Here is an 82,532-nt window from a genome sequence, read left to right as displayed (position 1 = left end):
TGGCGCTACCGTAATTCCGCTCGCAATCTCCCGCGCGTCGAGCACCGGGAGCACCAGCATTCGCAGTTCCAAACGCGCGCGCCGCGCGCGACGCGTCCAAACCGGATCCGACTCCCTGCGATCCGCGATTCGCGGCAGCGTGCCCTTCGTCAGCCGGCGAGATGGAAGTGCGCGATGATCAACGAGCCGATCACGATCACGTTGCTGATCATCACCCCGCCGCGACCCCAGGTCAGGCGGTAGGCCAGCAGGCGCTGGCGCGCGCCGACGGGATCGCGGCGCGCATCGCGCGCAAGCATCGGGTTCATGTGCCGCGGCAGCATCACCAGCAGCTGCCAGTTCATCGCCAGCAGCGCCACCGCGATCGCGACGAAGGTGTGGCGCTCGTCGCCGAACACCAGGTGAGTGGCGATGATCGCCGCGATCAGCACCAGCGACAGCACGATGTAGCGGCGCGAGAAGCGCAGCAGCGTGTCGCGCTCGTCGGCGGTGTCGGCGTAGTCGAGGATGACGCCACGTGCGAACCAGGCCGCGACCAGGCCACCGAGCAACCCGCCCGAGGCCGCGCCCGCGAAGCCCAGCGCGAAGCGCGCGAACAGGCCGCCGGCAATCGACTTGGTGGCGATGCCCAGGCCCGCGGCCGCGGCCGGCTTGCTGAAGCCCAGCGCCGCGGTCACGCCGACCGCGAACGCGGCCGAGGGCGCGCTGCTGCGCGCGAACTCGCCGAAGCGCGAGAGCAGGTCGTCGCGCACGCTCTGGCGGGCGCGCGACAGGCGCTTGCGCACGGCGGCGTCGGACAGGCCCAGCAGCATCGCCACCTGCTTCGAACTCTGGCCCTCGCGGTAGTACAGCAGCAGCGCCTCACGGCTCTCCGCGGGCAACTCGGAGATCAGGTCGGCGGCGACGGCGTCGCGCTCGGCATCCAGCGCCTGCTCCAGGGGGCAGCCGTCGGGATCGGCGGCGTGCTGGATCGCGAGCTCCGCCGCCTCGCCGTCGAGCATCCGGTTGCGGCGCCCGCGCAGGTGGTCGTGGGCGAGGTTGCGGGTGATCTGGCGCAGCCAGGGCAGGAAGCTGGAGGCATTCTTGAGCCGCGGCAGGTGGTGCCAGGCCGAGAGGAAGGCCTCCTGCGCGATGTCCTCGCTGGTGGGCACGTCGCGGGTGATCGCCAGCGCGACCGCGGTGACCACGTTCTGGCTGGCGACCACGATGCGGCCGTAGGCGTCGCGGTCGCCGCGCACGGCGGCGGGCAGTTCGCGCTTGATCAGCAGGTCGATGGCGTCGTTGGACATGCGGTGGCCTGCGTGGGAAGTCGGGACGTGACGCGCGCGGCGGGGCGGATGTGACCGGTCAGGGCGCCGGCAGCACCCGCCAGGTGTCCTCGTCGCGCTGCACCTCGAGTTCGCGCACCTGCGGTGCGCCGTCGCCGCGGATGGCGGACACGGAGACCGTGCCGGTGCCCGAGCCGTCGGTCCGGTAGTCGGAGACGGCCACGCGCAGCGCATCGCCGTCCGCCGGGCACGCGGATGCCGGCAACGGTTCGACGCCCGTATCGCGCGCGGCGGCGAGCACCGCCTCGCCGGGATCCTCGCCATCCACCGACAGGCACAGGGCGGCGCCTGGCGCGGCATCGCGCTCGCGCGCGGCCAGGGTCGCGGCCAGCGCGGGCGGAACGGGGATGCGGTGCGCGGTGCCGGTATCGGTGACCACCGGCAGCAGCGAGGGATCCAGCACCACCGGTGCGGCAGGCGCCGCCGCCGGAGCCGGCAGGTCCCAGCCCGGGTTGCGGAACTGGTTGAGCCACAACGCAAGCGCGATCACCGCCGCCACCAGCAGGATCAGGCGCAGCCGGGCGCGGCGCGTCGGGGAGTCGGCGCTCAGGCGCGCGGCGTGGCCGACGTTGGGCAGGAAGTTGCCCGGATTGGCGGCGGTGGCCTCCAGCAGGCCTGCCTCGCGCAGCAGCTGTCGCGCGCGGGGCTGGTCGTCCGAGCGCACCACCCAGACCGCCGCACGCGGACCGGCGTCGGGCTGCTCGCGATAGCTGAAGCTGCCGCGGATGCTGCTGCGGAAGGTGCGTCCGTTCTCGATCCGCACCTCGATGCCTTCGGCCTCCAGCAGCCGGGCGACGGCTTCGGCGTTCTCGGGGCGGGCGCTGCTGAAGACCTGGCGCATCGCGGCTCAGTCCTTCGCCGGCACGGTGCCGGCCGCGCGTGCATCGGCGACCACGCGGATCATGCCTTCCTGCACGGTGCTGGCGACCAGGCGCCCGTCGCGGCTGAACACCTGGCCGCGGGCGAGCCCACGCGCGCCCTGCGCGCTGGGGCTGTCGATCGCGTACAGCAGCCACTCGTCGGCGCGGAACGGGCGGTGGAACCACAGGCCGTGGTCCAGCGAAGCCATCTGCACGTCGGGCTGGTAGTAGCTGATCCCGTGCGGGTAGGTGGCGGTGCCGAGCAGGTGGAAGTCCGAGGCGTAGGCCAGCAGCGCGCGGTGCAGCTCGGGGGCATCGCCCACGCGCTCGCCGAGCCGGAACCAGACGTGGTTGAACGGCGGCTGCTTGGCCGGCCGCAGGTCGTTGCGCGGATGCACGTGGCGGAATTCGAACGGCCCGGCGCGATCGAGCCAGCGCTGCACCTTGGTCGGCAGCGTGGCCAGCACCTCGGGCGGGATCGGATCGGCGGGCGCGATATCGTCGGGGTCGGGCACCTGCGGCATCGGCGGCTGGTGCTCGACGCCGCGTTCGGCCTCCTGGAACGAGGCCGCGCAGAAGAAGATCACCTTGCCGTGCTGGATCGCCGTGACCCGGCGTACCGAGAAGCTGCCGCCGTCGCGGGTGCGGTCGACGTCGTAGACGATCGGGTGCTCGATATCGCCGGCGCGCAGGAAGTAGGCGTGCAGCGAATGCGCCGCGCGCGGTTCGGGCATCGTCGCCTGCGCCGCGGACAGCGCCTGGCCCAGCACCTGGCCACCGAACACGTACTTGGTGCCGATGTCGCGGCTCTGGCCGCGGAACAGGTTGTCCTCGAGCCGTTCCAGCGACAGCAGTTCGATCAGTTCGGAGACGGGCGGGGACATGGCGCGGGCTGCGGGAACGTGCGGGGAATTATACGGGCGCGCGCGAGGCAGCCGGGCGCCGCGCGGTTGGCGGTCGTGGCGGTCGCGAGGCGGCTCAGGGCAGGCGCGCGAGCGAGGCGGCGGCGAGCACGCGTGGCCACGGGAACCGCGGGCCCGGATCGCGCTTGCGCGGCACCTGTTGCGCCGGATCGTCCGCGGCCGCGACCCGTTCGGTGTCCAGGTCCTCGTGGCCGGCGATGTGGCGCAACGCGGGCAGCGCGTCCTGCAGGTGCGCCAGCAGCGCGAGCAGCGCGTCGACCTGGGCCTCGGGATAGGGCTCGTCCATCGCCTGGTGGGCCGCGTCCAGCCAACGCGGGTAGCGTCCGCGGTTGACCAGTTCGATCCCGACCGAGCGCGGGTTCCAGCCGCGCACATGGTGGGCGATGCGCGTGGCCGGGACGTACTCGACGATGCGGCCGTCGCGGTCGATGTACCAGTGTCCGCTGTTGCCGGTGCCGCTGGCGGGATAGCGCACCTGCTCACCGTAGGCGCGCGCGGTGGCGAGGTCCGGCAGTTCGGTGCAGTGGATGACGACCAGGTCCACCGCATCGATCGGGCGTGCATCGAGCCGCGCGACATAGGGCAGGTGGTCGACGTGAATCGGTGCGTCACCGGGCGGTCGCGGCATGCGGCGATGCTAGCATTGCGCGATGAAACTGCCGCCGCCCGGAAGCGACCTGCACCGGCTCATGACCCGCTTCCCGCGCGCCGGACAGGTCCGCTGGATCGGCCTGCGCCCGGCGCGCGACGTGCCGATGCGTGAGGTGGAAACCGCGCAGGCGTCGGCCGGTGGCGGTCTGGCGGGCGACCGCTATGGCGGCGGCAGCGGCAAGCGCGGCATCACCCTGATCCAGGCCGAGCACCTGCCGGCGATCGCCGCGCTGGCCGGGCATGCGCAGGTCGCGCCGGCCACGTTGCGCCGCAACCTGGTGGTGTCCGGCATCCCGGTCATCGCGCTCAAGGGCGTGCGCTTCCGCGTCGGCGAGGCGCTGCTCGAGGGCACCGACAGCTGCGACCCCTGTTCGCGCATGGAGACCGCGCTCGGCCCGGGCGGCTACAACGCGCTGCGGGGCATGGGTGGACTGTGCGCGCGCGTACTCGAAGGCGGCGTCGTGCGCGTGGGCGACGCGGTGCAGTGGGTGGACGCGTGAGCGCGCGCGGGCACTGCATCCTCTCGCACGGGTTCGAGAGCGGACCGGCGGCGACCAAGGTGGCCGCGCTCGCCGAGATCGCGCAGCAGGTGGGCTGGAGCGAAGAGCGTCCCGACTACACCGACCTGGATGCGCGCACCGACATCAGTTCACTGGGTGACGTGCACGCGCGCGTGGAACGGCTGCATGCGCTGGCCTTGCGGGCGGCCGACCGCGGCCCGCTGGTGCTCGCGGGCTCGAGCCTGGGGGCGTGGATCTCCGGGCAGGTGTCGCTGCGGGTGCCGGTGCGCGGGCTGTTCCTGATGGCGCCGCCCACGCGCATGGGCGATGCGCCGCCACTGCAGGCGGCGGACGTGCCGGTGTCGATCGTGCACGGCTGGCACGACGAGCTGATCCAGGCGATGGCGGTGGTGGAGTGGGCCCGCGCGCGCAGCGCCACCCTGCTGCTGGTCGACGACGAACACCGTCTGGCGGACCACGTCGACGCCTCGGCGCAGGCGTTCGGGCGTCTGCTCGACAGCCTCGGCCGATGAGGTTCTTCGCCTCCTGCGCGAAGGGGCTGGAATACCTGCTGGCCGACGAGCTGGCCGCACTGGGTTGCGCGCGGGCCACCGCGGCCGTGGCGGGGGTCAACGTCGAGGGCGAACCGCTGGATGCGCAGCGTGCGGTGCTGTGGTCGCGCCTGGCGAGCCGTGTGCTGTGGCCGCTGGCAGAATTCGACTGTCCGGACGCGCAGGCCCTCTACGACGGTGCCCGTACCGTGCCCTGGCCCGAACACCTGGATGCGGGCATGACCTTGGCGGTCGACGCGCACGTGTCCGGCGAGGCCATCACCCATGCGCGCTATGCCGCGCTGCGGGTCAAGGACGCGGTGGTCGACGCCCTGCGTGAACACGGCGGCGCGCGACCGGATGTCGACGTGGAGGCCCCCGACCTGCGCCTGAATCTGGTGGTCCGCAAGGGACGCGCGATCGTGTCGGTCGATCTCGGCGGTGGTCCGCTGCATCGCCGCGGCTGGCGTCGTACCCAGGGCGAGGCGCCGCTCAAGGAGACCCTGGCGGCCGCGGTGCTGGCGCGGGGCGGTTGGCCGGCGCGGTATGCGCAGGGTGGTGCGCTGTTCGACCCCATGTGCGGCAGCGGCACCCTGCTGATCGAGGGCGCGCTGATGGCGGCGGATGTCGCCCCGGGCCTGCTGCGCCATGGCGACGTGCTGCCCAGCCGCTGGCATGGCTTCGATCGCGCAGGCTGGCAATCGCTGGTCGACGACGCGATGGCGCGCGAGCGTACCGGTCGCGCGGGGCTGCGTGCGGTATTCGCCGGCAGCGACGCCGATCCGCGTGCGATCGCCGCCGCGCGCGAGAACGCCACCGCCGCCGGCCTGCGCGACGCGATCGCCTGGGACGTGTGCCCCGTCGAGCGCCTGCAGCAGCTGCCGGCGCGGCTCGCCCCGGTGGGCCGGGCGGACGCGGAGACGCAGGCGGCCGGCGAGGGCGCCCAAGCGGAGGTCGCCGCGGCGCACGAGCCTGCGCCCGCGCCGGGCCTGGTGGTCTGCAATCCGCCCTACGACGCCCGGCTCGCGGCGGACGCCGCGCTGTACCGGGCGCTCGGCGATGCGCTCAGGCGCACCGTGCCGGACTGGCGCGCGAGCCTGCTGTGTGGCGACCGCGAACTCGGTTTCGCCACCGGCCTGCGCGCGCGCAGGCACTACCAGGTCTTCAACGGCGCGCTGGAATGCACGCTGCTGGTGTGCGACCCGATCCAGCCGGCGGCCCGCGAACCGGCCGCGCCACGCGAACTGTCGGACGGTGCGCGCATGGTCGCCAACCGCCTGCGCAAGACGCTGCGTGCGTCGAAGGCGTGGCGCGCACGCGAGGGCGTGGACTGCTTCCGTGCCTACGATGCCGACCTGCCCGAATACGCCGCCGCGATCGACGTCTACACCGCTGCGGTGACCGGCGAGCGCTGGCTGCACGTGCAGGAATACGCCGCGCCCGCCGAGATTCCCGAAGCGGTGACGCGTCGCCGCTTCGGCGAACTGCTGGCCGGCGCCGCGGACGCGCTGGAGGTGCCGCGCGAGCGGACCGCGATCAAGACCCGCGCCCGCGGCAAGGGCGGCAGCAAGTACGGACACCTGGCCCACCGCGGCGAGTTTCTCACCGTGCGCGAAGGCGAGGCACGCCTGCGCGTGAACCTGTTCGACTATCTCGACACCGGCCTGTTCCTCGACCATCGCCCGCTGCGTCTGCGGATCGCGCGCGAGGCGCAGGGCGGGCGCTTCCTCAACCTGTTCTGCTACACCGGCGCCGCGACCGTGCATGCGGCCGTCGGCGGCGCGGCGCAGACCACCAGCGTCGACCTGTCGGCGACCTACCTCGAATGGCTGGCCGACAACCTGCGCGAGAACGCGATCGGCGGCACCCGCCATCGCATCGCGCAGGCCGATGCCCTGGCCTGGCTGCGCGCGGACCGCGGCGAGTACGACCTGGTGTTCTGCGACCCGCCCACGTTCTCCAACTCCGCCCGCGCCGACGACTTCGACGTGCAGCGCGCGCACGTGGAACTGCTGTCGCTCGCGGTGGCCCGGCTGGCGCCCGACGGTGTGCTGTACTTCTCCAACAACTACCGCCGGTTCCGGCTCGATGCCGCCGCGGTGGCCACCTTCGCCGAGGTCGAGGACATCAGCCCGGCCACGCTGCCGCCCGACTTCGCGCGCAACCCGCGTATCCATCGCACCTGGCGCCTGCGGCGCAGGATGGCCTGAGCGCCGCACAGGCGTACCTGGCTGGCAAGTAGCGTTCCGCCAATGCCACTGTGGCCGCGTCTGCCCGGGCGCATATTGAGGGTCTGTCCAACGAAGGGGTGCCCCATGAACGCCACCACGCCGGTCCGCTACGCCCGCATCGCCCGCAAGGTCCGCGGTACGCCCGCCTCCGATGGCGCGGGCGTGCGCCTGACCCGGGTGATCGGCGGCGGCGAACTGCCCGACCTCGATCCGTTCCTGCTGCTCGACGAGTTCGGCACCGACCGGCCCGAGGATTACCTGGCCGGCTTTCCCAGCCATCCGCACCGCGGCTTCGAGACCGTGACCTACATGCTCGACGGCCGCATGCGGCACAAGGACAACCACGGCAATGAAGGGCTGCTGGTGCCCGGCAGCGTGCAGTGGATGACTGCCGGCCGCGGCCTGGTGCACTCGGAAATGCCCGAGCAGGAAGCCGGCCGCATGCGCGGTTTCCAGCTGTGGGTGAACCTGCCGGCCAGGGACAAGATGGTCGAGCCGCGCTACCAGGAGTTCGCGCCCGACCGGCTGCCCGTGGTGGAACCGGCGCAAGGCGTGTCGGTGAAGATCGTCGCGGGCGAGGTCGACGGCGTGCGCGGCCCGATCGCGCAGCCGGCCACCGATCCGGTCTACCTCGACGTCACCCTGGCGCCGGGTGCGGTCTGGTCGTACGCGCTGCCCGAAGGCCACAACGCGTTCGCGTACGCGTTCGAGGGTGCAGCCTCGCTCGGCGACGGCGAGGATGCGCGCGATCTCGCGTCGCAGGAGATGGCGGTGCTCGGCGGTGGCGAGTGGCTGGCGCTGCGCGCGGGCGACGCCGGCGCGCGGTTGCTGGTGGTGGCGGGACGTCCGCTGCGCGAACCGGTCGCACGCCACGGGCCGTTCGTGATGAACACGCGCCAGGAACTGATGCAGGCCTTCGTCGATTTCCAGGAAGGCCGCTTCTGATCCACGTTCCGGTGGCACGCACCGGCCGGGCAACCCGGCCGGTGGGGCGCCGTGCTGCGATCGTCAGCCGTTGCCGACGAGGTCCGGGCGGTCGTGGCCCAGCCACTTGTAGAAGACGCCACCGATCAGGCCGCCCAGGATCGGGGCCAGCCAGAACAGCCACAGTTGCGCCACATGGGCTCCGCCGGCCAGCATCGCGACGCCGGTGGAACGCGCCGGGTTCACCGACGTGTTGGTCACCGGGATGCTGATCAGGTGGATCAGCGTCAGGGCGAGCCCGATGGCGATCGGCGCGAATCCCACCGGCGCACGTGCATGCGTGGCGCCCATGATCACCACCAGGAAGAACGCGGTCAGTACCACTTCGCACAGGAACGCCGAAGCCATCGAGTAGCCGCCCGGTGACAGCTCGCCGTAGCCGTTGGTCGCGAATGCACCGGCGCTGCCGCCGTCGATCGCGAAACCTGCGGCGCCGCTGGCGATCTGGAACAGGACCAGGGCCGCCGCGGCACCCCCCAGCGTCTGCGCGACGAGATAGGGCAGCAGTCCGCTCGCCGGAAAGCGCCCGCCGGCCCACAGGCCGACGCTCACCGCCGGGTTGAAATGGCCGCCGGAAATGTGGCCCAGCGCGTAGGCGCCAGTCAGCACGGTGAGGCCGAACGCCAGCGCGACGCCGACGAATCCGATGCCCAGCGGATTGCCATCGCCGCCGAAGTTGGCCGCGAGCACTGCGCTGCCGCAACCTCCCAGGACGAGCCAGAACGTGCCGACGAATTCGGCGCAGAGTTTCCGCATCATGAGGTGGCCCCAAGGGCGGGTGACAGGTCCCGCCACGAAGCCGACCGTAGGACGCTCCCCGGTCCCGCCGCACCACGGATCGTGCAATCAAGGGCGCGCTGGCGCAGGCGACCGACAAACGGCAGGGGAAGTGCTGCGGCGCAGCAAGCATTGCGGGTTGGACAAACGCGTCGTTTCGGTATAGTGGCCGCGAAACGGAATTCATCCCCCTTGCAGGATCGATGAATTACCCACGAAGTTGTTGCGGTGCAGCACTTCCCCCATGCAGGGCTGTGACCTCGTGGTCCCTTCGCTACATGGAGAGACTTCAATGAAGCCGATGTACCTGCTGCTGGCCGGCCTGCTGTGGTCGGGCCACGCGACCGCGCAATCGTCCGCCGCCGAGAACTGCCCGGAACTGCCGCCCGGCGCCGACCTGGCCTGGGACGTGGTGAACGGTCCCGACTTCGTGTTCTGCAAGGCCATCCGCGCCGCCGACGGCACCCAGGCGTTCTCGGTGATGCTGGGCAGCGACTCGCCGTTCCGGGCCGACCGCAACCTGCGCGAGGAAGACGCCGAGATCGATGGCCACGACGTGCGCTGGTACCGCGCCGACGTCGCCACGCGCCAGAACGTCCTGGTGCGCGAGACGCTGGTGGAACTGGGGCGGCGCAGCCAGGCGCACATCGTCGTGCGGGCCGATTCGGAGGACCTGCTGGCGCAGAACCGGCAGCTCGCCGAGCGGCTGCGGTTCCGCGACAACGCGGTCGGCGGCGACTGAGGGCGTCCGCGCGTCGCGGACGCGCGGACGCTGAAAGCGTCCGATGCTGCGAACCCGGCGCGGCCGGGTCAGTTGCTGCCCATGCGTGTATCGGAGAAGCGCAGGCCCCCGGCCTGGCGCAGGCTTTCGGCCAGCTGCTGCTCGTCGTCCACGCGCACCATGATGTGCGCGGTCAGGTCGTCGTCGAGTTCGACCAGGGTCTCGCGCACGAGCGCGTTCTGGACCGCCAGGTCACCGCGGTACCAGCGCACCTCGTGGCCGTCGATCACCGCCTCGTGCTCGCGCAGCTTGAAGCGCTCGCGGAACGGCGACTCCGCCCGCAGCATCACCGAGAAGGCCTGGTGGCCGTCGGCGCGCATCGCCTTGCAGAACAGGAAATCGTCGCCTGCGGCCGTCTCCCAGACCAATCCGCTGCCTGCCGGCAGTTCCGGACAGCGGCCGGACGACTGCGCGAAGGCAGATGTCGACAGGCACAGGGTGGCGGCAGCGAGCCAATGCTTCATGGTCATGACGGATCCCCCGGATTCGCCCCGACAGTGCCACGTCACGCCTCATGATGCAATGCACAAAACTTGAAGCGCGTCATCTTTCCGGCAGGGGGATGAACTCCGTTTCGTCCGCAATCGTGCCGAACCGCCCCGCTTCCCAGTCCCGCTTGGCCTGTTCGATGCGCTCCTTCGACGAGGACACGAAGTTCCACCACAGGTGCCGTGGACCGTCGAGCGGCTCGCCGCCGAACAGCAGTGCCCGCACCGGGGTCTTCGCCCGCAGCACCGCGGGCGCACCAGGCACCGGGAGCACCAGGTGGCGCGCAGGCAGGTCGTGGCCGTCGAGCTGCGCCTCGCCTTCGAGGATGTAGAGCGCGCGCTCGGGATGGCTGGCCTCGACCCGCATTTCCGCGTCGGGATCGAGGTCGATCGCGACGTTGAGCGTGTCGCTGAACACGCCCACCGGGGACTGCTCTCCGTACGCCCGTCCGGCGATCACGCGCAGGTTCGCGCCGCGATGGCGCAGGTGCGGCAGGGTGGCCGCGGGATGGTGGTGGAACGCGGGCGCCGCTTCCTCGTGCGCCTTCGGCAGCGCCACCCAGGTCTGCATGCCGTGCAGCGGCTGGCCGCCGCCGCGCAGTTCGCCGGGCGTGCGTTCGGAGTGGGAAATGCCGCGGCCGGCGGTCATCCAGTTCACGTCGCCCGGGTTGATGTCCTGCAGCGACCCCAGCGAATCGCGATGGCGGATGCTGCCCGACCACAGGAAGGTGACGGTCGCCAGGCCGATGTGGGGGTGCGGGCGCACGTCGATGCCGGCGCCGGGGTCGAAGACCGCCGGACCCATGTGGTCGACGAAGACGAAGGGGCCGACGCTGCGCGCCTGCAGCGTCGGCACGGCGCGACGGACGATCATCTTGCCGATGTCGTGCTCGCGCGGGGCGATGATCGTGGTCATGCGCAGATCCTGGCGGGGCCTGGCGGGCAGCATCGCATGCGCCTGCGCGCAGCGGCCGCGGCAGCCGGCAACGCACCGTTCCGCCGCCGGTCCCGGTCCAGCGCAACGGAGCCGTCGGGTCGCCACACTCCGCATCTGCGGGACGCGGGCCCTTGTACCGGGCGGGCAGGGCGCCGCCGATCTCTGCAGCGCATCGACCAGGGTCACCGGACGTCGGACGCGGCCCCGCCATCCCAGGCGTCCGCCGGCCGGCGCGGCCTACGGTGCCGAGGCGGTTGCCCGGTAGCGCGACACTTCGAGCACCGCGCCCTCCGGACCGATGCGGACCACACTGACGCGGTCGTACTCGGTGTCCGGCATCGGTCCGGCCTCGCATTCGCACAGCGCGGCGACGATGTCCGGCACGGTGTTGCTGTGGCCGGCCACCAGGATGGTCCCGGCCGGATGCGCAGCGCGGAGCTGCGCGGCGAAGGCAGAGGCGGGCAGGCGGGCGTCGTAGGTGCGCGGCGTCAGGCCCTGTCGAGCCGCTACCGACGCCACGGTGGCGCGGGTGCGCCGGAAGTCGGTGGTGTACACCGCCGTGAGCGGCGTGTCCGCCAGCAGTGCCGCGAGGGCTTCGGCACGTGCCTGGCCGCGTGCGTCGAGGCCGGGGTCATCGGGCGGCTGGGCCAGCTTCTCGGCATGGCGGACGACGATGAAGGTCGGACCCTGGCTGGCGGCGACGTCGCCGCGCGCACCCGCGCACGCAGCGAGGACCAGGGCGAGCAGGACAGGCAATCCCGAGCGGAGGCGCGGCGTCATTCCGTCATTGTGCGCGAACACGGGACGCGACGGGCAGCGCCTGACCATCGGGGCGGGTCGCTGATTACGTGCGGCCCGGGCACGCGCCAAAGATGTCCAGCGCGAAAGATGTCCAGCGCAGCCGGCGGCGCGGTCGTGGCGATGCGGCGCGCGCACGGACGATCGGGGTGGCGGCGCGCGGGCGGGTTCGGGCTGCGTTCGCCGTCTCTGGGCGTCAGTCCTTCTTCGCGTGCCACCTGTCGTCGTCGCCCTTCTCGTATTTCTCCTTCACCGCCGCCCAGGCCACGCGGTGCGCGGTTTCCTCCCGGCCCGCATCGCCGCGGCGGTCGTCGGGATCCTTGTACTGGTCCCAGGCGCTGTTGAAGGCTTCCTTGTAGATCTCCTGCGCGTGCGTTGGCACGTTGTCGCGGACGGAGTCGGGCAGGTCGCTGATGCGGTCGTAGGGCATCTGAGTGCTCCGGTCGGGCCTGCGACCCTAGCGCCGGACGCGTCACCACGCGGTGACACGGGCGTGAACGCGTTGAATACGCGGGTGTGGGTGTCACTCGCGACTTCGCACTTGGCGGGCACGGCAGCCGCTAGATGGCGACGGAACGGCGCGGCGGCGCACCCGACACCGCGCGCTCGAGAACCCGAGCGCGCGGCCCGTTCTGTCGCGTCAGGCGCTGCGCACTGCGGCCGGCGCGCTCAGCGTTTCCGATCGTCACCACGCTGTGCGCCGGAAGGCGCCAGCGCGATCAGCAGGCCGCGCGCGGCCTTCTGGCGGGTCTCGAAATCGGGCAGGTCCAGGGTGATGCGCAGCTTGTCCGGGCCGTCCATGCGGTAGTGCGCGGGCTGGCCCTGGATGAGCCGGATCACGGCCATGGGGTCGACCGCCGGCTGCTCCACGAACTGCAGCCGGCCGCCGCTCGCGCCCAGGTCGAGCTTGCGGATGCCCAGCGCGGTGGCATCCAGCCGCAGCTCGGCGATCGCGAACAGGTGCTTGGCCGCCGGCGGCAGCAGGCCGAAGCGGTCGATCATCTCCACCTGCAGCTCGCGCAGTTCCCCCGCGTCGCGCGCCGAGCTGACGCGCTTGTACAGCGTCAGCCGGGTGTGCACGTCGGGCAGGTAGTCCTCCGGGATCAGCGCGGGTACGTGCAGTTCCACATCCGCCCCGCGGTGCAGCGGCTCGTCCGCGTCGGGCAGCTTGCCCTGGCGGATCGAGCGCACCGCGCGCTCGAGCAGTTCGGTGTACAGGCTGAAGCCGACCTCGGCCATCTGCCCGCTCTGGTCCTCGCCGAGCAGTTCGCCGGCGCCGCGGATCTCCAGGTCGTGCGTCGCCAAGGTGAAGCCGGCGCCGAGCTCGTCCATCGAGGCGATCGCGTCCAGCCGCTTCTGCGCATCGCCGGTGATCGAGCGCGCGTCCGGCACCACGAGGTAGGCGTAGGCGCGGTGGTGCGAACGGCCGACGCGCCCGCGCAACTGGTGCAGCTGGGCCAGGCCGAAGCGGTCGGCGCGATTGATGATGATGGTGTTGGCGTTGGGGATGTCGATGCCCGACTCGATGATCGTCGAGCACAGCAGCACGTTGAAGCGCTGCTTGTGGAAGTCGAGCATCACCTTTTCCAGCTCGCGCTCGGGCATCTGGCCGTGGGCGATGCCGATGCGCGCGTCCGGCACCAGTTCCTGCAGCTGGCGCTGCATGCGGCCGATGCTCTCGACGTCGTTGTGCAGGAAGTACACCTGGCCGCCGCGCGCGAGTTCGCGCTGGAAGGCCTCGCGCAGCATGGCGTCGTCCCAGGCGTGGACGAAGGTCTGCACCGCCAGCCGGTGCGCGGGCGGGGTGGCGATGATCGACAGGTCGCGCAGGCCGGCCATGGCCATGTTGAGCGTGCGCGGAATCGGCGTGGCGGTGAGGGTAAGCAGGTGCACGTTGGCGCGCAGCGCCTTGAGCGCCTCCTTCTGGCGCACGCCGAAGCGCTGCTCCTCGTCGACGATCACCAGGCCCAGGTCCTTGAACTTCACGTCCTGCTGCAGCAGCCGGTGGGTACCGACGATCACGTCCAGCGAGCCGTCGGCGATCCTGCCGATCTCGGCCTTGATCTCCTTGGTCGACTTGAAGCGCGACAGCACCTCGACCCGGATCGGCCAGTCGGCGAAGCGGTCGCGGAAGTTGCGGTAGTGCTGCTCGGCCAGCAGCGTGGTCGGCACGAGCACGGCGACCTGGCGTCCCGCCGCGGCGGCGACGAACGCCGCGCGTACCGCCACTTCGGTCTTGCCGAAGCCGACGTCGCCGCAGACCACGCGGTCCATCGGCTGGCTGGAGCCGAGGTCGCGGATCACCGCCTCGATCGCGGCATGCTGGTCGGGCGTTTCCTCGAACGGGAATGCGGCCGCGAACGGTTCGTACATCGCGCGGTCGAGCGGCAGGGCCAGGCCGGCGCGGGCCTGGCGCTTGGCCTGGATCTCGAGCAGTTCCGCGGCCACGTCGCGCACCTTCTCCTGCGCCTTGCGCTTGGCCTTGGTCCACTGCTCGCCGCCCAGCGAATGCAGTGGCGCGGTCTCGGGCGAGGCGCCGGAGTAGCGGCTGACCAGGTGCAGCTGCGCCACCGGCACGTACAGGCGGTCGCCCTTGGCGTATTCGATGTCCAGGTACTCGCCGGCCTGGCCGCCGGCCTCCAGCGTGACCAGGCCGCGGTAGCGCCCGACGCCGTGGTCCTCGTGCACGATCGGCGCGCCTTCGCTGAGCTCGCCCAGGTCGCGGATGATGGCTTCGGGCTCGCGCCCTGCGCGCTTGCGCCGCCGCGGCTGCGCGGCGCGTTCGGGGAACAGCTGGCGCTCGGTGAGCACCGTGATCCGCGGCGCATCCAGCGCGAACCCGTCGTCGAGCGGGGCCACCGCGATGGCGAAGGTGGCCGCGTGACCGGGGGCCGCCGCTGCGGCGCCGTCATCGCCCAGGAAGGTGGCGAAATCCGGCAGCACCACCGGCGTCAGCGCGGCGGCATCGAGCATCTCCAGCAGCGCCTCGCGGCGGCCGGCCGAATCGGCGGCGACCAGTACGCGGCCGCCGTAGCCGCCGAGGAAGGTCTTCAGCGCCTGGCCGGGTTCGCTGTCGCGCAATGCGAGCGGCAGCGTCGGCGCGGGCTGTTCGCCCAGCGCGCGCGCCTGCTCGTGGCGTGCATGGGCAGCGCCGCAGACCTCGATGCGCGCGCCGGCGTTCAGCCGTTCACGCAGCGCCTCGGGTGACAGCCACAGTTCGCCCGGCGGGAGGATCGGCCGTTCGATGTCGTGGCGCAGCTGCTCGTAGCGCTCGCCGGCCTGGCGGAAAAAATGGTCGGCCGCCTCCAGCGCGCCGTCGTCGACCAGGGGCAGGGTGTCGGAGGCGAGGTAGTCGAACAGGGTCGCGGTGGTGGCGAAGAACAGCGGCAGGTAGTACTCGATGCCGGCCGGTACGATCCCGGACTTGAGGTCCTGCATCAGCGCGCTGCGGCGGGTGTCGACGTCGAAGCGGTCGCGCAGCGCGTCCAGCGCCCCGGCCAGCGCGTCGTCGTGGGTGGGCACTTCGCGGCCGGGCAGCATCTGCACCGCGTCGACCCGGTCGAGCGAGCGCTGGGTCTCGGGATCGAAGGCGCGGATCGATTCGATGCTGTCGTCGAACAGCTCCACGCGGTAGGGCTGGCTGGCGCCCATCGGATACACGTCGAGCAGGCCGCCGCGCACCGCGAAATCGCCCGGGTCGAACACCTGAGGCACGTTGCGGTAGCCGGCGCCCTCCAGACGGCGTTTCTCGGCATCGAGGTCGAGCACCTGGCCCACGCGCACGTCGAACGCGCTGCCGACCACGTGGCGCAGCGGGGCCAGCCGCTGCAGCAGGGTCTGCACCGGCACGATCACCACGGCCGGTCCGGTCAGCGCGGGCAGCCGCAGCAGGGTGGCCAGGCGCTGGGAGACGATGTCCGGATGCGGGCTGAAGCGGTCCCAGGGCAGGGTTTCCCAGTCCGGGAACGCGACCACGGGCAGCCGCGCGTCCCCGCCTGTCAGCGTGTGCAGGTCCGCTTCGAGCTGGTGCGCGGCGTGGTTGTCGCGCGCGACCAGCAGCAGCGGGGCGCCATGCGCGCGCGCCGCCTGCGCGGCGTGCCAGGCCAGTGCACTGCGGCTGGCGGGGGCGCGCCACCAGGCGCGGGGCTGGCCGGGCCGCGGCAGCGGCGGGGCGGAAGGAGCTTGGGGCATGGGGGAGTCGCGTTCCGGAAAAAGCACGACGGCGCCGGCAACCTGCGTCGCCCGCGTGCGGATCGCCGATTTTACCGTGCGCCTGCGGGTGCTGCCGTCACGCCGACCGCCGCCGGATCACGCGTCGGGCGCACGCAGCCACTGCACGCGGTGGCCACCGCCGCGGGTGGCGAGCGTCGACTGCAGCGCCGGCAGCAGGCCTTCGAGCAGGCGCTCGAACCGCCAGGGCGCATTGCACAGCAGCAGGCCGCTGCCGTTCATGCGCAGCGCCGACTCCTCGGGCCGCACCATCAGTTCCGCGCACAGCACGGATTTCGCCGGCAGGTGCGCGGCGCGGCGCAGGAACGGCTGCACGGTGGCGCGCTGCTTGATCGGGTACCACAGCACGAACATGCCCTGCGGCCAGCGGCCCAGCCCTTCGCGCAGCGCGGCCAGCGCGGGATCGAATTCCGCGCGCTGCGCTTCGTAGGGCGGATCGACCAGCACCAGGCCCCGCCCGATCCGGACGCCTTCGGACCTCGGCGGCAGCAGTGCGCCGATCGCGGCATAGCCGTCGCGCTGGTGCACGCCGACGCGCGGATCGGCGCCGAGCTGGCGCCGCAGCGCGTCGGCTTCGTCCACCTGCAGCTCGCAGCAGGCGATCCGGTCCTGCGTACGCAGCGCATGCGCCAGCAGCCACGGCGAGCCGGGGTAGGCGGCATCGCCGTGGGCGGCGCGACAGACGCCGATCGCCTCGCGATAGCGCGCCAGCGCCGCCGGCACGCTGGCGCGGCGCATCAGGGCCTCGACTCCCTCGGCGGCCTCGCCGGTGCGCCGCGCTTCGCCCTCGTCCAGCCGGTACAGGCCACGGCCGGCGTGGGTGTCGAGCGCGAAGCACGGCGACGGCTTGGCCACCAGTGTATCGCACAGCGCCAGCAGCACGGCGTGCTTGAACACGTCGGCGTGGTTGCCGGCGTGGAAGGCGTGGCGGTAGTTCATCGGTCGGGCACGCGGTGGGGCGCGGAGGAGGCGGGCAGGATGGGGGGCGGGCGTGCAAATGTCATCCCCGCATCACCGGCCACCGGCGCGCGCTGCGTCCGCAGCGCCGAACCAGTACGCTTGCCGCGCCCGCTCCGTGCGGGTCCCGCCGCTTCCGTATCCCGCCATGTCCCGCATCCTCCTGGTCGAAGACGAACGTGCCATCGCCGACACCGTGGTGTACGCGCTGCGCGAGGAAGGTCACTCGGCTGTCCACTGCCTGACCGCCGGCGATGCACTGCGAGCGGCAGGGGACGAGGCGTTCGATCTGGCGATCCTCGACGTCGGCCTGCCGGACCTGGGCGGCTTCGCGCTGTGCCAGCGGCTGCGCGAGGGACGCGACCTGCCGGTGATCTTCCTCACCGCGCGCCAGGAGGAGGCCGACCGCATCCGCGGGTTCGAGCTGGGCGCCGACGACTACGTGCCCAAGCCGTTCTCGCCGCGCGAACTGGTGGCGCGGGTGCGTGCGGTGCTGCGTCGCGCCGGCGCAGGCGCAGACGCGCGAGCCGGCCACGCCGCCGGCTTCGAGCACGATCCCGGGGGCATGCGCATCCGCTTCCGCGGCCGGCTGCTGGAGCTGACCCGCTACGAATACGGCCTGCTGGCCGCGCTGCTGGCGCGGCCCGGCGCGGTGCTGTCGCGCGCGCAGCTGATGGACCGGGTCTGGGGCGATGCGCTGGACACGGGCGACCGCACCATCGACACCCACGTCAAGACCGTGCGCGCGAAGCTGCATGCACTCGCGCCCGACGCCGACCCGATCCGCACCCATCGCGGGCTCGGGTACTCGATCGACGCGGACTGACCCGATGCGGATCGGACTGCGCATCCTGCTCGGCTACTTCGTGATCGTCGCGCTGGCCGGCTTCCTGCTCCTGCGCGTGTTCGTGCAGGAGGTCAAGCCCGGTGTGCGCCAGGCGATGGAGGACACCCTGGCCGACACCGCCAACGTGCTGGCCGAACTGGCGGCCGACGACCTGCTCGCCGGCCGCATCGCCGACGGACGCTTCGCCGCGCGCATCGCCAACCTGCGCCAGCGTGACCTGGACGCGCGGATCTGGGACTTCGACAAGGATGCGGTGAGCTACCGCATCACCGTTACCGATGCCGCGGGCATCGTGGTCTTCGATTCGGCGGGCCGGGACGTGGGCCGCGACCATTCGCGCTGGAACGACGTGTACCTGACCCTGGGCGGCCGTTACGGCGCACGCTCGACCCGCAGCGATCCGGACGACGACAGCTCGTCGGTGATGTACGTGGCCGCCCCGGTGCGCGACGGCGAGCGCATCGTCGGCGTGCTCACGGTGTCCAAGCCCAACCGCACGATCGAACCGTTCATCCAGCGCAGCGAGCGCATCGTGCGCAACTGGGGCCTGGTGCTGCTGGGGACGGCGCTGGCGATCGGGCTGCTGGCGTCCTGGTGGCTGTCGCGCCAGCTCGGCGGGCTGCAGCGCTACGCGCGCGCCGTCACCGAGGGCGAACGCGCCGTGCCGCCGCGCTCGGCCGGCGAGTTCCGCGAGCTCGGCCAGGCGCTGGAGACGATGCGTGACCGGCTCGAGGGCAAGCAGTACGTCGAGCAGTACGTGCACGGGTTGACCCATGAACTCAAATCGCCGCTGACGGCGATCCGGGGCGCGGCCGAACTGCTCGAACGCCCGCTGCCGGAAGCCGACCGGATGCGCTTCGCCGCCACCGTGCGCGAACAGGCCGAACGCCTGGCCCGCACCACCGACAAGCTGCTGGCGCTGGCGGCGGTGGAACATCGCCAGCGGATCGAGCAGCCCGAGGCGATCGATGTGCCGGCGCTGCTCGACGAGGTGGCCGCCGACGCTGCGATACGCGCGGCCGAGGCCGGCGTGCGGATCGAGCAGCGCGTCGAGGGCGCGCCGCCGCTGCTGCGCGGCGACCCCTTCCTGCTGCGGCAGATGCTCGGCAACCTGCTCGACAACGCGGTCGACTTCTCGCCGGAGGGCGGGGCGGTCGGCCTCGCGGTGGTGGTCGAGGAGGAGCGGCTCCGGTTCGAAGTGATCGACCAGGGCCCCGGCATCCCGGACTACGCCACCGGGCGTGTGTTCGAGCGCTTCTACTCGCTGTCGCGACCGCGCACCGGGGCGCGCAGCAGCGGGCTTGGACTGGGCTTCGTGCGCGAGGTGGCGGCGCTGCATGGGGGCGAGGCCACCTTGCGCAACCGGCCGGAAGGCGGCGCCGTCGCCGTGGTGACGTTGCCGGTCCCGTAGGCCCGACGCGAGCACTTCACGTTCGCCTCACCGTCGCGCCATCGTCGCCTCGCAGGCGCGCGCCACGCTGCGCACCGACAACCCACGAGGAGCGGTGCGATGCGGCTTTGGCTGAAGATCCTGATGGTGCTGGGCATGACCCTGGCGATCCTGGTGCCGCTGGTGCTGGTGCGCGGCGTGATCCACGACCGCCAGCTCCATCGCGCGCAGGCGGTGCAGAGCATCGCGCGCAGCGAGGCGGCGGCGCAGGGGATCGCCGGGCCGGTGCTGGTGGTGCCCTGGACCGAGGTGGTCGAGGTGGAGGAGAAGGGCGCGCGCGGCGAGGTGGTGCGACGGGTGCGGCGCGACGGCGAGAGCGGGCAGTGGCTGTTCTTCCCCGGCTCGCAGGCGCTCGACGGCACCCTGCGCCCGTACACGCGTCGACTGGGACTGCACGAGGTGCGCATGTATGCGCTGGAGGGACGGCTGTCGGCCACGTTCGACGCGCGTATCCCGCGCGACGCGGACCCGGCGCTGCCGCGCCGCATCGGCCAGCCATGGCTGGCCTGGGGCCTGGCCGACGTGCGCGGCCTGCGCGGCGCGCCGCGGCTGCAGGTCGACGGCGCCGGCACGCCGCTGCTGCAGGGACTCGGGCACCGCGACGCGCCCGGTGTGCACGTGCGCCTGGCCGTGCCCGCGGCCGGCGCGCGCCTGGCGCTGACGACGCAGCTGGAGTTCGAACTGGCCGGCGCGGAATCGCTGGCGATCGCGCCGCTCGCCCAGCAGACGCGGGTCACGCTGGCATCGGCCTGGCCGCACCCGCGCTTCAATGGCGCCTTCCTGCCCACCCGGCACGAGATCGATGCCGACGGCTTTCGCGCGACCTGGCAGGTGTCGTCGCTGGCGACCAATGCCCAGGCGCAGTACCGCGGCGGCGCGTCGCTGTCGTCCGCGTCGGTCGCGCAGCTGGGCGATGGCCTCGACGGCGGCCTGGACGCGATCGCGGTCTCGCTGGTGGATCCGGTGGACGGCTACGCCCAGGCCGACCGCGCCACCAAGTACGGGCTGCTGTTCGTGCTGCTGACCTTCGTCGGCTTCTTCATGCTGGAGCTGGTGAAGCAGCTGCGCATCCATCCGATCCAGTACGGCCTGGCGGGGCTGGCACTGGCGATCTTCTTCCTGCTGCTGGTCAGCCTGTCCGAACACATCCCCTTCGGCTGGGCCTACCTGGCGGCCGCGACCGCGTGCATCGGCCTGCTCGGGTTCTATCTTTCGCACGTGTTGCGCAGCCGCGCGCGCGGCGCCGGCTTCGCGCTGATGCTGGCGACGCTCTACGGCGCCCTGTACGGCCTGCTGGTGTCGGAAGACAACGCGCTGGTGCTCGGCTCGGGTCTGCTGTTCCTGATCCTGGCCGCGATCATGGTGGTGACCCGCCGGGTGGACTGGTACCAGCTGTCGACGGGCGGCCCGCCACGCCTGCCCTGACCCGGATGCGGCCGGGCACGCATGGTACCCGGCCGCCCGGGTCACGGGGAGCGCGGCGGCCCCTCCAGTCGCCGCGCGACGGTTCGCCATGCCGGGCACTGCCGTGGAGCGCCGTTCCGCTGCACGGCATCGCTCGACCCCGGTGCGACTCGAGCGTTGCGTCAGGAGCGTGGCGTTGACCCCTCATCGCGTGCACCCGTGCGCTGCCGGCGGCATCATGGAACCTTCCCGCACAGCGCCCCCAAGATGCCGCATTCACCCCCGTTGCCCGCGCACGCCTGGCGGATCGAGACCGCGAGCGGACCGGAGGCGTCCCGGCATCTCGAGCACATCGCCGCGTTGCGCATGGCGGTGTTCCGCGAGTGGCCCTACCTCTACCAGGGCGACGCGGCCTACGAACGCGACTACCTCGCGGCGTACGCCGCGTCGCCGCGCAGCGTGTTCGTGCTGGCGCTGGCGGGAGACGAGATGGTCGGGGCGGCCACCGGGATCCCGCTCGCGGACGAGGCGGCGGCGTTCCGCGTGCCGTTCGAGGCGCAGGGGACAGATCCGGCGCAGGTGTTCTACTTCGGCGAGTCCGTCCTGCTGCCGCAGTGGCGCGGCCACGGCATCGGCCACGCCTTCTTCGACGGCCGGGAGGCGCATGCGCGCACGCTCGGCGGCTTCGCCTGGACCGCGTTCGCGGCGGTGGAGCGCGACCCCGATGATCCGCGCCGTCCGGCCCACCCGCGCAGCCACGCCTCGTTCTGGCGCGGTCGCGGCTACGCGCCCCGTCCCGGTCTGGCGATGGAGCTGGAGTGGACGGAACCCGGCCGCGGTCCGTGCATGCACGCGCTGCAGGTGTGGATGCGCGCGCTGGAGCCGGCATGAGGATCGCAGTCGCGCACTACGCGGTGGGCCAGCCTGCGGAGTTCGGGGCGTTCGCCGCACGTCAGCGGCGGATCCTGATCGAGGCCGCGTCGAATGGCGCGCGCATCGCGGTGCTGCCCGAATACCTGTCGCTGGAGCTGGCGGCGACGTTCGAACCCTCCGTCGCAGCCGACCTGCACGCCTCCCTCGCCGCGGTCCAGCAGCACAGGGCGGCATGGATCGACCTGTTTTCCGGCCTCGCGCGCGAGACCGGCCTGCTGGTGGCGGCGGGCAGCTTCCTGCTCGACGTCGGCGGCGCCCGCGCCCGCTACCGCAACCGCTGCGACCTCTTCCTGCCCGGCGGCGGGCAGGCCTGGCAGGACAAGCTGCAGCTGACCGGGTTCGAGCGCGGCGCCGGCGTGATCGAACCCGGCGGCGCACTGAAGGTGTTCGAGTTCGAAGGCCTGCGCCTGGGAGTCGCGGTCTGCTACGACATCGAGTTCCCGCTGCCGGTGCGCGCGCAGTGCGAGGCTGGTGCACGCCTGCTGCTGGTCCCCAGCTGCACCGATACCGCGGCCGGCGCCACCCGGGTGCGGGTGGGCTGCCTGGCACGCGCGCTGGAGAACCGCTGTTTCGTGGCGCAGGCGGTGACCGCCGGCGAGGCGCCGTGGAGCGCGGCGCTGGACGTCAATACCGGGGAGGCGGCCGTGTTCGCGCCGATGGACACGGGGTTTCCGGCCGATGGCGTGCTGGCCTGCGAGCACAGCGGCGCGCAGGCCGGCGCGGGCTGGGTGTTCGCGGATATCGATGTCGCGGCGCTGGAGGTGAGCCGCGCCACGGCCCAGGTCGCCAACGACCGCGACTGGCCCGGACAGTGCGTGCCCGCGCTGTCGACGGCACGGGTGGAACGGCTCGGGTAAGCGACGCAGCCACCCCCCGTGTCGTGGTGATGCCTGGAGACACCGCGGCCGGGGCATCGCACCCGGGATGTCAGGATGCGAGCAGCGGCAGCCCGATCCAGAGGGACAGGCCCGCGAGTCCACCACCGATCGCGGTCGCCGCGAGCACGTCGCTGGGGTAGTGCAGGCCGAGTACCACGCGCGAGATGCCGACGCTCGCGGTGAACGGCAGCAGCAGCCAGGCCAGCGCCGGATAGTGCGCCGACGCGACCACGGTGAACGCGACCGCATGCAGCGTGTGCCCGGACGGAAAGCTGAACTCGTCCAGCGGCGCGATCCAGGCGCGGATGCGTCCGTCGGCCGCGAACGGCCGCGGCCGGCGCGTCCAGCGCTTGAGCCCCTTGTACAGGCTCAGGGCGACCACGCCGGTGACCGCCAGGTGCAGGCTGGCGAGCAGTCCCTCGCGGCCGTCGACCAGCACCATGGCGGCCATCAGGGTGTACCAGAACACGCCATCGCCGAGCCGGCTGATCGCGGCGAAATAGCGCCGGATCGACAGCCGGGAGCCTGCGCGGTTGGCGCGCAGGCACCAGCCCGAATCGCTCTGGGACCACCAGCTAGGCTGCGGCGCGGTGGACATGTGCGGACTCCGGTTCGTGCAGGTTCGACAGCAGATCGTCGAAGTCGGCGGCCACGCGTGTCGGCGAGAGCCCCAGCACCGCCTGGCGCGCGGCTGCGCCCATGGCGCGCATCGCGTCGGCATCGCTGCCGATGCGCGCGACCGCGTCCACGAACGCGTCGCCGTCGCCGGGCACGATGGCCGCTCCATGCTCGCCATCGCGCAGGTGTTCGCGCGCCGCGCCGTAGTCGTAGGCCACCACCGGGACGCCGCTGGCCATCGCTTCCAGGGTGACGTTGCCGAAGGTTTCGCTCAGGCTCGGGAAGGCGAACAGGTCGGCGCACGCGAACAGCCGCGCCAGCGCCTCGCCACGACGCACGCCGGTGAACACGAAGTCGGGATTCTCACGCTGCAGCGACGCGCGCATCGGCCCTTCGCCGACCCACACGTAGCGTGCATCCGGCCGCTGCGCCTGCAGGGCGCGGAAGGCGCGTACCGCCAGTGCCAGGTTCTTCTCCGCCGCGATCCGGCCGACGTGGATCACCAGCGGCGCGTCCGTGGCGACCCCGATCGATGCCCGCAGCGCGGCGTCGCGGCGCACCGGGTCGAACAGACCGGTGTCCACTGCACGCCGCAGCAGACGCACGTGCGCGAAGCCGCGCGCGCGCAGGAAGATGTCGAGTTCCCGGGTCGGCACCAGGGTGGCGTGGGCCCGATTGTGGAAATGACGCATCCAGCGCAGCGCCACCGGCTCAAGCCAGGGCATGCGGTAGTCGCGCATGTAGGTGTCGAAGCGGGTATGGAAGCCCGTGGCCACCGGAATGCCGGCGCGGCGCGCGGCGCGCAGGGCGGACCAGCCCAGCGGACCCTCGGTGGCGACGTAGACCGCATCCGGACGCGCGTCGCGCCAGGTCCGTGCCAGCGTTGCGGTGGCAGGCAACCCGGCACGCAGTCCCGGGTAGCGTGGTAGCGCGATCCCGCGCACGAGCAGTTCATCGGCCTCGGGCGGTGTCGCCCCGTCCTGCCGCGGCCGCACGATCGACACTGCATGGCCGCGTTCGCGCAGCCCGGTCTCGAGCGACCTGACGGTCAGCGCGACGCCGTTGACCTCGGGGGGGTAGGTCTCGGTGACGATGGCGTAATGCATGCGGCCTCCGCGTTCGGGCCATGCTGCAACGCGGGCATGAAGGGCCGGTGGCAGGCGCGTGACCGCGCGATGACGGCGGGGCCGCGCCGCGGCGGCGTGGGGCCGACGGACAGCGGTCTCAGTCGGCGCTGATGGCCAGCTGTACGCCGAGCGTGGCGATGTCGGCCGGTTCGCCCTCGAGGTCGGCGCGCAGCAGGGGCCGGTTCTCCAGCCAGCGCCGGGCCAGGCGCAACGTCATCCGGTTGTCCTCGACCTCCAGGTCCAGGCGCGGGATCGGATCGGCATCGCGCGCGCGGTGCAGCAGCGCCGAGACGCGCAGCAGCGCCGCGGTGCGCCGGGCCGCGCCGAGCAGGCGGTCGGGCAGGGCGTCGAAGGCGGACTTCGGGATCCGCCGCCGGTGGGTACGCACCAGTGCCGCCAGGAACTGCTGCTCCTGGCGCGAGAAGCCGGCGATGTCGGAATGCTCGATCACGTAGGCCCCGTGCACCTGGTACTGGCTGTGCGCAATCGCCAGGCCGAGTTCATGCAGCCGCGCGGCCCAGGCCAGCATCAGCAGGTCGTCCGGTTCGAGCTTCCACGCCGGCGCGGCCTGCTCGTAAAGGCGGATGGCGGTCGCCTCCACGCGCGAGGCCTGGTCCACGTCGATGCCGTAGCGCAGGGTGAGCGCGTCGATCGACGCCTCGCGTGGATCGTGTTCGCTGCCCCGTCCGAGCATGTCGTACAGCACGCCCTCGCGCATCGCCGCCTTGCTCACTGCCATGCGCGCGAGCCCGAGCGCATCGAATGCGGCTTCCAGGACCAGCACGCCGCCGGCGATGATCGGGCGGCGGTCGTCGGACAGGCCGGGCAGGTCGATGGCCTCGATGCTGCCGGCCTGCAGCAGCCGGTCGCGGACCTGGGGCAGCGCCTCGGCAGTGACCGCTCCCTTGGTGAGCTTCATCGCCGCGCAGATCTCGCCGATCGCCTTGCAGGTGCCGGAGGCGCCGATCGCCTCGTTCCAGCCCAGGGTGCGATAGGCGTTGGCGAACTGCTGGAACTCCGCACCGACCTCGATCACCGCCTCGCGCCACTTCCTGCGCGACAGCTTGCCGTTGCCGAAGAACCGTCGCGTGGTGGCGATGCAGCCCACCTGCAGGCTTTCGCGCTCGATGGCCTGGAAGCCGCGGCCGATGATGCATTCGGTGGAACCACCGCCGATGTCGACCACCAGCCGCAGGCTGTCGGGCTTGGGCGGTTGGGCGTGGGCGACGCCGAGGTAGATCAGGCGCGCTTCCTCGCGGCCCGAGATCACCTCGATGCCGTGTCCGAGCGCGGTCTCGGCCGGCACCAGGAACGACTGCGGCGCGGCCAGCAGGCGCACGGTGTTGGTGGCGAGCGCGCGCACGCGCTGCGGCGGGATGTCGCGGATGCGCTGGCCGAACCGCGCCAGGCAGGTCAGCGCGCGCTGGCGCACGTCCAGCGACAGGCCGCCCTTGACGTCCAGTCCCTCGGCCAGGCGCACCGTCTCGCGCAGCCGGTCGACGATGCGCAGCTGGCCCAGCGTGTAGCTGGCGACCACCATGTGGAAGCTGTTGGAACCCAGGTCGATCGCGGCCAGCATGTCCCCGTCGCGCAGCGGCGAGGTCAGGGATCCCGCACGGGCGAGCGCATCCATCATCCGCAGAGTTTCGCCAGCAGGGAGGCTTGCGCCGAGTGCGGCATGGTGTCGCCGTCGGGCGCCAGCTTGCGGTAAACCCCGTCCTCGTGCAATTCCCAGGCGTTGAGGTTGTCGGCGAGGTAGTTGTCCAGCGCCTCCTCGCGTACGCGGGCGGCGATCTCGGGGTCCAGCACCGGGAAGCAGGTCTCCACCCGGCGCAGCAGGTTGCGCTCCAGCCAGTCGGCGCTGGAGCAGAACAGCTCGGGCTGGCCGTCGTTGCCGAACCAGTACACGCGGTGATGCTCGAGGAAGCGGCCGATGATCGACCGCACCCGGATGTTCTCCGATACGCCGGGCACGCCGGGACGCAACGAACACGCGCCGCGCACGATCAGGTCGATCGACACGCCGGCCTGCGAGGCCGCGTACAGCGCGCGCATCACCTGCGGTTCGTTGAGCGCGTTCATCTTGGCGATGATCCGCGCGGGTCGGCCTGCGAGCGCGTGCCGGGTCTCGCGTTCGATCCGCGCCAGGATCCCGGTGTGCAGCGTGAACGGCGACTGCAGCAGGCGCGTGAGCGAGATCGCCGGCGCCAGCCCGGAGAGCTGCTGGAAGATCAGGTGCACGTCGTTGCCGATGTCCGGATCGGCGCTGATCAGGCCGAAGTCGGTGTACACGCGTGCGGTGCCGGAATGGTAGTTGCCGGTGCCCAGGTGCACGTAGCGCCGCAGCTTGCGGCCCTCGCGCCGCACCACCAGCAGCATCTTGGCGTGGGTCTTGTAGCCGACCACCCCGTAGACGACCTGCACGCCGGCCTCCTGCAGCCGGTCGGCCAGTCCGAGGTTGGCTTCCTCGTCGAAGCGCGCACGCAGCTCCACCACCACGGTCACGTCCTTGCCGTTGCGCGCCGCCTGCACCAGGTGCTCGACGATCGGCGAGTCCTTGCCGGTGCGGTACAGCGTCTGCTTGATCGCGAGCACGTTCGGGTCTTCGGCCGCCTGCTTGATCAGTTCCAGCACCGGCGCGAACGCGTCGAACGGGTGGTGCAGCAGCACGTCGCCCTCGGCCACCAGCTCGAAGATCGCGTCGACGTTCTTGGGCACCCGCGGCTGGAACGCGGCGAACTTCAGGTCCGGCCGCTGCACCAGGTCGTAGACCTGGATCACGCGGTTGAGATTGACCGGCCCGTCGATGCGGTAGACCGCGTTTTCAGGCAGCTCGAAGTTCTGCAGCAGGGTGCGCACGATCGGCTTGGGGCAGCTGGCCGCGATCTCCAGCCGCATCGCGCGCAGGTAGCCGCGTCCCTGCAGTTCGTCGCGCAGCGCCAGGGCGAGGTTCTCGACCTCGTCCTCGTCCACGATCAGTTCGGAGTTGCGCGTGACCCGGAACTGGTAGGCGCCCTTGACCTCCATGCCCGGGAACAGTTCGTGCACGAACTCCGACAGCACCGAGGACAGGAACACGAAGTCGTACTCGCCGCCCGAGATCCGTTCGGGCAGCTGGATGATGCGCGGCAGCGAACGCGGCGCGCGCACGATCGCCAGGTTGCCGACCCGCCCGAACGCATCGCGCCCTTTCAGCACGACCACGATGTTGAGCGACTTGTTGAGGATCTTCGGGAACGGATGCGCGGGATCCAGGCCCAGCGGCGAGAGCACCGGCATGATCTCGTCGCGGAAATAGGCGCGCAGCCAGCGGGTCTGGCGCGCGGTCCACTGCGCGCGGCCCAGCACGCGCACGCCGTTGGTGGTCAGCGCCGGCCGCAGCACCTCGTTCCAGCACCGGTACTGCGCATCCACCAGTTCCGCCGCGCGGTCGTGGATGCGGCGCAGCACCGTGGCCGGCGCCAGCCCGTCGGGCGGCGCGGGCACGGTGCCGAAGTCCTGCGCATGGCGCACGGTGGCGGCGCGGATCTCGAAGAACTCGTCGAGATTGGTGCAGGAGATGCACAGGTAGCGCAGCCGCTCCAGCAGCGGGACCGAGTCGTCCTGCGCCTGCGCCAGGACGCGGAAGTTGAAGTCGAGCTGCGAGAGTTCGCGATTGAAGTAGAGCGCAGGGTCACGCAACGGATCCGCATCGTCGGCTTCGGCCGCGGCCGCGAGCGGACGCGCCGGGCGCGCGCCCCGGCCGCGGGTCGTGGCGGGGGTGTCCGCACCATCGGCGGGTCGGTTCACGGCATTGCTCCGGACGTGGTTGGGTCGCGCGCTTCGATCCGCTCGGCGCCGAAATGGCAGGAAAACAGGCTGCCGCGCCCCACTTCGCTGGCGATCTCCAGCCGCGCGTGGTGCAGGTTCAGCACGTGCTTGACGATGGCGAGCCCCAGGCCGGTACCGCCGGACTCGCGCGAACGGCTGGTGGACACGCGGTAGAAGCGCTCGGTGAGCCGTGGCAGGTGGGCGGCCGGGATCCCGAAGCCGCTGTCGCGCACCGACAGGACGAGTCCGTCGTCGTCGCGCGCCAGGCGGATGGCGATGGTGCCGCCGGCGGGGGTGTAGCGCACCGCGTTGCTGACCAGGTTGGAGAAGGCGCTGTGAAGTTCCTTGGTGGAACCACGCAGGTCGACGCCCGCCGCGTCCTCGACCGTGACCACGTGCCGGCCCTGGCTCAGGGCCTCGGCCTCGCGTCGCAGGGTCGAGAGCATCGATCCCATCGCCACCGTCTCGCTGTCGATGCCTTCCTGGGCCTCGAGCCGCGACAGGGTCAGCAGGTCCTCCACCAGTTGGGTCATGCGCTGTGACTGCAGCTGCATCTCCGAGAGCATCGGCGCCCACTCGGGGTGTTCCTGCGGATCGAGCATGTCCAGGTAGCCGTGCACCACGGTCAGCGGCGTACGCAGTTCGTGCGAGACGTTGGCCACGAAGTCGCGGCGCACCTGCTCGAGCCGCATCATCTTGGTGACGTCGCGCGCGACCACCAGCCACAGGTCTTCGGAATACGGGATCAGCCGCAGGTTCAGACGGATATCGGACGAAGTCGGCGACGGCGCATCGAGCAGAGGCTCGGCATTGCGCCCGGCCGCGAGCCAGTGCGAGATCTGCAGCGTGCGCAGGCGCTCGCCCAGTGGTTGTCCGATATCGCCCGGGTAGCGCAGGCCGAGCAGGCCGGTGGCGGCGGCGTTGAACCACTGCACGCGCTGGGTGTTGCGTTCGACCACGATCACCGCGTCGGGCAGGGCGGCGGCGACCGCGCGATACGCGCGCAGCATCGCCACCAGGCGCCGCTTGCGCGCGCGCATGTTCTCCTGGTTCGCCCGCAACTGGCGTTCGAGCTCGTTCCAGACGCCTTCGCCGCTGGCGATCGGCTGCCGCTGGCGCGACGTCAGGCGCGCGAGCACCCGGCGCAGTCGCCAGTAGTGCCAGGCCACCACGCCCAGCGCCGCAAGCGCCAGCGCCAGCCAGACCTGGCCCAGCACCAGTCCCGTGAACAGCGCCGCCGCCAGCACCAGCACGAGCTGGCCCAGGGTGCGGGTCCACGCGGATCGGGATCGGGGGGGCATGGCGTGAAGTCGGGCGATCGGGATGGCCGGTTGCGAAAACGAAGGCGGGGCGATTCGATGATATCCGCTCGCGGCGCGGGGCCGCTGCGGACCCCGCGGGCGGCAACGCGTGGCGCGATGCGTCAGACCGACGCGGAGAAGCGGTATCCCGATCCGCGCACGGTCTGCACCATGCCGTCGAGACCGGCGGGCTCGAGCGTCTTGCGCAGGCGCCGGATGTGGACGTCGACGGTGCGCTCCTCCACGTACACGCTGCCGCCCCAGACGTGGTCGAGCAGCTGGGTGCGGCTGTAGACGCGCTCGGGGTGGGTCATGAAGAAGTGCAGCAGGCGGTATTCGGTCGGCCCGATGCTGACCGGCTCGTCGCCGGCGAAGACCCGGTGCGCGGCGCCGTCGATGCGCAGCCTGCCGACGCTGACGCTGCCGTCCTCGTCGTCCTCGCGCGAGCGCCGCATCACGGCGCGGATCCGTGCCAGCAGTTCGCGCGCGGAGAACGGCTTGACCACGTAATCGTCGACCCCGGCTTCCAGCCCGCCGACGCGGTCGTTCTCCTCGCCGCGGGCGGTGAGCATGATGATCGGCACCTCGCGCGTCAGCGTTTCCTTGCGCCAGCGCCGCGCCAGCTCCAGCCCGCTGGTGCCGGGCAGCATCCAGTCGAGCAGGATCAGGTCGGGGACCCGGTCGGCGATCGAGGACTGCGCCTCGCGCGCGTCCCCCGCGTGGGCCGGCTCGAAGTCGCCCTTGCGCAGGGCGAAGGCCACCATTTCGCGGATCGCGGGTTCGTCGTCGACGATCAGGATGCGCTTCTGCACGTTTCGTCCTGCGGTGCCGGCCACATCGGCCGCTTCCGGCATTAGACGACAGTTTTATGACCGGTTTGTGACTCCGGTCCGGGCGGACTCCGTGGCCCCTGATTCGCCGGTCAGCGCCGGCGGTGCAGGTCCGGGTCGCGGATGCCCTGGCGCCGCAGTTCCAGCACCACGGGCGTGATCTGCGCGATGCGCGCGTCGATCCGCGCCCGCGCGTAGTAGTCCAGGTCCTCGCGCTTCTTCAGCGTGTTGAGCTGGACCAGCGCCTGTTCCTCGCGCCCGCTCAGGTAGGCGGCCTCGGCCCAGGCCTCGCCCGCGCGCGCCGGGTCGCCGGCGATCTCGCTGGCGCGGGCGAAGGTGCGCTGGAAGGCGGGATCACCGCTGCTGGAGGCGAGCAGGGGTCGCAGCACTTCCTGCGCGCGGCGGCCTGCCTCGGGCGTGTTGCGCGCCACCAGGACATCGGCATAGGACAGGGCAACGGCCGGATGGCGCGGCATGCGGACCAGCAAGGCTTCGAAGCGGCGGTCGGCGTCCGCGGGACGGCCGGCATGGGCCTGCGCCTCGGCCAGTCCGATTTCTAGCCAGACATCGCCCGGGTTGCGGGACAGCAATTCCGCCAGCGCGGTGGCCGCCGGCTCGCCGCGGCCGGCCCGCACCTGCGCGACCGCCAGTCCGTAGCGCTGGGCGTCGTCGAGCGGTGCCGCGGTGGCCATGCGCTCGTATTCGCGGATCGCGGCGTCGGCCGTGTTGGCGCTGAGCACGCGCAGGCGCTCGCGCGCCCAGCCGAATTCACGCCGCTCGCCCGCGTCGAGCCCGCCGCCCAGGCTCAGCCCGGCGGGCAGAAGGGGGTTGTCGCCCGCGCCCAAGCCGTCGGGCACCACCACGCCGTCGATGGAGATGCGCTCGGTGCGCCGCGCCCCGGGCGTGGACACCGTGCCGGTGACCGACGCGCCAGCCAGTCGCTCGGCGCGATCCTTGGCCTCGCTGATGCGGGTGGTGGTGACGGGGTGGGTCCGCAGATAGTCGGGCAGGCGTTCGCGTTCGCCGCCCTGGTTGGTGCGAGAGGCCGATTGCATGCGCTCGAACATGCTGGCCATGGCCACCGGTTCGTAGCCGCTGCGCGCCAGGGTGCGGATGCCGATGCGATCGGCCTCCGACTCGTTGGAGCGGGTGTAGTTGATCTGGCGCTGGGCCATCAGCCCCTGGGCGCTGGCGACGGCGGCCATCGCCGCATCGTCTGAGGAATTGCCGCCGGCGCTCTGCGCGACCGCGATCGCGCCCAGCATCGCCAGCAGGATCGGGATGCTGTCGCGCTGCGCGCGCTCCACGCTGCGCAGCACATGGGCCTGGGTCACGTGCGCCACCTCGTGCCCCAGCACCGCCGCCACTTCGTCCTCGGTCTCGGCGGCGAGCACCAGGCCGGCGTTCATGCCGATGTATCCGCCCAGGGTGGCGAAGGCGTTGATGTTGCGGTCCTTCATCATGAAGAACGTGAAGCGCTGCTCGGGATCGTCGCTGGCGGCGCCGAGGCGGTTGCCGGTGGCCTGCAGCCAGCCGTCGACCAGCGGGTCCTCGAGCACGTAGCCGTAATGGCGCAGCTGCGCCAGCATCATGCGGCCGTACTCGGACTGCTGTGCCGGGCCGAGCACGCTGCCCGCGGACGAACCGATGTCCGGCAGGCGCGTGTCCTGCGCCGGGGCACGCACGCTGGCGACGAGCAGCACCAGCAGGGCCGTGACCAGCAACGGGGCGTGACGGGCGATGCGCAGGGGCATGGGCGGCTCGGGCAGGCAGTCGGTCAAGCATGCAGGGAGGTCCGGGCATGCGAGTGAATCCGATGTTAATCGGCCGCAGCGTATCGTCCATGGAGGTGGAAAAGCGTAACGGCGGCAGCCACCATTCGACCCACGTTCGCATTCGAGGTTCCCGACATGGACCAGCAACCCGCGCCGGGCGCCGCGCAGCCGCCCATCACCGTGTACACCAGCGCGATCTGCGGCTATTGCGTGGCCGCCAAGACCTTCCTGCGCAGCCGCGGGCTGACGTGGGACGAGGTGCGGATCGACCTCGACCCCGCCGAACGCGAGCGCATGGTCGCACGCACGCGGCGCAGCACCGTGCCGCAGATCTTCGTCGGCGACGTGCATGTGGGCGGATACGACGACATGATGGCCCTGCACCGCGCGGGCGGCTTCGAGGCCCTGCTGCAGCCGGCCCCGACCGGGACGGACGGCTAGGCCGCGTCATGGAATCCGATGCCATGGAACACGACGAAGCCGATCGCGTGCGCGCGTTCACAGAGTTCCGCCAGCGCATGAACACGCGCATCCTGGCCGAGCCCAACCAGGTCGTGCGGCGCTTCTTCGCGCTCGATACCCAAACCTACCAGGCCGGTGCGCTGGACGTGAAGACCAAGGAGCTGCTCGGCCTGGTCGCCTCCCTGGTGCTGCGCTGCGACGACTGCATCAGCTACCACGTGGCCCAGTGCCGCGAGGCAGGTGTGAGCCGCGAGCAGTTCTTCGAGACGTTCTCGGTCGGTCTGGTGGTCGGCGGCAGCATCGTGATTCCGCACCTGCGGCGTGCGGTGGACTTCCTCGACCGGCTCGAGCAGGGCGAAGGCGACGCGCCGCCGCCGCACGATCACGCCGGCGGCTGACGATCCGCGCCTGGCCGCCGGGCCGTGCCGGGACTGGGGCGCGGGGTCCGTTTCGGGCATAATTTCAGATTGAACTATTTCAACGCCGCGCGCTTTGCGCGGCGTCTTTCCGCACGGAATCCCCTACATGACGCAGACAATCACGGTCATCCGCGGCGACGGTATCGGCCCGGAGATCATGGACGCCACCCTGTACGTGCTCGACGCGATGGGCCTCGGCCTGGCCTACGAAGAAGCCGATGCCGGTCTGGTGGCGCTGGAGAAGCATGGCGAACTGCTGCCGCAGGCGACCATGGACTCCATCCGCCGCACCCGCATCGCGCTCAAGAGCCCGCTGACCACGCCGGTGGGCGAGGGCTTTTCGTCGATCAACGTCGAGCTGCGCAAGCGCTTCGACCTGTACGCCAACGTGCGCCCGGCGAAGTCGTTCCCGAACACGAAATCCCGTTTCCCGAGCGGGGTCGACCTGATCACGGTGCGCGAGAACACCGAGGGCGCCTACATCGGCGAGGGCCAGACGATCACCGAGGACGGCGAGACCGCGACCCTGCTGCAGAAGGTCACCCGCAAGGGCTCCGAGCGCATCGTCCGCTACGCCTTCGACCTGGCGCGCAACACCGGCCGGAAGAAGGTCACGGTGGTGCACAAGGCCAACATCCTCAAGACCACTTCGGGCCTGTTCCTGAAGGTGGCGCGCGAGGTGGCGGCGCAGTACCCCGAGATCGAGTGCAACGAGATGATCGTCGACAACACCTGCATGCAGCTGGTAATGCGGCCGGAGCAGTTCGACATCATCGTCACCACCAACCTGTTCGGCGACATCATCTCCGACCTGTGCGCGGGCCTGGTCGGCGGCCTGGGCCTCGCGCCCGGCGCGAACATCGGCAAGGACGCGGCGATCTTCGAGGCCGTGCACGGCACCGCGCCGGACATCGCAGGGCAGGGCAAGGCCAACCCGTGCGCGCTGCTCCTCGGCGCGGCGCAGATGCTCGACCACATCGGCAAGCCGGACGATGCCGCGCGCCTGCGCAAGGCGATCATCGCCACGCTCGAGGCGCAGGACTCCCTGACCCCCGACCTGGGCGGCAGCGGCAACACGATGTCGTTCGCGAAGGCGATCGCCGGCAGGACCTGATCCCCGGCGGCGGCCGGATGGACGGATGGGGCGCTTCGGCGCCCCATCTGCGTTGCAGGAAGCGCGCAGCCGTCCGAGGCGCCGCGCAAGCGACGCCCGGCATGGCCACCGCCCTTGCCGCGTCGCCCGCATCCGCAGTAGCCAGGGCGGACCGTCGGCGCATCATTCCCGTCCGGACTGGCGTCATGCCGCCGATGCGCATGACGCGCGGGGTGCGACATCGCACAATCGCCGCCTTCCTTCCGCGGGCATCCCGATGGACGAACGCTCCGGCGCCCTGGCGCTGACGCCCCTGCTGCTGTTCCTGGTGCTGTTCTTCGGCGCGGGCCTGTACTTCACCGGCCAGGGCGACGCCATGGGCTTCTACCAGCTGCGCGCGCCGGTCGCGATCCTGCCGGCCCTGGCGCTGGCCGCGCTCATCGCCTGGCGGCGCAGGCTCGGCGCGCTCGACACCCTGCTGCGCGGCATGGGCGACCCGGGCATCGTGCTGATGTGCCTGATCTTCCTGCTGGCAGGCGCGTTCGCACAGGTGTCGCGTGCGATCGGCGCGGTCGACGCCGTGGTCGCCCTGGGCGTGAACACGCTGCCTCCAGCGCTGCTGCTGCCGGGCCTGTTCGCGGTGGCTGGTGCGGTGTCGCTCGCCATCGGTACCTCGATGGGTACGATCGCGGCCGTGGTGCCGATCGCGGCGGGCGTGGCCGACGCCGCCGGGCTCGACCGCGTCCTGGTGGTGGGCGCGGTGGTGGGCGGCGCGATGTTCGGCGACAACCTGTCGGTCATCTCCGACACCACCATCGCCGCCACCCGCACCCAGGGCGCGCAGATGCGCGACAAGTTCCGCGAGAATTTCCGCATCGCGCTGCCCGCGGCACTGGCGACGATGGTGCTGCTGGGCGTGGCCGGCGAGCCGGCGCCGGTCGAGTCGACTGAATCGACGCCGGCCTGGCTCGCGCTGCCCTACCTGCTGGTGCTGGGCCTGGCGCTGGCAGGACTGGACGTGCTGCTGGTGCTGTCGGTCGGCATCGTCGTGGCCGGGGCGTTCGGCTTCGTCCTGGCGCCAGCATATGGTCCCGCGGGTCTGGTCGCCGACATCTGGGCCGGGTTCGAGGGCATGACCGAGATCCTGCTGCTGTCGCTGCTGGTCGGCGGGCTCGGTGCGCTGATGAAGGTCGCGGGCGGGCTCGACTGGCTGTCGCGGATGATCGCGCGTTTCGCACGCGGCCACCGCGGGCGGCGCACGGGCGAATTCAGCATCGCCGCGCTGGCGGGCACGGCCGATGTGTTCACCGCCAACAACACGGTCGCGATCCTAGTCGGCGGCAGCGTGGCGCGCGACATCGCGCAGCGCCACGGCATCAGCCCGCGCCGCGCGGCGAGCGTGCTCGACATCTTCGCCTGCGTGCCGCAGGGCCTGCTGCCCTACGGCGCGCAGCTGCTGCTGGCGGCGTCGCTGGCGAGCGTCTCGCCGTTCGCCCTGGCGGGCAGCGTCTGGTACTGCTGGCTGCTGGCGCTGGCCGCGATCGTGTTCATCGCCTGGCCACGCGCGCCGCGCGCCACGGCGGCGCCGGCGACCGACCCGCCCTGAAACACGGAAGGGCGCCAGCGGCGCCCTTCCCGAACCACGCGAATGACCCGACCCCGCTCAGTTGCGCGACTGCAGCTTCGCCAGCAGGCGCAGGAACTCGATATACAGCCACACCAGGGTCACCATCAGGCCGAAAGCGCCGTACCACTCCATGTACTTCGGCGCGCCCTGCTCGACGCCGCTCTCGATGAAGTCGAAATCGAGCACCAGATTCAGCGCCGCGATCACGATCACGAACAGGCTGAAGCCGATGCCGACGATGCCGCTTTCATGGATCAGCGGGATCTGGATGTTGAAGAAGCCCAGCACGATGGTCGCCAGGTAGACCAGCGCGATGCCGCCGGTGGCCGCGACCACGCCGAGCTTGAAGTTCTCGGTGGCCTTGACCAGGCCCGTGCGGTAGGCGAACAGCAGCGCGAACAGGGTGCCGAAGGTCAGCATCACCGCCTGCATGACGATGCCTTCATAGAAATGGTTGTACAGCGCGGAGATGGCGCCGAGGAAGAAACCCTCCACCAGCGCATACAGCGGCGCGGTGACCGGCGACCACTCCTTCTTGAACGCCGTGACCAGGGCCAGCACCAGGCCGCCGATCGCGCCGCCCCACACGTACACCGAGAAGCCGGGCGCCGGCGTGCCGTCCGGGCCCAGGGCCTGGGTCCAGGCGAACGCGGAGGTCATCACGGTCAACAGCAGCAGGAACCCGGTCTTGTTGACCGTGCCGTTGAGCGTCATCGCCTGGCCGTCGCGCGAGACGACGGCGCCGCTGCCGAGGTCGAGGAAGGTGGATTCTTTGAGGACCGGGTTGCCGCTGCGCATGGGTGCCTGCACCTGGAAGTTGGAGCCGGACTGAAGGATACACCGCGTGAATGCTCCGGCGCGCCGGACGGCGGGCGGTGGCGCGCGTTGACACCGATCGACCCCCTCCGGACAATGGCCCACCCCGCCGGACCCCAGGGCCGGCGCGGGTTCGGATCGACCGCTCGTCACCGGCCGGGGTATAGCGCAGTCTGGTAGCGCGCCTGCTTTGGGAGCAGGATGTCGGGGGTTCGAATCCCTCTACCCCGACCATCGTGTCCCGTCCGGGACGGCTATCATGCGCGCAGGCGCCCGTAGCTCAACCGGATAGAGCACCGGCCTTCTAAGCCGGTGGTTGCAGGTTCGAGTCCTGCCGGGCGCGCCAGCCGTTTCGCGCGGTCGGCATGCGGGGCAGGGGTCCGGACTCGGGTATCCTGTGCAGTTCCTGTGGTGGCTGTAGCTCAGTTGGTTAGAGTCCTGGATTGTGATTCCAGATGTCGGGGGTTCGAGTCCCCTCAGCCACCCCATTCCATCCCTCCGGCCGGTTCCCTCGGGTGCTTGCCGGAACGCGTACGTTTGTTACAATGTGCGCCCGTTTTGCGGGCCGTTAGCTCAGTTGGTAGAGCAGTTGACTCTTAATCAATAGGTCCAAGGTTCGAATCCTTGACGGCCCACCAGTTCGACGAGACGCCCGGCTTCGGCCGGGCGTTCTCGTTTCGGGCCAGCCGTCACCGGATTCGAACCTCCGGTTCGCCTGCTGCGCAGGTCCGGCCACGCGCAGCGCGCGTGGCGTTCGCCCGGGTGCGAACCGCTGGTTCGCAGGCGGCCCGGGCTCACCCTTGACGGCCCACCAGTTCGACGGGACGCCCGGCTTCGGCCGGGCGGTCTCGTTTCGGGGCCAGCCGTCGCCGGATTCGAACCTCTGGTTCGCCTGCTGCGCAGCTCCGGCCACGCGCAGCGCGCGTGGCGTTCGCCCGGGCGCGAACCGCTGGTTCGCAGGCGGCCCGGGCTCACCCTTGACGGTCCACCAGTTCGACGGGACGCCCGGCTTCGGCCGGGCGTTCTCGTTTCGGGGCCAGCCGTCGCCGGATTCGAACCTCTGGTTCGCCTGCTGCGCAGCTCCGGCCACGCGCAGCGCGCGTGGCGTTCGCCCGGGCGCGAACCGCTGGTTCGCAGGCGGCCCGGGCTCACCCTTGACGGCCACCAGTTCGACGAGACGCCCGGCTTCGGCCGGGCGTTTTCGATTGCGCGTGCCCGCAGGCACGGCCGCGTTGCCGCGTCCCGGCGCTAAGATTGCGGCGCGCGAAAGTGGCGGAATTGGTAGACGCCCTGGATTTAGGTTCCAGTGCCGCAAGGCGTGGGGGTTCGAGTCCCCCCTTTCGCACCAACCCTCCCAATCAGTTCAGGGGCGTGACCAACTCGCGAGCGTTGGCGAGTGCAGGACGTCCGGCCCCTCCCGTACCGGGAGCCTGCCGGCCCGAGCGAGCCGCCCGCGCGCTGGCCAATGCACCACCTTTTGCTTGGCGTTCGCCAGCCGCGGCCCTGCCTCGCTGCCCCGCCTGTCGGTGTTCAGGCGCGCGGCCCCGGGGGCAGCGCACAGGCGAGGCCGCGCGCAGGCGGAGGCCGGGGCGGCGCGGCGGGCATCGGCGACCGGCGGCGCGTGAACGGACGACACAAGCTGGCTTGCAGCCCACCCTGACATCGGCCGGTCGATGACGGCAGCGAGGCGGCTGGTCGCGATGACGCTCGTTGCCGTTCCCCGGCCCACCTTCGCCTCAGGCCCGGCGGCGCGCCTTGGGCAGCAACCGGGTGCAGCAGCCTCAACGACTGCCCATCGGAAGGCTCTGCGTGGTTCCGGACGCCGCCTTGGCGCCGGCCAGAGTCCGGATGACGGTCCCCCGGGCGACGCCGCAGACCCCTTCCGGCTCCGCGCTCTGGTGCCGCGCCCGCGATTCGGCCAAAATATCCCGTTCCGCCGGCCGCGCCCGGCCTGCGGTCGCAGGCCATGGGACGCGCCCGGCCCACCATCCGGAATCACAAGCCGCGGCCCGCGCCGGGCGGCAGGAGTCGAAGTCAAATGCAAGTGTCGGTCGAATCCCTTGGCAGCCTCGAGCGCCGCCTGACGTTCCGCCTGCCCTCGGAACGGCTCGAAACCCAGGTCGGCGGACGCCTGCGCGAGATCGCGCGCACGGCCCGCATCAAGGGGTTCCGCCCCGGCAAGGTACCGACGAAGGTGATCGAGCAACGCTACGGCCAGCAGGTGCGCGCCGAGGTGCTCGACGGCCTGCTGCGCGAGGGTTTCGACGAGGCCGTGCGCAGCAACGAGCTGCGCCTGGCCGGACAGCCCAGGATCGAGCCGAGCGAGCAGAAGGACGAGGGCGAACTGGCCTATGTGGCCACCTTCGAGGTGGTGCCGGACTTCGGCGAGATCGACGTCTCCAGCCTCAGCGTGGTGCGCCATGCCTCCGAGGTGACCGAGGAGGACATCGACCGCATGATCGAGAACCTGCGCCAGCAGCGGCGCAGCTGGAGCGCGGTCACGCGGCCTGCGCAGGCCGGCGATGCGGTGGACGTGGAGACCTGGTCGCAGATCGGGGACCAGCGCCTGCCTGCCGAGGGCGTCGAGCGCGGCGCGACCGTGATCGGCTCGGGTGGGATGTTCAAGGACATCGAGGATGCGCTGGTCGGCATCGAGGCAGGTGGCGAGACTACGGTCGAGGTCACGTTCCCCGCGGACTGGCGGGTGGCGGCCCTGGCGGGCAAGACGGCGCAGGTGCACCTGAAGGCCGAGCAGGTCTCGGAGCAGCAGCTGCCGGAGGTCGATGCCGCGTTCATCCGCAGCTTCGGCGTCAAGAGCGGGGAGATGGACCAGTTCCGCGCCGATATCCGCACCAACCTCGAGCGCGAGCTCAAGGGCGCGTTGATGAACCGCCTGCGGCGCGAGGTCGGCGAGCAGCTGGTGGCCGTCTATTCGCACGTCGAGCTTCCGCCGAAGCTGGTCGAGGCCGAGGCGCGCGGGATGCTGTCGCAGCAGGTCGAGCAGGCCCGTCGCGCCGGCCGCAACCCGGGCGAGGTCCCGGCCGACGCGCACCTGAATTTCATGGACGCGGCGCGCAAGCGCGTGCTGGTCGGGCTGCTCGTGGGCGAGGTCGCCCGGCGCAACGAGCTGCGCCTGGACCCCAAGCGCCTGAACGAGCACCTGCGGCTGATCGCCTCGACGTACGAGGAACCGCAGCAGGTCATTGACTTGTACCGCAACGACCCCCAGCTGATGTCTGGCCTGCAGAACCGGGTGATGGAGGAGCAGGTGATCGACTGGATCGCCGAACGCGCCCAGCATACCGAGCAGCAGCTCAGCTTCCAGGAAGCCATCGCCCCGTAGGCGGGTCCCGGCCCGCGCCGGGAACCACCCGCCCGGCAAGGCGTCCAACCCGCGTCACGAGAGCAGGAACCACGACCCCATGAGCAGCTACGACACCAAGGCCCTCAATCTCGTCCCGATGGTGGTCGAACAGACCAGCCGCGGCGAGCGCGCCTACGACATCTACTCGCGGCTGCTGAAGGAGCGGGTGATCTTCCTGGTCGGGCCGATCGACGACTACATGGCCAACGTCATCGTCGCGCAGCTGCTGTTCCTCGAGGCCGAGAACCCCGAGAAGGACATCAACCTTTACGTCAACTCGCCCGGCGGCATCGTCACCGCCGGCATGGCGATCTACGACACGATGCAGTTCATCAAGCCCGACGTGAGCACGATCTGCGTCGGCCAGGCCGCCAGCATGGGCGCGCTGTTGCTCGCCTCCGGCGCGGCCGGCAAGCGCTATGCGCTGCCGAATTCGCGGGTGATGATCCACCAGCCCTTGGGTGGCTTCCAGGGTCAGGCGACCGACATCGACATCCACGCCCGCGAGATCCTGTCGATGAAGCAGCGGCTCAACGAGATCCTGGCCCGCCACACCGGCCAGTCGATCGAGACCATCGCCACCGACACCGAACGCGACAACTTCAAGAGCGCCGAGGCCGCCCGCGAATACGGGTTGGTCGACCAGGTGCTGGAGCGGCGTCCGGAAGAGTCCATCCAGCCGGCCTAAGCAGTTGATTAAAAAAGGAAATGGCGTTCCGGTGGGGCAGGGTTTGCGCCGCCGGGCGCTGTGCTATTCTCGAACCGTGACCGCAGCAGCAAGACAGATCCAGGCATGAGCGAAGACCGTCAAGGCCGTTCCGGCGACAGCAGCAAGATCCTCTATTGCTCGTTCTGCGGGAAGAGCCAGCACGAGGTCCGCAAGCTGATTGCGGGCCCGAGCGTGTACATCTGCGACGAGTGCGTCGAGCTGTGCAACGACATCATCCGCGAGGAGCTCGAGGAGAAGGCGCAGTCCGCGCGCAGCTCGCTGCCCAAGCCGCGCGAAATCCTCGAGGTGCTGGACCAGTACGTCATCGGCCAGAACCGCGCCAAGCGCACGCTCGCCGTGGCGGTCTACAACCACTACAAGCGCATCGAGAGCCGCAGCAAGAACGATGACGTCGAGCTGGCGAAGTCGAACATCCTGCTGGTCGGCCCGACCGGTTCGGGCAAGACACTGCTGGCCGAGACGCTGGCGCGCCTGCTCAACGTGCCGTTCACGATCGCCGACGCCACCACGCTGACCGAAGCCGGCTACGTGGGCGAGGACGTCGAGAACATCATCCAGAAGCTCCTGCAGAAGTGCGACTACGACGTCGAGAAGGCGCAGCAGGGCATCGTCTACATCGACGAGATCGACAAGATCTCGCGCAAGAGCGAGAACCCTTCGATCACCCGCGACGTGTCCGGCGAAGGCGTGCAGCAGGCGCTGCTCAAGCTGATCGAGGGCACCACCGCGAGCGTGCCGCCGCAGGGCGGGCGCAAGCATCCGCAGCAGGAATTCCTGCAGGTGGAGACGCGCAACATCCTGTTCATCGTCGGCGGCGCCTTCGCCGGGCTGGACAAGATCATCCAGCAGCGCAGCACCGACTCCAGCGGCATCGGTTTCGGCGCCAAGCTCAAGAGTTCCGAGCGCAAGACCGAAACCGGCAAGGTGCTGGCCCAGGTCGAGCCCGAGGACCTGATCAAGTTCGGACTGATTCCCGAGTTCGTCGGCCGCCTGCCGGTGGTCGCCACGCTCGAGGAACTGGACGAAGCGGCGTTGATCAAGATCCTGACCGAACCGAAGAACGCGATCAGCAAGCAGTTCCGCAAGCTGTTCGAGATGGAAGGCGTCGAACTCGAGTTCCGCCCGGACGCGCTGAGCGCGATCGCCAAGAAGGCGATCAAGCGCAAGACCGGCGCGCGCGGTTTGCGCACGATCGTGGAATCGGTCCTGCTCGATACGATGTACGAGCTGCCCTCGCTCGAGAACGTGAGCAAGGTGGTGGTGGACGAGTCGGTGATCGAGCACAAGTCCGATCCGTACCTCATCTACCAGACCCCGGCGCCCGCGCCCAAGGTCGCCTCCGCCGAGTGATCACGGCGCCCGTCCGGGCGCCGGTGGCACCTCCGTCTGAACCTCGTCCCGCTGCCGTCCGGCGGCGGAAAGCTGCGTTCGTGGCCCGGCGCTTGCATCGTCCGGCGCGGGGCCCCATAACGGACCCATCCGGCACGCACCCTGTGGTGCGGCGCCCACCCGCTGCCCTGGACCCCTGCAATGACCCGACCCCGTAGCGAATCGCTCGAACTGCCCGTCCTGCCGCTGCGCGACGTGGTGGTGTTCCCGCACATGGTGATCCCGCTGTTCGTCGGCCGGGACAAGTCGATCCGCGCGCTCGACATCGCGATGGAAGCGGACAAGCGCATCCTGCTGGTGGCGCAGAAGTCCGCCGAGACCGACGACCCCGAGGGCGACGACCTGTACACGATCGGGACGCTGGCGCATGTCCTGCAACTGCTGAAGCTGCCGGACGGCACGATCAAGGTGCTGGTGGAAGGCGTTTCCCGCGTGACCGTGTCCCAGGTGCGCGAGGTCGATGGCACGCTCGCCGGCGTCGGCCACGTGGTCGAGCCGGTCGAGAGCCGCGAGCCGCGCGAGACCGAGGCGATCGCGCGCTCGCTGGTGTCGTTGTTCGAGCAGTACGTCAAGACCAACCGCAAGCTGCCGCCGGAGCTGATGCAGACGCTGTCGGGCATCGACGAGCCCGGCCGGCTGGCGGACATCGTGTCCGCGCACCTCGCGGTGCGCCTGGGCGAGAAGCAGCGCCTGCTCGAGACCGTGGACACGGCGGATCGACTGGAGTTGCTGGTCGGCCTGGTCGACGGCGAGATCGACGTGCAACAGATGGAGAAGCGCATCCGCGGCCGGGTCAAGTCGCAGATGGAGAAGTCGCAGCGTGAGTACTACCTCAACGAGCAGATGAAGGCGATCCAGAAGGAGCTGGGCGAGATCGACGACGCGCCCAACGACCTCGAGGAGCTCGCGCGCCGCATCGCCGAAGCCGGAATGCCGAAAGCGGTCGAGACCAAGGCGAAGAACGAGTTCAACAAGCTCAAGCAGATGTCGCCGATGTCGGCCGAGGCCGCCGTGGTGCGCAACTACCTCGACTGGCTGCTGGGCGTGCCGTGGAAGAAGCGCAGCAAGGTGCGCAAGGACCTCAAGGCCGCGCAGGACACGCTCGACGCCGACCATTACGGCCTGGAGAAGGTCAAGGAGCGCATCCTTGAATATCTGGCGGTGCAGACGCGGGTCAAGCAGATGAAGGGCCCGATCCTGTGCCTGGTCGGCCCGCCGGGTGTGGGCAAGACGTCGCTCGGGCAGTCGATCGCCAAGGCCACCAACCGCAAGTTCGTGCGCATGAGCCTGGGCGGCGTGCGCGACGAGGCCGAGATCCGCGGCCACCGCCGCACGTACGTCGGTTCGATGCCGGGCCGCATCGTGCAGAACCTCAACAAGACCGGCACGAAGAACCCGCTGTTCGTGCTCGACGAAATCGACAAGATGTCGATGGACTTCCGCGGCGATCCGTCCTCGGCGCTGCTCGAGGTGCTGGACCCGGAGCAGAACAATGCATTCAACGACCATTACCTCGAGGTCGACCTCGACCTGTCCGAGGTGATGTTCGTCGCCACCTCCAACTCGCTCAACATTCCCGGCCCGCTGCTCGACCGCATGGAGGTGATCCGCATCCCCGGCTACACCGAGGAGGAGAAGATCAGCATCGCCACGCGCTACCTGGTGCCCAAGCAGATCAAGGCCAACGGGCTGCGCGACGCGGAACTGGCGATCGCGTCCGACGCGATCCAGGACATCGTGCGCTACTACACGCGCGAGTCGGGCGTGCGCAACCTCGAGCGCGAGATCGCGAAGATCTGCCGCAAGGTGGTCAAGCAGATCGCGCTGGCCGGCCCGCCCAAGGGCAAGGCCAAGCCGAAGACGGTCAAGGTCGGCTCCGACAACCTCGACGCCTACCTGGGCGTGCGCCGTTTCGATTTCGGCCGCGCCGAGCAGGACAACGAGATCGGCATGGTCACCGGCCTGGCATGGACCGAGGTAGGCGGCGACCTGCTGCAGATCGAATCCACCCTGGTGCCGGGCAAGGGCAACCTGATCCTGACCGGCCAGCTCGGCGACGTGATGAAGGAATCCGCGTCGGCCGCGCTGTCGGTGGTGCGCGCGCGCACCGAGCGCCTCGGCATCGACGTGGACTTCCTGCAGAAGCAGGACGTGCACGTGCACGTGCCCGATGGCGCCACGCCCAAGGACGGACCGAGCGCCGGCATCGCGATGACCACCGCGCTCGTGTCGACGCTGACCAAGGTCCCGGTGCGCGCCGAGGTGGCGATGACCGGCGAGATCACCCTGCGCGGCAAGGTGACGGCGATCGGCGGTCTGAAGGAGAAGCTGCTTGCCGCGCTGCGCGGCGGCATCACCACCGTCATCATTCCGGAAGAGAACCGCAAGGACCTGGCCGACATTCCTGCCAACGTCACCGACCACATCGAAATCGTGCCGGTGAAGTGGATCGACGAGGTGCTCGACCTCGCGCTCGAGCGTCCGCTGACGGGAACCGGCACGCGTCCCGCCGCGGCACCGCGCGCGACACGCGGCGCCGTGGTGAGGCGCCGGAAGGACAAGGCGCCGGCCGGTTCCGACGTCAAGCACTGATCCGGCTTCACGGAAATATCACGAAACGCAATCCCGATCGGCCGGACGCGTCCGGTTACCGCGTGTTTCAGCGTTTCGAGGTCGTATTCGGCGTCCGCTCCGCGTAAAATGCCGCGGATTCGTGCATTCATCCTCAGGCCGGACGGCGTCGCGGGATTCCCCGTGAACAGGTCCGGTCTCCCAGCAAGCGGGCCGCGCGTCCGCACACGGAGTGTCCAAATGCCAGTGAACAAGAGTGAATTGATCGACCAGGTCGCCGACAAGGCGGGGCTGTCCAAGGCCGACGCAGGCCGCGCGCTCGACGCGATGATCGACGCCGTGACCGCCGCCCTCAAGCGCGGCGATGCCGTCAACCTGGTCGGCTTCGGTTCCTTCTCGGTCAAGGCGCGCGCTGCGCGGACCGGCCTGAATCCGCGCACCAAGGAGCCCCTGCAGATCCCGGCGTCCAACAACCCGGTGTTCAAGGCTGGCAAGGCGCTGAAGGATGCTGTAAACTGACCGGCTCCTGAGTTCCCTTACGGGTGCTTAGCTCAGCGGTAGAGCGTCTCCTTTACACGGAGAGGGTCGGGGGTTCGAAACCCTCAGCACCCACCATCAGGGGGGCGCTGGAACCGCACACAGGTTTCAAGGCGCGGAGCGGTAGTTCAGCTGGTTAGAATGCTGGCCTGTCACGCCGGAGGTCGCGGGTTCGAGTCCCGTCCGCTCCGCCATTGGATAACGGAAGGCCCTGCAGCGATGCGGGGCCTTTTCGTGTGTGTCGTCGTTGTCCCTGCCGATCGATGCGGGTGCAGGATCCGGGTGTCGCGCGTCGGGCCTGGGGACGCGCGGTATACGCGCAGCGGGCGCGCGGGCATTGCGCCCGCGCCGGTCCGGCGCCATGCGGTTAAACTGTACGGCTACGTCCCACAGCCGCCTCGCCCATGCTGCAGACCCTGCGAGAAAAGATGTCCGGCTGGATCGCGATCGTCATCGTCGCGCTCCTCGCCATTCCGTTCGCCTTCTTCGGCATGGAGCAGTATCTGTTCCAGAGCGGATCCAACTACGCGGCCAAGGTCGAGGTACAGCCGTCCTGGTGGCGTTCCGCACCGGACTGGTGGCTGGTGCGCAAGTTCGCCTGGGAGTCCGTGGAGGTCACGCCGGAGGAATTCCGCGAGGCGTTCGAGAACGAGCGCCAGCGGCGCCGCCAGGTGGAAGGCGAGCAGTTCGACGCGCGCGCGTTCGAATCGCCCGAAGCCAAGCGCGAGGTGCTCGAGGCACTGGTGGACCGCCGGGTCATGCAGCTGGCGGCGCAGCGCGACGGCATGGTGGTCGGCGATACCCGCGTGCGCGAGGCGATCAACGGCATTCCGGCCTTCCAGGTCGATGGCGAATTCGACCAGCAGCGCTACCTGCTGACGCTGCAGTCGCAGGGCTACACGCCGCAGGGATTCCAGGAAATGGTGCGCGACGACCTGCAGGCCTCGCTGCTCGCCGGCCAGGTCGCGCGCTCGGCGTTCACCACGCCCAGCGAGACCGAACGCATGATGCGACTGCTCGGCGAGCGGCGCGACGTATCGTTCGTGGTGCTGCCGGCGCCGACGCCGGATACGGGGGCGGTCAGCGCGCAGGACATCCAGGCCTGGTACGACGCGCACCGCGGCGAGTATCGCGCGCCGGAGCGGGTGACGCTGGAATACGTCGAGATCGACGCCAGTGCGCTGCCGGCGGTCCCCGCGCCCGACGAGGCCACCCTGCGCCAGCGTTACGAGCAGGAGAAGGCCCGCTTCGTGGAACCCGAACAGCGGCTGGTGTCGCACATCCTGGTGCCGCTCGAGGAAGGCGCCGACGAGGCCGCGCAGTCGCAGGCGCGCGAGAAGGCCGCCGCGCTGGCCGCGCAGGCGCGCGAGGCGGGCGCGGACTTCGCCGCGCTGGCCCGCGCCAACCCGGGCGATCCGGGTTCGGCTGCGAACGGCGGCGACCTCGGCTGGATCCGGCAGGACGGCAGCATGGTCGAGCCGTTCGAGGAAGCGGTCTTCGCCGCCGAGACAGGCAGCATTTCCGACCCCGTGCGCAGCCCGTTCGGCTGGCATGTGATCCAGGTGCGCGAGGTGCGCAGCGGCCAGCAGGTGCCGTTCGAAGAGGTACGCGAGACCCTGGCGACGGAAGCCGCGCAGGCCGAGCGCGAGCGCGCGTTCAACGATCTGGTGGGCGCCTTCGTCGACCAGGTCTACCGCAACCCCACCGAACTGGCGGCGGCGGCCGCGCAGGCCAGGCTGGAGGTCCGCACCGCCGGGCCGATCGCGCGCGGCGAAGGCGAAGGCGTGGTGGCGCTGCCGGCCGTGCAGCGCGCCGCATTCTCCGAGAGCCTGATCCAGGACGGCACGGTCAGCGACCCGATCGAGATCGACCCGGACCGTAGCGTCGTGATCCGCGTGACCCGGCACGAGCCGGCGCGTGCGCTGAGCGTCGGCGAGGCGCGCGAACAGGTGGTCGCCGCGGTCCGTGCCGACCGCGCGCGCAAGGCCGTGGAAGCCGATGCCGATGCGATGGTCGGGAAGATCGCCGGAGGCGAGACGCTGCAGGCGCTGGCCGACGCGCGCTCGCTGCAGGTGCGCGACGTGCAGGGCGTGCCGCGTGGGGCCCCGGTACCCGATGCGACGGCTGCGGAAGCGTATTTCGAGGCGCCGGTTCCGGCCGAAGGCGAGGTGTCGCCCGGCAAGGTGGCGCTGGACGACGGCAGCGTGGCGGTGTTCGCGGTGCAGAAGGTCACACCGGGCGACGCGTCGGAAGCCGAGGAGGCCGAGCGCGACATGTTCCGCCAGCAGATGGCGGCGCTGACCGGTCGCGAGGACGCGGACACGCTGCTGCGTGCGCTGCGCCAGCAGATGAAGGTGACGGTGCTGGAGTCGAACCTGTAGGTCATCGTCGGGCACGATCCGGCAACGAAGAAAAAGCCCGGCCATGGCCGGGCTTTTTTGTTTGCGCTGGAACTGGGCCGGAAGCCGCGACGCGGGCGGCACACCGCGCCGGCCTGCAGGCGCACCGCGTGCGCCTGCCACCACGCCGGACTACTCGCCCTCGTCGAGCCCGGTCATGCCGAGGATGTTGTAGCCGCCGTCCACGTAGGTGACTTCGCCGGTGATGCCCGAGGCGAGGTCCGAGCACAGGAAGGCGGCCGCGTTGCCGACGTCCTCGATCGTCACGGTGCGACGGATCGGCGCGTTGGCCTCGACATGGCCCAGGATCTTGCGGAAGCCGCCGATGCCGGCCGCGGCCAGGGTCTTGATCGGCCCCGCGGAGATCGCGTTGACGCGGATGCCCTCCGGCCCGAGGTTCAGTGCCAGGTAGCGCACGCTGGCTTCGAGCGCCGCCTTGGCCACGCCCATCACGTTGTAGCTCTGCAGCGCACGCTCGGCGCCGAGGTAGCTCAGGGTCAGGATCGCGCCCTGGCGGCCCTGCATCATCGGTCGCGCGCCCCTGGCCAGCGCCGAAAGCGAATAGGCCGAGATGTCGTGGGCCATGGCGAAGTTCTCGCGCGTCAGCCCGTCGAGGAAACCGCCGGCGATCGCCTCGCGCGGGGCGTAGGCGATGGCGTGGATCAGGATGTCGAAGCCGTCGGGCCAATGCTGGCCGAGCCCGGCGAACAGGGCGTCGATCTGGGCGTCGTCGGTGACGTCGAGCGGGAACGAAGGCCCGCCACCGAGCTTCGCGGCCACCTCCTCCACGCGCGATTTCAGCTTCTCGTTCTGGTAGCTGAAGGCGAGTTCGGCGCCCTCGCGGTGCATGGCCTCGGCGATGCCGTTGGCGATCGAACGCTGGCTGGCGATGCCGGTGATGAGTGCGCGCTTGCCTTGCAGGAAACCCATGGAGAACTCGCGATGTGGACCGGGCGCTATTCTGCCACGGTGCTCGCGGCCGCTCCGGGCGCGGGGCCGACCGGGTCGATCTGCAGCACCATGCCCGGCCGCAGGACGCCGCGCGCGTCCAGGCCGTTGCGCCCGAGCAGTTCGGCCAGCTCCACGCCGTAGCGTCCGGCGATGCGCCAGGCGGATTCGCCGCGGGCCACGACATGGGTGCGTGGTGCCGGTTCGAGGTGGGCGGAGGCATCGGCCATGGCGTCGGACAGATCGTCGGCGGCCAGCGCGCGCGCGGGTGCCTGCGCAGGCGCCGCCGCGGGGGCGGCCGGATGCGCGGCGAGCAGGGCCTGGGCCTGCCTGGCCGGCAGCAGCACGCGTGCGCGATCGCTACCGGCGCGCGCGATGCGGCCGTCGGCGTATACCGGATTGAGCCGCCGCAGCTGGGTGGCGTCCGCGCCGTGTCGCCGCGCGATGCCGTCGAGGGAGGCCAGCTGCACCGGGACCTCGGCCGCGGTCAGCACCGGCACGGGGCGGTCGAGCGCCTGCAGCCAGGCGTCGCGATCCCCGGATTCGGTCAGCAGGCAGGACAGTGCATGCAGCTTGCGCACGTACGACAGGGTGATCGCGGGCATCGGCAGGCTGGCGGGATCGGCGTCGGCCGGTCGCTGGCCGGCGCGGCGCAAGGCCCCCAGCAGCCGGTATTCGCCGGCGTTGTACGCCATCACCGCCAGTCTCCAGTCGCCGGCGAACATGCCGTGCAGGGTCTTGAGGTAGCGCACCGCGGCCTCGGTGGAGTCCACTGGCGACAGCCGGCCGTCGTAGCCGGGGCGCACCGCGACCTTGTGGTTGCGCGCGGTGAGCGAGATGAACTGCCACAGCCCGGCCGGGCCCTGGGCGGAACGGGCGCCGGGCCGGTATCCGCTTTCCACGAACGGGATGAGCGCGAACTCGGTCGGCAGGTGGGCCTCGCGCAGGCGATCGACCACGTAGCCGAACAGGGGCAGCACGTCGCTGCCGGGCGCCGCCAGCTGTGCCGGCGCATTGGCGAAATGGTGTCGCCACCGGTCGCTGGCGCCCGGTTCGCAGACCGGATCGGCGAGGCCTTCGCGGAAGCTGCGGTAGACCTCGAGGCCGCTGCGCATGCCTGCGGGCGCGGGGCGTGCCGCGGCCAGGTCCTGTGCGGCGTCCGGAACCGGGGTGCCAGCGGCCGCATCGGGCGCTGCGTCCGGGAGCCGTCCGCCGTCTGCCGGCGGCGTGGGTGCGGCATCGGCCACGCCTGCAGTCGGGGCAGTCTCCGCGTCAACCATGGATCCGGTCGCGGGTGGCGCCGGGGCCGCGTCGTGGCCCGCCATGGCCGGTCCCGCCAGCGCACACAGCAGCGCCAGCCCGGCCATCACCGACCGCGCCCTCATGCGCGGAAGCCGTCCTTCCAGCGCCGCAATTCGGCGAAGGCCTCGACCCGGTCGCTGGCGGCGGCCGGTGCGCGCGCGGCCACGGATGCGCGCACGGCAGGCGCGTCGATCCGCAGGAACGGGTTGCAGGCGCGCTCCTCGCCCAAAGTGGAGGGCAGGGTGGGGTGTCCTTGGTCGCGCATCGTGGTGGCCTGTGCCTGGCGGCGTCGCAGCGCCGCGTTGTCGGGGTCGACCACGCGCGCGAAGGCGGCGTTGGCCAGCGTGTACTCGTGCCCGCAGCAGACCAGGGTCGTATCGGGCAGGGCGGCCAGCCGGTCGAGGGAACCCAGCATGTCGCGGGGCGTACCTTCGAACAGGCGACCACAGCCAAGGCTGAACAGGGTATCGCCGGAGAACAAGAGGCCATGGCCGTGGAATGCGATGTGGCTCACGGTATGCCCCGGCGTCGCCAGGACTTCGAAGCGCCAGCGGCCCGCGTCCACATGGTCGCCTCCCCCGATCCGACGATCGGCGTGGCCGATCCTCGGATCCGCGGGGGCATGCACCGGGACCCCCGGCCAATGCGCGAGCAGCGCGGGCACGCCGCCGATGTGGTCGTCGTGATGGTGGGTCAGCAGGATCGCCCGGGGCGGCGGGCGATCACCGAGGGCCGCCATCACGGGCTCTGCGTCGCCGGGATCGATCAGCAGCCAGTCGCCGTCTCCGTCCCCCAGCGACCAGATGTAGTTGTCGGACAGGGCAGGGATCGGTGTCGGCTGCATCGGGGTCGGGTCCGGGGAGCCTATAGAATGGTGACCATGCCCGCTCCGCTCCCGGCCCGTCAAACCGGCCCCGACCTGCACGCCTGGTTCCAGTCCGATTCCGGTCGGGCGGTCCTGGACAGCGAACGGGAGGCCGTCACCCACGCCCTGGCCGACCGGCCCGGCCTGCCCTGGCTGTGGTGCGGGCCGGTCGAACGGGCGGTCCCGGATGGTGCCGGACGCGGGCTGTGCCTGCATCCCGACGGGATCGGACAGTGGTCCGGACCCGTGTCCTGCGGGTTGCCCCTGCCGCTGCCCAGCGAAGCCTTCGGTGCGGTGGTCCTGCAGCACGTGGCACGGCCATCCGGCCCCTGTGGCGCCGAACTGCTGGACGAGGCCGCGCGCCTGCTGGTGAACGGCGGCCGCCTGTGGCTGTTCGTGCTCAACCCGCTGGCGCCCTACCGCTGGCGCTGGCGGGGCAGCGGCGTCAGCGCGTCCGAACCGCTGGCCTGGCGCAGGCGCCTGCGCCAGGCGGGGCTGGCGCCCGAGCCGGTGTCGCAGGGCCTCGGCCCGACCTGGAAGGTGCACACCGCGCCCTCGCCCCAGCAGGGCGCCGGGCTGCGGGCGGCCTACCTGCTGCGCGCCGAGAAGCGCGCGTTCCCGCTCACGCCGGTGCGGCAACGACGCGCGCTGCCCCTGCCGACCGGTGCCGCGGCGGCATGAGCGAGGTCGGGATCCACACCGACGGCGCCTGCCTCGGCAACCCCGGCCCCGGGGGCTGGGCCGCGCTGCTGCGCTATGGCGACAAGGAACGCGAGGTGGTTGGCGGCGAGCCGCTGACGACCAACAACCGCATGGAGCTGATGGCCGCGATCGCCGCGCTGGAAACCCTCAGCCGGCCCTGCGAAGTGATCCTGTACACCGACTCCCAGTACGTGCGCCAGGGCATCACCCAGTGGATGCCGAACTGGGTGCGACGCAACTGGCGCACCGCCGGCGGCGACCCGGTGAAGAACCGCGACCTGTGGGAGCGCCTGCACGCGGCCTGTACCCGCCATGCCATCGACTGGCGCTGGGTGAAGGGCCACTCGGGCGATCCCGACAACGAACGCGTCGACGTGCTGGCGCGCGACGAGGCCGTGCGCCAGCGCGCCGCCGCCGTCGTGGCGACGCCCGCACCGTCCCTGCGCCACGGCTGACGCCGTCCCGCGGCGCGCGCGGTGCGCGCCGGCCTGCCTGATTCCGGAACCCGACCATGCGCCACATCATCCTCGACACCGAAACCACCGGCCTTGAATGGCGCAAGGGCAACCGCGTGGTGGAGATCGGCTGCATCGAGCTGGTCGAGCGCCGACCGACCGGGCGCACCTTCCACCACTACCTCAATCCCGAACGCGAGTTCGAGCCCGGGGCGCAGGAAGTGACCGGCCTGACCCTGGAGTTCCTGGCCGACAAGCCGAGATTCGGCGAGGTGGCGGACGAGTTCCTCGCCTTCGTCGACGGCGCGGAACTCGTGATCCACAACGCCGCGTTCGACATGGGCTTCCTGGAACACGAACTGTCGCTGCTGGGCGAGCGCTACGGCCGGCTGCGCGATCGCGTGACCGTGCTCGATTCGCTGGAGCTCGCGCGGCAGCGCTATCCGGGACAACGCAATTCGCTCGATGCCCTGTGCCGGCGACTGGGCGTGGACAATTCGCACCGCCAGCTGCACGGCGCGCTGCTCGACGCGCAGCTTCTGGCGGAGGCGTGGCTGGCGCTGACGGCGGGGCAGGGGGAGATCGGGTTCACCGCGCCCGAGCGCGGCGCCGCGTCCCGCGGACAGGTCGTGGTACCGGTGGCGCCTTCGGGACCGCGCCCGGTCCTGGTCGTGCCCGACGAAGATCGTGCCTTGCACCTGGCGCGGGTCGAGGCGATCCGGGGCAAGGCCGGGCGCAGCCTCTGGGACCTGGTGGACGTCGCGGACGAAGGGACGATCGCGGCCACGGCCTGATCGCCCGTGTGCCGGGAACGGCCGGTCGAACCCGCCGTCAGGCGGGTCAGTGGCTGCGGACCAGCACCACCGTGACGTTGTCCGAACCGCCACCATCCAGCGCGGCGGCGACCAGGCCGTCGACGCATTCCTGCGCGCTGCATTCGGTGTGCGCGAGCACCCGCGAGATGCCGCCGTCGTCGACCTCCTCGGTCAGCCCGTCGCTGCACAGCAGCAGCTGCGACCCCGGGGCCAGCTCGCCCGACAGGGTCTCGACGTTGAGCGACTGCGGCTCGGTCACGCCCAGCGCCTGCGTGACCACGTTGCGATGCGGATGGCTGCGCGCCTGGTCGAGGCTGATCGCGCCCTGGGCGATCAGCTCCTGGACGTAGCTGTGGTCGTGGGAGAGCTGGGCGAGCTTCCCCTCACGCCACAGGTACGCGCGGCTGTCGCCCACCCACGCCACCTCGAAGCGGTTGCCGACCACGCGCGCGGCGACCACGGTGGTGCCCATCGGCAGGGCGTCGTTGCGCTGGCGCGAGGCGCGGATGATCTCCTCGTCCGCGATCCGGATCGCCTGCTGCAGCGGCGTGCCCTGGCGGGTCTCGCGCACGATCGTCTCGCGCGCGAGCGCACTGGCGACCTCGCCGTATTCATGCCCGCCCATGCCGTCGGCCACCAGCCACAGCCCCAGCTCGCTGTCGCCGTAATAGGTGTCTTCGTTCAGCTCGCGGCGCAGACCGACGTGGGTCAGATGTCCGAATTCGATCATGCGTAACCCGACGGCTGCGGGCGGACTCGTGGTTCTTGCGTCAGGTAACGCGGAAACACGGAGGGGCAGGTCAGGCGGGGGCACGTGTCGGGGGCGGCGGCCGGCGCATGGCGGGGTGCCGATACGCTAGCAGGGCGGCGGTGAACGCGACATGCCCATGCGCCGGCCGTCCGCCTCAGGGCTGCAACACCAGGGTGTGTCGCGCGGCCCCGGGCAGGAACGGCGACGCGCGGCCTTGGACCCAGTCGTCGTGGCCGGCGCCCCAGAACGGCGAGAGCGGATGTCCGCTCTGGCCGCCTGGCATGTGCAGGATGCCGTCGCCCTCGTGACCGGGCGAGACGACCATGCGTTCGGAGGCTCCGAACGACGGGCCCTGCACCCGCGGCATCATCGCATCCCCCGGCAGGCGGTCGGCGGGCATGCACAGCAGGCGTTTGCCCAGCGGAACGGCGCCGGCGAGCGGGTGGCAGATCGCCGCCGTGTTGCGCTCACCCCAGGTGCGCGCGCGCAACGGACCGCTGGCCGAGAGCTCGTCGTCGACCTCGCGCGCCGCGTCGGCGAACAGCGCCGGCCAGCTGTCGAAGCCGCGCGGCAGCAGGTGTGCGGGACGCTGCTGCACGAGCGGCCAGGCCACGCCCTCGAACTGGGGCAGGTCGGGGAGGATGAAGTCCGCGCCCAGGGCCGCGCGCGCCGGCGCGGTCAGCCCGTCCAGCAGGCGCGCATGCACCGCCTGCCGCCAGGCGCGCACGATGCGGTAGCCGGCCGAATCGACGCTGGCGCGACCGGTCCAGTCGGCGGTCGCCGTGGCGAGGTTGCGCAGTGGGGGTGGGGCGTCGTCCGCCGCGGCGAGCGCCACCAGCAGGTCGCGCCAACGCGTCATCAGCAGGGCGCGGTCGTCGAGCTGGAGCGCCAGCAGGTCCGCCTCGGTGAAGCGGCGCCCCGACTGCAGCGCATCGCGGATCTGCCGTTGACGCGCGCCGAGTGCGTAGCCGCCGTCGCCGATGCGCGACAGCGTCTCGCCGGACACCACGCGGGCGTTGGCGGTCCAGAGGCGGTCCGCATCCGGGGAGCGGACGACCGGCGCGGCGTCGGTGACGTTGGCCCAGGGGGCGCAGGACGGCGCGATGGTTCCGCGCGCGCGGGCTCCCGACGGCGGCTCCGCATCGGTAGAGGTCCGCGTGCCGGGCGCGGGCATGTCGGTGTCGTTCATCCGCGCAGGCAGTCGCCGCCGGCAATCGCCGCTGCGGGCAGGCACGGGGCCGAGCAGTCGCCAGGCGATGTCCCCGTCGGCATCGCCCACCACCAGGTTCTGGGTGGGGATCGCGGCGCGATCGGCCTGCGCCAGCACGTCGTCGACCGAGGCGGCGTACGCGAACTGCATCAGGCCCAGGTCGAGCGACCGCGGCAGGTGCGCCGTCCAGCGCAGCGACAGCACCTGGCCGTCGGGCCGGTCGTGCAGCACCGGACCCCAGGACGTCTCGCGCACTTCGAAGGGCACGGAGTCGGCACCGGCGACGGCGATCGCTTCCGCGTGCACCGTGACCGGACTGCACCCGGCGCCGGCCCCGGCGGCGGTGCAGGGGCGTTCGAGCGCCCAGTCGAGCGTGTCGGCGTAGCTGTTGGTGTAGCCCCAGGCGACGTGGCCATTGCTGCCGGCGACGATCGCGGGCAGTCCGGGCAGGGTGAGCCCCTGCACGTCGACGCGTCCGCCGGGTGCGCGCGCGTCGGGCCAGCGCAGGCGGGCGCGGAACCAGAGGTTGGGCGCCCGCAGGCCGAGGTGCATGTCGTCGGCGACGATCGCGCGGCCGTCGGCGGTCAGCGCGCCCGAGACGGCGAAGTTGTTGCTGCCCGGGCGCAGGTCGCTCCTGGCCGGCGAGGACGGGGCGGCGGCGAACGGTCCGTTGCCGGCTTCGGCCTGCGTCGCTGCGAGGGGCGGAGCTGTGACGTTGCTCGATGGCTGCAGGCGGGTTGCGAACGCATCGTCCCGCGACGCGTCGCCGGCACGTGCCGCGCCGTCCCGGGCCTGGGGTGCCGGCAGCCGGCGCAGGTCGACCTCGTCGGCGCCCGGCAACACGGCATCGCCGAACGGTTCGCCGGTCAGGGGCGCGTCCCAGTCGCTGCCCGGATGCGCGAGCAGCGCGTACAGCGGCTCGGGCAGGTGCGGCTCCAGGGTCCACATCGCCAGTTCGCGCGCGTTGGTCGCGTCCTGCAGGTCGAAGTACATCGCGTAGCCGGCCAGGGCCGTGTCGGCGGGTCGCCAGGGCTGCGGCCGCTGGCGCAGCAGCAGGTAGGGCCAGGGACGCACGCGCAGCGCCGACAGGCCGGCGTTGACGCCTTCGGCGTAGGCGTCCAGCAGGGGCCGCTGGCCGCCGGCGATCGCGTCCAGCCGCGCGTCCACGCGTGCGCGCATCCGGTGCACGCGATGGTGGCGGTCGACATCCAGCGCCATCGGCCCGAACAGGGCCGACAGTTCGCCGGCGGCCGTGCGCCGCAGCAGGTCCATCTCGAAATAGCGTTCCTGCGCGTGCACGTAGCCCAGGGCGCGCATTGCGTCGCGTTCGCTGGCCGCCTCGATGGTGACCACGCCCAGCGCGTCGCGACGGATCTGGGCCGGTGCCGAGAGCCCGGCGAGCGCGGCCTCCCCGTCCAGCCGCGGCAGGCTGCCGCGCAGCAGTCCCCACGCCGCCAGCGCCAGCAGGACCACGCACGCCAACCCCGCTATCACCGATCGCAGCAGACGCCTGGACCACTTGCGCACGAACACTCCCCCAATGAACGCCGGAAACAGACCCGCAGGCCCCGCAGCACGGATCCGACGCGCGGGGGGAATGGGGCTGCGACTGACACTGATTCCGATTAGAACATCGGCGGCGGCGTTCGGGCACGATGGGCGCCTCCCCGCACCCGCCGAACGCCATGAAAGGCCATCCCGAAGTCGTCGACTACCTCAACATGCTGCTGCGCGGCGAACTGGCCGCACGCGACCAGTACTTCCTGCATTCGCGCCGCTACGAGGACCTCGGCCTGCACACCCTGTACGCGCGCATCCACCACGAGATGGAGGAGGAGACCCAGCATGCCGACGCGCTGCTGCGACGCATCCTGTTCCTGGAGGGGACGCCGGACATGCGCCCCGACGCGTTCGAGCCGGGCGCGACGGTCGAGGAGATGCTGCGCAAGGACCTGGACCTCGAATACAAGGTGCGCGAGAACCTGGCCCAGGGCGTCGCGCTGTGCGAGCGTCACGGCGACTACGTGACCCGCAAGGTGCTGGTGACCCAGCTGTCGGACACCGAGGAAGACCATACCTACTGGCTGGAGCAGCAGTTGCGGCTGATCACGATGGTGGGCCTGGAAAACTACCTGCAGTCGCGCATGGGCGAGGACGCGCCGCACGGCTGACGCCGGGGGACCGCCGCGGCGCAACGGAACGGAACGGGTCGAATTCCTCTCGGCGCAGGCAGGTGCCGACATGCCGGCCGCACGCCACCGGCGCGCCACGCGGGCTACCCCGCGCGATCGAGTCGGTAGACGGCCGTGGACAGCGCCGACACGCCTTCGGCCTGGAACGAGGGTTCGTGGGCCAGGATGTCGCGACGCTCGAGCAGCGCGACCGACCACTGCGTTCCGACGAACCGCGCCTGCACCTCGGACTCCCCGACCGAGAACGGCGGTCCGGCCTTCTCGTGCTGGGGATACTCGAGGGTCACCAGCAGCCCCCTGCAGTGTGCCGGCAGGCGCGACCAGGTGGTCGCGGCGTAGGTGGCCCGCATCGACGCGGGCAGCGCGATCAGTGCGGCGCGGTCGTAGACACCGGCACAGTCGGCAAGCAGCGCCGCGGGAACGGCGAAGGCATCGCCGGCCAGCAGTTCCCAGGGACCGGCAATGTAGTGGGTGCCGGCCGCGCTGGTATGGATCCGGGGCGCGAGCCCGCGTTCGTCGAAGAACTGCGTGATCGCCAGATCCGACAGTTCGATGCCCAGCACGCGATGGCTCTGTTCGGCCAGCCAGACCATGTCCAGCGACTTGCCGCACAGCGGCACGCACACGCGGCTGTCCGGAGGCAGGCCAAGCGAGTGCCAGTGGCTCGTCAGCAGGGGCAGCGGCGCATCGCGGTGGAAGCCGATGCGCTGGCTGCGCCAGCGTTCGTGCCAAACGACTCTTTCATCACGCCTCCTGCAGGTACGGTCTCGCAGCCGCGACTTGCGACGTCGCCGACCGCGCCGCCGCGCGCCCGGTGGTCAGGCCGGCGCGCCCGTCACTCGACATGCAGTGCGTCCACCTTCTGCCGCGCCGCCGCGAGACCCGCTTGCGACGTCGCCGACCGCGCCGCCGCGCGCCCGGGGGTCAGGCCGGCGCGCCGGTCACTCGACATGCAGCGCGTCCACCTTCTGCCGCGCCGCCGCGCGCCGGTGGTCAGGCCGGCGCGCCCGTCACTCGACATGCAGTGCGTCCACCTTCTGCCACCCGCGCGGCAACAACCCCCCGCGACTCGCGCGCGCGCCGACGTAATCGCCCAGGTCCTTGAACGACAGGCTCATCGTGCGCGCACCGGACTTCACCACCAGGGTGCCGCCCGGCGGTACCACGGCTACGGAAACCACCCGTTCGGTGCCGCGCCGCGCCTTGGGAATCTCGATGATCTTGTTGCCCTTGCCGCGGTCGAGTTCGGGCAGTTCGCTGACAGGGAACGCCAGCAGGTGACCGGCGCTGGTGACCGCGACGATGCGGTCGGCGCCGACGTCGCCGACCGCCACGGGCTGCAGGACCTTCGCGCCCTCCGACAGGGTCAGCATGGCCTTTCCGGCCTTGTTGCGCCCGGTGAGGTTCTCGAAGCGGGTGAGGAAGCCGTAGCCGTGCGAAGACGCGAGCACGAAGCGTTCGTCATTGCCGCCGCTGGCCAGGGCGACGAAACCCGCCCCGGCTGCAGGCGAGAAGCGGCCGGTCAACGGTTCGCCATTGCCGCGCGCCGACGGAAGCGAATGCGCCAGCGAGGAATAGCTGCGCCCGCCGCTGTCCAGGAACGCCACCTGTTGCGTGGTCCGGCCCTTCACCGCGCCCAGCAGCGCATCGCCGTCGCGGTACGACAGCGCGGCGGCGTCCACGTCGTGGCCCTTGGCCGCGCGTACCCAGCCTTTCTGGCTCAGCACGATGGTCACCGGCTCGCTCGCCACCAGGTCGGTTTCGCCCAGCGCCTGCGCGGCCTCGCGCGAGACCAGCGGCGAGCGGCGTGCATCGCCGAACTTCTTCGCGTCGGCCAGCAGTTCGTCCTTGATCAGCTTCTTCAGCTTCGCCTTGCTGCCGAGGGTGGCGATCAGCTGCTCGCGCTCGGCCGCCAGTTCGTCCTGCTCGCCGCGGATGCGCATCTCCTCCAGTCGCGCGAGCTGGCGCAGCCGCGTTTCCAGGATGTAGTCGGCCTGTTCCTCGGACAGCGCGAAGCGTGCGATCAGCGCCGGCCGGGGCGCGTCCTCGGTGCGGATGATGCGAATCACTTCGTCGAGGTTGAGGAACGCGACCAGCAGGCCTTCGAGCAGGTGCAGGCGGCGTTCGACCTTCTCCAGGCGATGGTTGAGCCGCCGGGTCACGGTATCGGCGCGGAACGCCAGCCACTCCGACAGCAGCATGCGCAGGTTCTTCACCTGCGGCCGCCCGTCGAGGCCGATCACGTTGAGGTTGACCCGATAGCTGCGCTCCAGGTCGGTGGTCGCGAACAGGTGGCCCATCAGCTGTTCGGCATCGACCCGATTCGAACGCGGGATCAGCGCGATGCGCACCGGGTTGGCGTGGTCGGACTCGTCGCGGATGTCCTCCAGCCAGGGCAGCTTTTTCGCCCGCATCTGCGCGGCGATCTGCTCGATCACCTTCGAGGGCGAGACCTGGTAGGGCAGGGCGGTGACGATGATGTTCTGGCCTTCGCGGGTGAAGGTGGCACGGGCGCGCACGCTGCCGATGCCGGTTTCGTACATCGCGCGCAGGTCGGCGGCGGGGGTGATGATCTCGGCGGTGGTCGGGTAGTCCGGGCCGCGCACGTGTTCGCACAGGTCGGCCACGGTGGCGTCGGGATCATCCAGCAGGCGCAGGCACGCGCTCACCACTTCGCCCAGGTTGTGCGGCGGCACGTCGGTGGCCATGCCGACCGCGATCCCGGTGGTGCCGTTGAGCAGCAGGTGCGGCAGCCGCGCCGGCAGCCAGCTGGGTTCCTCCAGGGTGCCGTCGAAGTTGGCGGTCCAGTCCGCCGTGCCCTGCCCCAGTTCGCCCAGCAGCACCTCCGCGATCGGGGTCAGGCGCGATTCGGTGTAGCGCATCGCGGCGAACGACTTGGGATCGTCGCTGGAGCCGAAGTTGCCCTGTCCGTCGATCAGCGGGTAGCGGTACGAGAACGGCTGCGCCATCAGCACCATCGCCTCGTAGCAGGCACTGTCGCCGTGGGGATGGAACTTGCCGATCACGTCGCCGACGGTGCGGGCGGACTTCTTCGGCTTGGCGGCCGCATTGAGTCCGAGCTCGCTCATCGCGTAGATGATCCGGCGCTGCACCGGCTTGAGGCCGTCGCCGATGAAGGGCAGGGCGCGGTCGAGCACCACGTACATCGAGTAGTCGAGATAGGCGCGCTCGGCATACTCGCGCAGCGGGATCTGCTCGAAACCGTGGAAGGTGGTGCGGACGGGCTCGGTCATCGGGTCTGGGAGCTGGAAAAGGAGTGAATTCTACCGCCGCCGCAGTCTCCGGCCGGCGGTCTCGCCGGCTGCGACGCGCGCGCGCCAGCATCGCGCGCCTGTCCCGCACCACCGCCGACCGCATGTACATGCCCCTGCCAGCGCGCCGCACCGAAGCCGCGCACTACGTCTATCCCGAGCACCTGCGGCCGCAGATCGCCAGCCTGCCGCGCGCACCCGGCGTCTACGTGTTCCATGGCGAGGACGCGCGGGTACCGCTGTACATCGGCAAGAGCGTGGACATCCGCCATCGGGTGATGGATCACCTGCGCACGCCGCAGGAGGCACGTCTGCTGCGAGCGGCCCGCTGGATCGGGCACACACGCACGGCTGGCGACCTGGGCGCGCAGCTGCTCGAGGCGCAGCAGATCAAGCTGTGCCAGCCGATCCACAACAAGCGCCTCCGGCGCCGGCGGCAGCTGTGTTCGATCCGGCTGCTGTGCGGGCGCCCGGAGGTGGTGCACTCGCACGAGCTCCCGTTCGCCTCCACCGGCAGGCTGTACGGGCTGTTCTCCAGCCGGGTGGCGGCGCTGCAGGCACTGCGGGCGATCGCCGACGAGCACCGGCTGTGCTACGGCCTGGTGGGGATCGAGCGTCTGGCGGCCGGGCGCGCCTGCTTCCGCGCGGGGATCGGCCGCTGCGCCGGCGCCTGCTGCGGTGGCGAGTCGCGCGCCGACCACGAAGGCCGGCTGGAGGCGGCCCTGGAGGCCTTGCAACTGGCAGCCTGGCCGTACGCCGGCGCGGTCGGGATCGTCGAGGAAGGTCCCGATCTCACCCAGATCCACGTCGTGAACGAGTGGCATTACCTCGGCAGCGGCACGACCCGCGCCCAGGCCAGGCGTCTGGTGGCCCCGGTGGCGGGGTTCGACAACGACGGCTACCGGATTCTCGCCGGGCCGCTGATGGCGGGGCGGTACGGGGTCGTCCTGCTTTGAAGGAGGATGCAGCCGGCAGCGAGGTCCCGGGCTGGCAGTCGTCTTCGACCTCCCCCCGCGCCGCGGGGCGTTTCGGAACGTTTGTACGGCCGTCCCATGGGGCAGAGGCGGCGCACACCGCGGGTCCCGGCACGGACCGATCGCGCCGCAGCGGGCCCCCGAACGCGCCGGCAATCTGCGTGGATCAGGGATGTAACGCGCCGTGAAACCGAAATAAAATGTTAACGCTAACTTCCCGGGTCGTCTTGGGCGGGGATGTTGCGCAGTGCAGCAAGGCTTTTCGGGCCCGGATGTGTAGAGTTCATGCGCGCCGCGACGCCGGATCGTAGGCGTCGGGGAGCATTCGGGCAGGTTCGTCGCGGGCGTCGCACACGCTTTTTTGGTAGCGCTAACTTTATTTCGGGGATCGTTGATGGGCCTGTTCGTTGGACTGGATGTGGGCACCCAGAGCGTCAAGCTGGTGGCCTACGATCCCGATGCGCGCCAGATCGTGGCATCGGCCGGCCAGCCGCTGGACCTGGCCTCGGGCGACGACGGCAGCCGCGAGCAGCGCGCCGACTGGTGGGTGGACGCGGTGCGTGCCTGCTTCGCGCGGATCGAGCCGTCGGTGCGCGCGCGCATCGTGGCGATCGGCGTGTCCGGCCAGCAGCATGGCTTCGTGCCGCTCGACCGCAGCGGCAGCGTGCTGGCCCCGGCCAAGCTGTGGAACGACACCAGCACCAGCGACGAATGCGACGAGATCATGGACGCGGTGGGCGGCGCGCGCCGCGCCATCGAGCTGGCGGGCAACCCGATCCTGGCCGGCTACACCGCCTCCAAGCTGCCGTGGACGCGCAAGCACCGCTCGCAGGCCTATGCGCGGCTGGCCACGATCCTGCTGCCGCACGATTACATCAACTACTGGCTGACCGGCGAGCTGTGGATGGAGCACGGCGACGCCTCCGGCACCGGTTGGCTGGACGTGCGCAACCGCCGCTGGTCGTCGGAGATGCTGGCCGCGACCGATCCCGACCGCGACCTGGGCGCCTGCCTGCCGCCGCTGGTGGAGGCGGGTACCCTGGTGGCGATCAAGGCGTCGCTGGCCGACGAGCTCGGCCTGCCGCACGGCGTGCAGGTGGCGGCCGGCGGCGGCGACAACATGATGGCGGCGATCGGCACCGGCAACGTGGTTCCGGGCGTGCTGAGCATGAGCCTGGGCACCTCGGGCACGCTGTTCACCTATGCCGACCGGCCGGTCGTCGATGACACCGGGCGCTGGGCCGCGTTCTGCGATTCCACCGGCGGCTGGCTGCCGCTGATCTGCACCATGAACTGCACTGTCGCCACCGAGGCGGTCGGTCGTCTGTGCGGGTTCTCGACGAAGGAAGGCGACACGCTGCTGGCCGGTACCCGCCCGGGCGCCGAAGGCCTGCTGATGCTCCCCTTCCTCAACGGCGAGCGCACGCCCGACCTGCCGCACGGCCGCGGCAACCTGTTCGGCATGACCGCGAACAACCTCACCCCGGCCAACCTCTACCGTTCGGCGATGGAAGGCGCGATGTACAGCCTGCGCAACGGCTACGATGCGCTGGTCGACGCCGGCCTGCGCTTCGAGGCGATCCGCCTCACCGGCGGCGGCAGCCAGAGTGCCGTGTGGCGGCAGATGACCGCGGACATGTTCGGCCTGTCGGTGGACGTGCCCGAGCAGGCCGAGGGTGCGGCGTTCGGCGCCGCGCTGCAGGCGCTGTGGGCGGTGCAGCGCGCCGCCGACGGCGAGGCCGACCTCAACGCGCTCGCCGCCGCGCACGTGCAGCTGGATCCGCGCCTGGCCGCGCATCCGCATGCCGAAGCGACCGGCGCCTACGACGCCCAGTACCAGCGTTTCCTCTCCCACCTCGACGCGATCCGGCCGCTGTACGCGGATTGACCGCGCCTTTCCTCCACGACTCCACGGACACACCGCAATGAGCAAGGCATTCATCGGCGCGAAGGAATACTTCCCCGGCATCGGCAAGATCCCGTACGAAGGCGCCGCCTCGGACAATCCCCTGGCGTTCAAGGTCTACGACGCCGGGAAGAAGATCGGCGGCAAGACCATGCGCGAGCACCTGCGCTTCGCGGTCTGCTACTGGCACACCTTCTGCAACGCCGGCGCCGACCCGTTCGGCCCGGGCACGCGCCGTTTCCCGTGGGACGGCGGCGACGCGCTCGCCGCGGCCGAGGCCAAGGCCGATGCCGCGTTCGAGTTCTTCACCAAGCTCGACGTGCCGTACTACTGCTTCCACGACGTCGACCTGGCGCCCGACGCCGACGACATCGGCACCTACGAGAAGAACCTCAAGCACATGGTGGCGCTCGCCAAGGAGCGCCAGCAGGCCACCGGCATGAAGTTGCTGTGGGGTACGGCCAACCTGTTCTCGCATCCGCGCTACATGAACGGCGCGTCGACCAACCCGGATTTCGCGGTGGTCTCGCGCGCCGCGGTCCAGGTCAAGGCGGTGCTCGACGCGGTGGTGGAACTGGGCGGCGAGCACTACGTGTTCTGGGGCGGCCGCGAAGGCTATGCCTCGCTGCACAACACCGACATGAAGCGCGAGCTGGCGCATTTCGCGCGCTTCCTCACCGCCTCGCGCGACTACGCGCGCAGCATCGGCTTCCAGGGCAAGTTCTTCATCGAGCCCAAGCCGATGGAGCCGATGAAGCACCAGTACGACTTCGACTCGGCCACGGTCGCCGGCTTCCTCAAGGAACACGGCCTGGACAAGGACTTCATGCTCAACATCGAGGCCAACCACGCCACGCTGTCGGGCCATACCTTCGAGCACGACCTGCAGGTCGCGGCCGACCACGGCCTGCTCGGCAGCATCGACGCCAACCGCGGCAACGCGCAGAACGGCTGGGACACCGACCAGTTCCCGACCGACCTGTACGACGCGGTCGGCGCGATGCTGGTGGTGCTGCGCCAGGGCGGCCTGGTAGGCGGCCTGAACTTCGACGCCAAGCCGCGTCGCGAGTCGACCGACATGGAGGACCTGTTCATCGCCCACATCGGCGGCATGGACGCGTTCGCGCGCGGCCTGGAAGTGGCGCACGCGCTGCTCGAGGACTCGCCGTGGGAGCAGTGGCGCAAGCAGCGCTACGCCAGCTTCGACGGTGGCGACGGCAAGGCGTTCGCGGAAGGCCGGCTGGGCCTGGCCGAACTCGCGTCGCTGGCCGCCAAGGCCGGCGAGCCGCCGCAGACCAGCGGCAAGCAGGAGCGCTACGAGAACCTGCTCAACCAGTACCTGCTGCGCTGAGTGGCGTTGCGCGCGCCGGTCGCCATGGGAGCACCATCGTCCCTCCGCGCCGACCGGCCGCGCGATTCCCGGGGGTGCCCGGCGCGCTCAGCGCGCCGGCGGCGCGACCGAATCGCGCTGGACCAGCTGGTGGGCGATCACGTGGTCCACCAGCGTGCGCGGGCCGTCCTTGCGGCGGATGCCGCGCACCAGGATGTCGATCGCCGAATCGCCCATCATCGCCACCGGCTGGCGGATGGTGGTGAGTTCCGGCCAGACCGTGGTGGCCGCGTAGGTATCGTCGAACCCGACCACCGACAGGTCGCGCGGCACGTCGAGGTGGCGCCGGTGCGCCACCGAGACCACGGCCGCGGCCATGTCGTCGTTGCTGGCGAAGATCGCCGTGGGCGGGTTGGGATGGGCGAGCAGTTTCTCCGCCGCTTCCAGTCCCGAGCGGTAGGTGAAGAAGCCGGCCTCGACCAGGGTCTCGTCGAACGGGATCCCGGCCTCGGACAGCGCCACCTGGAAGCCCTCGAGCCGGCGCACGCTGGCGGTCTGGTTGGGATGGCCCTTGATGTGGCCGATGCGGCGGTGCCCGGCGGCGATCAGGTGCTGGGTGACTTCCTTGCCGGCCTGGAAATCGTCGATGCGCACCCGCGAGATGTACTGGTTGGGGTGCGCGGAGGCGATCGCCACCACCGGCACGCCGGCGTCGACGAACTCGGCGATCACGCCCTTCGACTCGCACAGCGGCGGCGGCAGGATCACGCCGGTGATGCGGTTGGCCAGGGTGCGCGCGGCCTGGCGCTGGGCGTTGGCGCCGAGGTTGTCCCAGGAATCGATCACCAGCTGCGCGGCGATGCGGCTGGCACCGCGCAGCGCACCGACCAGCAACTCGCGCAGGTAGGCGCTGCTGGGGTTGGTGTAGATCAGCGCGACTCGCGGCTCATGCGCGGTGGCCAGCGCGCTGGCGGCCAGGTTGGGGGTGTAGCCGAGTTCGCGCACCGCGCGCATGACCCGTTCGCGGGTGGTGTCGCGCACCTTGCCCTGGTCGTTGACCACGCGCGAGACCGTCATCGGCGAGACCTTGGCGAGCGCCGCGACCTCGTCGAGCGTCACCGCCATTCCCTTGCGGCGCGCGGCTTTCCTCGGCTTCTGCAATGGTGTTTCCCCCTGCCGCGCCGCGGCCGTCTGTGGTTCGGGCCGGCATGCGCGGCGCGGTATGCATCGACGGACGCGGCGTCCATCGCGACACGACCAGACATGAGGGCTGATTGAATGGTACACACAACGGTCAACGCCGGGCAGGATTCCGCCCCGCATACACCGGGACGGGCCGGCCGCTGGCTGCGCCGCCTCGCCTGCGCATTGCTGGCCCTGGTGGCGGTGCCGCTGGCTCATGCCGAGGACGGCTACGACCTGTGGCTGCGCTACCGCCCGGTCGAAGACGCCGCCGCGCAGGCCTATCGCGCGCAGTTGGGCCAGCTGGTGGCACCGTCGTCCACCGCGATCCAGCGCGCCACCCGGGACGAACTCGTGCGCGCACTGGGCGGCCTGCTCGGCGGTGCGCCCGCGCTGGCCGATGCCCCGACCGGGGCCGGCGCGCTGCTCGTCGGCACGCCGGCATCGCTGCCGTCGATCGGCCGGATCGGCCTGGACCTGGAGAGCCTGGGCGAGGAGGGCTACCTGATCCGCAGCGTGTCTGTCGACGGGCGCGCCGCCACGGTGGTCGCCGCCAACAGTGACACCGGTGCGCTCTATGGCGCCTTCCACCTGCTGCGGCTGGTGCAGACCCGGCATCCGATTGATGCGCTCGACCTGCGCGAGGTGCCGAAGGTCAAGCTGCGCGTGCTCAACCACTGGGACGATCTCAATCGCCACGTCGAGCGCGGCTATTCCGGGCAGTCGATCTGGGACTGGCACCGGCTGCCCGACTGGCTGGATCCGCGCTACACCGACTACGCCCGTGCCAATGCCTCGATCGGCATCAACGGCACCGTGCTCAACAACGTCAACGCCAACGCGCAGATCCTGACCGCGCCCTACCTCGACAAGGTGGCCGCGCTCGCGGGCGTGATGCGGCCATACGGCATCCGCGTGTACGTGAGCGCGCGCTTCAGCGCGCCGATGGAGATCGGCGGACTGGACACCGCCGATCCGCTCGATCCGGCCGTGCGCCGCTGGTGGCAGGCCAAGGCCGACGAGATCTACGCGAAGGTGCCGGATTTCGGCGGCTTCCTGGTCAAGGCCAACTCGGAAGGGCAGCCCGGTCCGCAGGATTTCGGCCGCAGCCATGCCGACGGCGCCAACATGCTGGCCGAGGTGCTCGCGCCGCACGGCGGCATCGTGATGTGGCGCGCGTTCGTCTACTCGGACGAGGAACCCGACGACCGCCACAAGCAGGCGTATACCGAATTCGTGCCGCACGACGGCGAGTTCCGCGACAACGTGCTGGTGCAGGTGAAGAACGGCGCGATCGACTTCCAGCCGCGCGAACCGTTCCACCCGCTGTTCGGCGCGATGCCGAAGACGCCGCTGATGATGGAATTCCAGATCACCAAGGAATACCTGGGCTTCGCCACCCATCTGGTGTACCTCGGCCCGATGTACGAGGAAGTGCTGCGCGCGGACACGCATGCCAGGGGCCCGGGCTCGACCGTCGCGAAGGTGGTCGACGGTTCGCTCGAGGGCCATGCGCTCAGCGGCATCGCCGGTGTCGCCAACATCGGCAGCGACCGCAACTGGAGCGGCTCGCATTTCGACCAGGCCAACTGGTACGTGTTCGGCCGCATGGCCTGGGATCCGTCGGTCGATGCCCGCACCGTCGCGCAGGAGTGGACGCGCATGACCTTCACCAGCGATCCGGCATTCGTCGAGCCGGTGGTGGAGATGATGATGGCCTCGCACCAGGCGGCGGTGGACTACATGACGCCGCTGGGCCTGCACCACCTGATGGGGCGCGGCCACCATTACGGCCCGGCGCCCTGGGTCGAGGGCGGCCCGCGTGCGGACTGGACCTCGGTGTACTTCCACCGCGCGACGAAGGAGGGCATCGGCTTCGACCGCACCACCTCCGGCAGCGACGCGGTGTCGCAGTACGCGCCGCCGGTGGCCGAAGTGTTCAACGATCCCGCGCGCGTGCCGGAAGAGTTCCTGCTGTGGTTCCACCATCGCCCGTGGACCAGCCGTGTCGCCTCGGGCCGCACCCTGTGGGACGAGCTCGTGCACCGCTATTCGCGCGGCGTCGGCCAGGTCGCGCGGATGCGCGGTACCTGGGACGGGCTGGACTCCCACGTCGATCCCGAGCGCCACTACCAGGTCGAGCGCTTCCTCGCGATCCAGGAGCAGGAAGCACAATGGTGGCGCGATGCCAGCATCGCCTACTTCCAGACCTTCTCCGGCCTGCCGCTGCCCGAGGGCGAGGCGCCGCCGGCGCAGTCGCTCGAGTACTACAAGTCGCTCGAATTCCCGAACGCGCCGGGGGACACGCAGTGAGTCGCGCCAGACTCCGTACCCGCGCCACGCGCACGCTGCTGGCCGGTGTCGCGTTCGCGCTGGCGGCGGTGGCCGCGCCCGCGACCGCCGCCGACCCGACGGCGTCGCTGCTGCACCCGATGTTCGACGACCACGCCGTGCTCCAGCGCGACCAGCCGGTGCGCGTGTACGGCGTGGCGCCCGCGGGCCAGACGGTGCGGGTGGAGTTCGCGGGCAAGCGTGCACGCGCACGCGCCAGCGACGACGGCCGGTGGGAAGCGCAACTGCCGGCATTCGAGGCCGGCGGGCCGCACACGCTGGTGGTCACGGCCGGCGATCGCAGCCAGCGCGTGTCGGATGTGCTGGTCGGCGACGTGTGGCTGTGCTCGGGCCAGTCGAACATGGAGCTGCAGGTCTGGCGCGCCCTCGACGCCCGGGCCGAGATGGCGGGTGCGGGCAACGACCGCATCCGCATGTTCACCGTGCCGCAGGTGTCCGACGTGGTGCCGAAGGCCGCCTTCTCCGAAACGGTGGAATGGCAGCCGGTGAAGCCCGAGACCGTGCGCGAATTCTCGGCCGCCTGCTACTTCTTCGCGCGCGAACTGCAGAAGCAGGTCGACGTGCCGATGGGCCTGATCGACGCCTCCTGGGGCGGTTCGCGGATCCAGGCCTGGACCAGCGGCGAGGCGCTGCGCACGCTCGGTGACTACGACGCCGAGCTCGACGTGCTGGGGCGCTACGCCGACGATGCCGTGGCTGCCGTCGGCGAGTGGGGCACACTGTGGCAGGACTGGTGGTCGGCGCGCGGCGGCATCGATGCGGACGACCGACCCTGGGCCGCGGACGAGGCGAGCGGCGCGTGGCGCGCCGCACCGGAGCAACTCGGGGCCTGGGAACGCTGGGGCGAGTCGGAACTGGCCGAGTTCAACGGCATGGTCTGGTACCGCACCACGGTCGAACTCGATGCCGCACAGGCTGCACAGGGCGCCACCCTGGTGCTGGGGCCGGCCGACGAGATCGACATGACCTGGGTCAACGGCCGCGGCGTGGGCAGCACCTACGGTGCGGGCGCGGGCCGCGAGTACGCGCTGCCCGCCGGCCTGCTGCGCGCGGGCGGGAACACCATCGTGGTGAACGTGCTCGACACCTACCGCGACGGCGGCCTGGCCGGTCCGGCGTCCGCGCACCTGCTGCGCCTGGCCGACGGCAGCGAGGTGCCGCTCGACGGCGGCTGGCGCTACCGCGTGGTGCCGCCGGAACTGGGCACCCCGCCACGCGCGCCCTGGCAGAGCGCGGCCGGGCTGTCGACGCTGTACAACGGCATGATCGCGCCGATCGGCCGCTACGGGCTGCGCGGCGCACTGTGGTACCAGGGCGAGTCGAATACCTTCGAGCACGACCGCTACGCACAACTGCTGCGCGCGCTGCGCAGCGACTGGCGCAACAGGTTCGGTGCAGACCTGCCGCTCCTGGTGGTGCAGCTGGCGAACTACGGCGCCGCGCCCACGGCCCCCACCGACAGCGACTGGGCCGCCCTGCGCGAGGCGCAGCGTGCGGTGGCGGCCGAGGATCGCAACACGGGCCTGGCCGTCACCATCGACATCGGCGACCGCTACGACATCCATCCGACCAACAAGCAGGAACTCGGGCGTCGTCTGGCGCGCGTCGCCAGGCACGTGGTGTACGGCGAATCGCTGCCGCCGTCCGGGCCGGTGCCGGCTTCGACCTCGCGCAACGGCGACGCCGTGTTGGTGCGGTTCGACGACGTCAGCGACGGCCTGCTGGCCTACGGCGCCGCAGGCCCGATCGGGTTCGAGCTGTGTGGCGCCGATGCCGGCAGCTGCCGCTATGCACAGGCGGAACTGGCGGGCGATCGCGTCACCCTGCGCGCATCCGGCGCGGGCGATGCCACGCGCGTGCGCTACTGCTGGGCCGACAGCCCGGTCTGCACCCTGTTCGACGGCGCCGGCCTGCCGGCCGGGCCGTTCGAGCTCCCCGTGACCCCATGATCGAAGACGACCACGCCCGATGAGCACCACCGCCTCCACCGACACCACGACCCACGGTTCGCGCAACGATCGCGAGATCGTCGACGCGAAAGTCATCGTCACCTGCCCCGGCCGCAACTTCGTCACCCTCAAGCTCACCACCCGCTCGGGCGTGTACGGGCTGGGCGACGCGACGCTCAACGGCCGCGAACTCGCGGTCGCCTCGTACCTGCAGGACCACGTGGTGCCGAACCTGATCGGCCGCGATGCCGGCCGGATCGAGGACACCTGGCAGTTCCTCTACCGTGGCGCGTACTGGCGGCGCGGGCCGGTGACGATGAGCGCGATCGCGGCGGTCGACGTCGCGCTGTGGGACATCCTCGGCAAGATGGCGGGCATGCCGGTCTACCAGCTGCTGGGCGGCCGTTCGCGCGAGGGCGCGCTGGTGTACGGCCACGCCAACGGTCGCGACATCGCCGAGGCCAGCGATGCGGTCGGCAAGTTCATCGAGCAGGGGTTCCTGGCCGTGCGCGCGCAGTGCGGCGTGCCGGGCATCAAGAAGGCCTACGGGATCTCCAACGCCAAGGGCTACGAGCCGGCCGAGAGCGAACTGCCGCTGGAGACCACGTGGAATACCCCGCGCTACCTGGACACCGTGCCGAAGCTGTTCGAACAGCTGCGCGCCGACCACGGCAGCGAAGTCGAACTGCTGCACGACGTGCACCACCGGCTCAGCCCGATCGAGGCCGCGCGCCTGGCGAAATCGCTCGAACCCTACCGCCTGTTCTGGCTGGAGGACGCGACGCCGGCCGAGAACCAGAAGAGCTTCGAGCTGATCCGCCAGCACTCGGTCACCGCGCTGGCGGTGGGCGAGGTGTTCAACTCGATCTGGGATTGCAAGCACCTGATCGAGCACCAGCTGATCGACTACATCCGGACCACGATCGTGCATGGCGGCGGCATCACCCACCTGCGCCGGCTGGCCGACTTCGCCGCGCTGCACCAGGTGCGCACCGGCTTCCACGGTGCCACCGACCTGTCCCCGGTGACCATGGGCGCGGCGCTGCATTTCGACACCTGGGTGCCGAACTTCGGCATCCAGGAATACATGTTCCACACCGACGAGACCGATGCGGTGTTCCCGCACGACTACGTGCTGCGCGACGGGCGCCTGCACGTGGGCGACACCCCGGGCATCGGCGTGGACATCGACGAGGCGCTGGCGGCGAAGTATCCGTACGCGCCGAAGCAGCTGCCCATCGCGCGCCTGGAAGACGGCGCGATGTGGGACTGGTGAGACAACCGAGGGGAATGCAGATGATCGACCGCACCACGCGCCACCGCCGCCGGACGACCTCCACGCGCCTGATCGCCGCTGGCGTCGCCGCGCTGCTGCTGGCGGGTTGCCAGCGCGAACCGGACGAAGCCGAGGCGCCGGCCTCGGCAGCCGACGCCGCCCCGTCCGCCACGACGGCGTACTTCGACTGGTTCGCGTACACCGGGCGCGACGCCGCGTTCGAGGCGCCGGTGCCGGAGGGCAGCTTCCGCAACCCGGTGCTGTCGGGCTTCTACTCCGATCCCAGCGTGACCGCCGCCAACGGCAAGTTCTACCTGGTGTCTTCCACCTTCACCTTCTTCCCCGGGATCCCGGTGATGGAGAGCGAGGACCTGGTGCACTGGAAGCAGGTGGGCAACGCGATCCACCGCCCGGAGCAGCTGGACTTCGACGGTCTGGGCGTGTCGCGCGGCGTGTTCGCCCCGGCCATCGAGTTCCACGACGGCACCTTCTACGTCGTCAACACCTCGGTGGATGCGGGCGGTAATTTCATCGTCACCGCGACCGATCCGGCCGGCCCGTGGTCGGATCCTGCATGGTTGCCGGGCATCGGCGGCATCGATCCCTCGCTGTTCTTCGACGACGACGGCAAGGTCTACATCCTCAACAACGACGAACCCGAGGTGCCGGTCCGCTACGACGGTCATCGCGCGATCTGGCTGCAGGAGATCGACATCGCGACGAAAAAGCCGTTCGGCCCGCGCAAGGTGCTGATCGACGGCGGCGTGAAGCCCGAGGACAACCCGATCTGGATCGAAGGCCCGCACATCTACAAGGTCGACGGCTGGTACTACCTCAACAACGCCGAGGGCGGCACTGGACCGCAGCATTCGCAGGTGATCCTGCGCAGCCGCGACGTCTGGGGCCCGTACGAGCCGTACGAACACAATCCGATCCTGACCCAGCGCGACCTCGACCCCAACCGCCCGCTCCCGGTCACCAACGCCGGCCACGCGGATCTCGTGCAGGGTCCGGACGGCAGCTGGTGGGCGACCTTCCTGGCCAGCCGCAACTACGGCGTGGACCACTACAACACCGGCCGCGAGGCGTTCCTGCTGCCGGTCACGTGGAAGGACGGCTGGCCGGTGATACTGCCGCGCGGCGAAGAGATCCCGTACGTGCTTCCGGGCCCGTCCTTCATGAAATCACCCGCCGACCAGGCGCCGATGACCAGCAACTTCACCTGGCGCGACGAGTTCGACACGGTGGAACTGGGCAAGGGCTGGATGACGCCGCGCGTGCCGAAGACCCAGTGGTACGACGGCAGCTCGCGGCCGGGCTGGCTGGCGATCCATCCGCTGCGCGAGCGTCTGGACACCAAGGTCAACCCGTCCTTCTACGCGCGTCGCCAGCAGCACCAGGTGTTCGAGGCGAGCACGGCGATGGAGGTCCCCGCCGAGGGCGTCGCTGCGGGCCTGGCCGCGTTCCAGGGCGACACGCACTGGTACTTCCTCGGCGTGCGTCGCGCGGGTGAGGGCGTCGAGGTGTTCCTCGAGAAGAAGGCAGGCGAGGGCGAAGCGGAGATCGTCGCCCGCGACTCGGCGGCCGCCGCCACGCAACTGACGCTGCATATCGAGGGCAACGAAGGACGCTACGGGTTCGGGTTCGATGCAGGCGACGGCGCCGGCGTGCAGTGGCTGACGCAGGACGCCGACGGCACGATCCTGAGCACGGATATCGCCGGCGGATTCGTCGGCGCCACCATCGGACCGTACGCGCGTGACGAGCGCGCGCCATGACACGCCACGGGAGGAACGGGGACATGCAGGCATTCGATCGACAGGCTGGGACCACGCGACAGGCGCGCCGGCGCACGCATCCGCGCGCGCTGGTGCACGGCTGCGCGCTCGCGCTGCTGGCGGCGCTGCCCGGCTTCGGCGCGTCCGCCGCCGACGGCGACCAGCCCTGGCTGGATACCTCGCAACCGTTCGAGGCTCGCGCCGCCGCCCTGGTGTCGCAGATGACGCTGGAAGAAAAAGCCGCGCAGATGCAGAACGATTCGCCGGCGATCGAGCGGCTCGGCCTGCCTGCGTACGACTGGTGGAACGAGGCGCTGCACGGTGTCGCGCGCGCGGGCGGGGCGACCGTGTTTCCGCAGGCGATCGGCATGGCGGCGACCTTCGACGTTCCGCTGATGGACCGGATCTCGAAGACCATCAGCGACGAGGCCCGCGCCAAGCACCACGAGTTCCTGCGCCAGGGCCAGCACGGCCGCTACCAGGGGCTCACGTTCTGGTCGCCGAACATCAACATCTTCCGCGACCCGCGCTGGGGCCGGGGACAGGAAACCTACGGCGAGGATCCGTTCCTCACCGCGCGCATGGGCGTGTCGTTCGTGCGCGGCCTCCAGGGCGTGGCGCCCGACGGCAGTCCGCTGCCCGAATCGCAGGGCGGCAAGTACCGCAAGCTCGACGCCACCGCCAAGCACTTCGCGGTGCACAGCGGCCCCGAAGCCGATCGCCACACCTTCGACGTGCATCCCTCGCGCCGCGACCTGTGGGAGACCTACCTGCCGGCGTTCGAGGCGCTGGTGACCGAAGGCCGGGTGCAGGCGGTGATGGGCGCCTACAACCGCGTCTACGGCGAATCGGCCAGCGGCAGCAAGCTGCTGCTGCGCGACATCCTGCGCGACCAGTGGGGCTTCGAGGGCTACGTGATGTCCGACTGCTGGGCGATCGTGGACATCTGGAAGAACCACAAGATCGTCGCCACGCCGGAGGAGGCCGCGGCGCTGGCGGTCAAGAACGGCACCGAACTCAACTGCGGCGAGACCTATGCGAAGCACCTGCCGGTCGCGGTGCGCAAGGGGCTGATCACCGAGGCGGAACTCGACGATGCGCTCACCCGGCTGATGACCACGCGCATGGCGCTGGGCATGTTCGACCCGCCGGCGCAGGTGCCGTGGGCGCAGACGCCGATCTCGGTGAACCAGGCGCCTGCGCACGATGCGCTCGCGCGCGAGGTGGCACAGGAATCGATCGTGCTGCTGAAGAACGACGGCGTGCTGCCGCTGTCGAAGGACATCAGGCGGCTTGCGGTGGTGGGGCCCACGGCCGACGACACCATGGCCCTGCTCGGCAACTACTACGGCACGCCGGCCGACCCGGTGACGATCCTGCGCGGCATCCGCGAAGCCCTGCCCGACACGGAAGTCGTGTACGCGCGCGGCGCCGACCTAGTGGAAGGGCGCGAGGATCCGGCCGCCACGCCGCTGATCGAACCGCAGTACCTGCGGCCCGCGGCGGGCGCGACCGAACGCGGCCTGCGCGGCGAGTACTTCACCAACAAGACGCTGTCCGGCGAGCCCGTGCTGGTGCGCGTGGATGCGCAGATCGGCTTCCGCTGGGACCGCGGCTCGCCGACCGACAACCTGATGGCGCGCGGCGAAGCCGGCCCGGACAACGCGGTGCCGAACGAGAACTTCAGCATCCGCTGGAGCGGACAGCTGCTGCCGCCGGTGAGCGGCCGCTACCGGATCGAGGCCGGCGCCAACGACGGCTTCCGCCTGTACATCGACGGCAAGCGCGTGCTCGACCACTGGGAGGACGCCGAACGCCTGCGTGCGGACAGCGTCGAGCTCGACCTCGAAGGTGGCCGCGCCTACGACATCCGGCTCGAGTACTACGAGGCCGAGCGCGACGCCAGCGTGCGCCTGGCCTGGGACCTGCCCGGCGCGAAGCCGACCTTCGACGAAGCGGTCGAGGCGGCGCGCAGTGCCGATGCGGTCGTGTTCGTCGGCGGCCTGACCGGCGACGTGGAAGGCGAGGAGATGACGGTCAACTTCCCGGGCTTCGCCGGTGGGGACCGCACCGACATTCGGCTGCCGGCCACGCAGCAGAAGCTGCTCGAAGCCCTGCACGCCACCGGCAAGCCCGTGGTCGTGGTGCTGACCACCGGTTCGGCGCTGGGCATCGACTGGGCCAAGGAGCACGTGCCGGCGATCCTGGTGGCCTGGTATCCGGGCCAGCGCGGCGGCAATGCGGTGGCCGACGTGCTGTTCGGCGACGTCAGCCCGGCCGGCCGCCTGCCGGTCACGTTCTACAAGGCCGACGAGAAGATGCCGGCCTTCGACGACTACGACATGGCGAACCGCACCTACCGCTACTTCGAGGGCGAGGCGCTGTATCCGTTCGGCCACGGCCTGTCGTACACGACGTTCGAGTACACCGACCTGCAGCTCGATCGCGACCGCGCAGGCGTGGACGACGCGATCACCGCGACCGTCACCGTGCGCAACAGCGGGCAGCGCGCCAGCGACGAGGTGGTGCAGCTCTACCTGCGGCCGCTGGCGCCGGCGCGCGAACGCGCGGTGCGCGAGCTGCGCGGTTTCCAACGCGTGCACCTGGCGCCGGGCGAGTCGCGCGAGGTGAGCTTCACGTTCACGCCGGCGCGCGACCTGCGTCACTACGACGAGGACGGCGGCGCGTACGCGGTCGATCCGGGGCGCTATGCCGCGGAACTCGGTGCATCGAGCGGTGACCTGCGCATCGGTAGCCAGTTCGAGGTGGAGGCGCGTTGAGCCGGCTGGCGGACACGCGGCACGAGGCGCGCGCGGCCACCGGGCTGCCGCGCCTGTCCGACGCGACGCTCGGCACGCTGCCGGTGCAGGTGCAGCGTCCGGCCTACGACCGCGGCGCGACCTGCATCGGTGTCGTCCACTTCGGCCCCGGTGCCTTCCATCGCGCGCACCAGGCGGTGTACCTCGACGAACTGCTGGCCACCGAACCCGACTGGGCGATCTGCGCCGTCTCGCTGCACAGCGCCGGGGTGCGCGATGCGCTGCAGCCTCAGGACGGGCTGTATACGCTGGCGCTGCTGGACGAGCCGCCGCGCCTGCGCGTGATCGGCGCGATCCGCGAGGTGCTGTGCGCGCCGCAGCAGCGCGACGCGGTGATGGCGCGACTGGTGGATCCCGCGGTGCGCCTGGTGACGCTCACGATCACCGAGAAGGGCTATTGCCTGTCGCCCGACGGCGTCGACGCCGCGCATCCGGACATCGCGCACGACCTCTCCGCGCCCGACGCACCGGTCAGCGCGATCGGCTGGCTGGTCGCCGGCCTGCGCGCGCGTCGCGCGGCGGGCCTCGCGCCATACACGATGCTCAGCTGCGACAACCTGGCCGACAACGGCCTGCGCCTGCGCCGCGCGGTGCTCGACTTCGCGCGCCGGCTCGATCCCGGGCTGGCCGGCTGGATCGACGTAGAGGCTTCCTTCCCGCGCTCGATGGTCGACAGCATCACCCCGGCCAGCGACGACGCGCTGCGCGCGCGTGTGTCCGACGAACTGGGGGTCGAGGACGTCTGGCCGGTGCAGCGCGAGCCGTACACGCAGTGGGTGGTGGAAGACGACTTCCGCGCCGGGCGTCCCGCGTTCGAACGCGCTGGCGTGGTCATGAGCGGCGAGATCGCCGGCTTCGATCGCGCCAAGCTGCGGCTGCTCAACGCACCGCACTCCGCACTGGCCTACCTCGGGAGCCTGATGGGACTGGGGACCGTGGCGGAGGCGATGGGTGACCCAACGCTGGCCGGCTTCGTCGAAAGGATGATGCGCGCGGACATCACGCCGACCCTGGCGTTGCCCGAGGGTCTCGACGCGGATGCCTACATCGACGCGATCCTCGAACGCTTCCGCAATCCCGCGATCGTGCACCGGCTCTCACAGATCGCCTGGGACGGTTCGCAGAAGGTTCCCGTGCGCCTGCTCGGCACGATCGCCGATGCGCTCGCCGCCGACCGGCCGGTCGACCGGCTGTGCCTGCCCGTCGCGGGTTGGCTGCGCTTCGTGGTGCGCCAGGCGCAGGCGGGCGAGGCGCTGGTCGATCCGATGGCGGAGGCGCTGGAGGGGCTCGGCCGAGACGCGACCGGCGACACCGATCGCGACATCGCCGACTTCCTTTCGCTGGACGCGGTCTTCGCGCCCCTGGCGTCGGATCCGCGCTTCGTCGACGCGCTGCAACGCGCCTACGCCGCGCTCGGCGAGGGCGACCGCGCGGCGGTGGCATCAGCGCTCACCGCCGCGTCGGGACCTCAGTCTTGAAACCCGAGCCCGGCCACCTTCAGCGGCACCCGCGCCAGGAACTTGTGCGAGGTCATGTACAGCGTCTTCCCGTCGTCGCCGAAGGCGCAGTTGGCGATCGCGCTGCCGGTCTCGATCCGGCCCAGGCGCTTGCCTTCGGCATCCATCACCAGCACACCTCCGGGGCCGGTGGCGAACACCAGGCCTTCGGTCGACACCGCCAGGCCATCCGGCAGGCCGTGCACGCCTTCGCCCATCAGGTCGGTGGCGTCGCCGAATACGCGGCTCTCGACCACGTTGCCGGCCGCATCGAGCGTGTAGGCCATCCAGATCGGCCGCGTGTCGTCGGAGTTGGCCACGTACAGGGTGTTGCCGTCGGGCGAGAACGCAAGTCCGTTGGGCCGGTTCAGCGAATCGTCGACCAGGTGCACGACGCCGTCGGCATCGATCCGGTAGATACCGTTGACCGGCTGTTCCTTCAGCGGCGAGTCGTCGCCGTCGGTGAACCCGTACGGCGGATCGGTGAAGAACACGCTGCCGTCGCCGCGCGCGACCACGTCGTTCGGGCTGCTGAAGCGCTTGCCGTCGAAGCGCTCGGCGAGCGTGGTGCGGCTCTTGTCGCCGGGGGTGAGGCGAGCGACCAGGCGGTTGCCCGAGTCGGCCAGCAGCACCGTGCCGGCGGCTTCGGTGTACAGGCCATTGGCGCCCGCCTCGCGGACGGCGTCGATCGGCGGGCCGGCATAGCCCGACGGATCGAGGAACACGCTCAGACCGTCCGCCTCGGACCAGCGGAACATGCGGTTCTCGGGCGGGTCGTTGAACAGCAGGTAGCCGTCCTTCACCCAGGTGGGACCTTCGGACCAGGTGAACTCGTCGCCGGTGAGCTTCTCGATGCGTGCGGCCGGATCGACCACCTCGGCGAAGGCGGGATCGAACGTGGTCAGCTGGCCGACGGTCTCGAACGTGGGCATCGGTGCGGTCTCCGTGTCGGCGGTCTCGGTCGTCGCATCAGCCGCAGGCGCGGCGTCGGCGGCAGTGTCGTCGGCGGCGGGCGTGCAGGCGGCGAGGGCGGTCACGAGCGCGGCACTGAGCAGGGTGGGAAGCAGTCGCATCGGCGGGTCCTGTATGGAAGTGGGGGCGGGCAGGCGCTGCGCGTGTCGCAGGCCGCACGCCGGGCTGCGCGTCGTCGCGCGGCGCGGATCGCCGCACGCAGCGTCGCGACCCGTGGCGCGATCATAGCCCCAAGCCCGCTGCACGCGATTGGCGGATCCGGTTGCAGACGCAACCGCCGCGCTTCAGGACGGGCGCAGTCGCGCCTGCGCGCATCGCCTCATCCATTCCGTGCGACGCCGTGCGCGTCGCGCGCCTGCGCCGGCCCGGCGCACCGTCCACGCCTCTCTCCGGAAGATCCGACATGCACAGCCTGCTGACCCGCCACGCCACCACCGACGGCCCGCGCTGGGCGCTCGATGGCCGCTACCTGCCCGCCGATTTCAGCCTCTCGCAGTGGCTGGGGCTGCCCGCCGGCGAAGCGCGCGACAGCCTCGCGCGGCTGCCGCGCGAGGGCGATGCCGATGCACCGCTGCTGGCGCCGGTGGAGGACGCGCAGGAAGTCTGGGCCAGCGGCGTGACCTACCTCAGCAGCCGGATGGCGCGCGAGGCCGAATCGCAGAGCCGCGACGTGTACCAGAAGGTGTACGACGCCGAGCGGCCCGAGCTGTTCTTCAAGGCCACCGGCTGGCGCGTCGCCGGCCACGGCGCGCCGATCCGTGTGCGCGCCGACAGCGCGTGGGACGTGCCGGAACCCGAGCTCGTCCTGGTGCTCACGTCCGCGGGCGAGATCGTCGGCTACAGCACCGGCAACGACGTGTCCTCGCGCAGCATCGAGGGCGAGAACCCGCTGTACCTGCCGCAGGCCAAGGTCTACGATGGCGGCTGCGCGATCGGCCCGGGCATCCGCCTGTGCGATGCGGCGCAGATGCGCGACCTCGCCGTGTCGCTGGAAATCCGGCGCAACGGCTCGCCGGCCTTCGCCGGCACCACCCGTACCTCGCAGATCAAGCGCAGCCTGGAGGAACTCGCCGGCTGGCTCCTGCGCGAACTGCGCCAACCCCGTGGCGCCTTCCTCTTCACCGGCACCGGCATCGTGCCCGGCGAGGATTTCACCCTGCGTTCCGGCGATGTCGTGCGCATCGACATCGACGGACTGATCCTGGAGAACCCCGTCCAATGACCACCCCCATGCTGCAACCGATCCTGCTCGACGGCGCCTGGCGCCAGGCCGAGGCGCCTTCCGACCGCTTCCATGCCTTCAATCCCTCCAGCCGCGCGACGATCGACGAACACGCCTATCCCGTGTCCGGCTGGGCCGATCTCGATGCGCTGCTCGCGGCCGGCCACGCCGCGGCCGCGACGATGTCGCAGTTGCCCGGCGAGACGCTCGCCGGCTTCCTCGAAGGCTATGCGGAGGCGATCGAGGCGCGCGCCGATGCGCTGGTGGAAGCCGCGCACCGCGAGACCGGGCTGCCGGCCGAACCGCGACTGCGCAACGTCGAACTGCCGCGTACCACCGGCCAGCTGCGACAGGCCGCGCGCGCCGCCCGCGACGGCAGCTGGCGCCGCGCCACCATCGACACCGCTGCCGGCATCCGTTCGATCCATGCGCCGCTCGGCGGCCCGGTGGTGGTGTTCGGGCCGAACAACTTCCCCTATGCCTTCAACGGCATCGCCGGGGGCGATTTCGCCGCCGCGATCGCCGCCGGCAATCCGGTGATCGCCAAGGCCCATCCCGCGCATCCGCGCACCTCGGTGCTGCTGGCCGAAGCCGCGCTCGAGGCCGCGCAGGCCGCGGGCATGCCGTCGGGCGCGGTGCAGATGTTCTTCCGCACCGATGGCGAGCTGGGCCTGCGCCTGGTGTCCGATCCGCGCGTGGGCGCGGTGGCGTTCACCGGCGGTCGCCCGGGCGGAATGAAGCTCAAGGCCGCGGCCGACGCGGTGGGCAAGCCGATCTACCTGGAGATGTCGAGCGTCAATCCGGTGTTCGTGCTGCCCGGCGCGCTGCGCGAGCGCGGCGAGGCGCTCGCCACCGAGCTGCACGGTTCCTGCGCGATGGGCGCGGGCCAGTTCTGCACCAAGCCGGGCGTCACCGTGCTGCAGGCCGGCGACGAGGCCGAGCGTTTCGTCGAACAGCTGCAGCGCCTCACCGCCGAGGCCAAGCCCGGCGTGCTGCTCTCGCCGCATGCGCCGCGCGACATCGCCTCCACCGTGGCGGCGCTGCAGTCGGCCGGCGCCGAACTGCTGGCCGGCGGTGCGATCGCCGAGGACGCGGAGGGCTTCGCGTTCCAGCCGACCGTGCTGCGGGTGTCGGGCGAACGCTTCCTTGCCGATCCGGGCGCGCTGCAGTCCGAGGCCTTCGGCCACGTCAACCTGGTGGTGGTGGCCGATTCGCCCACGCAGGTGCTGGACGTCGCGAAGGCGATGGAAGGCAACCTCACCGGCACCATCTGCAGCGACACGGGCGGCAGCGACGACGCCGCCTATGATGCGCTGGCGCCGATCCTGCGCACCCGCGTGGGCCGCCTGCTCAACGACAAGATGCCCACGGGCGTGGCGGTGAGCGCGGCGATGAACCATGGCGGCCCGTTCCCGGCCACCGGCCACCCGGGCTTCACCGCGGTGGGCATCCCCGCCTCGCTGATCCGCTTCTCCGCGCTGCACAGCTACGACAACGTGCGCGCGCATCGCCTGCCGCTGCCGCTGCAGGACCGCAACCCGACCGGCACGCTGCCGCGCCTGGTCGACGGCGAATGGACGACGCGTGACGTGTAGCGCGCCTGTCGCTGGGGAGATGCGTCGCATACTGCGATCTGCTTCTCCCCCTCTCCCGCTTTCGGGGGAGGGACGGGGTGGCGGCACGGTGTGTCGCGTGCCCTTGCACTCCCGATCCATTGCCCACGATGCGGCAAGGAGCGCGCCATGACGTCTCCCGATTTCGACCTCGACACCCTGCTGGGCGACGGCGCCACACTCGCGCAGTCACGCACCTCCGGCGAAGGCCCGGCCGGCAGCCTGCCGATCGACGCCGACACCCTGCGCGATTCGCCCAGCGGCCACCTGTTCGGCATGACCCAGAACGCGGGCATGGGTTGGCGCGCGTCGGAAGTGGCGCGTGACCCGTACCTGATCGTCAGCACCCAGGGCGGCCTGCGCGCGGAGGACGGGCGGCCGGTCGCGCTCGGCCTGCACACGGGTCACTGGGAGATCGACCGCATGGTGCGCGCCGCGGCCGAAGCCTTCGCCGCGCACGAGGGACTGCCGTTCTCGGTGATGTGTTCCGATCCCTGCGACGGTCGCACCCAGGGCACCACCGGCATGTTCGACAGCCTGCCGTACCGCAACGACGCGGCGGTGGTGATGCGGCGGCTGATCCGCTCGCTGCCCACGCGCCGCGGCGTGCTGGGCGTGGCCACCTGCGACAAGGGCCTGCCGGCGACGATGCTGGCGCTGGCCGGCTGCGCCGACCTGCCCGGCGTGATCGTGCCCGGAGGCGTCACCCTGCCTGCGCGCGGCGCCGAGGACACCGCGATCGTGCAGACCATCGGCGCGCGCTTCTCGCACGGGCTGATCGACCTGGAACACGCCGCCGCCATGGGCTGCCGCGCCTGCGGTTCGGTCGGCGGCGGCTGCCAGTTCCTCGGCACCGCGGCCACCTCGCAGGTGATCGCCGAGGCGCTCGGCATCGCGCTGCCGCACAGTGCACTGGCGCCATCCGGCGAACCGGTGTGGCTCGACATCGCACGTCGCTCGGCGCTGGCGCTGGTGCAGCTGGCGCGGCAGGGCACCGCGCTCTCGGCGATCCTGACCCGCGCGGCGGTGGACAACGCCGTGATGGTGCACGCGGCCTTCGGCGGTTCCACCAACCTGCTGCTGCACGTGCCGGCGATCGCGCACGCGGCGGGCGTCGAACGCCCGACCGTCGACGACTGGATCCGCGCCAACCGCGCCACCCCGCGCCTGGTCGATGCGCTGCCCAACGGTCCGCGCCACCATCCCACGGTGCAGGTGTTCATGGCCGGCGGCGTGCCGGAGGTGATGCTGCACCTGCGCGCGATGGGCCTGCTGCACCTGGACGTGCCCACGGTCACCGGACGTTCGCTCGGTGACAACCTCGACTGGTGGGAACGCAGCGATGCGCGCCGGATCGCGCGCGAGCGGCTGCGCGAACTCGACGGCGTGGATCCCGCGCACGTGATCATGGGGCCCGATGCCGCGCGCGCGGCGGGGATGTCGAGCGCACTGGTGTTCCCGCGCGGCAACCTCGCGCCCGACGGCTCGGTGATCAAGGCCACCGCGATCGATCCCTCGGTGGTCGACGACGACGAGGTCTATCGCCACACCGGCCCCGCGCGCGTGTTCGCCAGCGAGCGCGACGCGATCCGCGCGATCAAGTCCAAGGGCGACGACGCGGTGCGCGCGGGCGACATCATCGTGCTGGCCGGCTGCGGCCCGGCGGGCACCGGCATGGAGGAGACCTACCAGCTCACCTCCGCGCTCAAGCACCTGCCCTGGGGCAAGCACGTGGCGGTGATCACCGATGCGCGCTTCTCCGGCGTGTCGACCGG

At 71.0% G+C, this 82,532-nt stretch carries 64 protein-coding genes and 7 tRNA genes (1 of these 71 running past the window's edge); 43 read left to right on the top strand and 28 right to left on the bottom strand.

Going from position 1 to position 82,532, the window contains the following annotated elements:
* Positions 1-149 precede the first annotated feature (149 nt).
* The 4 genes from QFW81_RS03405 to QFW81_RS03390 all read right to left on the bottom strand — a co-directional run bounded on the left by QFW81_RS03405 (position 150) and on the right by QFW81_RS03390 (position 3,739).
* A complete protein-coding gene (locus tag QFW81_RS03405) occupies positions 150-1,289 on the bottom strand; it encodes an RNA polymerase sigma factor (RefSeq protein WP_280577151.1) in 1,140 nt (379 codons plus the stop codon).
* 58 nt (positions 1,290-1,347) lie between these two features.
* A complete protein-coding gene (locus tag QFW81_RS03400; protein WP_280577150.1) occupies positions 1,348-2,169 on the bottom strand; it encodes a putative signal transducing protein in 822 nt (273 codons plus the stop codon).
* A gap of 6 nt (positions 2,170-2,175) precedes the next feature.
* A complete protein-coding gene (gene tesB, locus QFW81_RS03395; protein WP_280577149.1) occupies positions 2,176-3,072 on the bottom strand; it encodes an acyl-CoA thioesterase II in 897 nt (298 codons plus the stop codon).
* A gap of 94 nt (positions 3,073-3,166) precedes the next feature.
* On the bottom strand, positions 3,167-3,739 hold the full coding sequence (locus QFW81_RS03390) for an N-acetylmuramoyl-L-alanine amidase (protein WP_280577148.1): 573 nt from the start codon (positions 3,737-3,739) through the stop codon (positions 3,167-3,169).
* A gap of 22 nt (positions 3,740-3,761) precedes the next feature.
* Between QFW81_RS03390 and QFW81_RS03385 the strand changes: the two genes are divergently transcribed.
* The 4 genes from QFW81_RS03385 to QFW81_RS03370 all read left to right on the top strand — a co-directional run bounded on the left by QFW81_RS03385 (position 3,762) and on the right by QFW81_RS03370 (position 7,989).
* The gene (locus tag QFW81_RS03385) at positions 3,762-4,262 is read left to right on the top strand and encodes an MOSC domain-containing protein (RefSeq protein ID WP_280577147.1); all 501 of its coding nucleotides are present in this window, start codon (positions 3,762-3,764) and stop codon (positions 4,260-4,262) included.
* Positions 4,259-4,795, top strand: coding sequence for an alpha/beta hydrolase (locus QFW81_RS03380; protein WP_280577146.1), 537 nt, complete (start codon positions 4,259-4,261; stop codon positions 4,793-4,795). Before QFW81_RS03385 ends, QFW81_RS03380 begins: the two co-directional genes overlap by 4 nt.
* Complete coding sequence (gene rlmKL, locus QFW81_RS03375) at positions 4,792-7,023, top strand: bifunctional 23S rRNA (guanine(2069)-N(7))-methyltransferase RlmK/23S rRNA (guanine(2445)-N(2))-methyltransferase RlmL (RefSeq protein ID WP_280577145.1); 2,232 nt, start codon at positions 4,792-4,794, stop codon at positions 7,021-7,023. The genes QFW81_RS03380 and rlmKL overlap by 4 nt, the downstream gene beginning before the upstream one ends.
* 105 nt (positions 7,024-7,128) lie before the next feature.
* On the top strand, positions 7,129-7,989 hold the full coding sequence (locus QFW81_RS03370; RefSeq protein WP_280577144.1) for a pirin family protein: 861 nt from the start codon (positions 7,129-7,131) through the stop codon (positions 7,987-7,989).
* Between the two features lie 63 nt (positions 7,990-8,052).
* Here the strand turns inward: QFW81_RS03370 and aqpZ are convergent, their stop codons facing one another.
* Positions 8,053-8,787, bottom strand: a complete 735-nt coding sequence (aqpZ, locus tag QFW81_RS03365) for an aquaporin Z (RefSeq protein WP_280577143.1) — start codon at positions 8,785-8,787, stop codon at positions 8,053-8,055.
* A gap of 310 nt (positions 8,788-9,097) precedes the next feature.
* On the opposite strand from aqpZ, the gene QFW81_RS03360 reads away from it, so the two are divergent.
* Entirely contained in the window at positions 9,098-9,547 is a 450-nt protein-coding gene (locus tag QFW81_RS03360; RefSeq protein WP_280577142.1) for a hypothetical protein, read from the top strand.
* A gap of 68 nt (positions 9,548-9,615) precedes the next feature.
* Here the strand turns inward: QFW81_RS03360 and QFW81_RS03355 are convergent, their stop codons facing one another.
* From QFW81_RS03355 to QFW81_RS03330, 6 genes are all read right to left on the bottom strand, one after another.
* Complete coding sequence (locus QFW81_RS03355; protein ID WP_280577141.1) at positions 9,616-10,056, bottom strand: hypothetical protein; 441 nt, start codon at positions 10,054-10,056, stop codon at positions 9,616-9,618.
* Between the two features lie 73 nt (positions 10,057-10,129).
* Positions 10,130-10,990, bottom strand: a complete 861-nt coding sequence (locus QFW81_RS03350; RefSeq protein WP_280577140.1) for a pirin family protein — start codon at positions 10,988-10,990, stop codon at positions 10,130-10,132.
* Between the two features lie 258 nt (positions 10,991-11,248).
* Positions 11,249-11,791 (bottom strand): phosphoglycerate mutase family protein, encoded by a 543-nt coding sequence (locus tag QFW81_RS03345; protein ID WP_280577139.1) that lies wholly within the window; start codon positions 11,789-11,791, stop codon positions 11,249-11,251.
* Positions 11,792-12,005: 214 nt separating this feature from the next.
* The gene (gene chaB, locus QFW81_RS03340) at positions 12,006-12,239 is read right to left on the bottom strand and encodes a putative cation transport regulator ChaB (protein ID WP_280577138.1); all 234 of its coding nucleotides are present in this window, start codon (positions 12,237-12,239) and stop codon (positions 12,006-12,008) included.
* A gap of 239 nt (positions 12,240-12,478) precedes the next feature.
* Positions 12,479-16,000, bottom strand: coding sequence for a transcription-repair coupling factor (gene mfd, locus QFW81_RS03335; RefSeq protein WP_280577137.1), 3,522 nt, complete (start codon positions 15,998-16,000; stop codon positions 12,479-12,481).
* Between the two features lie 117 nt (positions 16,001-16,117).
* Positions 16,118-16,978, bottom strand: coding sequence for a 23S rRNA (adenine(2030)-N(6))-methyltransferase RlmJ (locus tag QFW81_RS03330; RefSeq protein ID WP_280577136.1), 861 nt, complete (start codon positions 16,976-16,978; stop codon positions 16,118-16,120).
* A gap of 166 nt (positions 16,979-17,144) precedes the next feature.
* On the opposite strand from QFW81_RS03330, the gene creB reads away from it, so the two are divergent.
* The 5 genes from creB to QFW81_RS03305 all read left to right on the top strand — a co-directional run bounded on the left by creB (position 17,145) and on the right by QFW81_RS03305 (position 22,487).
* Positions 17,145-17,822, top strand: a complete 678-nt coding sequence (gene creB, locus QFW81_RS03325) for a two-component system response regulator CreB (RefSeq protein WP_280577135.1) — start codon at positions 17,145-17,147, stop codon at positions 17,820-17,822.
* Between the two features lie 4 nt (positions 17,823-17,826).
* Positions 17,827-19,254, top strand: coding sequence for a two-component system sensor histidine kinase CreC (gene creC, locus QFW81_RS03320; protein WP_280577134.1), 1,428 nt, complete (start codon positions 17,827-17,829; stop codon positions 19,252-19,254).
* Between the two features lie 99 nt (positions 19,255-19,353).
* A complete protein-coding gene (gene creD / locus QFW81_RS03315) occupies positions 19,354-20,718 on the top strand; it encodes a cell envelope integrity protein CreD (RefSeq protein WP_280577133.1) in 1,365 nt (454 codons plus the stop codon).
* A 285-nt stretch (positions 20,719-21,003) separates the two neighbouring features.
* Positions 21,004-21,588 (top strand): GNAT family N-acetyltransferase, encoded by a 585-nt coding sequence (locus tag QFW81_RS03310; protein ID WP_425603961.1) that lies wholly within the window; start codon positions 21,004-21,006, stop codon positions 21,586-21,588.
* The gene (locus tag QFW81_RS03305) at positions 21,585-22,487 is read left to right on the top strand and encodes a carbon-nitrogen hydrolase family protein (protein ID WP_280577131.1); all 903 of its coding nucleotides are present in this window, start codon (positions 21,585-21,587) and stop codon (positions 22,485-22,487) included. Before QFW81_RS03310 ends, QFW81_RS03305 begins: the two co-directional genes overlap by 4 nt.
* A 70-nt stretch (positions 22,488-22,557) precedes the next feature.
* On the opposite strand, the gene QFW81_RS03300 is transcribed toward QFW81_RS03305, so the two are convergent.
* The 7 genes from QFW81_RS03300 to QFW81_RS03270 form a co-directional block, all read right to left on the bottom strand.
* Positions 22,558-23,106, bottom strand: a complete 549-nt coding sequence (locus QFW81_RS03300; RefSeq protein ID WP_280577130.1) for a phosphatase PAP2 family protein — start codon at positions 23,104-23,106, stop codon at positions 22,558-22,560.
* A complete protein-coding gene (locus tag QFW81_RS03295; RefSeq protein WP_280577129.1) occupies positions 23,084-24,232 on the bottom strand; it encodes a glycosyltransferase family 4 protein in 1,149 nt (382 codons plus the stop codon). The genes QFW81_RS03300 and QFW81_RS03295 overlap by 23 nt, the downstream gene beginning before the upstream one ends.
* A gap of 118 nt (positions 24,233-24,350) precedes the next feature.
* A complete protein-coding gene (ppx, locus tag QFW81_RS03290) occupies positions 24,351-25,886 on the bottom strand; it encodes an exopolyphosphatase (RefSeq protein ID WP_280577128.1) in 1,536 nt (511 codons plus the stop codon).
* A complete protein-coding gene (gene ppk1 / locus QFW81_RS03285; protein WP_280577127.1) occupies positions 25,886-28,042 on the bottom strand; it encodes a polyphosphate kinase 1 in 2,157 nt (718 codons plus the stop codon). The genes ppx and ppk1 overlap by 1 nt, the downstream gene beginning before the upstream one ends.
* Positions 28,039-29,364, bottom strand: a complete 1,326-nt coding sequence (phoR, locus tag QFW81_RS03280; RefSeq protein ID WP_280577126.1) for a phosphate regulon sensor histidine kinase PhoR — start codon at positions 29,362-29,364, stop codon at positions 28,039-28,041. Before phoR ends, ppk1 begins: the two co-directional genes overlap by 4 nt.
* A gap of 122 nt (positions 29,365-29,486) precedes the next feature.
* Positions 29,487-30,176, bottom strand: coding sequence for a phosphate regulon transcriptional regulator PhoB (gene phoB, locus QFW81_RS03275; RefSeq protein ID WP_280577125.1), 690 nt, complete (start codon positions 30,174-30,176; stop codon positions 29,487-29,489).
* Between the two features lie 110 nt (positions 30,177-30,286).
* The gene (locus QFW81_RS03270; protein ID WP_280577124.1) at positions 30,287-31,948 is read right to left on the bottom strand and encodes a M48 family metalloprotease; all 1,662 of its coding nucleotides are present in this window, start codon (positions 31,946-31,948) and stop codon (positions 30,287-30,289) included.
* Between the two features lie 156 nt (positions 31,949-32,104).
* Here QFW81_RS03270 and grxC point away from each other — a divergent pair, with 156 nt between their 5' ends.
* The 4 genes from grxC to QFW81_RS03250 all read left to right on the top strand — a co-directional run bounded on the left by grxC (position 32,105) and on the right by QFW81_RS03250 (position 35,549).
* A complete protein-coding gene (gene grxC / locus QFW81_RS03265) occupies positions 32,105-32,410 on the top strand; it encodes a glutaredoxin 3 (RefSeq protein WP_280577123.1) in 306 nt (101 codons plus the stop codon).
* A gap of 23 nt (positions 32,411-32,433) precedes the next feature.
* Positions 32,434-32,829, top strand: a complete 396-nt coding sequence (locus QFW81_RS03260) for a carboxymuconolactone decarboxylase family protein (protein ID WP_280577122.1) — start codon at positions 32,434-32,436, stop codon at positions 32,827-32,829.
* A 127-nt stretch (positions 32,830-32,956) separates the two neighbouring features.
* Positions 32,957-33,964, top strand: coding sequence for an isocitrate dehydrogenase (locus QFW81_RS03255; protein WP_280577121.1), 1,008 nt, complete (start codon positions 32,957-32,959; stop codon positions 33,962-33,964).
* A 256-nt stretch (positions 33,965-34,220) separates the two neighbouring features.
* Positions 34,221-35,549, top strand: a complete 1,329-nt coding sequence (locus QFW81_RS03250) for a Na+/H+ antiporter NhaC family protein (protein ID WP_280577120.1) — start codon at positions 34,221-34,223, stop codon at positions 35,547-35,549.
* A 57-nt stretch (positions 35,550-35,606) separates the two neighbouring features.
* Here the strand turns inward: QFW81_RS03250 and QFW81_RS03245 are convergent, their stop codons facing one another.
* The gene (locus tag QFW81_RS03245; protein WP_280577119.1) at positions 35,607-36,368 is read right to left on the bottom strand and encodes a Bax inhibitor-1/YccA family protein; all 762 of its coding nucleotides are present in this window, start codon (positions 36,366-36,368) and stop codon (positions 35,607-35,609) included.
* Between the two features lie 175 nt (positions 36,369-36,543).
* Between QFW81_RS03245 and QFW81_RS03240 the strand changes: the two genes are divergently transcribed.
* The 13 genes from QFW81_RS03240 (at position 36,544) to QFW81_RS03180 (ending at position 47,358) form a co-directional block, all read left to right on the top strand.
* Positions 36,544-36,620, top strand: a tRNA-Pro gene (locus QFW81_RS03240).
* A gap of 35 nt (positions 36,621-36,655) precedes the next feature.
* Positions 36,656-36,732: transfer RNA gene (locus QFW81_RS03235), tRNA-Arg, on the top strand.
* Positions 36,733-36,797: 65 nt separating this feature from the next.
* A tRNA-His gene (locus QFW81_RS03230) sits at positions 36,798-36,874 on the top strand.
* A 74-nt stretch (positions 36,875-36,948) separates the two neighbouring features.
* Positions 36,949-37,024, top strand: a tRNA-Lys gene (locus QFW81_RS03225).
* Positions 37,025-37,649: 625 nt separating this feature from the next.
* A tRNA-Leu gene (locus tag QFW81_RS03220) sits at positions 37,650-37,734 on the top strand.
* 690 nt (positions 37,735-38,424) lie between these two features.
* The gene (gene tig, locus QFW81_RS03215) at positions 38,425-39,729 is read left to right on the top strand and encodes a trigger factor (RefSeq protein WP_280577118.1); all 1,305 of its coding nucleotides are present in this window, start codon (positions 38,425-38,427) and stop codon (positions 39,727-39,729) included.
* A 79-nt stretch (positions 39,730-39,808) separates the two neighbouring features.
* Complete coding sequence (gene clpP, locus QFW81_RS03210; RefSeq protein ID WP_280577117.1) at positions 39,809-40,438, top strand: ATP-dependent Clp endopeptidase proteolytic subunit ClpP; 630 nt, start codon at positions 39,809-39,811, stop codon at positions 40,436-40,438.
* 105 nt (positions 40,439-40,543) lie between these two features.
* Positions 40,544-41,830 (top strand): ATP-dependent Clp protease ATP-binding subunit ClpX, encoded by a 1,287-nt coding sequence (gene clpX / locus QFW81_RS03205; protein ID WP_280577116.1) that lies wholly within the window; start codon positions 40,544-40,546, stop codon positions 41,828-41,830.
* A gap of 180 nt (positions 41,831-42,010) precedes the next feature.
* Positions 42,011-44,461 carry an endopeptidase La gene (lon, locus tag QFW81_RS03200; RefSeq protein WP_280577115.1) on the top strand — a complete coding sequence of 817 codons (2,451 nt, stop codon included), beginning with the start codon at positions 42,011-42,013 and terminating at the stop codon, positions 44,459-44,461.
* Positions 44,462-44,686: 225 nt separating this feature from the next.
* The gene (locus tag QFW81_RS03195) at positions 44,687-44,959 is read left to right on the top strand and encodes an HU family DNA-binding protein (RefSeq protein ID WP_149104022.1); all 273 of its coding nucleotides are present in this window, start codon (positions 44,687-44,689) and stop codon (positions 44,957-44,959) included.
* 21 nt (positions 44,960-44,980) lie between these two features.
* A tRNA-Val gene (locus QFW81_RS03190) sits at positions 44,981-45,055 on the top strand.
* A 39-nt stretch (positions 45,056-45,094) separates the two neighbouring features.
* Positions 45,095-45,171 (top strand) — tRNA-Asp (locus QFW81_RS03185).
* 210 nt (positions 45,172-45,381) lie between these two features.
* Positions 45,382-47,358 (top strand): SurA N-terminal domain-containing protein, encoded by a 1,977-nt coding sequence (locus QFW81_RS03180; protein WP_280577114.1) that lies wholly within the window; start codon positions 45,382-45,384, stop codon positions 47,356-47,358.
* 150 nt (positions 47,359-47,508) lie between these two features.
* Here QFW81_RS03180 and QFW81_RS03175 read toward each other — a convergent pair whose 3' ends face one another.
* Genes QFW81_RS03175 through gloB form a run of 3 tightly spaced genes read right to left on the bottom strand, consistent with a single transcriptional unit; the run spans position 47,509 to position 50,470 of the window.
* Complete coding sequence (locus QFW81_RS03175) at positions 47,509-48,306, bottom strand: enoyl-ACP reductase FabI (RefSeq protein WP_280577113.1); 798 nt, start codon at positions 48,304-48,306, stop codon at positions 47,509-47,511.
* Between the two features lie 26 nt (positions 48,307-48,332).
* A complete protein-coding gene (locus tag QFW81_RS03170; protein ID WP_280577112.1) occupies positions 48,333-49,709 on the bottom strand; it encodes a transglycosylase SLT domain-containing protein in 1,377 nt (458 codons plus the stop codon).
* Positions 49,706-50,470 carry a hydroxyacylglutathione hydrolase gene (gene gloB, locus QFW81_RS03165; protein WP_280577111.1) on the bottom strand — a complete coding sequence of 255 codons (765 nt, stop codon included), beginning with the start codon at positions 50,468-50,470 and terminating at the stop codon, positions 49,706-49,708. The genes QFW81_RS03170 and gloB overlap by 4 nt, the downstream gene beginning before the upstream one ends.
* A gap of 36 nt (positions 50,471-50,506) precedes the next feature.
* Between gloB and QFW81_RS03160 the strand changes: the two genes are divergently transcribed.
* The 3 genes from QFW81_RS03160 to dnaQ are packed head-to-tail and all read left to right on the top strand — an operon-like array spanning position 50,507 to position 52,442.
* Positions 50,507-51,172 (top strand): hypothetical protein, encoded by a 666-nt coding sequence (locus tag QFW81_RS03160; RefSeq protein WP_280577110.1) that lies wholly within the window; start codon positions 50,507-50,509, stop codon positions 51,170-51,172.
* A complete protein-coding gene (gene rnhA / locus QFW81_RS03155) occupies positions 51,169-51,648 on the top strand; it encodes a ribonuclease HI (RefSeq protein WP_280577109.1) in 480 nt (159 codons plus the stop codon). The genes QFW81_RS03160 and rnhA overlap by 4 nt, the downstream gene beginning before the upstream one ends.
* Before the next feature lie 56 nt (positions 51,649-51,704).
* Entirely contained in the window at positions 51,705-52,442 is a 738-nt protein-coding gene (gene dnaQ, locus QFW81_RS03150; RefSeq protein WP_280577108.1) for a DNA polymerase III subunit epsilon, read from the top strand.
* A 46-nt stretch (positions 52,443-52,488) separates the two neighbouring features.
* On the opposite strand, the gene QFW81_RS03145 is transcribed toward dnaQ, so the two are convergent.
* Both QFW81_RS03145 and QFW81_RS03140 read right to left on the bottom strand, forming a co-directional pair.
* Positions 52,489-53,193, bottom strand: coding sequence for a PP2C family protein-serine/threonine phosphatase (locus QFW81_RS03145; RefSeq protein ID WP_280577107.1), 705 nt, complete (start codon positions 53,191-53,193; stop codon positions 52,489-52,491).
* A 175-nt stretch (positions 53,194-53,368) separates the two neighbouring features.
* Positions 53,369-55,951: a penicillin acylase family protein gene (locus QFW81_RS03140; protein WP_280577106.1), complete on the bottom strand. Its 2,583-nt coding sequence runs from the start codon at positions 55,949-55,951 to the stop codon at positions 53,369-53,371.
* Positions 55,952-56,109: 158 nt separating this feature from the next.
* Between QFW81_RS03140 and bfr the strand changes: the two genes are divergently transcribed.
* Positions 56,110-56,595 carry a bacterioferritin gene (gene bfr, locus QFW81_RS03135; protein ID WP_280577105.1) on the top strand — a complete coding sequence of 162 codons (486 nt, stop codon included), beginning with the start codon at positions 56,110-56,112 and terminating at the stop codon, positions 56,593-56,595.
* A gap of 104 nt (positions 56,596-56,699) precedes the next feature.
* Here bfr and QFW81_RS03130 read toward each other — a convergent pair whose 3' ends face one another.
* Complete coding sequence (locus tag QFW81_RS03130; protein WP_280577159.1) at positions 56,700-57,389, bottom strand: thiopurine S-methyltransferase; 690 nt, start codon at positions 57,387-57,389, stop codon at positions 56,700-56,702.
* A 237-nt stretch (positions 57,390-57,626) separates the two neighbouring features.
* Positions 57,627-59,870 (bottom strand): DNA topoisomerase IV subunit A, encoded by a 2,244-nt coding sequence (parC, locus tag QFW81_RS03125; RefSeq protein ID WP_280577104.1) that lies wholly within the window; start codon positions 59,868-59,870, stop codon positions 57,627-57,629.
* A 128-nt stretch (positions 59,871-59,998) separates the two neighbouring features.
* Between parC and cho the strand changes: the two genes are divergently transcribed.
* The 3 genes from cho to xylA all read left to right on the top strand — a co-directional run bounded on the left by cho (position 59,999) and on the right by xylA (position 64,119).
* Positions 59,999-60,844, top strand: coding sequence for an excinuclease Cho (cho, locus tag QFW81_RS03120; protein WP_280577103.1), 846 nt, complete (start codon positions 59,999-60,001; stop codon positions 60,842-60,844).
* A 412-nt stretch (positions 60,845-61,256) separates the two neighbouring features.
* Positions 61,257-62,750, top strand: a complete 1,494-nt coding sequence (gene xylB, locus QFW81_RS03115) for a xylulokinase (RefSeq protein WP_280577102.1) — start codon at positions 61,257-61,259, stop codon at positions 62,748-62,750.
* Between the two features lie 37 nt (positions 62,751-62,787).
* The gene (gene xylA / locus QFW81_RS03110) at positions 62,788-64,119 is read left to right on the top strand and encodes a xylose isomerase (protein WP_280577101.1); all 1,332 of its coding nucleotides are present in this window, start codon (positions 62,788-62,790) and stop codon (positions 64,117-64,119) included.
* A gap of 87 nt (positions 64,120-64,206) precedes the next feature.
* Here xylA and QFW81_RS03105 read toward each other — a convergent pair whose 3' ends face one another.
* Positions 64,207-65,223, bottom strand: a complete 1,017-nt coding sequence (locus QFW81_RS03105; RefSeq protein WP_280577158.1) for a LacI family DNA-binding transcriptional regulator — start codon at positions 65,221-65,223, stop codon at positions 64,207-64,209.
* Positions 65,224-65,376: 153 nt separating this feature from the next.
* Between QFW81_RS03105 and QFW81_RS03100 the strand changes: the two genes are divergently transcribed.
* From QFW81_RS03100 to QFW81_RS03075, 6 genes are read left to right on the top strand one after another with little or no spacing between them, the layout of a single operon-like run.
* Complete coding sequence (locus QFW81_RS03100; RefSeq protein WP_280577100.1) at positions 65,377-67,593, top strand: alpha-glucuronidase family glycosyl hydrolase; 2,217 nt, start codon at positions 65,377-65,379, stop codon at positions 67,591-67,593.
* The gene (locus tag QFW81_RS03095; RefSeq protein ID WP_280577099.1) at positions 67,590-69,581 is read left to right on the top strand and encodes a sialate O-acetylesterase; all 1,992 of its coding nucleotides are present in this window, start codon (positions 67,590-67,592) and stop codon (positions 69,579-69,581) included. Before QFW81_RS03100 ends, QFW81_RS03095 begins: the two co-directional genes overlap by 4 nt.
* Positions 69,582-69,600: 19 nt before the next feature.
* Positions 69,601-70,857, top strand: a complete 1,257-nt coding sequence (gene manD / locus QFW81_RS03090; protein ID WP_280577098.1) for a D-mannonate dehydratase ManD — start codon at positions 69,601-69,603, stop codon at positions 70,855-70,857.
* Positions 70,858-70,877: 20 nt separating this feature from the next.
* Entirely contained in the window at positions 70,878-72,635 is a 1,758-nt protein-coding gene (locus tag QFW81_RS03085) for a glycoside hydrolase family 43 protein (RefSeq protein ID WP_280577097.1), read from the top strand.
* A gap of 23 nt (positions 72,636-72,658) precedes the next feature.
* Positions 72,659-75,415 carry a beta-glucosidase gene (locus QFW81_RS03080; RefSeq protein ID WP_280577096.1) on the top strand — a complete coding sequence of 919 codons (2,757 nt, stop codon included), beginning with the start codon at positions 72,659-72,661 and terminating at the stop codon, positions 75,413-75,415.
* 5 nt (positions 75,416-75,420) lie between these two features.
* Positions 75,421-76,932, top strand: coding sequence for a mannitol dehydrogenase family protein (locus tag QFW81_RS03075; RefSeq protein WP_486624485.1), 1,512 nt, complete (start codon positions 75,421-75,423; stop codon positions 76,930-76,932).
* On the opposite strand, the gene QFW81_RS03070 is transcribed toward QFW81_RS03075, so the two are convergent.
* A complete protein-coding gene (locus QFW81_RS03070) occupies positions 76,923-78,023 on the bottom strand; it encodes an SMP-30/gluconolactonase/LRE family protein (protein ID WP_331488025.1) in 1,101 nt (366 codons plus the stop codon). The two genes, QFW81_RS03075 and QFW81_RS03070, sit on opposite strands and share 10 nt — an antisense overlap.
* A 302-nt stretch (positions 78,024-78,325) precedes the next feature.
* On the opposite strand from QFW81_RS03070, the gene QFW81_RS03065 reads away from it, so the two are divergent.
* From QFW81_RS03065 to QFW81_RS03055, 3 genes are all read left to right on the top strand, one after another.
* Positions 78,326-79,144: a fumarylacetoacetate hydrolase family protein gene (locus QFW81_RS03065; protein WP_280577095.1), complete on the top strand. Its 819-nt coding sequence runs from the start codon at positions 78,326-78,328 to the stop codon at positions 79,142-79,144.
* Entirely contained in the window at positions 79,141-80,739 is a 1,599-nt protein-coding gene (locus QFW81_RS03060) for an aldehyde dehydrogenase (NADP(+)) (protein WP_280577094.1), read from the top strand. Before QFW81_RS03065 ends, QFW81_RS03060 begins: the two co-directional genes overlap by 4 nt.
* 147 nt (positions 80,740-80,886) lie before the next feature.
* Positions 80,887-82,532 carry the 5' portion of a YjhG/YagF family D-xylonate dehydratase gene (locus QFW81_RS03055; protein ID WP_280577093.1) on the top strand. It continues 376 nt past the right edge of the window, so the window shows 1,646 of its 2,022 coding nt (coding positions 1-1,646); the start codon lies at positions 80,887-80,889; its stop codon lies off the right edge, out of view.

Source organism: Luteimonas kalidii, from assembly GCF_029887935.1.
Lineage (GTDB): Bacteria > Pseudomonadota > Gammaproteobacteria > Xanthomonadales > Xanthomonadaceae > Luteimonas > Luteimonas kalidii.
The sequence above is the reverse complement of the archived record's forward strand: the minus strand, read 5'-3'. Positions and strand labels throughout refer to the sequence as shown.

Coding starts and splice junctions, on each gene's coding strand:
- QFW81_RS03405 (WP_280577151.1), bottom strand. CDS start 1,289: ATGTCCAACGACGCCATCGACCTGCTGATCAAGCGCGAACTGCCCGCC.
- QFW81_RS03305 (WP_280577131.1), top strand. CDS start 21,585: ATGAGGATCGCAGTCGCGCACTACGCGGTGGGCCAGCCTGCGGAGTTC.
- creC (WP_280577134.1), top strand. CDS start 17,827: ATGCGGATCGGACTGCGCATCCTGCTCGGCTACTTCGTGATCGTCGCG.
- QFW81_RS03245 (WP_280577119.1), bottom strand. CDS start 36,368: ATGCGCAGCGGCAACCCGGTCCTCAAAGAATCCACCTTCCTCGACCTC.
- QFW81_RS03065 (WP_280577095.1), top strand. CDS start 78,326: ATGCACAGCCTGCTGACCCGCCACGCCACCACCGACGGCCCGCGCTGG.
- chaB (WP_280577138.1), bottom strand. CDS start 12,239: ATGCCCTACGACCGCATCAGCGACCTGCCCGACTCCGTCCGCGACAAC.
- QFW81_RS03370 (WP_280577144.1), top strand. CDS start 7,129: ATGAACGCCACCACGCCGGTCCGCTACGCCCGCATCGCCCGCAAGGTC.
- bfr (WP_280577105.1), top strand. CDS start 56,110: ATGAAAGGCCATCCCGAAGTCGTCGACTACCTCAACATGCTGCTGCGC.
- QFW81_RS03250 (WP_280577120.1), top strand. CDS start 34,221: ATGGACGAACGCTCCGGCGCCCTGGCGCTGACGCCCCTGCTGCTGTTC.
- xylB (WP_280577102.1), top strand. CDS start 61,257: ATGGGCCTGTTCGTTGGACTGGATGTGGGCACCCAGAGCGTCAAGCTG.
- creB (WP_280577135.1), top strand. CDS start 17,145: ATGTCCCGCATCCTCCTGGTCGAAGACGAACGTGCCATCGCCGACACC.
- phoR (WP_280577126.1), bottom strand. CDS start 29,364: ATGCCCCCCCGATCCCGATCCGCGTGGACCCGCACCCTGGGCCAGCTC.
- QFW81_RS03295 (WP_280577129.1), bottom strand. CDS start 24,232: ATGCATTACGCCATCGTCACCGAGACCTACCCCCCCGAGGTCAACGGC.
- QFW81_RS03355 (WP_280577141.1), bottom strand. CDS start 10,056: ATGACCATGAAGCATTGGCTCGCTGCCGCCACCCTGTGCCTGTCGACA.
- rlmKL (WP_280577145.1), top strand. CDS start 4,792: ATGAGGTTCTTCGCCTCCTGCGCGAAGGGGCTGGAATACCTGCTGGCC.
- QFW81_RS03360 (WP_280577142.1), top strand. CDS start 9,098: ATGAAGCCGATGTACCTGCTGCTGGCCGGCCTGCTGTGGTCGGGCCAC.
- aqpZ (WP_280577143.1), bottom strand. CDS start 8,787: ATGATGCGGAAACTCTGCGCCGAATTCGTCGGCACGTTCTGGCTCGTC.
- QFW81_RS03270 (WP_280577124.1), bottom strand. CDS start 31,948: ATGCCCCTGCGCATCGCCCGTCACGCCCCGTTGCTGGTCACGGCCCTG.
- QFW81_RS03080 (WP_280577096.1), top strand. CDS start 72,659: ATGCAGGCATTCGATCGACAGGCTGGGACCACGCGACAGGCGCGCCGG.
- tesB (WP_280577149.1), bottom strand. CDS start 3,072: ATGTCCCCGCCCGTCTCCGAACTGATCGAACTGCTGTCGCTGGAACGG.
- QFW81_RS03330 (WP_280577136.1), bottom strand. CDS start 16,978: ATGAACTACCGCCACGCCTTCCACGCCGGCAACCACGCCGACGTGTTC.
- QFW81_RS03180 (WP_280577114.1), top strand. CDS start 45,382: ATGCTGCAGACCCTGCGAGAAAAGATGTCCGGCTGGATCGCGATCGTC.
- dnaQ (WP_280577108.1), top strand. CDS start 51,705: ATGCGCCACATCATCCTCGACACCGAAACCACCGGCCTTGAATGGCGC.
- QFW81_RS03070 (WP_331488025.1), bottom strand. CDS start 78,023: ATGCGACTGCTTCCCACCCTGCTCAGTGCCGCGCTCGTGACCGCCCTC.
- ppx (WP_280577128.1), bottom strand. CDS start 25,886: ATGGATGCGCTCGCCCGTGCGGGATCCCTGACCTCGCCGCTGCGCGAC.
- QFW81_RS03060 (WP_280577094.1), top strand. CDS start 79,141: ATGACCACCCCCATGCTGCAACCGATCCTGCTCGACGGCGCCTGGCGC.
- QFW81_RS03105 (WP_280577158.1), bottom strand. CDS start 65,223: ATGGCGGTGACGCTCGACGAGGTCGCGGCGCTCGCCAAGGTCTCGCCG.
- QFW81_RS03255 (WP_280577121.1), top strand. CDS start 32,957: ATGACGCAGACAATCACGGTCATCCGCGGCGACGGTATCGGCCCGGAG.
- QFW81_RS03385 (WP_280577147.1), top strand. CDS start 3,762: ATGAAACTGCCGCCGCCCGGAAGCGACCTGCACCGGCTCATGACCCGC.
- QFW81_RS03160 (WP_280577110.1), top strand. CDS start 50,507: ATGCCCGCTCCGCTCCCGGCCCGTCAAACCGGCCCCGACCTGCACGCC.
- QFW81_RS03170 (WP_280577112.1), bottom strand. CDS start 49,709: ATGAGGGCGCGGTCGGTGATGGCCGGGCTGGCGCTGCTGTGTGCGCTG.
- QFW81_RS03345 (WP_280577139.1), bottom strand. CDS start 11,791: ATGACGCCGCGCCTCCGCTCGGGATTGCCTGTCCTGCTCGCCCTGGTC.
- manD (WP_280577098.1), top strand. CDS start 69,601: ATGAGCACCACCGCCTCCACCGACACCACGACCCACGGTTCGCGCAAC.
- QFW81_RS03145 (WP_280577107.1), bottom strand. CDS start 53,193: ATGATCGAATTCGGACATCTGACCCACGTCGGTCTGCGCCGCGAGCTG.
- parC (WP_280577104.1), bottom strand. CDS start 59,870: ATGACCGAGCCCGTCCGCACCACCTTCCACGGTTTCGAGCAGATCCCG.
- xylA (WP_280577101.1), top strand. CDS start 62,788: ATGAGCAAGGCATTCATCGGCGCGAAGGAATACTTCCCCGGCATCGGC.
- mfd (WP_280577137.1), bottom strand. CDS start 16,000: ATGCCCCAAGCTCCTTCCGCCCCGCCGCTGCCGCGGCCCGGCCAGCCC.
- lon (WP_280577115.1), top strand. CDS start 42,011: ATGACCCGACCCCGTAGCGAATCGCTCGAACTGCCCGTCCTGCCGCTG.
- gloB (WP_280577111.1), bottom strand. CDS start 50,470: ATGCAGCCGACACCGATCCCTGCCCTGTCCGACAACTACATCTGGTCG.
- clpX (WP_280577116.1), top strand. CDS start 40,544: ATGAGCGAAGACCGTCAAGGCCGTTCCGGCGACAGCAGCAAGATCCTC.
- clpP (WP_280577117.1), top strand. CDS start 39,809: ATGAGCAGCTACGACACCAAGGCCCTCAATCTCGTCCCGATGGTGGTC.
- cho (WP_280577103.1), top strand. CDS start 59,999: ATGCCCCTGCCAGCGCGCCGCACCGAAGCCGCGCACTACGTCTATCCC.
- grxC (WP_280577123.1), top strand. CDS start 32,105: ATGGACCAGCAACCCGCGCCGGGCGCCGCGCAGCCGCCCATCACCGTG.
- QFW81_RS03390 (WP_280577148.1), bottom strand. CDS start 3,739: ATGCCGCGACCGCCCGGTGACGCACCGATTCACGTCGACCACCTGCCC.
- QFW81_RS03300 (WP_280577130.1), bottom strand. CDS start 23,106: ATGTCCACCGCGCCGCAGCCTAGCTGGTGGTCCCAGAGCGATTCGGGC.
- QFW81_RS03100 (WP_280577100.1), top strand. CDS start 65,377: ATGGTACACACAACGGTCAACGCCGGGCAGGATTCCGCCCCGCATACA.
- rnhA (WP_280577109.1), top strand. CDS start 51,169: ATGAGCGAGGTCGGGATCCACACCGACGGCGCCTGCCTCGGCAACCCC.
- QFW81_RS03175 (WP_280577113.1), bottom strand. CDS start 48,306: ATGGGTTTCCTGCAAGGCAAGCGCGCACTCATCACCGGCATCGCCAGC.
- QFW81_RS03085 (WP_280577097.1), top strand. CDS start 70,878: ATGATCGACCGCACCACGCGCCACCGCCGCCGGACGACCTCCACGCGC.
- creD (WP_280577133.1), top strand. CDS start 19,354: ATGCGGCTTTGGCTGAAGATCCTGATGGTGCTGGGCATGACCCTGGCG.
- QFW81_RS03400 (WP_280577150.1), bottom strand. CDS start 2,169: ATGCGCCAGGTCTTCAGCAGCGCCCGCCCCGAGAACGCCGAAGCCGTC.
- QFW81_RS03260 (WP_280577122.1), top strand. CDS start 32,434: ATGGAACACGACGAAGCCGATCGCGTGCGCGCGTTCACAGAGTTCCGC.
- tig (WP_280577118.1), top strand. CDS start 38,425: ATGCAAGTGTCGGTCGAATCCCTTGGCAGCCTCGAGCGCCGCCTGACG.
- QFW81_RS03350 (WP_280577140.1), bottom strand. CDS start 10,990: ATGACCACGATCATCGCCCCGCGCGAGCACGACATCGGCAAGATGATC.